Source organism: Saccharicrinis fermentans DSM 9555 = JCM 21142 (assembly GCF_000517085.1).
GTDB lineage: Bacteria > Bacteroidota > Bacteroidia > Bacteroidales > Marinilabiliaceae > Saccharicrinis > Saccharicrinis fermentans.
Genome location: NZ_KI912107.1, coordinates 354,453 through 469,795, shown reverse-complemented (window position 1 = coordinate 469,795; position 115,343 = coordinate 354,453). Strand labels below are relative to the sequence as shown.

Genomic DNA, 115,343 nt, shown 5'->3' with positions numbered 1-115,343 from the left:
AGCATCATGTGAACCGGCAAACAAATAGTTCTTACGTCCCAGAGCCAGAGGGCGAATAGAGTTCTCAACCAGATTGCTGTCTATCTCCAGCATTCCGTTGGTAAGATAGTTTTGCAGGCTTGTCCAGCGATTTTTGCAATATTCAAAAGCTTTGCCCAGAGGACTTCTTGGTATTACAGAGTAAATATGCGGTCTGCTACATATTGCAAAGTAAAAAAATGCTCCAATCCGGATGTCGATTGGAGCGTTGGAAATCTCTAAGTTTTACTGGAATCTTTTGGAATTAATCGAAATTAGTGGGTGTTTTTTGGAATATTCTGACAACTATTAGACTTTTTCCAATTGTGCGGCAAAAGATCAGCCAAGTCTAAATCATAATTGCTGTTGTATAACGCAATCTTAGAAAATACATCTGTAAGCCATTCGCGAGGATTTACATCACTGGCTTTGCAGCATCCCAGTAGTGAGTACATAATTGCTGCATTTTCTGCGGCATCATGGTTGCCACAAAACAGATAGCCTTTTCTTCCAACAGCTACCGGCCTAATTGCATTTTCAGCTCCGTTGTTGTCAGGCAGATATCGGCCATCAAGATGATAGCGAGACAGACGTAAGAAAAGATTGTATGTATAAGCCAGCGCCTTACTCATCTTTCCTCCTTGTAGCGCTTTGGGGTAATAGCCTTCGATCCATTTTTCAAAAGCACGCATGATTGGATAAGCCAAGCGCTTTCGCAGTTCAGCTCTTTGCTTGTAATTCATGTTCTGATCGGTGGCCATTTGCTCAACCTGATAGATTTTAGCAATTTGTGCCAATGCGTATTCAGCCCCCGTTTTGTCTTCTTTTAGACTTTCGGAGAATTTCCTGCGCGCATGAGCCCAACAACCCAGAAGCAAAACATCTTTCTTTTGCTCATAGATTGAATATGCCTGATATCCATCGGTTTGAATAGCTCCCTGAAAATCCTTTAATAAAGGAAGTATCACTTTTTGTGCTCGGGAGCCTTTGTCGTAGTGAAAGAAAACCAAGTTATTCATTACTGATCGAACCATCCACAGATAAGCCTTTTGTGCTTTGTGCTTTTCGTTGCTAATAACCGAAATGGTACTTTCGTCAACCTGAATATAATCAGATTTTAGAACAATTTCTTTTAAACGTGCATAAAGAGCTCTTAGTAAATCACAGCTTCCTTGAAACCAACCATTAATGGTGGATGCGGGTAATTTTATACCTACCATTTTGAACATGGCCATTTGACGATTAAAAGGCTGGTGGAAATAATATTTATTCATCATCAGCTCGCTCAATAAAGAAGGCCCTGCATTGCTGCGTGGCAAAGGCAATAATGGCATTGAACCAATACGGATAGCTGATGCTTCTTCGGTGTTTTGATCTGTAGCAATATCCGGTGATACTGATTCTTGCTTTACTGCATATTTAGGACGTTCTATACGACGTACATATACCTCTCCGGGCTTGTGTTCGAGTATTTCTGTTACTTCTTCGCCAATACGCACCCAGTTATCTTGTTTACCTTCCGGTTCAATAACTTCTACCTCTCGTCTAAGGTGGTCAGGAAGTGGTTGACGAACTGGCCTCTGCTTGTTTTTACAGGCTTGCGGCGCTCATATTCGATAAGCTCTTTTTCAGCTTTTTCAATAATAGCTTTCTCTTCTGGGACTACCTCTAGTCCGTCCCAATCGATCTTTCGTTGATCGGGATCTTCGGCAATATGCTTTTCACTAGAATTGCCAAAAAACTTATGGCGAAACCAAGCAAGCTGGTCGATCAGCTTTTTAATTTGCTTCTTTTTGTCACCTCTTTAAGAGCCTTTTTTTAGGCTTCACATTCTTTACAATCAACATTAAATCGTGCCAACTTATAATGTGAGATGTGAGGCTTTCATCAAATGCAGGAAGTTTGAAAACACCACTATCGAGCTTCTTATGGTATATTACCAACCCGCCGTGTTCTAGATGAAGTATTTTCATGGTGGTCAGCCTACGGTTGACAAATATAAAAACTTCACCGTCCTGAACATTACGCTTCATTAAGGAGCTTACAATGCCGCTGAGTGTGTAAAAGCTTTTACGCATATCCACTGGTGCCGGATATAGAAAGTATTTAAGTTTATCGTGTAAATGAAACATCAGACTTAATCAAATAAGTGAACAATTGTTTTTAATACTTGCGTGTTTATATTATCCCTTAGTAGCATCTTGGTGCCATTGGGAAATAGGAATTCAATGGGAGCATCATTGTTTAAAGTAGGCTTACTCTTGATGATAGATGGACTCGATTGGTTATTCGTCGTTAACGGATTACTGTCAAATTCTAGTGGAACAAAGCTATCTGGCTCATGTGCTAGTGCCTCTTCCAATTTGTTTCGCCAGTAATAAAAAGTGGAAGGAGCCAAATCTTGGTTGGTACAGAAATCTTTTATGTTCAAACCAGATTCCTGGTAATCCTTATACAAACGCTTAAATGTTGTTAATGTCATTCTCATTTTTTGCCATCAAAGAAACAGCGCTAGTATGAAGGTCGCAATATGTGAAAGACCGAAGACTTACCCACCTTTTAATTTTCCTAACTGGTCTTTTTCCAGTTTTTTCATTGATTTACTAAGTTCATTGATTTTTTTAACTTTTTTCATAATATAAAAATTAAAGTTTTCCATACTCTATTTATGGATTTTCTGGTTCCTCCATTTTTTTATAGCCTATATGGCATTTTATTATCACTGATATTTTTTTCTTTTGTAATATTTCTTTTCTGTGAGGCTACTTTATAAGTAACCTTAAGTTGTATAGCCTGTGTCATATGCTTAGAGTTAATGTCATATTCAAAATATGGCGTTCGAACTTCTGAAGCGGTATTATTAGAATTGAAAATATCTGTTATTAAAATTTTGCAATCTAAACTAGATTTAAAGAATGCATAACTATATGATAAGTCTATAAAAAACAGGTTTTTTTGTAGAGTATTAGCAGCAATATAAGAAGAACGGTATGTACCGTATAAATTAAAGCTGCTATTTTTATTAATTTTAATACGGTTATTAATGTTTGTTGATGATGTTATATAATTCTTTTTATAATAGCTATTGGGTATGTTTTGATAATAAACGCTGGCATTAAAACTACAATACCACTTTTTATATAAATAACCATTGTAACTATACCCTAAACCACATACCAAACTGTTTCCATTGTTTTTAGTAGTGTGATAAATTAAACTATCAACGGTTTCCCAATTTTCTGAAAACATTTTATCTGTATAGTATAAAAAGGCTTTTGCATAATGATTATTCCTATTAGCCCCTAGGTTTATTGTATGTCTAATTTGAGGTTCTAATTCAGGGTTACCAACATCATACATAAAGTCTGAGGTTCTATTAACAAAATTAGTCAACAAAACAAAATATGGTCGAGTAATTGATTTTGAATATGTAAAAGATAACTTATCCTTTTCGTTAATTCTAGATGTTACATTTATATATGGAAAAATGTCCAATGAGTTTGAGCTAAATACATCGTTACTATTCTCCCATTGAGATATGCCGTCAATCTTTGTTTGTTCTAATCTGATGCCAGCTTTAATTGTATTGTTTTTAAAACTTTTTTTTAATGATAAGTAAGCTGCTGTGATTTTTTCATCATACGTGTAATTGATAATACTGTCTTCGACCCAGTTGTTTGATTCATTAAGGGTATCCACAGACAAACGACTAGTAATTTTAGTGGAATTATGCTTAATCCCTAACTGAATTGAAGTGTTTGAAGGAAGAACTTTATAGTAATCGATTTTAACGTATTTGTCAAAACTATTTCCAGAGGATATGTTTTTTTCATTAATATCTCTGCTGCTATTTGTTTCATATGATGAACTTGTAATGTTTATATAATCACTTTCATTAGATAGTATACTCCCTTCTAAACCTAACTTACTACCTAGTGAATCCAAATAATAAGTATAAAATAGGGATGTATTTATAAGTTGTGTTTTGTTTATGGGACTAGAAATTCTAATCCCATAATCTTTATAAACTCCATTAGTATCTGAAAGAAATATTTCATTTTGGCCTTCCTTTTTCCCAGGAATATTAAAATCAGCTATCGTTTCAAAACCTATCTTGTGTTTTGTATTATTAAATACACCCCCAAATACTGCATTATGCATCTTAGGAAAAGACTCTCCCTTAGACTTTTCATTAATAATTAAATCCTCATAATAATACCTTGTTTTGGTATAGTTATCCTTCTTATCCCATTTTAATTGCCCATTTTTATAATAATAGGAACCATATAATTTCCAGTTTTCTTGTCCTAAACTTAAATTTGTTCCGGAACTTTGGTAATAATAGTTATTCCCATAATAATTTATTGAAGGACTTACCTGAAAGGTTAAACCCGTAGTTTTTAAGTTTGTAGTAATGTTTATAATACCTCCTTGCAGATTAGCATCTTGGTTGACTGCATTTGCTTCTTGTATTTCTACACTCTTTATATCATTTGCTTTTAGGCTACTTAAATATGATTCAACTTGGTTTGAAGGAAGAATCCTCCCATCAATCATAACACTTGCTTGTTCTGAATTTCCATGTATAACTATTTTATTTGAACTGGATAAATATACAGTTGGACTTAATCTTAATATGTCTAAGCCTGTGTCATTTATACTTATCGCATTCTTATTCGGTTTAAATATGAGAATGCCATTGTTTAGTTCGGTATTGTATGCTTGAGCTGTAATATCTACTGTTTCAAGTGCAATTAAGTTTCGTTCAAGTTTTATGTTATCTAGTTTAGGATCTTTACACTTAATGAGGTTAACTGTTTTTTCCTTGTATCCAATTGCAGATAGCTTTATAAGGCACACATTGTTAGGTACTATCATACTAAAATTGCCACTATTGTCAGAAGTTGTACCTAGAACATAAGTAGAATCTATTTGTCGTATAGCTACAATATTAACAAATTCAATAGGTGCAAGGGTAGTACTGTCTAAAACATGACCTTTAACTTCAACTAAATTTTGAGAAAACAAATTAAATGAAACAGACATGAGGGCGGTAATTAATAACAAGTTTACCCAATATGATACTTTATGACTCATACTTAAAATTAAATTATAGGATATTTTAAACTGTCACTACAAATGTATAATAGATTAATACATATAAAAGAATATATATCATTTAAAAAATACTAAAAAGTATCTTAAGTTGCTTAAGGAACTCAGTTGTCCTTTAAATTGTCCACTCTTAATACCTACCAATTGACCTTATAATATTTTATCGTTATGCTATTGAACGATGAAGTAAATAACATACAGTTTCTGAATTTTCAGTAGTATTGTTTGTTCATGTATTAATAATATCGCTTTATAAAAGTGGATATTTTGTAGCGAGCTAGGTCTGTGCTTATGAAGATTTTTGAGTGAAAATGTGATTGTTAAGAATAGTGCTGATTCTTTAACATTATACAAGTGCTCATAATTAATCACCCTAAAGCATAAGTTAATCTTGGATATTCTATATGAGTGTAGATCAGTAAATTGTAATAGAAATGTGACTGTTAAAAATTATCTTGAACATCATACTAAATCTTAAGAAGATGAACATTTCGACGTCAATTTGCGTACCAGTTTGAATGACTTGTAATTATAAAACTGCAAGATATAATGATTGATTTTTACTTTTTAAAAGAAAGTGTTTTTTAATTGATTTCTAGTGTTTTCTTAAGAAAATTTTTTTGACTTAAATTTTACATTTTTGGCATATTTTCTATTAAAAACATAAGGTTTAGAACGTATCCGCCCGAGCAAATACTTATTCCTGAAGCAAACTTTTATCAATAAATTGCGGCAAAAGTTCTTTGAAATTTTCGGCGGGTGTAATGTGGATGTTTTCCATGACGTACTTTAGCCATTTTTGCGGATCAATGTCAAGTTTCTTGCAAGTTCCAAAGAAGCTGTAGAACATTGCGATATTTCTGGCAGCATCATGTGAACCGGCAAACAAATAGTTCTTACGTCCCAGAGCCAGAGGGCGAATAGAGTTTTCAACCAGATTGCTGTCTATCTCCAGCATTCCGTTGGTAAGATAGTTTTGCAGGCTTGTCCAGCGATTTTTGCAATATTCAAAAGCTTTGCCCAGAGGACTTCTTGGTATTACAGATCCTTTGTGCTTGTTAATATATGCTCCAATTTCGTTAATTACAGGCAGAGCTTTTTCCAGCCGCAGAGCATGCCGTTGCTCATGGGATAGATTTTGTTCCCGTGCAATGGCCTCAATGGCATAGAGAAGCTGAATGAGGCTTAGCACGTGCGAGGCCCGTTCCTGATCGTTCTTCAGTGCGGCATCAAAATACCGTCTGGCATGTGCCCAGCATGATAAATGAGTCAGTCCTGCTTTTTTTGCCAAAAAGGTATAGCCACTATAACCGTCGGTTTGAACAAATCCACGGAACGAACTCAAGTCGTCGATGGGGCCATTGGCCGATCGGCTCTTGTAGTACTCAAACAGCACGCTTTTTGACAATGGGGCATACCGAACCCACATGTACCCCTGATGACACGTTCCTTTTTTGTTGCGATCCTGCACTTTTATTGGTGATTCATCGATCATCTGATAAATTTCCCTGAAAACATGTAATCGATGTACCACGTATAAAGGTCGCAATAAATTGGCTCCAAGTTTTATCCATGATTCCAGCGTGGAGTCCGGAATGGTAACTCCCATTTGGATGAGCATCTGGCGGGTGCGGTAAATCGGTAAGTGGTAGAGGTATTTATTGGTAAAGATCATTCCCAGTAGATTGGCACTAGCGATGCATTTATGAAGAGGTCTGTTTAAAGGAGCAATTACTTGCTTTTGATCGGCTTTCTCGTCCTCTTTGGTAATAAACTTGTAACGGATGTAATGGTTCTTAAACAATTTTGCAGGTGTATAATCCAGCTCCTCAGTGACTTCCTGACCAATACATACCATACCTGTAGTGTCTTGCTCTGGCTCTAAAACAATCTCATTAACAGGCAAGTGATCAGGCAGTTGCATACGGCCAGGATGTTCTTTTCTGACTTTCCTGCGTTCATACTCAACACGGATCTTTTCCTGCTCTTCTTTAACAGCTTTGGAAACAGCAGCAACCTCCTCTTCGAAAGACAATGTAAGTTGATCGGGATGAACCTGAGGAATGAAGCGTTCTCGTTTGGAACCGAATATTAAACGACGCATCTGATCATTCTGAAAAGTAAGATGTTCTACATCCTGCGTAAGCTTTTGTATGGAAGAGTCTTTTTCTGAAATAACAGCTTCTTTCTCCAAAAGATCCGCTTTCAGAGCCGATATTTTGGCCTCCAGTTGAGCAGTATTTTGGCTATGTGAAATGTGCTGTTTTTTCATACACAAATATAATATTAAATATTTGACTGACAAATATTTAAACCTATATTTTACAGTTATTTAACAACAAAAATCAGCTGATTTTAAATCGCTTTTTTCGTTTCAAATTTTTAAAGGAAAGACCTTCCAAAATCATCATCAACTCTTCCCGGGTAATGAGTCGTAATGGTGTTGTTTTATCCTGGTCTTCTAGAAAATATCTACCTCGCTCCAGACGTTTGTAAAACAAGGCAAAACCATCTCCGTCCCAAAATAACAGCTTTATATGTGTTCCGGTGCGATTTATAAAAATGAAAACGGAACCACTGACAGGATCCTGCTTCAATATATTGCGCACGATTCCGGCCAGTCCATCAAAGCCATTACGCATATCAACAGGCTTGCAGCACAAATAGTACTGCAAGTTTGCACTCAGCCCAATCATGAGCTAGTAAATTTTCAGGCTCATGCCGTTCGGAAAAGTAAGGCTCATTTGCGGCAATCGCTCATCCTGTAGCGATGAAACTGCCGTTGTTGCCGAAGATTCTGTTGAGGCGAAAGAATCAACCTGTGCATTCTGAAGACCGAATGAGTTAAAGTCAATAAATTTCAGGCTGGTGTCGCTTTCTGTTTTTTGAGTCTTTTCAAGGGCTTTGTATTTACCTACCCAGTATTGCATTTTCGAGCGTGTTACTCCAATTTGTTTGGCGTAACTTCCTATAGTTTGGCCGCTTTCCTGCTGTAGAACCACATGCTCAAAACATGCTTCGGTTTAAGGATTTTCTGCGTTTCATGATTTTTTGAGGCAAAAATAACAGTCATTGGAATGGCAGGAAACATGGGGTTGGTGGGGTGGATACTTTGGAGTTATTATTGTGTAAGCAGGACTTACAATTCCCTCCAAACTTGACAGAGCACTTCTACCTTGCCACATACGCATAGTATTATACCCAATATCACCAACGCAAATTCGCTTATATTTTGATTTGTCTGTATTGGAAGTGTCTTTTTTTATAGATTCGTCTTGTGGATAAACCCCATTAATACCGACAGATAGTAAAGGTAGTTTCTTTTGATTCGTTTCATTTCGTTGAGTAAAATACTCCTCTAATTTTGATTCCTTCCACTCACCACCAAAACCTTTTAATCTTGTTTTACCAGTAAGTAATTGTTGCATTAAGCCTTTTTTACGTTGCTTTAAACTCTTAATTAGTCCTTGCAAGAAAACGTATAATCAATTGTAAATCTGGTTCTTGATGTTGAAAACTTGTTTGAATCTTTAGCGAATATAGCTTGTGTAGTTGGGTTATTTTGCAGATATTCAACCTATTAATGGTTTTAGATTTGGTTATTTCGGAGCTAAAGCACAAAGAGGTTCAAGCATGAGAAAAAGATTCGAACAACAATTGAAACTGGGAAGTCTTCCAATTCAAGAAACGATCATACCGACAGCAAAAAGAAGTGGGGCTCTACCCGGACTATGTGCTGCGTTAAAAGAAATATTTGCCAACCCAAACTGGAACGAGAAGGTCTTTGAGATATTGGACAAGGCGATACGCTCGGAAAAGAAACATACAGGTCGTCCCGGAATGGACCTGTGGCAAATCTTTGTTTTGTCACAAGTGCGTCTTTGTCAAAATATTAGCTATGACGATCTACACGACATGGCCAATCACCATACATTGATACGCCAAATAATGGGCATCGAGAGCAGCTTTGGGTATGAAAAACAAAAGATTGGATATCAGTGTATTATTGACAATGTCGGTCTACTAACGGACGAAACAGTAAAAGAACTCAACAATGTTATTGTGGCATTTGGCCACGAGGTATTTTAAAAAAAAGAGGCGGCAGCATTGTCCTTAAAAACCGATAGTTTTGTTGTAGAAAGCAATGTTCACTTCCCGACTGACTACAACCTGCTATGGGACTGTGCGCGAAAATGCATCGACATGGTCAACAAGCTTCAGAAAAATCACGATCTGCCTGGATGGCGCAAGGTGTATGACTGGCGTAAAGACTTGAAGAACAAAATGCGGGCACTAGGTCGGGCAAGCGCATCGGGCGGAAAAGGGAAACAAGACAGAATAAGAACCGCAGCGCGAATGTACCTTGCAAAAGCTAAAGCTTTGCTGAACAAATTAGAAAATTCAAAAGACAGCTTTCCACACGAAGATATTGCAGATCAGGTAACAGTGATAGAGCTCGAACATTTCATGTCGCTATTGGTTAAGCATATCAACTTGCTTGAAAGGCGGACTATAAAAGGGGAAGCCATACCCCATAGCGAGAAAATGTTTTCCATATTCGAAGAATATACCGAATGGGTGACCAAAGGTAAAATGCGTCCGAATATCGAACTGGGCAAAAAAGTAGGAATAACTACCGACCAGTTTAATTTAATTGTCGATTACCAGATAATGAATCATGAATCTGATTCAGAGATTGTTCCGCAGTTAACAAAAAGACTATCAAAACGGTTTACAATAGAAAGTTGGAGTTTCGATAAGGGGTATTGGAACAAAAACAATAAAACATTATTGTTGAGAGTGGTTAAGAAACTTGTGCTTCCCAAGAAAGGCAAATGTAACCAAGAAGAAGCAGAGCAGGAGCGTCAAACCGTTTTCAAGAAGCTGCGCAACAAACATAGCGCCATCGAATCAAACATTAATAAGCTGGAGCACAGAGGACTAGATCGCTGTCCAGATCGCGGATACCACAACTTCAAAAGGTATGTTGGCTTGGCCGTTTGCGCCTACAATCTAAGAAAGATTGGTGCCGAATTAATCTATCGAGCACGGAATAGTTCCAATACAGACGAGCAGAACAAATTGGCAGCCTAGTAATGTTCTGAATATATGTGTTTTACGTAACACAAATGGAAGAGTTATGCCCAATAGTCAACAAAATTGGCAAAATATTATACGCAGGGTGGTGTTTTGCTATAAAACTCAGCTTTGACACATAAAATCACCATCATCAACAAAAATAAAGTTCACGTTTAGCGATATTCTACTCGCCTATTTTTGAAAACATGAGTTTTCTTGCCGAGACTAATTAATAACTCACAACTCATAATTCCCTTGTCCCATGTGGATAGGATTTGGGCTATTTTTTGTTGTTCGGGAAGAGGGGGGAGAGGTAGTAAAACAGATTGCAAATCCTTTTGCCCTATATTGGCACGAACAGCACCTTGCCCTCTCACAATTATTTGTTTACGTAATATGCTTGAGTTAAAGCAATCTTTCTTAAATAATTCATAAAGTGAATTGTCTTTACTTGTACCGCGTATTACAAAACCGCCAAAAACAGGGTTGGCATCATCAAGATACACTGCAGTAAGACCAATTTCCTCTGGTATCTCAGAAGTTCTATTAAATAATACATCACCTCTTGATACTTTATAGGTCATTAATTGTGATTTAGTTACCACTAAGGAACCTGGTATGTCATTGTGAGTAATGTAATTATTGTTTACTACTTCCATTACATTAACAAAACGAACACCTGTTCCGTATGCTGATTTGTCTGCATTAATACCATTCTTGAATTCGAACTTTTCACCTAGCTTAACTAATTCCCACTCTTCAGGAATCCACCCAATTTTAGTCTTTTTGTAGCCCTCTTTGCCTTCGGCAAGCTCAGCGCGTTGTTTTGTTTCTCCCTTCGACAAGCTCAGGGAGCGCTCTTCTTGGCTCAGGGGGCGGGTTGTGTTATAGGAACGGGTTGCTGATGCGGAGGCTGAGCTTGTCGAAGCCGCTTTCCTGTATTCAGTATAATTTCGTGACAGGTGACTGAGCTTGTCGAAGTCACCATTTATCAAAGCCTCTTTCTTTTTTCTACTCCATCCTTGTATTTGTTTTTCACGGTAAAAAGCATCATCGATTCTATCGAATTCTTCAAAATATACCAATTTAACGGGAAGATGCTTTCTAGTGTGGTTTGCTCCTTCTCCGTTTTGGTGTTGTTGCAAGCGAAGCTCTAAATCTTTTGTACTTCCTGTATAGTAACTTCCATCAGAGCATTCTAATATATATGTATATCCTTTTGTCATTAATTAAGGTTAAAGATTTGCTTAAATTGTTTAAACACCTCTAGTGGAGGTACCTGTGCACCCATAGTTTTAAGAATAGCCTTATCGGGTAATTGGTCAGCTATCATGTTGGCAGCCTTTTGTAAGTCGGCTTTAACATTGGCAGGAGTTTCAATAGTTTCGTCGCTTGGTAATAACATGGTCAGCCTAAAGATATCTGCTTTGTGCTTTTTTATATGTTTGTCGCATTCGGAGTGTCCCTCAGCCTTTCGTTTGCTCCAGTCTAAAAAGGCTTTTGCCTTAAGGGCAATTAAGGCTTTGGGGTTGGCTATATGCACATCATCTTGCACTTCGCTTTGTTCCAGTGTTAAGTTATAATAGTCTTCATCCATTAATATGGCAGAAAGGCTCGATAATTCGACCTCAACGGGTATAGGTGTAAGGTGCGTACCCTCGTCTAAATCTAGAATGTCGGGATTTTTAGCAAAGAGCTCTATTTGGTAGGGAAAATTATCTTTTTCGGGCTTTACAAAACGATAGTACTGACGTTTTTCACCACCTTTTTCTTTCTGTTGGTAGTTGCCCTCTTTAATAAACTCCCAAAATGCCTTTACAAAATCAGTATTTAAAGCCTCTACTACCAATATTATATCAATGTCTTTTGTTGCACGAGGCGTAAACCCAGCATCTTCCATTTGTATATCTAAAGCAGTGCCACCAATAATAATATACTTATCGGCATGGTCTTTAAAGTATGTTTTAAACGTTTCTATTCCTCTAACCATATAAATTTCTTTTCAATTTGTTCAAGAGCATCCTCTATCCGTTCGTCTTCGTCATTTGTAAAACAGAGATAAAGAGATATCGGGTCAATATTATTTTTTAACCATCGGAATCTATTGCTTAATATGGTGGGGTCATATTTCCATATTTCGGTAGCAAATTCTCCTTCACTTGTGTTTTCTTGAGGCCATTGATTTGTTTTTTTATACGCTTGATAAGCTGCTTTGTCAAGAGCCAAATATTGTTGATACCCAGAATTAATATCAGTAAAAGCTGTTAGTGCATTCGTATTTGTATTTATCCATTTATCATGAGGAGGCTTAGAGTCTGTAAATACTGTTTTTAATATCGGATAAATACCTAGCTGCCGTTCTTTTATGATAGACCATGTGTTTTGCTTACTTTGATTAAAAGTCAAGCATTTAGGTCTGCCTGTATGAATGGTACAAATATTAAGGTTAGCTAAATTATCCGCAGCACGCGTTATGGCCATTGCATTTGTATCGAATAAATTAGCGATTTTATTAAATGGCACCTGTTCAATTTGCTCATCTTCGTTTTTACTCAGTAGCCAATAAATAGTTAGCAACTGAGCCATTGGAGTAAAACGGATGTCTTCATTTGGTTTGGTCTGATTTACTTCGGAGAATGCCATCATTAGTTCCGGAATAAAGAATTGTTTATACGGAACAATAAAATTCATTCGCTGCTGCACCAATCTTTTACGTTTAAAGGCTTCTATGTAATTAAAAATAAGAATAACCGGCATGCCAATATGCTCACGAATGCTCTCCATGTGCTTTTGCATTTGTCCAATCGTTGGTTGGTCTTCTTGGAACTTTAAGTGTACCAACACAACTTCAGCACCCATTAGCCACGCTGCATCTATTTTGTAGCTTGCAATTAAATACATTGGTAGAGACTTATTCCACTGACCTTTTTGTTCGTCAATGTTAAATTCTAGACCAATTTCATGTGTGATATATTCCGTTAGTTCTTTCATAATAACATCTTATATGCATATTAACGAGTTGCGTGTTATAATGCAAATGTATTGTTATAATACTTATATGCAAATTGATATCGCTATATTTTTATGAATTCCGAAGCATTAAACTGTTCGTGTTCATTGTTTCTAACATATCCCAATTGATTCGTAAGCATTTGTGTTTTTCCAATTGTAAAAGGAGCATGATTCCAGTGATGATGACCAAATATCCATGCTTCGGGTTGATATTCTTCAATTAAAGGAAATAGTTCCGTTGCAAATGCATCATTAATACTATCCCCTTTGTATTTCTCGGGATAATTTAAAAATGTAGGTACATGGTGGCTGCAAACAACCACTTTGTTCTGTTTTGCTTTTTTTAATTCACCAGTTACAAACTCTAAGCTTTTTTTGTGTAATCTATTGTAACTTTCTGATGTGAAAGTATATTCACCGTTTTTAATTAGGTGAAAATCATTTAGACGCCTTTCAATTACCCATTTATTTTCGAGTTTTATTCGTGACCAGAGTGTTGAGAATATCAAGCGAACACCATTTTCGGTAACCACAAAATTATTGACAAGACTAATGTTGTTTCTTATTTTCATACTTAAGCGGCCATTATACTTACTTAAGTTACCATGGTAATACTCATGATTGCCTGGCACCCAATATACCCGTTCAAAATCTTCGCTTAGTTTATCCCAAAACCAATTAAATTTATCCATCACTTTAAGCGGCACAATATCACCAGCCAAGATTAGAATGTTTGCCTTTGGAATGATTGGTTTATCCTTTAAAAACTTTTCGTTTTCTGGAAACTCCAAATGTAAGTCAGAACAATATTGTATAGATAGACTACTCATTAGTACCCCAATTCTTTTAAATAAGCAGCCATTTGTTCTTCTACGGCAGTCATTTCTGTTTTTATGGTCGCAATTTCTTGTTGAGTAGCTGCAATATCAATGGGCTCTTCCTCTTCAAAAGTATCTACATAACGCGGGATATTGAGGTTGTAGTCGTTTTCGGCTATTTCCTCTTTGGTAGCTATATAAGAGTACTTCTCAATTATGAATTTTGAATTTTGAGTTATGAGTTCGTAATTCCCGTCCTCCTTGTTTTCCCACTTTCCTGTTTCTTCATTTATTGAAACTTTGCCTTCTTTTAAATCGGCTTGTTCACCATCAAAGAGTTTGTATGTTGCGAATACACGTTGAATATCAATTGTACGTAAGTTGTTTTGGTTTTTGCCATTTTCAAATTCACGACTGGCATCAATGAAGAGTACATCGGTATTATCACCCTTATTTTTATCGAAGATTAAAATACACGCAGGAATACCGGTGCCAAAGAATAGGTTGGCAGGTAAGCCAATAACTGCTTTTAGTTTGTTTTCTTCAATGAGTGCTTTACGAATTTTACCTTCAGAACTACCTCTAAATAGTACACCGTGTGGTAATACTACACCTGCACGTCCATGTTCGTTTAAAGATTCAACCATGTGGGATATAAAAGCATAATCACCTTTGCTCTTTGGTGGCACACCACGCCAAAAGCGTCCGTATTGGTCGCTTGATGCATTGTCGGCACCCCATTTATCTAAAGAAAATGGAGGATTGGCTACTACAATATCAAACTTTTTAAGGTTGTCGTTTTCCTTATGTAATGGATTGTTTAAGGTATCGCCCCATTCAATGGTGGCATTATCTCGTTCATGCAAAAACATATTCATGCGAGCCAATGCCCAGGTGCTTCCGTTTACTTCTTGTCCGCTTAACGAAAAATTGTTACTTCCCACTTCTCTGGCGGCTTTTAACAACAAGGAGCCCGAACCACAAGTAGGGTCGTAAATACGATTTTCTTCTTGCGGTTCAACCAATTTTGCTAACAAGGTTGATACACTTGAAGGCGTGTAAAACTCACCCGCTTTTTTACCGGCATCAGAAGCAAAGTTGGCAATCAGGTATTCGTAAGAATCGCCAATTACATCATTGCCCTCTAGATTTGATGGTCTGAGGTCTAATGCTGAGAAATCATTCAAAACATTCTTTAATCTGCGGTTGCGGTCTTTGGTTTGACCTAAGTTTGCTTCGGAGTTAAAGTCGATATTTCGGAATACTTTGTCGAGTTTTTCTCTGTTTTCCTCTTCAATATTTTCTAAAGCAACATTAATCAACTCACCCAAATTATCGGCATTGCGATGCTCGTAAAGGAAATCAAAAGAGCTTTCCTCTGGCATTTTAAAACGTTCGTGTTTTAAAGCACGTTCGATACGAACAGCATCACCCTTATACTTTTCATTGTATTCTGCTTTCTTCTCTTTGTGAACATCGGAGATGTATTTCACGAAAAGCATAGTTAAAATATAATCTTTATAACCTGCAGGGTCAAGTGTTCCTCTAAAAGAGTCGCAGGCTTTCCAAACTGTACTGTTTATTGTTGATTGAGATAATTTATTGCTCATATTTATACTAATTTCTTTTAATTTCTTTTGTGTAAAACCGAATCTCGTTTTCCTTCTTAATCTTCACCTTCACTTTTTCATTCACACGTAGGTGATTTTTCAGAATCAAACCTTTAGGAATGCTTGCGTTGTATTTTCTTTGTTCATCTTGAAATGTTCCCCAATTATTTCTTGACACATTTGTCACTGTACCATTTATCCAAGGAATATCTTCCCAATAACTTTTATTCTTCTCAATATCTTGGTTTAAGTCACAATAATCATTAAACCATATAACAATATCTATCAACTGTAATGTTAATGAAAACAAAAAGTATGGTGTTCTTAAGGTATTTCTATATTCCTGTAGGTTTTGTTTATCCACCGAAGATACGCCTCCAACCTCTTCTTCTGTATGAGATGCACTTCCTGTAATAAATAGGATATTCTTAACTAAATCAGCTATTAATTTTGGAAAGTGTTTTTTAGAACAACGCACATCACTATGATGTGTATCTTCACCTGCCATAAAAAGACTAGAATCAGATAAATTAACCTTATTATTTAGTATGCATTTATCGTGAAGCAGTCCTTTTTTATTTGCCACACGGAACATCATTTCTAATATCCGTCGAATTTGAGTAAACTGCTCCTTATCACTAAAATTCACATCTCCTTTTTTAATGGCGATAAGAATCTTTGTAAGTGTTTCGGTCGCATCATCTTCAAAATGTTCTATAACATTATACTTTGACAATGCCTCAAATACCCTTTCATGCTCATGCTTTATTTGAGTTTCCTCATTTTGCTTTGCAGCCTCCTTTATATCCTGAAATAACTTATCGTTATGCACACCTTTCTGATATAAAGGATATTGTTCCAAAAGCTCAATAATATCAGTATTATCTACTACATCTTTTTGTCCAGTAAAAATAAAATATGGAATCTTCCTTATAGGTGAAAGTCTTTCAATTTTAATAATCGAATTAAGAAGACCTGTGAGCTTTGGCACTTCATCTTCAGAATCATTATATCCCTTCGCATCAAGTATAACGGCATCATAAAAATTTATTTTTTTAGACAACTCCTCTATACCTTCTCGTGATGTTTTACAGTTATGAAGGATTATATCTTTCATATCTGCGATGTCAAAAAAGCCATCTTGCTTATCTGGCTCATCATCAATCCATAAAACATTATATTCTGCCATAACTTATTCCTGTTCTACATTTAACCTAAGTTCAAAAGCTACCTTATTAGTACTTTCACTACTATCTAATACTTCAAAACCTGCTTCCCAATAATTCGCTATTTGCTTTATTTTCCAAGCACCATATCCTTTATTACCTGTTTTACCAGCCTTTTCTCCTTTAATACCATACCTATCTGCCATACCTTTGGGTAAAGGCTCGCCATTATTAGAGAATAGGATAACAATTTGTTTAACATCCGAATCATACGACATTTCAATGCGGAAACTATATAAGTTATTATCCTTTAAGAATCCATGCCTTACTGCATTCTCTAACAAATTATTATACACCTCTTCAAAATCATCAGGTGATATAAAAGCGATTGGTTCAATGGTATTACTTGATTCGATAAAGGATGTCTCATCAACCTCTAAAGGTAACACTTCATAATTCTTTCCCTGTATACCTTTTTCGATACATGAATCTATAAGTTTCTTTAGGTTTACTATCTTCTTTTCTCCGAACCTTACTTCGTTTGTAAGGTTATTGATGTAATAAATTGAATCTTCCAAACTATCCACTAACCTTCTGAAACGTTGTTCTACAGTAACTCCCCTACGTTGATTTATTATATCATTTGCCCTTAATTGGCCTCCATTTTTCTCCATAAAACCTATCAACACATCAGCAGATGATTTCACATTATTGATGTGTTGCATAATATTATGCTTTTTTGAGCTCAGGTCTTCCTTTTGCTCTTTGCGAATTTGGGCAATTTCTCGCTCAAACCCCAATTCCTTTAACTTTTGCTGGAAGCGCTCAGTTTTCTCTTTTTCAACAATCTGTAATTGTTCATCTATACTTGGTAGAAAAATGCGAATAGATAATAATTGTTTTCTTGTTATGGAAGGAATGCCAGCACCAACAGTAAATTTTGCTAATTGTTTCTGCACATAGTCCTTATGCAATTCAGCTATCAGGTAATCTATATTGACATTATCTGATTCTACATTAAACTCAAAAATATTCTGTGGTGTATAATAAATATCCATACCTACATTTCCAATGTAAGTTGGTTTTAATTTGAGTCCCTTAGATGCGACTAAAAGAGAGTTGCGGTTTAGTCTGGCTACTCCTTTGGGTAATTCCTCTTGTGTTAATTGAGAATAATCAATAGTATATTGATCAGGACTATCTTGCAGATCCTTTATCCCAATCTTTTTCCCAAACTCACTTTTCTGATATCTAATAGGCTTGATGTACATAATAACATCGCCTAGTGGCTTAGCATTTGATAAATCAATTTTACTACTTGATTCAACAAGATAGCGCTGAGGTAATAAGCTAAAGTCATTTAATTTAATATCCTCTTCAGAAATTGTTAATACCTTTTCGTTTGAATCTACACTTTTAATCAAATGAGACACAACTTCTACATCAATAATATTCTGTGATGAACTCTTTCGTATAAAACACTCACTACCATCAACCATTTTCACTTTTCCAGTAGGTTTGTTCTTACTTATTACAATAAGATTCAGTGAAATATTCGTATTGCTTACAATGTTTCCAGGAAGTGATGTGATTGACTCAAGATTGAAATCTTTTAATATCATTTTCTTAAGTTTGACTTCCTGACCTAGTGAACTAGTTAAGAATCCATTTGGCATTAAGAAAATCATTTTCCCACCATCTCTTAGTTTAGTGAGCATTTCACCAATAATGTAGGCATTAGCATTATTCTTTATTAAATAATTACTATTTACATACTTCAAATCATGGTAGGTTTCTTCATTAAACCTAATATTAACCCATTTTGAGCGTTTTTAACGAATTTCAGCTTTTTTTCAGGCAAAATCGGTCGTTTTAGGGCAGTTTAATTTTGCAAGTAGCTGGTTATCAGTTGTAGCTTTTTCAAAAATCCATTTGTAGTACACAGGGGGTATTGATTTTGAATAAATTAGATAGTTTCTTTGGGGCATGTATTTCAAAGTATCCATGCGCAAAAATCCAGAAACTGGAGTTTACTCTGGTTATTATCGATTGGTTGAGAGCTACCGCAACGAAGACGGTAGGGTATGCCACCGCACCATGGTCAATGCCGGATACTTAGATGATTTGAATGCAGATCAATTAGTTATAATACAAAAGCTTATCACAGAAAAGGCCGAAAACTGCAATAACCCTTTGTTCACTTATCAAGAAAGTGACGATAGCCTCGTAAATAAGTATGTTGATGAGTTTTACGATATTCTGGTAGCTAAGAAAAAAATTGACATTGTTTCAAAAACAAACAAAAAACAACAGGCAAACAAAGGCAAGGATATTCAAAATATTGATGTCAATAGCATCAAAAATAAAGATGTCCGCGAAATTGGTTCAGAGTGGATGTGCCACCAGGCATTGGAACAACTCCAGTTTGGAGGCTTTCTTGAAAAACAAGGATGGAGCGACCACGATATAAATCTGGCAAAAACACATCTTATTAGCCGAGCCGTATATCCTGCATCCGAACTTAAAACAAGTAAATGGATAAAAGAAAACTCATCGGTATGCGAAATTACGGGAACCGACATAGGAAAAGTTACTAAAGATAAGCTGTATCGGATTTCCAATAAATTATATGAAGTAAAAGAAGCTTTGGAAAACCACCTTTCTGTCAGAACCAACGAACTATTCGACATTAAGGACAAAATCGTATTGTACGATCTTACCAATACTTATTTTGAAGGACGAAAAGAACACAGCAGTATAGCGAAATTTGGCCGGAGCAAGGAGAAACGGAGCGATGCAAAGTTGGTGGTGCTTGCCTTGGTGATAAATGTAGAAGGGTTTATAAAATATTCATCCATACTTGAAGGTAATATGGCCGATTCAAAAACACTTGAAGGCATGATCAACAATCTTCGGGTAAAAACATCCACATCATCAAAAAAAGCATTGGTGGTAATCGATGCGGGGATAGCCACGGATGACAACCTGAAAATGATTGCCTCAAAAGGATATGATTATTTGTGCGTAAGCCGTGTAAACCTTACTAAATACACTATTGATGCAAATGCAAAAACGGTATCAGTTTACGATAATAAAAAACGTAAAATTGAATTGTGCCGGGTTAAATCAGAAAGAAACAATGATTATTACCTCAAAGTAAAAAGCGAAGCAAAAAAGCTGAAGGAGCGTTCGATGAACGAGCAGTTCCAAGCTAGGTTCGAAGAAGGACTTCGAAAAATTAACGAAAGCCTGAGCAAAAAAGGAGGCGTAAAACGCTTGGATAAAGTTCATGAACGCATAGGTCGGTTAAAGCAGAAATACCCATCGATACAAAGATATTATAATATTGAAGTCAATGCCCTTGCGGAAGAAAAAGGTACAAGGGGCAAGAAGACACAAAAGCATCCACTTGCCTCGTCAATAGAATGGTCTGTAAAAGAAAACATTGAAATCAATGCTCGTAGTGGAATATATTTTCTGCGCACTTCACTTGAAAACTATGATGAAGATGTTTTATGGAGTTTTTACAATACCATCCGGGAGATTGAAGCTTCTTTTCGAGTTTTAAAAACCGATCTTGATTTACGCCCAATTTATCACAAAACCGATTCAAGTACAATGGCTCATCTGCACCTTGGGTTGTTGGCATATTGGGTAGTGAATACAATCAGGTATCAACTAAAAAGTAAAGGGATAAACCATGGATGGAAAGAAATCGTCCGCATAATGAATACACAAAAGGCGGTTACAACAACTGCTCAAAACGTAGAGGATCAAACTATTTCAATAAGACGTTGCTCTGAGCCTAACGAAAAAGTAAAACAATTATATGATGCTCTGAAATACAAATATGCTCCCTTTACCCGAAAAAAATCTGTAGTACACAAAATGAAAATAAAAAAATCGCAAGTGGCTACAAAACAAGAATCTCCGCCAATTTAGCTGCAATGTGGGTTAAATGGCGGATTAAATATAATTGTAGTGAACTTCCTTTCAGAGCCCTTATCTGCAAACCGAATACAGTCATTTGAATTCAGCTCTGATTTATATGAGTAGTCAATTGCTAAGCGGAGTCGTGCGATTGCTGCAGTTCTTTCATTAATTTCTTCTCCAACATATTGTGTGCCTTTAGGAATATTCAGGCCAAAAGAGGCATAACCTGCAAACGGGTTATATATCGATTGATTTTCAGTATTAGGAATTAATGAATGCATTAAATGAGTTAGTTCCTTAGGTTGGATTTCTCCTGCACCACGCTTCCCATAGCTGCTATTAAAATAAAATAGTAAATCATCAAAATATTCACTAAAGTCCTTACCAAAGCTAAAATCAAATCTTGAAATTTGCTCTATTAACTCTCTTGTGTGTCTTGGTTCTGAAAGAAAGTAATTATCATATCGAATATCTAAATTAGAAAATGTATTATCCAAAGAAGGATGACAGTACTCTAATGTTTCAAATGCACGCTGAACTTTTTTTAAAATTGGACCAAAAGAAGTTTCATAAGTAAATAATTCCCACTTAGCACTTTCATCTAATTCATACTTGCTTGGATTGTCATTTAAGTACTTAAGGTAACTTAATGATAGAATTAAGTCCGAAATTTCTTCAATTCTTGTTGTATGTCTTAAATAATCCAGGTAGCTCCAAAACTGTTTATCCCAAGTAGTCATCTTAATCAAATTTAAAGGTTAATTAATTCTTGTTCATTTTTGATGCTACAAAGGTGATACACATGTGTGCAACTATTCCGCATAACTTATACATACTTTTCAATTAAGGATTCAACCCTTGTTCTAATTCTATTTCTCAATCCAGTCGGCTCAAGTACCTCAACCTTCTCTCCAAATGATAAAATAAGAGATTCAAGCTCATAATTCAGTTGAACTTTTAATTGGATAACTCGTGCCTGCCCTTTCAAAGAAACTTGTGATTCGTGGAGAGGCTTTGTTATGATATATGGAAGTAAGCTAGGTTCAATTTTTAATAAAACTTTTTGAGGCTCCTCTCCTGATTCAACTGTTACTCCAACAACATCGGAAAAGTATTCTCCAAAATCTATATTATCATTCTGAATATATTTAGATTTACTCTCATTAATTAAAACAATTCTATCTAAAGCTCTATTTTCAATCCTATTAGCGTTCTCATTTAAACCACATACGAACCACCTATTATTATATTGTTTTAAATAGTAGGAATGAAAAATAACAATTTCATCTTCATCACTCTTAAATGATCGGTATACTATTGATAAAGCTTGTTTATTTGTAATTGCATTATATAAATCGCCTATATACTCCTTTCCGGTTAAGAAGGGGTTCTCTTCGAAAGAAATTACATTATCCTGGCTTGATAATTTAAAGCTATCTTCCAGCCTCGCTTTCAATTCCTCTATCCACTCAAACTGTGGCATCCCCTTAAAACGGGTAAGAGTAATTAATGATTCTTTTAATTGCTGAGCCTCTTGTTCATTTAATGGTTGGCTGTTTATCGAAAAGTTTATATCAGCATATCGATAATATGCTTTTCTTCCAGCCTTAAATGATTCGATTGGAGCATCAAACCCTTTTGAATCTTGCATGAATTTAATATCATCGTATATCTGACGTCTTTTAATTCCACTTGATTTTGGATCAACATCTAATAAAGCTTCATTGCAAGCGTCAATTAAATCTTCGATGTAAAATTTTCGACCTGGATTTCTAAAACAACGGTCTAATGCTTGATACCTTATTGTGGCATTTTTATTTGTGGCCATTCAATTAACTTTCAAAATAATCTGAATCGATTTCTTTATACACAAAGGTTTCTTTGGGTGAGATGCCAATGTTGTATTCAATCATTAATTCGGCCAAACGTTGACCATCTATAAGAATCAATGTACGGTCAATCTTTTCAGCAAAGTCTTTTGCTGAGGAAGGAAAATCTGAAGTAGTAATAAAGACTCCTTTTTGGGCGTTATGCGCTAACATGGCTCCTGCAAAGTCTCGCACCTCCTTTATAGGCACGGTATTGTTATATCGTTTGGCCTGGATATAAATCTTGTCAAGCCCCAGGCGGTCTTCATTGATGATTCCGTCTATTCCACCATCTGCAGATTTTTTTGTCACCTGTGCTGCCTCTGAACGATTTCCTCCATAACCTATTGCTTGTAGTAAATCTAAAACTAACTCCTCAAATTTATAAGGGTCAATCTTTGCAAGTTGATCGGACAATTGGCCTATCAACAACCTAGTAATCTGCTGATAGGATTCTTCAAATTTCTCCTTTGGTGTTTGATTGTCGGTCTCTAATATCTGCTCATTGCTTTCTTCACTGTCTTTTCCATTTGTTCCAACAAATTGATTAAATGAATCGTACTGCCTTAAAAAAGCTGCATTAATCTTCTCAGGATTTGTATTTAATACTTCCAATCCAAGTTCGGTAATTTGTACAAAACCTCGCTTTTCAGACTGTAACAAACCTGCTTTCTTAAGGTAGGTGTTAGCCCAACCAACCCTGTTGTCGAAAAGTGCTTGTTTTCCGCTAGGTAATAGTTCGCGTCTATCAGATTCTGACAAATTAAACTCCTTAGAAAGCCTTTCTATTAATTCTCTGAATTTATGTATTTGTTCATCTGCTACACATTGTAAAAGTGGCAACATGATAGATTGATAATCGGGTACTGACATGTATGCAATATTTAATGCTTTAAAAGTACTATTATTTACGATATTATGCTCAATAAGTGTCGCTTAATTGATGTTCAACTACCTCAAATTGCACAATAATAATTGAGTGTTAATGTGTTTGAAGAAATTTATTGTCCAATAATTTGATAAATAGAAAAACCGCCTCTCTCGGTTGAGAAAGGCGGTTGGTGATGATTGGTTGCTTAGTAAAATTTATTTACCTGAAATATACAAGCAATAAACTATAGCTCACATCTTATTTATTGAGCAATTCAACTAATTATAAAGCATTTGTGTACAACTCAATTTGATGCATGGCTTATTGGCAAATCATTGTCTTTTATAACTTTGCATAGAAAAACATTAAAATCCTTAAACTTGGGATATACCTCATCCGCCATGTTGAGTACATTAGAATGTTTATTATTTACTTCTTCTGCAAATTCTACTCCAGTGGTATCATTGTCCCCAAATAAGATGACTTGATCATAATTTGGGACCGCCTCAATCAATTGCTTCTTTTGCCCTACGCCATTAAGAATAATGGTTGTCCCATCCAACTGCTTAACTTTATAGTAGGTTAATGCAGAGAGATAATCCATAAAACCCTCAAAAACATTTAACGAATCACTCTCTCCTGGTATTGTGGATATAGTCTTTGGACTTATCGATAGTTTGGTGAACTTATTTCTCATTTCATATCCACCTTTATCGTTTTTAAAACCCAATGCTGAAATCAGCTTGCCTGATTTAGCAACAAATTCAACTTCACACAAGGCACTACAGTATTTTACCAGCTGATAGTTAATGCATCGAGTATGTAATTCTACTTTAACAGATTAAAATGATCACTGAAAAAACGATAATTTAGTATTGTTTTTCTTTCGTAATAAACAGTAAATTAGTATATTGCAATTGAAACAAAGAACAAAACTCAAGTTTGCAATGGGTAACGGGCGAAAAACTTAAAAAAATATACGAATAATGGTAAAACACTGCTAGCGGTCAACAACCGACTTGAAGTGTATTTATCTGAATTTCAGCACCATTTTAAAAATAGAACAAAATCCAACTTCGACAAAGCTACTCAATACGTCGAAGGTCTAGCTTTAAGCGATTTGAAAAACATCGAACGCATCACTGAGACATTAAACGCAGACTACCATAAGATGCAGCATTTTATCACCGAATCCAATTGGGATGCAAGAGCTGTCATCGACCAAATAGCAAATCAGGTAGACCAATCACTCCCAAACCAAAAATTAAAAGGATTACTCATAGACGAAAGCGGATGGGTGAAAAAAGGTGACAAAAGCATTGGTGTTGATCACCAGTATTGCGGGAACGTTGGGAAGACTGCAAACTCGCAGGTTGCAGTTTTTGGTTGCTTGTGCACGGACAAATATGCAGCGTTGGTCGACACGAGACTGTACCTTCCAAGGTCATGGTGTACTAACAACGCCAGGTGTGAAACTGCTGGCATCCCCAAAGAGGACAGGGTTTTCAAGACAAAACCGGAGCTGGCTACAGATATTGTGAAGCACCAACTGGAAATGGGTATCGAGTTCGATTACGTTGGGGGGGATGGACTTTATGGCAATGACCTTGCGTTTACCCGTTCGGTTGAGGATATGGGTTTGGTGTACATGCTTGACATTCATAGCGATCAAAAAATCCACCTTGAAAAACCAGAACTACATATTCCAGAAGCGAAAGAGCAATCGTGGGCGCCCCCCCCAAAAGGCCGAAGGCAAGCACCCCATCGGTAAACGCTAACGAATATATAGAAACGCTTACAAACAAGGACTGGAAAAAGCTTGACATTCGTGATTCTGCCAAGGGAAAGCTGAAGGGATTGTTCCATTTTAAGACAGTTTACATTTGGGATAAGGTTCAGAACATTGTTGAGAAACGGTTGCTGGTCATTTCGAAAAGAAAGACAAAGCAGGGAGTAGAAATAAAATATTCGTTCACTAACGCAGAACTTGCTCAATACACGCATCAGGCGCTGGCATACATGCAGGCACAACGCTTTTTCATTGAGCATAGCTTCAAAGAGCAAAAACAGATAGTAGGCTTGGATCAGTTCCAAACCCGCAAATGGCTGTCATGGCATCACCAAGTAGCCCTCAACTTAATGGTGGGCAGCTTTATGCTGAAAGAAAAACTATTGAATCAAGACGAAGTCCCATTGTTGTCGGCAAGAGACATTATGGATTTTATGGTATACAAATTTTATCGTGAAATGACCGATGAACGGATGCTGGAAAAACTGCAGCAGCGACATGAAAAGCGACAGCGTGACATAGACCTCTGTTATTCAAAGCAATAAATCTGTTAAAGTAGAATTAAAAGCAAGTGAAATATACGCTGAATAAGGTCTATGTATACTCTAATAGCACACTCAAGCATAAAAAAGCACGCAAAAGCAGTTTGATTATTATCGTAATTATTGCTTTTGAACTTATTTTCCCGGGATTATTTTAAAGGGAATCGATATAAATAGTAAGATTCAAGGCGTAAGAAATTTTAAAGCCGGAGTTTACTTTTGTAAATGAGGATTTCAAAATTTTGCGACAACGATGAAGATTGCATTTATTGCGGTTCATCTATAACAATTCAAATTCTTTCTGACTTATACAAAAATATTCCAGGATAACTTCCAATTGTTTGTGCGTGTAATAATGTGCTCGTTTATTTCTGGTCAACAAATCGAGTCTGTTATTTAATTCTACTGATAGTTTTATTTCTTTTCTGAGTAACTGCATCGCAGCATTTATATTTGAACTTTGTGGGTATAGTTTAATCGTAAGTCTTCGGTCTTTCACATATTGCGACCTTCATACTAGAGCTGTTTCTTTGATAGCAAAAAATAAGAATGACATTAACTACATTTAAGCGTTTGTATAAGGATTACCAGGAATCAGGTTTGAACATAAAAGATTTTTGTACCAACCAAGATTTGGCTCCTTCCACTTTTTATTATTGGCGAAACAAATTGGAAGAGGCATTAGCACATGAGCCAGATAGCTTTGTTCCACTAGAATTTGACAGTAATCCGTTAACGACGAATAACCAATCGAGTCCATCTATCATCAAGAGTAAGCCTATTTTAAACAATGATGCTCCCATTGAATTTGTATTTCCCAATGGCACCAAGATGCTACTAAGGGATAATATAAACACGCAAGTATTAAAAACAATTGTTCACTTATTTGATTAAGTCTGATGTTTCATTTACACGATAAACTTAAATACTTTCTATATCCGACACCAGTGGATATGCGTAAAAGCTTTTACACACTCAGCGGCATTGTAAGCTCCTTGATGAAGCGTAATGTTCAGGACGGTGAAGTTTTTATATTTGTCAACCGTAGGCTGACCACCATGAAAATACTTCATCTAGAACACGGCGGGTTGGTAATATACCATAAGAAGCTCGATAGTGGTGTTTTCAAACTTCCTGCATTTGATGAAAGCCTCACATCTCACATTATAAGTTGGCACGATTTAATGTTGATTGTAAAGAATGTGAAGCCTAAAAAAAGGCTCTTAAAGAGGTGACAAAAAGAAGCAAATTAAAAAGCTGATCGACCAGCTTGCTTGGTTTCGCCATAAGTTTTTTGGCAATTCTAGTGAAAAGCATATTGCCGAAGATCCCGATCAACGAAAGATCGATTGGGACGGACTAGAGGTAGTCCCAGAAGAGAAAGCTATCATTGAAAAAGCTGAAAAAGAGCTTATCGAATATGAGTGCCGCAAGCCTGTAAAAAACAAGCAGAGGCCAGTTCGTCAACCACTTCCTGACCACCTAAGACGAGAGGTAGAAGTTATTGAACCGGAAGGTAAACAAGATAACTGGGTGCGTATTGGCGAAGAAGTAACAGAAATACTCGAACACAAGCCCGGAGAGGTATATGTACGTCGTATAGAACGTCCTAAATATGCAGTAAAGCAAGAATCAGTATCACCGGATATTGCTACAGATCAAAACACCGAAGAAGCATCAGCTATCCGTATTGGTTCAATGCCATTATTGCCTTTGCCACGCAGCAATGCAGGGCCTTCTTTATTGAGCGAGCTGATGATGAATAAATATTATTTCCACCAGCCTTTTAATCGTCAAATGGCCATGTTCAAAATGGTAGGTATAAAATTACCCGCATCCACCATTAATGGTTGGTTTCAAGGAAGCTGTGATTTACTAAGAGCTCTTTATGCACGTTTAAAAGAAATTGTTCTAAAATCTGATTATATTCAGGTTGACGAAAGTACCATTCCGGTTATTAGCAACGAAAAGCACAAAGCACAAAAGGCTTATCTGTGGATGGTTCGATCAGTAATGAATAACTTGGTTTTCTTTCACTACGACAAAGGCTCCCGAGCACAAAAAGTGATACTTCCTTTATTAAAGGATTTTCAGGGAGCTATTCAAACCGATGGATATCAGGCATATTCAATCTATGAGCAAAAGAAAGGCGTTTTGCTTCTGGGTTGTTGGGCTCATGCGCGCAGGAAATTCTCCGAAAGTCTAAAAGAAGACAAAACGGGGGCTGAATACGCATTGTTTTGTGGCAACCATGATGCCGCAGAAAATGCAGCAATTATGTACTCACTACTGGGATGCTGCAAAGCCAGTGATGTAAATCTTCGCGAATGGCTTACGGATGTATTTTCTAAGATTGCGTTATACAACAGCAATTATGATTTAGACTTGGCTGATCTTTTGGCGCACAATTGGAAAAAGTCTAATAGTTGTCAGAATATTCCAAAAAACACCCACTAATTTCGATTAATTCCAAAAGATTCCAGTAAAACTTAGAGAATTCCAACGCTCCAATCGACATCCGGATTGGAGCATTTTTTTACTTTGCAATATGTAGCAGACCGCATATTTACGTTTTAATTTCGAAGAACTTTTCCCAATTATCACACTGGGGTTCCGAAATATTAATAGGAAGAATCGTGATGAGATGGAATTGTCGCTCGAAGATTCACCTACTATAATCATTACTACGAATAATATTTTGAGAGGAGGAAGTGGTTCTTTTGCTAGGCGACAATATCAAGTTGAAGTTGCACAGTATTTTAATAAAAACCACACGCCAATCGACGAATATGAAAATCCTTTTTTTAATGGATGGGACAAGGAAGAGTGGCAACGGTTTGATGCCTTTATGCTAATCTGCGCTCAAATGTTTTTAAAAGAAGGAGTCACTAATTGTGATGAAGCCAATTCTCAGATGAAGCAACTCATTAGAAATACAAATCAGTCTTTTTCGGAATGGATGGAGGATAATCTTGATTTAATGATAGTACCATTAGGCGTTGGCACTATTGAAATGCGAGATCGTTTTTTAAACGATACAAACCAAAAGAGCTCTGCAATATCAGATCGGAAGTTTAAGGATTATGTCAAGAACTATTGTGATATTTTCCCTTATCGATTTGAAAATCTAAATGGTCGTCCGAGAGGGTTTAGACTTATTGAAGATAAAACGAGATAGTTTTTTTTCTGATTCCACCCGGCAAAGTGGTTAATGGCGTCATTATCAACTAACAAAATTGGTTGTTTAGCTGGTCTAAGAAGTTATATAAAGCGGTTTTCTTGTATGTTAAACCACATTAATAAAAACTCTGTACCACTTTTATTACCTGTTTATCGTACAGAATTAGAGTGTAATAACCACTTTACCGGATTGTTTTGAAAAAAACACCATGTCAAATAAACTACAAACAAGAATTATGAATTATATAGTCTTTGCAAGAAAACTCCAAATACTGCGTTATTCTCATTTTTGAAACAGTCATTTACAATCAGTAAACTCCTTGGTTTCAAAAAAATCGAAAGCCTTGTCTTTGAAGCTTTCTTATCAAAGACTGAAAAAACAGTCCTTTTCTTGCAGCCACTATATAGAAGCAAGAAATATAGATATCGTGAATTTTCTATCAAAAAAGGAATACAGCCAACGGTAATAAAAGGGTGCCAATACTCTTTTAAATCTCCGTTTAGAGATGAATCAAAGCCTTCATTTTCTGTAAATGCAAACAAAAATCTATGGTATGACTTTGGTGTTGGTGAAGGAGGTGATATAATATCCCTTGTTCGAAAGATGCATAATGTTGACTTCCGTGAGGCTTTGCGAATTTTAGGAGGTAATCAATATGTTGCTTTTGAACCAAAACTGGCTATACCTCAAAAAAAGCTGAAGAGATTTGAAATAAAGAAAGCCCTTGATGAAATTGAAAGCATCTATTTGATTTCATATTTACTTCTACTTTAACAGATTTATTGCTTTGAATAACAGAGGTCTATGTCACGCTGTCGCTTTTCATGTCGCTGCTGCAGTTTTTCCAGCATCCGTTCATCGGTCATTTCACGATAAAATTTGTATACCATAAAATCCATAATGTCTCTTGCCGACAACAATGGGACTTCGTCTTGATTCAATAGTTTTTCTTTCAGCATAAAGCTGCCCACCATTAAGTTGAGGGCTACTTGGTGATGCCATGACAGCCATTTGCGGGTTTGGAACTGATCCAAGCCTACTATCTGTTTTTGCTCTTTGAAGCTATGCTCAATGAAAAAGCGTTGTGCCTGCATGTATGCCAGCGCCTGATGCGTGTATTGAGCAAGTTCTGCGTTAGTGAACGAATATTTTATTTCTACTCCCTGCTTTGTCTTTCTTTTCGAAATGACCAGCAACCGTTTCTCAACAATGTTCTGAACCTTATCCCAAATGTAAACTGTCTTAAAATGGAACAATCCCTTCAGCTTTCCCTTGGCAGAATCACGAATGTCAAGCTTTTTCCAGTCCTTGTTTGTAAGCGTTTCTATATATTCGTTAGCGTTTACCGATGGGGTGCTTGCCTTCGGCCTTTTGGGTGGGCGCCCACGATTGCTCTTTCGCTCTGGAATATGTAGTTCTGGTTTTTCAAGGTGGATTTTTTGATCGCTATGAATGTCAAGCATGTACACCAAACCCATATCCTCAACCGAACGGGTAAACGCAAGGTCATTGCCATAAAGTCCATCCCCCCCAACGTAATCGAACTCGATACCCATTTCCAGTTGGTGCTTCACAATATCTGTAGCCAGCTCCGGTTTTGTCTTGAAAACCCTGTCCTCTTTGGGGATGCCAGCAGTTTCACACCTGGCGTTGTTAGTACACCATGACCTTGGAAGGTACAGTCTCGTGTCGACCAACGCTGCATATTTGTCCGTGCACAAGCAACCAAAAACTGCAACCTGCGAGTTTGCAGTCTTCCCAACGTTCCCGCAATACTGGTGATCAACACCAATGCTTTTGTCACCTTTTTTCACCCATCCGCTTTCGTCTATGAGTAATCCTTTTAATTTTTGGTTTGGGAGTGATTGGTCTACCTGATTTGCTATTTGGTCGATGACAGCTCTTGCATCCCAATTGGATTCGGTGATAAAATGCTGCATCTTATGGTAGTCTGCGTTTAATGTCTCAGTGATGCGTTCGATGTTTTTCAAATCGCTTAAAGCTAGACCTTCGACGTATTGAGTAGCTTTGTCGAAGTTGGATTTTGTTCTATTTTTAAAATGGTGCTGAAATTCAGATAAATACACTTCAAGTCGGTTGTTGACCGCTAGCAGTGTTTTACCATTATTCGTATATTTTTTTAAGTTTTTCGCCCGTTACCCATTGCAAACTTGAGTTTTGTTCTTTGTTTCAATTGCAATATACTAATTTACTGTTTATTACGAAAGAAAAACAATACTAAATTATCGTTTTTTCAGTGATCATTTTAATCTGTTAAAGTAGAATTAAAAGCTTCTCTCATTTTGTAGGGTATATTTTGATTGCTTTTAAAATGCTTTCAAAATTTAAGAGGGTGCTTTTTGAATGCTTTGCTGAATATTGAGACTACAATACTCAAATCACCATCCATATGAAAATAATAAGTGTAGAGCTTACGTAAAAGTGCTTGAAATTAGCAAGTATATTTTATGTGCTTTTATGATGATTTGTAGAGTTTATGGAGCTAAAAACTCAAGAAAGTTCAATTTGACCAATATTGGCATAGCTCTGTCCAATATTGGCCTAGTAGCAAGCAGTTCAATTTGAGATTATTTTCATGATTTTTGCTGCGCTCGGCATAATTCAAGTAAACTTGACCCTGCCCTCACTTATCGCAAAAATTTATAATATAATTTTACACCCAACAAAATGAAGTAGAATAATATTAAGCGCAATACGATGATATTACCCCTAACAATATTAAAACAAGACTTAGCCGCGAAACTTTACCCTCAAAGTTCAAATGTAACTTCAGCCATGCAATTACTGCGGAAAGAAATTAAAGTATCAAATGAATTAACCCACATTGCAGCTAAATTGGCGGAGATTCTTGTTTTGTAGCCACTTGCGATTTTTTTATTTTCATTTTGTGTACTACAGATTTTTTTCGGGTAAAGGGAGCATATTTGTATTTCAGAGCATCATATAATTGTTTTACTTTTTCGTTAGGCTCAGAGCAACGTCTTATTGAAATAGTTTGATCCTCTACGTTTTGAGCAGTTGTTGTAACCGCCTTTTGTGTATTCATTATGCGGACGATTTCTTTCCATCCATGGTTTATCCCTTTACTTTTTAGTTGATACCTGATTGTATTCACTACCCAATATGCCAACAACCCAAGGTGCAGATGAGCCATTGTACTTGAATCGGTTTTGTGATAAGTTGGGCGTAAATCAAGATCGGTTTTAAAACTCGAAAAGAAGCTTCAATCTCCCGGATGGTATTGTAAAAACTACCATAAAACATCTTCATCATAGTTTTCAAGTGAAGTGCGCAGAAAATATATTCCACTACGAGCATTGATTTCAATGTTTTCTTTTACAGACCATTCTATTGACGAGGCAAGTGGATGCTTTTGTGTCTTCTTGCCCCTTGTACCTTTTTCTTCCGCAAGGGCATTGACTTCAATATTATAATATCTTTGTATCGATGGGTATTTCTGCTTTAACCGACCTATGCGTTCATGAACTTTATCCAAGCGTTTTACGCCTCCTTTTTGCTCAGGCTTTCGTTAATTTTTCGAAGTCCTTCTTCGAACCTAGCTTGGAACTGCTCGTTCATCGAACGCTCCTTCAGCTTTTTTGCTTCGCTTTTTACTTTGAGGTAATAATCATTGTTTCTTTCTGATTTAACCCGGCACAATTCAATTTTACGTTTTTTATTATCGTAAACTGATACCGTTTTTGCATTTGCATCAATAGTGTATTTAGTAAGGTGTACACGGCTTACGCACAAATAATCATATCCTTTTGAGGCAATCATTTTCAGGTTGTCATCCGTGGCTATCCCCGCATCGATTACCACCAATGCTTTTTTGATGATGTGGATGTTTTTACCCGAAGATTGTTGATCATGCCTTCAAGTGTTTTGAATCGGCCATATTACCTTCAAGTATGGATGAATATTTTATAAATCCTTCTACATTTATCACCAAGGCAAGCACCACCAACTTTGCATCGCTCCGTTTCTCCTTGCTCCGGCCAAATTTCGCTATACTGCTGTGTTCTTTTCGTCCTTCAAAATAAGTATTGGTAAGATCGTACAATACGATTTTGTCCTTAATGTCGAATAGTTCGTTGGTTCTGACAGAAAGGTGGTTTTCCAAAGCTTCTTTTACTTCATATAATTTATTGGAAATCCGATACAGCTTATCTTTAGTAACTTTTCCTATGTCGGTTCCCGTAATTTCGCATACCGATGAGTTTTCTTTTATCCATTTACTTGTTTTAAGTTCGGATGCAGGATATACGGCTCGGCTAATAAGATGTGTTTTTGCCAGATTTATATCGTGGTCGCTCCATCCTTGTTTTTCAAGAAAGCCTCCAAACTGGAGTTGTTCCAATGCCTGGTGGCACATCCACTCTGAACCAATTTCGCGGACATCTTTATTTTTGATGCTATTGACATCAATATTTTGAATATCCTTGCCTTTGTTTGCCTGTTGTTTTTGTTTGTTTTTGAAACAATGTCAATTTTTTTCTTAGCTACCAGAATATCGTAAAACTCATCAACATACTTATTTACGAGGCTATCGTCACTTTCTTGATAAGTGAACAAAGGGTTATTGCAGTTTTTCGGCCTTTTTCTGTGATAAGCTTTTTGTATTATAACTAATTGATCTGCATTCAAATCATCTAAGTATCCGGCATTGACCATGGTGCGGTGGCATACCCTACCGTCTTCGTTGCGGTAGCTCTCAACCAATCGATAATAACCAGAGTAAACTCCAGTTTCTGGATTTTTTGCGCATGGATACTTTGAAATACATGCCCCAAAGAAACTATCTAATTTATTCAAAATCAATACCCCCCTGTGTACTACAAATGGATTTTTGAAAAAGCTACAACTGATAACCAGCTACTTGCAAAATTAAACTGCCCTAAAACGACCGATTTTGCCTGAAAAAAAGCTGAAATTCGTTAAAAACGCTCAAAATGGGTTAAGTACTAAGCTTGATAATTTGACACGTAATAAACGAGCACATTATTTCACCCACAAAGAATTAGAGGCTATTCTTGAACATTTCTGTATTAATGAGGATGAGTTTGAGGGACTTTAATTTCATTTACAATACTCGAACGGGTATAATTATAAACTATATTGGCCTATTTATACCCAATAGGGTATAATCCATGCATCTCATATACACTACACATTTTAGGAGAAACCATAATTAATTACCGCAAAACAAAAATCCTGTAGCATTTTTAGTATATTCCTATGTATCAAATTTAGTATATAGCGATGTGGAAGTTTTAGTATATAGTGACATATAACTATATTTCAAAGTGATACAAAACAACTCATTTCCTAAAAACAGCTTCCTTTAAAGTTGTTAACATGATTTTGTAACCACTTTTCATAAAAACATCTAAATAATAATTGTTTTTCATGAAAAGTAATTGTTTTTCATTGTCTAGAAATAATACTATGCAAAAAGCCTGCTAGCTCTCACTTGAATTAACTCTCTATATTCTAATTTCTTATCTTCAGGCAAGAAGGAATTATTTATAAAATCTAGAACGGTTGGCATCGCTTTCTTAAATCGCTTAAATATATTATCAACCTGTTTTTGGTTTAGCTTTAGGCTCTTTGCTAGTTGTTGAAAATCACCAATTCTAAACTTCCGTTTTCTACCATTCATAGTTAGGGCTAACTCCTCCGGATCGTCTTTTTCTGGAATGACTAACCTTGTTGATAATAGGTCGTAAGCCGGAGCCAGTTGTGTTAATCCATTATCTAGATCAATCATCGAAAAGTTCTTCAAGTGCATATCTGCATTTCCCGTTAGGAATGAAAATAAAGCTACTTCAAAAAATACTTGAGCGTCGAATAATGGGTTGGATGAATATTGCATAATCACTTTACCAACTTGTTCCATGGAACCTTTATACTTATCCTCTGTCAAGCGTTCACTTAATTGGCATAAATCTTCCATGGGTAATTTTGCTCCCTTTACTCTATCTATTCTTTTTGTGATATACGCAAGTTCTCCTGACTTTAATCTTATTAGTGAATGGGGTACAGTTTTAATCTTAAAAAGACTGGCCAAATGCATGGTTAAATCCTCATTCTCGGGTAGATTAGCAAATTGAGTCGTCGGAGGCTTCAGAATATAATTTCCCCATACACCTACCAAAGTCAATCTGCTCTCTTGCCCTCTTTTAGGCTCGAAATGAAAAGCTAACTTAGCTTGAACTCCAGGAACAGTAACATGGCTTTGAACTACCTTTCTTGCCAATTCATGCATCTGATCCAAAGAATAATCCAATATAGGAGCTTCCTTAGTTCCGAATATCTTTCTTGAACATTTTGAATGAAAGTCCTTATCTCCTTCACCTAAAGGCTGATAGCAATATAAACAATTATTATTCATGATTATTTGCTTTAAATGGAAGAATAGAAACTGCTCCAATACAATCTTTACAACAAGCTAAAAGTAACCCCATTCGGTCATTAGTCTTTAACTTCCAATTGTCTACAGCTACATCTAATAACCAACCTTCAGGAATTAATCCATCAAAAAAAGGGAACATCGTATTTGAAGTATATACCTTATTATTAACGGGCAATGTTTTACTGATGGGCTGACAATCTTCCATTGCCAAGTATTCTTTCGTATACGTAAATCGATAACCTGTTTCTGTTTCTTCTATGCTTCCTGCCAAATAGTCTTTAAAAAACACCTGTCCTTTTCTATTCATCTTCAATCATTTTTAATTCTACAGGTGCCAATGCGTGACCGAATAGAGCCAACACTTCATTAACTTTATCCATACGTAAAGATTCTTTACCTTGTTCCATATCTCGAACAAAACGCAAACCAACACCAGCTCGCTCTGCTAAATCTTGTTGTGTTAAACCAAGCTGTTTTCTTCGGTGCTTCACAAATTGAATAAGATCCTTCATTTCTATACCATTTAGGGTATAAATATAGTAATTATTCTAATATTATACCCGATATGATATAATTTTTACAAATAAGCATTTTTATACCCTATGAGGTATAATTATTTTGTAGTATAGAATTATTTGTCCAGTTTATTAGTTAAAAAACTGGACTTTTTATTGGATTAGTTTCTCATCTTCCAAGTCAACTTTTCTGATCAAAATTCTTGATACAAAAAACCTCTTTTAGGTTCGGTTCCTTTTTGCTCCTTTTGGAAGGAAATGAGTTCATTAAAACGCATTTGAAACGGGCATTTTTTAGCCAATTTTGGTGGACTTACAGAGGACTTTAAAAATTGAATTCGTAAAATATTGAGAATAGGGCACTTAAAGTAAATTTTCAGTTCCCTCTCTCTCCGCTGATTAAAATATCAATGAAAGACAGAAAAAAAGACAAGCTCTACAATATCAACAGATTGTAGGACTATTTTTATGCCTTTTTGTTTTGTAAGTCTTTATTAGTCCCGGAGCCAGCGTTGGCGAGAGACCGGAGCACGCACAAAAGTTGGGTCTGTTAAATATAAACGGATAAAATAAATTGTGAAAGAAGAATTATCATCGGAGCTTTAGGAAGGGGGTCAACATGGTCCAGCATAACCAGGCGGAGGTAAAAGGATTCAAGCCTTTCTAGCTCCAAAGAAGCGTAACAGGGAACAAGGAAATACCTAAAGGAGGCGGTAAATACCGTTTACTTGACCTGAAAGAATTCTTTGACAAAGTAGATCATTCCACACTGTTGCAGTTGTTGTACCGCAAAATTAAATGTAAATAAACCATGTGTTTAATTCGTCGTTGGCTGCGAGCTCCGCTCGAACAAGACGGCATACTAATTAAACGCAGGATGGGTGTTCCACAAGGCAGCCCAATTAGTCCATTACTCTCGAATATTATTCTTCATGAATTAGATTCTGAGATGGAAAAGTTAAAACTCCCTATTAACAAAGAGAAAAATGGTATCAGACGACCTGTGAACTTTCAGATACTGGGCTTGGGCTTTGTGCCTATTTACCGCAAAGGCAGTAAGGATAAATACCAATTAATTGTAACAAAGAAACGATGGCAAAGCTTTAGAGCAAAACTCAAGGAGGAAACCAGAAAGATCAATCCAAAGTTGAATTAATCAGGTTAAATAAGCTGACAATTAAAAAATATTTAAATAGTTTCATGATTAAGAATTTATAAGTGTATTTATTTGTGAAATTGTGAATGACTTTCTATTTTCATCACCTGCCAGGTAATCCATAAAATTCTCTAAAGTCTCGCCCTTCTCTAAAGGATCAACGATTGCAGAAATAGCCTTTGGTGCAACATTCGTAATTTTGTTTGTAATATTGAGTGTTTTCTCAGCAGCTATTTTAGACTCCATATCCAATAAACACAAGTTTGTGAATGTAATGATAAAATGTTGATCAGAGTAATTAGCGAAATCCCGCTCTGTCTTGGTTATACTTGGTGATATCCGGGCATGAATAAAATTCTCCACTACATTACGTGTGTAATTGGTGATACTACATGCCTCCATGTAGTGACAGACCCCGCTTCTCCACATTGACTTGTACCGCACTATCCTGTGCCTGATGTAACAGTTGCGCTCAAAATAGCGCACACAATACACTATTATTTCATTGATTGTCTGGTTTTTACCATTCTTATTGCTTATTAGTTCGTGGCAACATTACCACTAAGGGTAATAAGCAATAATTTAATGGAAAGCGTTTATAAAAAGCTCATGCTGAATATCAGATGTTTATAGAATATATTGGGATGCACTTTGCATAAACGTATACTCTTGATAAAACATACTATGTAAAGCTTTGCATAATATGTTTAAAGCTATGAAATCTAGCGGATTCAATCTAGAAGATACTCACCTAACAGATTTAGAACGAATTTCTAAGCTCTTAGCTGCACTAGCTATTGCTTTTGTTTGGGCTTACCTTGCTGGAATTGATAAACATGAAAATATTAAGCCTATCAGGATAAAAAGCATGAAAGAAGAGCATATAGTTTCTTTAAATATGGATTTATTAGAATTGAATGCGCTTTAAATAACCCCACAAATAATAAGGACTTAGAAGAATATATAAAACTTTTGTCATGTACTTAGAATTAATTGTTTCATATTGCTTATACTCACACAACCTTTCCTTCAGAGAGAAGCACTTCATAGTAAAAGGTCAAATGAAAAGTGAAAGGCACTTTTTAGGGAATGTTAGCTGAACTCTGTCCTGTTGTTTTTTTACGATTTCAAATTAACTCATTATTTTTCTTTTAACCAATTTCTAAAAGCTTCATCGGGGAGCTTATGATTTTTGCCAAGGGCGGCTGAGGTACGAAGCCGTTTATATACCCTTGGCAGAACTCATAAGCGGACCTACCTTCGCTTTTATAATTTGGTGTGTGCTCACAGATTGATAACAAACCTCCCCTCAAACATGATACAAAGCTGCTGGGCTGTCAATGCCCAGTTCTGTATGGGTTGAGTCCACTTTTTCGATATGTTTTCGGTGGCCAGATAAATGAGTTTCATCAAAGCCATGTCGCTGGAAAACGCACCCTTGGTCTTGGTTACCTTGCGAACCTGCCTGTGGAAGCCTTCGACGGCGTTTGTGGTATAAATCAGCTTCCTAATGGGGGCGTCATATTTAAAGTAAGCGGACAGCTCCTCCCAGTTGTCGTTCCACGAGCGCAGCACCACGGGGTACTTTTTGCCCCACGTTACTTCTAGGTTAATCAGCTCGCTCTCGGCTTGTGACTTGGTTGGGGCTTGGTACACTTTTTTCAAGTCCTTCATAAATTCTTTCTGGTCTTTGGAGACCACGTATTTGAGCGAATTCCGAATTTGGTGTATCACGCACTTTTGAATTTCTGTATCGGGGAATATGCTTAATATCGCCTGTGAAAAACCCGTCAGATTATCCGTACAGGCAATCAGGATATCCTTTACTCCGCGGCTCTTTAGGTCTGTCAATACCGACAGCCAGAAGTTAGCGCCCTCGCTTTCGGAAATGTACATCCCTATGAGTTCCTTCCTGCCGCTTTTGTTGATAGCCAAAATATTGTATACGGCGCGCGATACTACCCTTCCCCCGTCCCTTACCTTGTAGTGCATAGCATCCATCCAAACAATGGGGTAAACATCGTCTAGGGGTCGGTTCTGCCACTCCTTGACCTGTGGGATCACCCTGTCGGTAATGTTGCTCAAAACGGTTGGGGAAACCTCAACGTCGTACATGTCCCGGATATATGCTCCGATGTCACGTAGGCTCATACCCTTGCCGTAAAGGCTAATAATCTTGGGGGCAAGGCTGTCTGCCAAAACGGTCTGCCGCTTCTTTACTATTTCGGGCTCAAAATCCCCGTGGCGGTCATAGGGCGGTTCAATGTCCACACTACCGCCTTCGGATCTAACCGTTTTGTTACCCTTGCCGTTGCGCTTATTGCCCTGGGAGCGCCGCTCGGAGGTCAAATGCTCGTCCATCTCGGCCTCCAAAGCGCTCTCCAAAAACTCCTTTATAATGGGTGCAAAAACTCCACCCTTACCCGTCAGGGATTTACCGCTCTTTAACTGTTCGAGTGCCATATCACGCATAGCGATATACTCGGGGTTCAATTCTTTTTTTTCCATAATCCTCAAAAATATAATTTTTAAATTATGGACAGAGTTGAGTTTACAGTCTCACTTTTTACTTTGATATGAGTAATGCTTCTATTTTGGCTAAACGTTCTTCTAATGTCTCAACTGTATTTTTATGAACTTCCTTTAAATTCTTCACTTCCGCCTCCAACTTCTCCCGGTCAACAAACTCCGCCCTCCGTGCTTCTTCCAAACTTGTAACTTGTGACTTTAAACTTGATACTTTTTCCTCTTGCCTTTCCCCTTTTTCTTTGAGTTCTTGAACCTCCTTCTCCTTCTGAATAGTATATAACGTCAACTCCTCCACCTTCTGCAACAACAGCTTATTCATCTCGGCCAGGTTCACTCCATTTTCTTCCATGGCCGCAGCACTGGGGATATCGGGCAGGTGTTTGTTGGTTTGGATAAAGTATTCTACTTCTTGCAAGTCGCGTAATTCGTAGTCTTCTTCGAAGACCAAATCGGCAGTTTGGCCGTTGGTGGTGACGGTGATTTGATTGGAGGCTAGGGTGCCGTTAAAGGAGGCATTCGAGCAAGTAAACTCTTCTACTTTTAGTTCTTTGGCGCGGATGGTGCCGCAGACGTCGAGTTTATAGTCGGGGGTGGTGGTGCCGATGCCGACGTTGCCATCGTACCGTATCTTAAATCTTTGTTGACCATTTGTCTCAATAAAAAATGATTTATTATCACCCCAGGATCCTTCAGTAATGCTACCGAACCTGATAACTCTATCAAGCTTATTTGGATACGAATCCGAATCCTTATCTCTAAGTTCAATTGAAAGCTTTCGACCAATTGACTGGCTGATTACATTCGAACCTATCGTTAGAATTGATCTATCCTCCGCTTCAGCCCTTACTTCAAGTTTAGAGCTTGGTGTTGTTTTACCAATACCAACATTCCCATTGGTCAAAATACTCATCAATGGAATGTCACCATTAAGAACCCTATTAAAATCTAAACGATTGCTTCCATTAGCAGAAAAAATATTAAACCATGATCCACTACTAGGTGGACTAATTTGAAATTTCTCTGAATTGATTATTCCTCTAACATCCAATTCTACAGTTGGACTTAAAGTACCTATCCCGACACTCCCTGTCTTTCTAATTACATTAGTATCCTGCCCCAAAACCGACACACCAATCAGGCATATTAATATTAAACTTGATAGTTTTTTCATTGATAGTAGTCTTCATTAAATGTTTGTTTCAAATTGTTTTTTATTTCTCTGCTCTACCCCGCCAGTAGTTATTTATGAACAAGTATGTTGGACTAAATTTTCCGCTACTATACTTACTGAAAACGTTCATCCAACAACTTAAATTTATCTATCATCCAATATATTTGCATGTGTATTATTAATAGGGTTTACTAACCTTGCAATCAATACGAGGATGCGAAAGCGCTTTTACTACATTGGGTACAAAACCAAACTTTTCTTTTGCACCGTTTAGTATTGCCTGTACATCTTCCGGTAATTCGTTCAACTGTGGTACAGGGTACCTGCTAATTTTTTTTGTCATAATTGTAAATATTAATGTTATAATGTTTCTTTTAATGTTTGTCCCCTTGCGGTTCTTGAGTAAAAAACGATCGGGTTGTTGCTGGTAAATAACCCTCTTTATAATTAGGAAACGCTTCATACATAGCTTGGGTAAATTCTTCAGCAGTATGCGATATGGAAACTATTTTCTTCATCTCTTTTAAATAAGCTAGTTTTGTTTGCATATCTGCTTTGGTTTCTGGCTTATAATGTGAACTTAAATAATTAGTGTAGCCCTTCGCTAAATATTTTTTGAAATTTTTGATGCTGCTTTCAAGATGTTCGTGTCCCAAAATTTCGGAATGCGTATCATGACCCAAAATATGCACATATACCGCATTGATTTCAGGAATTTCAATATCGAAACCATCATACGATTTTGTGATTACCATTTTTATTCCTGCAACTTCAGTTTCACCCTCTTTCAGAACTACTGTTGGTTTATACATAGAAGTATCAACCTTATCTCCAAAAGCTTTAGGAATACCTGCTTTCATAACTGCTCCAAACCCACTCTTCCAATAATCCAGTACATGCTGTGTAAAATACACATCCATATCAGCCAATTCATTTGTATTGATAAAAGATGCACCAAGTGGATGATACGATGGAAATATAGCATCCACCTTTATCTTATTATCAGCCAGATAAACTCTTAGCTCATCAAAGTTATCCCAGAATGCAGGTGATTCAATCATCACAGCTTTTCCTTCTTTTTCAAGGATAAGCACATAGTCGTTCATCATATCATTAGTTTTGTAGGCATGTAGTTTTACCTCACCCAAATCAATAAGCTCAAAGCTTCCTTTCTTTTCCATTGTTTTATTTTCAGATTTCACAGTAAATGAATTCACCGTTCCTGTAAAATTTGGAACATAAATAGTATTTCCTTCAGCACATAAATCAGCAATTCCTCGTCCTAAAGTGCCCAACAACATACGCTCCTTGTCGGAAACGGCATAAAGCTCTCCTCCTGAATTATTGGTAACAATATATTTATCGCCAACCTTTGTCACGCCATCAAGTCCACCAAGATGAAAACCCGACTTAATGATTTCGACACTCTTATCAGCCATATTTACTTTATAAACCGAACCTGGTGTTTGTGGTGATGCGTCGGGATTTAACTTATCGCCTAAATCTGCAACTATCAAATTTCCATTGTCAACATACAATCCATTGGGATGAGAAAATTCGGCATTCTCAATCCAAACTTCTAACTTATTGTTTATGATAGTAAAAATACGTCCACTCATAAGGTCAGAAATAAAAACCTTGCCATTTTTACCAATAGCTACATCATTGAAACTTAAAGCTCCTACGAAAGATAAACTTCTTATAACCTGAGCCTTTTCTATGTCGATAATATGAACCTTATCCTGATCACCTACATAAAGTTTATCATCAAAAATGGCCAAACCGCAAGGCTGATTTAAACCACCAATCCAATTATAATCAACGACTTTCCCATTTTTAGAAATACGACTAATATAGCCGGGCGCTTCTCTGCTCACGATATTAGAAACATAAATCCAATCGCTGGTTGGATCGGCTACAATCGACTCAGGAAATTGAAAACCTTTAGCTTCCCACTTTTTAGTAATAGCTTCAGAAGTATTGGAAACAAGCTCGGTAACAAAATTCATGTATTGTCCCATCTCGCCAACCATGGCTTCGTTCATTAAGGCGCCGGTTTCTTCTGAGTAGGGCGTTTTTAAATGCACATCGAATAAAACCGATTTGTTTCTCCAGTTTTCGTACACCACAAAGGTATTTTCGTCGCCATCGATGGTATAAAACTCAAAAAGCAAATTGCCAGCTTCGGTGCGCGATTTTTCTACATGGGTTTGGAACCTTTTAATAATTTTGTCGCGATAACCATCTTTTATTTTGAAAATAAAGAACAAGGTTTCTTCCTGATCATCTGTATTTACTTGTTTAGTACCCCGAACCGTAACAGGTTGTGTAAGTCCTAACGTCATTATTTCTGGAAGTGTAAGCAAAGTTGCCTTCGCTACTTTTGCCATATTTTTAGAATGAGGAAGCGTTTTATGATACTCGTAAGCACCTCTGTTATCCCATCGCGAATACACATAAAATACATTGTCCTTATTATCATCAGCATAAAGCTTCATTTCAATATTACCAGCTTCTTTTCTAGATTCATATACACTATGTATACAAGCTTCCTTAAATCCAGAAATAAATTCGGGTTTTACAGTAAACTTCGCCAAAAGATTGAACATTTTGTTACTATTTACATCTTGTGCATTTGTTAACAGACTAACACAGCACAATAACATCGTTACTAATTTTCGCATCATTTTTGTAGATTTTATTAATACTATCAAAATTATAGTGACAAAAGTATGTATAGTTGATATAGTGCACAATAACGGTCATAAAGTATAGTATATATTACATCATTACAAACCCCCACCTACAAACTAACAATCAAACACTTATGCCTATTTATATTTTTACTATATTTTTTATATTTACATTATTTTTTATTGTATTATATTTGCAATACGAGTTTTATTATCTCAAAAAGAAAACAAATGAATAGAGAAGAGTTACTTGTGAAAAAGCCGATGATAAAAATTCACGACAAACTGTTTCCGTGTCCAACAAGTGCAGCCATGGAATTAATTGGTGGTAAATGGAAGAGTGTAATTTTGGCGCATCTGACAGGGGGAGAAAAACGTTATAATGAACTTAGAAAAGAAATACCTACGGTTACTGAACGCACATTGAGTTTACAGCTAAAACAGCTGGAAGCGGATGATATTGTGGACAGAAAGGTATATACAAAAAAACCACCTTTAAAAGTGGTTTATTCGTTAACTAAGTTTGGTGAGACCTTAAAACCCTTACTCGAAATAATTACCGAATGGGGAATTACAGCGGCTTATGAAAAAGGTGAGTTTATTGAAATGGATAAAGAAAAATAGGTTCCCCAGCTACTTATTTGCATTAGGAAGATCAGACTAAGCTTGATTTTCGATATCAAATTGAAACCCTTGATAATTTACCAGATTCATTTTCTTATTAAACGAAATTTCCTGTTTTGATTGATTAACAATATGAAATGGTTCAGTATCTATTTCCTTTGGTGTATACAAGTTCTCAAAAGTAAAATCAGTTCCTTTCTTAAAAAATATAGAAAACTGTCCTCCTTCGGGTTCAATCCCAAAACGATCTTCACCCCCCAAAGGATTATAATGCTCTTCAAACTTACCCGAAGCAATTAAATCATAATGCATCCAGCCATAACTATTACCTTCAAGTCCTTTTGCTGTACTTGTAGTTACCCTTCCTTGCAGTTTGGACAAAACAATAAGTTGGCTCTTCTCATTATTTTCAGAAAGCACCACAACTTCCTGATATTGCTTCAGGAAATTTAAATCGTAACAGTAGGTACCTTTGAGTATCTCTTTTGAGCAAGAAACCGACAAAACAAGAGAAAAAATAAGCACTGATACCTTACTGATTTTTAGCATAAAATGAATTCTAATTATTAATTACTCCCACCAAAGTTTATCAACACTAACTCCTCTATTGGGCCATTCTACACTTGAAATATACCATTGCCCTTCTTCATCCTGAAAGATTTCCGGAGCATGTGCATTTAACACTGTCACTTCTTTTTCATGGTCTTTACCAAAATCCAGAATATCATCAGATTGCAATACATAAGTTTTATGCTGGTATGCCCCAACAATTTCTTTTTGATCCCAGATACCATCCCAGGAACATACAAATAAGTAAAAAGTATTATTATAGAATATTAAAGACGGTGATTCAGGATCGTACGATTCTGTTCTAAGAATAATCTTCTCCTCACTCCATGCTTTCAGATTCTTTGATATTCTCATACGAACACTTTTTGTTGAGCAATATACTATATAATAAGTCCCTTCATGATATAACAAATTAGGATCTCTGGCATCACCAAACAATTTCTTTTCATCTCCTTTTCCATCTTCCAATGAAAACAAATTGCCTTTTGGTTTCCAGTTCATTAAATCAGAACTTACAGCTAAACGAATAGGACTATGTCCATATACCATTTGAAAAAATCCATCATTTTTAATGATGTAAGGCGCATGATTGGCCAATATTTCTCCGGGACGTTCCTGAGGAGACAATATCTTTGGCAAGTCCTTATAGTGATATTCTTCAACACTTTCTTTAAAGCTGTTTTTTGATGAAATAGCATGAAAAGATGCGTATTCTCCATCATGAATTCCTTTGCTTAAAGGATCTGACATTACCAAAGGATGTGTTATCCCAAATATATGCCACTTCCCGTCTTCTCCCTTAACAAAGGTATGGTCGTTGGGCACCCACTCATCATACCATTGCCCTTCTTTTAGAAATTCGGTATCGGGACCAAAAAAATAATCTCCGGCAGGTTTATAAATCCAAACAAACTTATTCTCTTGCTTAGGCACTAATAATTTGTCTTTGGAATCTGATTTACATTGAATAAATAATAGTAATATAACTATGTATAAAATATTTTTCATCCGTTTCAAAATTAGTGAAACCTTGATAACCAGCGCAAATTACAATCACAATACTGAGTACCCAATTATTTGCCATGGACATGCCAGTTTCATAAGCTAATACTTTAACAAAAATCTCCGGTGTATTACCATTCAAACGCCTACTAAACTATAAAATAAATTCAATTATTACAGCCTAATTTTAAAAACAAATACAGGCAATTTAAATCACTTAGGGATACAAAAAGCACCCTCAAAGTCTACAATTAGCTATCAAAACAAGAATCGAGACTGGCAACTTTTTAAAGATTACTATTTTAAGCTTTTCTCGCAATTAGGACAACAGACGAATTTCAGACACGCAAAATTCCGTATAAAGTCAAAAAAATTCTGCTAGACTCATCAACCATAAGCCTTTGTTTAAGCTTATTCGATTGGGCAAAATATAAAACAAATAAAGGGATTTTTATTTCACTTTTTTGATATACACATAAAATGCAGAGAATTTCTTATCCTCTTTCCCGATGAAATTGGCCTCTAAATGCTGACGACCTTCGCACAGGTAGGCTTTGAAACTTACCTTGTTGTTATTTACATCTACATTCTGCTCCATGTGAATCCCTTCAATATCAAGCATCGCACTTTTAATGTCAACCTTAATCCCGGCAGGCTTTGTTTCCAACCAGGGCTTTTTTGTATTTAATTGAGGTATGGTATCGCTAAATCCTAAAGCGGATTCTTTGGGCCATCGTCTCAGTTCAATTTCATATTCACCTTCTTGCTGTACGTCAATCATCCAATAACCTGTTCCCAACGATGGTTTTTTACTACTATATGGATCGCGGATGTATGATTGATCCCAGGTTACCGGGGCAAAGGTATGCAAGTCGTGTGCGGTAATGCAAGTTTCTTCGATATGAGGCGCTCCGATTTTATAGGCTTCGTAACGGCCAAATTCGCGCGAAGTATAAGTCCACCATTTTTCATAAACTGCTCGCATTTCTTGCACTTTTTCAGGATACTTTTTAGCAATATCGGTTTCCTGACCCGGGTCTTTTCTTAAGTCATAAAGCTTCTTTCCATTTATTAAACGCCAGTTGTCGTCCATAACGGCACTCTGTCTCCATTTTTCAGGTTGTTGAATGCGATTATTATCCACCACACAATAACGATGTGGCCAATCTTTTACTTCTTGCCGCATTAAAGGGGTAAGATCTCGACCATCGCGGCCTGTATCCGGATGATTGTTTAACCCGCATAAGCTCACGAGTGTTGGTAAAATATCAAAGTTCATCGCAAGTTGGTTCACATCGCGCCCACCCCTAATATTTCCGTCTTTCCAGCGAATAAAAAAGGGTACACGATGGCCGCCTTCAAATGCAGAGCCTTTGTAACCATTCATGCCTGCATTGTACTTATACTTGCTCTTGCCATCTTTTATGGTATGATATGCCGCACCATTATCTGTGGTGAAAATAACGATGGTATTATCTTTAATGCCCAACTTATCTAACTTTTGCTCTAGCTTACCTATATTATCATCAATATTGGTAATCATCCCATAATAAGCTTTCTGTGTTTCGTTTAGAAGCTCCTCATTTTTATACATATTGTAATATTTCTCAGGAACATTATATGGTCCATGGGGCGCATTTGGTGAAATATAAACAAAGAATGGCTCGTCTCTTTTTGTTTCGATAAAGTTTATGGCTTCTGAAAAAAACACATCGGTACAATACCCCTTATATTTTTGAGGTGTTCCGTTGTGCCAATAGGTATCGTCAAAATAATCGTTGTTCCAATAATCAGGTGTTTGTCCAACGCCACCGGCCCCGTGAGCCACTGTTTCGTCAAAACCGCGATCTTCCGGACGATAAGGATATGCATCACCCAAGTGCCATTTGCCATACATGGCTGTGGAATAACCATTCTGTTTAAACACCTGTGGCATAATAGTAAAATGTTCGCGCATAATACTACAACCACCAATGGTATGCCACACTCCCGCACGGTTTCCTTCGGCACCGGTCATAAGTCCCGAACGACTTGGAGCACAAGTGGTACCCGCATGAAAATTGGTTAAACGAACTCCCTCATCATGGAGTTTATCCATTTGAGGCGTTTTAACAATCTTATTTCCGTTTGCCGCCACATCGCCATACCCTTGGTCATCAGTGATAATGAGGATTACATTTGGTTTGTCTGCTGCTTGTACCGCAAGCATAGCTCCAATTAAGCATATTGCTACCAGATACAAATACTTCATATTCATAATAATTGATTTATATAAAATATACTTTGTATTAACTTTAAAACATCCTTGTATATTGTCTTATTTAGATTCTAAATCCCTAATCCTTATATTCTCAAAATCAACCCCTTGTCCTTCGGCCTGAAGCCCGATATATCCAGCTGTAATTTCTTTTCCTTCAATCCAAATAGCCGAAACGCTCGTCGAACGCTTCGTAACCATCATAGTTTACTTGAATAACACCCTCTACCACTCTAAAGGTGTTGGCATAACTATCTCCTAACTCATGATGATTTAGTTTTACCACCCATCCATCTAAATTTTTTCCATTAAAAAGTACCTGCCAACCTTCGTTATCTGATTTTTGCTTTGCGGCTTGTTGACAATTAGTACAAGCAAAAAGTATAATAAGGGCAAGCAATGTCTGGACTATCCTCATCTTATTTCTATTTTTTTGAATGATCATATTTGTAGCGATATTGCGCTTTTATATTTCCTTCCGATGCAATGGGCCACTGATCCGTTCTAAAACAAGCTACCGGCAAACTATTGCGATCATACAAATTTGCATTGGGCATATTTGACCAAGCATAACGAACGGCTACGGGATTTTCGATTTCATTAGCAAATACCTCTACTTTATTTGCAGCTATAATTTTAGCTTCTGCCCAAACAAATTTTTGATCGGCAGCGGCAATAGCAAATCCTTTAATCGTATTTGCATTGTATGCATACAATCCTTTATCAATATGATTAAAAGTAATAATGATTTTATCATCCTTTATTTCCATGGATTTATAGCGAGGACTTTTGCCTTCAATGTCATATCCGTAAGTTTCATCCAGCGCTAAACGCGCCAAACGGCTACCCATTTCTTGTTTGTTGCGGTAATGAATATTGTTTCCTTCACCCACATCCATCGAAATTACTTCGCCTGTATTAGGTAGAAAAAGTGTTTTTGACATGGCTTCGCGCAGTTCGGCCCATGAACTTGATGTTGGTTCAACATCCGGTTCTTTCATACTGGCAATTTGAATCCAGTAAAAAGAGAAATCGCACTGTTGCCAGCGCTCACGCCACGAGTTTATCATAATAGGAAATAAGTCGCTATACTGGTCGCCTCTGCCTAAGTTACTTTCGCCTTGGCACCATATAGCACCTTTTATACCGTAACCTATTACTGGGTTTATAACACCATTATAAGCATTTGCCGGCCTGTTTTGCCCAATTCTAATATCGCGCGGTGGGCGCATTTTTTTACCTGGTTTTCCTGCGGCTTCCCATGCTTCATATTCTTTGGTATAATCTGCCAGCATTTTATCTGTAAATTGAGTAATTCGCCAATCCCAATCTTCAAGGAATTCAGGATGATTATAATTTTCTTCAATAGCATCACGCGGAATCCATGAAGCTAAAGAAGAAGCGCCCCACGAAGCATTTATTAGCCCGACAGGAACACCTAATATTTGATGCAATTTTCGTCCAAAGAAATAACCAGCCGCAGAGAATTTAGCAAGCGTTTCAACGTTACATTCACTCCATGTAGTGTCTTTAATATCTGTTTGTGGCTCTGAACCGGCAACCAGAGGAATGGTAAATAATCTTATTTCAGGATAATTTGCAGCAAGCAACTCCAAATCTGAATGATTTGAGTTTTCTACGCTCCACTGCATGTTTGACTGCCCGGTACAAATCCACACTTCACCAATTAATATATCGTTAAATACGATTTTATTTTTTCCTTCTACAATCATCGTAAAAGGACCGCCTGCTTCCATTGGGTCGAGCTTAATTTTCCACTTGCCCTCTTTATCTGTTATTGCCGTATGTTTTTGTCCGTTAATACTTACAGTTACCAACTCTGTTTTTTTTGCTGTACCCCAAACAGGGTTCGCTTGATTGCGCTGCAGCACCATTTTACTGCCAAAGATATTGGCCACTTTTACTTCGGCTTTAAGTGCAAAAACACTAACACAGAAGAGTAAAAGCAAACTATATTTTAATCTGTTCTGTAACATCTTACTCTTTTATTTTATCATTAATTTTTCAGTGCGAACATCACCTGTTTTTGATTGATACACTAATTGATATACACCACGTTTTAGGCTACTTACACCAACTTTATCATCCGAAGCTTTTTTTTTACAGAGCTCATACGAACAGCTCCTGTGATATCAAAAATAGAAACTGAGTATTCGTGCTCACTAGAATTAATGTATATAAAATTTGATGCGGGATTTGGATAAAATAATACATCTTGCCTATGTATTTCATTTACCGATACATCAGATTTAGTTTCAATAACAATCGGTTTTTTTAATCTGATGGCAGGAAGATCAAAGTTTACGTCTTTAATTTCAACATTATCGACAGTTATATTTTGCCCGGCTTTAATAAGTACATCGCCTGTGCCCTCATCATTGCCACCGAAATGAATCTTTACGACTCCTGCACTTACTCCCATAAATTTATTTAAAGAAACAGTACCGTCTTTTTTGGTCCCAATTTGAATATTTTCACCCTCATTAACACTCACGTAGTGTGATGCCATTGTGGATTCATTAAAGGTATTTCCTGCGATATAAATATTGCGAGGGCCATAAGCATGCACATCGCGTTTACAATCTTTGTTTATGTGTCCTTCTTTAGCGCACGAAGTTGAAGCTCTTCGTTCATTGCCTCCATATACATTGTAAGTCCATGTAGCATAAGTGTTGCTCGGCCGTTGCTGTGTAACTCGTTTATGACCTTCGGTACCGTTTATATGAATATACATATATGCCTGTTCCACCGTGTTATCCATATAAAACGTGTTATCGTATATTTCAATATTTTGGGTAAACTGCTCCATATGGATGGGCTGGCACCCTCCACCAGCATCATCTGTCATGCCATAAAAGGTATTGTTTTGAATAAGCACGTTCTTGCTTTGTACCATGGCAATATGAAATTGCTTGCTTTTATGAAAAACACAATTTTTAATTTCGGTACCGCTCAAGCTGGTGCTTTCAGTGTATCTTCTGCCGGTGCCATCACCACTATCTTCTCTATCGTTTCCGTTATCCGATGAAACACCTGTTTCATACCCCTCATGAAAAATACAGCCATCAATTACCACTTTATCTACTGAGGTGATAACTTCTCCACCTCGCTTATTGGTATTACGATTAAAAATTTGCAAACACATTAAATCAATGTTACTGAATTCGCAATGTATCAAATGTAAACCATCAGTTGCATAAGCGTTAATGCCAGTAATTCCCATCCATAGAGAGTTGGTGAATAACACCTCTTCAAAATGGTGCCCTTTACTTTTGTTAAACCGAAAGATAGGATTACCCCAAGCCTTTTGATTCTTACCTCCATCCAGAGTGAGCTTGCATATTCTCGCATTATTTCCTTTGGCATCAATAAGAGTGTTTTTTTTTGCTGCCAAGCGAATAATCGTCTCATTCATTCCACTACCTTCCAAAATAAGGTCATCATTCTCGAGGCTAATGGTTGAGGTAAAATTATACGTTCCGGCCGGAAAAATGATTTTAGTGGTTATACCATCCTTCATCCAATTAATAATTTGGCTAATGTTATTTACATCAGCTGTTCGCGTTTCTGCCTTTACTTGGATAAGTAACACATTGGCAATTGCGATACATAATAGTCTTGCGTAAAATATTTTCATCGTTATCTGTATTTCTATTGTGCAACAAAGTCATTAATAGTAGGCACCCAAGTGCGGTTATATTTTTGCACCGTTTTATAGTTGAAATACGCTGCTTTTGAGTTTTTATCGAGTTTTTTAGCCAATTTATTCATATCCTCGGGGGTTGTACTTGGCCACTCTCCAGTTTCAAGTCGCTGCATCATGGTTTCAATGGCAGCCAACCATTCGCCCACCGAAAAGGTACAATGCCCCCATCTTTTTACATAGGCCGTTCTTAACAAGGCTGAGTATCCCTTTTCTTTTACCAAATCTTCGTACCCTTTAACCATAGCCGGATAAACCAAACCATCACCAGTGGTACTCATTCTAAGAAACGGAACTTTAGGTTCGCCAACGTGCGTGCGGCCCGGTTTACTCCACCATTGTTTTGCAGAAGCATCGGCCTTTAAACGCGGAAAATCATTTACTTTATTCAGATCGTTTGCTGAACTTAGTTGAGCCTCTTCATATAAAGTTTCTACTGCTTTTTTGTACAATTCATTTCCATTTTTATAGAATGCGTCGTAATCAACACCTGTATTTCCTTTTATTTGTCCCGGTGCAGCCAATTCGATCATCGTAGTTCCAAAAGTTCCTTTTCTAGGAAGAAGTCTTATCAAACTTTGGTACATACTTTCCTGAAGTTCTTTTGTGTTATTGAGATCAGGAGCTTCTGAAGGTGCTTTGCCTGGCCCTCCCCATGCTGGCCATTGCCCAATTGTGATAGCCAAAGCGATCCGAGCTCTACCCCCTGGTGTTTGCTGGGCTTCATCAATCGCTTTTTTCCACGCTGCTGCGATTTTATCTGTTTCTGCGCCTCGCAAAGGAATATCAACAATAGGAAGCTCGGGAGCCAAGAGCGCTTTTAGAACAAACAGTGCATCCAAGTGGGTATTGGCCATCCAAGGACTTGTGGCTCCGCACAAAGCAATTGCACCATCTATTCTATCGGGATGAATTTCGGCCATGGCAATAGTAATGGTTCCACCTCCTGAGCAGCCCAATTGAATGGTTTGTGCAGGCTCACCAAAATGTGCCTCAAAAATGTCCAATACCGAAATAATGTCATGAATTTCATGAGCAGGGTCGTAAGCCATCATGCGCCCTGGACGACGTTTGGTTCCAGATAGCGCATAACCCATTTTTAATAATTTCAGGTTACGGGGCGAATTGGCCGACTTATAATAATCCAAATCACTGAGCAAGGTGCCATTCCAATTCTCAGGAACACGAATCCGGTATTGTGTTCCTCTTAGCGGAATCGAATCCACTATTTCCATAAATGTACCCTCAGCACATTCCTTGAACTCACCCGACAAATCGGGCATAAACCAGTTCTGCTCTTGTTCTTGCGAAAGCCCCGTAGCTGTAAGCATAAAAAGAATTGCCAGAAACGACAAACACTTGAAATTATAAATCCGTAGTTCCATACGTGTATAGTATATTTGGTGAGCTTATATTTTATTTTTTTGATACGTCTAAACAAAGATTTATAAACCAATCCATAACATGGAGAATAACAGTTTTTAATATAGGGTATTAAAATTGATTCTATAGGTAATTTACGGTTAAACGAAAACTTACACCAATAGAAATTACTATTCAATTACTATTCAGATTGACAATTACGCTACTTCCACTTTAATATTTCATTCATCCCTAAAAAAAACAGTGCCCAACCCTGACAACACCAATGACGGCGCTACCAATAATTTTATTTATGTATTGCTTGACTTAGCGTCTATTTTTTGAACAAAAGGACTTTTGCTCCATCCTTTACTGCAATGCAAGAGGTAAATAAGCTGACAATTAAAAAATATTTAAATAGTTTCATTGTAATCGTTCCTTGATGTAAATGAAGCTTAAAATTGTTCTTCTTTGTCCAAGTAATAGTATCCATCTTTGGAACGAATCCAAGTTTTTTTATATAAACCAATGTGCTGTCTTTTTGCAGATAAAAATTCTGTTCGAATACAGGAGCATCAAGCAAGCAGGTGTTTTCCAACAGATTCAAGGGAGTGAAATTTTGCATTCAAGCCTTGTACTTTAATTAAAGTGCGTTGGTTTCAGTCTCTCATAACTGCATAAAGTCATTTTTATTATACGGCTATGATGTCATTAATGGTTCTAAGCCTGTATTTACATTGTCGACTGTATATAATTCGTAGTTCTCATTTCTAAGAAGAAGTGTAAAGACGGTTAGGTTTATGGTTTGGTCGTTTTCTAATTTAGTGCAAACACGTTACATTATCTTAATTATTTCAATACTCCGTTGAGCATGCTATTTCATAGCAAAGTTATATTCTTCTTTTTACGAAATTCATTAACCCACCTTGAGCGTTTTCAACAAATTTTGGTTCTTAGTCATATTTGAAGACGCATTATTATCCAGTTTGAGATAGTATGATTTTCTTCTTCAAGAGGTTAAATATTGCCCAAATATGACGAAGACCCCAGCATGACGTAATATGCACTCTCCTCTCTTTGGTTCAAAATGAACAGATAGCTAGGGCTGAACACCAGGAACGGTTACTTAATTTTGATCTACCTTCTTTGCAAGTTCCTGCATCTGACTCAATGAGTAATCTAATAGCGGAGCTTGTGCCGTACCAACTATCCTTAACATACTCCTTAAAGGTAATGTAATTAGTCCTTGCAAGAAAACGTATAATCAATTGTAAATCTGTTTTTTGATGTTGAAAACTTGTTTGAATCTTTAGTGAATATAGCTTGTGTAGTTGGGTTATTTTGCAGATATTCAACCTATTAATGGTTTTAGATTTGGTTATTTCGGAGCTAAAGCACAAAGAGGTTCAAGCATGAGAAAAAGATTCGAACAACAATTGAAACTGGGAAGTCTTCCAATTCAAGAAACGATCATACCGACAGCAAAAAGAAGTGGGGCTCTACCCGGACTATGTGCTGCGTTAAAAGAAATATTTGCCAACCCAAACTGGAACGAGAAGGTCTTTGAGATATTGGACAAGGCGATACGCTCGGAAAAGAAACATACAGGTCGTCCCGGAATGGACCTGTGGCAAATCTTTGTTTTGTCACAAGTGCGTCTTTGTCAAAATATTAGCTATGACGATCTACACGACATGGCCAATCACCATACATTGATACGCCAAATAATGGGCATCGAGAGCAGCTTTGGGTATGAAAAGCAAAAGATTGGATATCAATGTATTATCGACAACGTCGGTCTACTAACGGACGAAACGGTAAAAGAACTCAACAATGTTATTGTGGCATTTGGCCACGAGGTATTTAAAAAAAAGAGGCGGCAGCATTGTCCTTAAAAACCGATAGTTTTGTTGTGGAAAGCAATGTTCACTTCCCTACTGACTACAACCTGTTATGGGACTGCGCGCGGAAATGCATCGACATGGTCAACAAGCTCCAGAAAAATCACGATTTACCTGGATGGCGCAAAGTGTATGACTGGCGTAAAGACCTGAAGAACAAAATGCGGGCACTAGGTCGGGCAAGCGCTTCGGGCGGAAAAGGGAAACAAGACAGAATAAGAACAGCGGCGCGAGTCTACCTTGCAAAAGCTAAAGCTTTGCTGAACAAATTAGAAAATTCAAAAGACAGCTTTCCTCAGGAAGATATTGCGGATCAGGTCACAGTGATAGAGCTCGAACATTTCATGTCACTATTGGTTAAGCATATCAACTTGCTTGAAAGGCGGACTATAAAAGGGGAAGCCATACCCCATAGCGAGAAAATGTTTTCCATATTCGAAGAATATACCGAATGGGTGACCAAAGGTAAAATGCGTCCGAATATCGAACTGGGCAAAAAAGCAGGAATAACCACCGACCAGTTTAATTTAATTGTCGATTACCAGATAATGGATCATGAATCTGATTCAGAGATTGTTCCGAAGTTAACAAAAAGACTATCGAAACGGTTTACAATAGAAAGTTGGAGTTTCGATAAGGGGTATTGGAACAAAAACAATAAAACATTATTGTTGGGAGCGGTTAAGAACCTTGTGCTTCCCAAGAAAGGCAAATGTAACCAAGAAGAAGCAGAGCAGGAGCGTCAAACCGTTTTCAAGAAGCTGCGCAACAAACATAGTGCCATCGAATCAAACATTAACGAATTGGAGCACAGGGGACTAGATCGTTGTCCGGATCGCGGATACCACAACTTCAAAAGGTATGTTGGCTTAGCCGTTAGCGCCTACAATCTAAGAAAGATTGGTGCCGAATTAATCCATCGAGCACGGAGTAGTTCTGATACAGGCGAGCAGAACAAAATAGCAGCCTAGTAATGTTTTGAATATGTGCGTCTTATGTAACACAAGGGGGAGAATTATGCCCAATAATCAACAAAATTGGCAAAATATTATGCGCAGGGTCGTGTTTTGCAATAAAAATCAGCTTTGACACATAAAATCACCATCATCAACAAAAATAAAGTTCACGTTTGGCGATATTCTACTCGCCTATTTTTGAAAACATGAGTTTTCTTGCCGAGACTAATTAGGAGTACCCGTTGATTAGAAATATCGTGCCAGATAAAAAAATAGAGGAATTAAGAATCCGATCATGTGAGCGTGATTATAAACCAGGCCCCGGATAAATCCGGAGTCTGGTTATATGTTCCAATATTAAACGTTTCTACTCCGCTACCAGCTTAGAAAAACCGATAATCAATTCCCCTTTTTTAGTTTTACCCAGAAGTTTACAAGCAAAGTTATCATCTGAAATTCCGTTTCCCACTCCATCAAACTCAACAATCAGATCTTTCCCTTTCTTCTTCGTTCTAACAGCTTTACAGCCACGACCAAAATCTACCTCTTCAGAAGCTCCAAAGCACAGGCTGGCTATATCAACATCCTTTTGTGCATCAAAGCCATCCTCCGAAAGGATCCGAATTTTAATCTTTTTAGTATTCGAACTAACCATTTCCTTATTCAGCATCTGAATTCGCTTGTGCAGCACAAGCGGAAGAATGATATTTTTCGAGCTGTGATTATCTCGCGCCAAATCATCCGCTTTAAGGACATCAATCACAGCAAGAGATAGATGGGTTGCTCTGCCATACTCATCGGTCAGTACATGCGGCCGCTCCAGTTTGCACCAACGAGTTTGTGTTCCATCTTCATAAGAAGTATTGTTTGGAGTGTAAGCTGTACCTGGATTAAATTTCCAGTGAATACCATCAGGAGAACGCAAATAAATAGCGCGATAGTCCCAGAAAGCATTGATTATCATATGATACTGCACCTCATCTTTCCAAAGTACAGGATCTTCGAAGTTGGAATTTCTGTACTTCTCTGGGATAACCGAATTTCCTTGTAAAGGGCTTGTCATCACTTTGTAAGGCCCCAAAGGATCCTTACCTTCGCTCATCATCATTGCTCCACCTTTGGTAACAAACAAAAAACGACCATCATGCATATGTACACCCGACAGGTTTCTGTAAAAACGGTAGAACAGATTAGGATCTTCAAGCTTTGTATTCTCATCTACTTTTATTATCCCCAGTCGCTTCCATGGTCCACTCATAGAATTAGAAGTAAACAAAGTAGCTTCCCAGTTAATCAACGAGTAGAGCATATAGGTACCATCATTTAGTAAAATGACATCAGGGTTATGACCAAGTCCATCTTCAAAATTATAGGCAATATCGTCCTTCACTTTATAAGGGCCGTCAGGCTCATCAGCAACCGCATGGGCAATTGTAGAGCGAGGCCACTCCCAATGGCCTTTCGTTGCATTGGCCGGCCATCGAGTGACGCACATGTGATACTTTCCATCCTTATCATAAACGGGCCGTCCTCCCCAATAACTCCATTCTGAATCTTCAATTCCATTATCCACATCACGAGGCACAACTCCTTCAGCTCCCCATGTGTTGGAAGTAAGCTTTTTGTGAATAGGCATAGGAAGAATCAGGTCACTAAAAGATGCTCCAGATACCATTTTAACTTTGGCTTTCATATTTTCCGACGGAAGACTTAGATTGCCACTGTAATCCTTAGCAAATACTACATAGGTATTGTAAATATCCTTGGTTGGAGTAAAGTCGAGGTAGGAATTATTCGTTATGTTATGCGCTATTTCCTGCAGGTTATTGCCCTTAGCATCCCCGCGAAAAACAGAATAACTCTGAACATCACGATCCGTGCTTTCTGTCCACGAAACTTTTATCTCCGACTCATACTCTTCAGCTATCAAATTGGTAGGAGCAGCAGGTGCTACCTTATCCTTTTTTACAATATTCACTTTGTTGGACGCGCCTGACTCCTCTTGATTGAATCGTGTAACAACGTAGGTATATTCTACACCATTCATTAATGTCGTATCCAAAAAGGTTTTTCCAAAAGTTTCGACCAACTTTATGTAAGCTTCTTTCTCGCCAGACTGACGATAAACATAGAATTGACTGTTTTCATCTGCCATTTTATCATTCCAGCTTAATTGAATGCCTTCATTCTGCACCTCAGCAGTGATTTCAGGGCCTGCCATGTTTTCATCAACAACGCTAAGATTTACATAGTGCAAAAACACTTTTATCTCATCTTCCGAATAAAACGTAGCCCTAACAAAAGGGAGACCGCCCTTTACATCCTCTTCATTCAGCGTATACGTTCCACTGAAATGCTCAACAACTTTGTCAGAGCCAATAAGCTCTACCCGATCAGCAACGATTCGTTCATGTCTTCCAAACACCAGACTTAATGAAATGGTTCCATTACTGATGTATTCCAAATCTGCACCAAAGCTCCATTTCATCACGTCCCCGACTTTCGGGTTTTGATAATCAGGATTAGTATTTAATAGAATGGACTCAGCAATTCCCAAATCGTTATTACTAAACATCGTACCATTATGCAAACCCATTCCGTATTCTCCCAGTCCCTCAACATTTTTTGTAGTCCAGCATGGTGATTGTTTAGATTGTCGCCAGTAACCACGTACCGCCTCAAAGTCACCGTCATTGACATTGGCATGCGGGGCGTTATCGCCAAGGAGTGTGATTTGTGCATTTGTAACAAGCACAAGCCCAAAAATACAAAGCCAGGCTAAAAAGATAAATTTAAATTTCTTATTCCTATAATGTTTCATTGTTCTTTGAGATCCTTTCGTTTCCTTTTATATCGAGTTTATCCAAAAGTACAATTCGCATTAAGGATCAAAAGATATTACAACTAAAACAAGGTTATTTAGCGGTTACAAGAAAGGTTAAAACAAATTAACCTCACATTTCGTCCCTGTTTTTTAATGCATTACCATCAACGAAAGTTTTACTATTTTTGTTGACGATGAGAACACAACTAAACAACGAAATCGTCTACGAATACTTAAACCGCATCTGCGGGGATCGGATATTTGAAAAGTCACCCCGTAATGTACGACTACTTAAATTCCTGGTGGAGCAATCAATCAACGGAGTGGATGTTAACGAATCATTAATCGGCTTTGAACTGTTTGAGAAGAATTATAATCCCGAGAAGAATGATAGTAAAGTACGGGTATATATGTTTAACCTGCGTAAAAAACTAGATGAATACTATGAAGAAGCAGGGAAAGAAGACAAACTCATTTTTCAACTCTCAAAAGGACAATACAATCTACAGTTCAAAATTCGTGACACATTGGTATTCAAGGAGAATAACACCCCTCTTCCAGAATCTCCAAAGCTAAAGCAACGTATTTTTAAAAATGCCTATTTATACTACATATTGGGCATCGGAACTATGCTTACGCTGGTATTACACTTTTCAAAAGCAATAAAGAATGAACATTATTGCTGGAATGACTTTTTCAATAACAAGACAAATCTATGCGTAATGGCCGACCACACCATTGTATGGCATAAATATGGTTCAAGGTTAATTCCTACTATAGAACAAAACATAAACAGCGAAGCCGACTATATATCTTACCTGCAAGAACATCCAAACGATTCAATAAAGCTGGCCGATTATACCTTATTTTCTAAGATGGCTCCCTTTTCCATAAAGACGCTTACTGAATGGTTTCTTCAAAATAAAAGTAACTTTTCCCTTCGTCTTGAGAGTCGTTTCGAAATTGATGAAATCAGGGATAATAACCTACTCTATATAGGTCAGTTTAAGACCATGAATACATCAGATGCTATTTTCCTGAAAAATAGTACCATGTTTAAAGTTAACTCTAACCTGAACGGTTTTATCGTTGACAAGGAGAATAAGGAAGTTGAATATAATCCGGCATTCAAGTCAGGCGTACAAAATAAAGATTATGCAATGGTATCGTTTATGCAACTCGAAAACCGAAGGAAGGCTTTATTTTTTGTTTCGAACAACGACATTGGCACCATGGCAGTTGTAAATAATTTTACCGATAAAGAATGGCTTAAAGGTTTCTACAAGAACCTACCGGACTATTCTTCATATTTCAATGCATTGTTCGAAGTAAGTGGCGTACGTCGCACAGAAATCAGCTGTGAGTTGGTGGAGTTGGAGATTATAGAATAATACACCACAAGATATAGATCATAAATAACTTTCATTTCAGATATCCTAAGAGTCTACTCCCCAAAGTACTTTTGTAGATATGGATTTTTTTGTAATAGCCAACTCTTTAGCACCTCAGTTCTATCTATTCAATTCCTTATTTAATCCCCAAACCAGATAGCAAAATGGTGCATTCCAATTAATGGCTATTTCATTGGTTGAGTAGCTACATTCTTTATCTAAATATGCTCTGGCCGGAAACTGTGAAGGGTAATTGTCTTTACCGCAATCATTTTGTGACACACTACATCAGGGGCTTATAATGTCAATGAATATGTAAAAGCTTTGCCACCATGGTTCGTTAAAGTATAAAATATACCCCACCATTTCCTTTACTCAAAACCCATATTACTTGTTCTACCCATGCATCATCTTCCAGTATACAAACACACAAAACTAACATTCAATAGAATACAAAAAACACTTTTACTAAAAAATCCTCAAATGCGGCTATTCACCTTATAACCCCACTCACAAACAATCAATTAAACATCTGCCTTGATAAACTTCAATTCCGGTAAAACAACCTTTATTTCATCCTCCAATTCTTCTTTCTTCCAGTACACTATATAATTTATTATTGATTCTTTGAGTACATAACCTTTGTTCTGGTAGTTGTTTATGATTTCTTTATACCTGTTTGAAAATTTCAGGATAAAGTTTCCTTTTTCGTCAAAGCAACCATCATTATTAACCATTAGCGTATCACCACTTTTTAGCTTAGTAATTAATTTTTGACGACGAATAAAAAAATCGAGCCAAATATCCTTATGAGAAAGCTGAATTACCAACAAATTCGAAGGCTTATATTGTGCGTCATTATTTATTCGCTCTAAATTTTGACAAGTAATATCGTCCAAGTAATTACCATTTAAGTGAATTGTCAGTTTTTGTTTTGCCCTGGTCATGGCAACATATAACTCACGTCTTTTTTCATCACTATCTGGATGAAAACCATTCAGCATTAAAAACACATTATCAAACTCTTTACCCTTCGCTTTATGAATGGTAGATACAAAAATTGTTTCTCCATTTGTGCTCACAAAGTCTTCAAGCTTAGATTCCCTCACAAAAACTTCAAAATCAGATTGATATTTCTTTTTCGGGTTGCTCAATTCAAAATCCTTGATCATGTTAATACAAATATCAATCTTAGAGCTTTCCTTATAATGGTTCCAAAGTTTACGCTTTGCTGCTTTCCAATTTTCGTCCGTAATGGTATACTTTTCCTCTGCAAAGCCAAGTTGTTCAATAAAATATCGTACTTCAACTAAATTATATAAGCTAAATCCTTCATTGGTTTGAATCAGTTTAGCCTGTAAACCTCCATGAATCAAGAGACCAGTGATTTGTATGGCTTCAGAATTAGTATGCGTTAATACACAAGTTGTTCCAATAAGGTCAGATGACAAGATGTTGCTAACAACCGGCTCAATGAGATTAGGAGATGAGTACTTTATTAACTTAAGCTGCCCTATCTCATTTGTATGCGGAACGATTGGAGTTTCTTTAAGGCGGTGAGTAATCTTGTTAGCAAAATGATTTGTGAATTCTACAAGATTAGCTTTACTTCTGTAGTTTTCAATCAACTCAACTTTTTTAGCTTTTTGTTCTGAAATAAATTGTTCCAGATAGCGAGAACTTGCTCCTCGGAACTCGTAAATATTCTGGTCATCATCGCCTACTGCGATCACCCGCATCTCTTCATTGTACTCCATTATGGCTTTTATAAGCGCAAACTCATGAACATCCATATCCTGCGCTTCATCGACAACAAGAACAGTCTTCGTGATTCGGTTTGGTTCAATATCTTTATTACGGATTTTTTCGACAGTCTTATTAATGATTGTTTGCGATTTTTCAATTGTACCAACCTTTCCCAATAAATCAAAGCAATAGGCATGAAAGGTTTTAATTTCAATAAATGCAGCTGCATTCCCAATCAACTCAAATAAGCGTTTTTTAAACTCAGTAGCTGCGGCCCTTGAAAAAGTAACCATTAACAATTGCTCATGTTTAACATCTTCCATCAACAGTAGGGATGCTAGTTTATGAACCAACACTCTTGTTTTTCCACTACCAGGACCAGCAGCCACCGCAATATAAGGCGACTCATTATCTTTAATGATGCTTAACTGAGCAGGCGATAGCTCTCCGAATAACTGCCTGAATTTTAAGGGAGTAATATTTCTTTTTATTTCATCCTTTCTACTCCCCTTAAAGTACTTATTAAGAAATGACGCATAGTTAAGTTGAAAATAGTCTTCTACAAACTGTAAGGCTTCCTTATAATCTCGAATCATTTTTTTAGCATACTCACCTACTATATGAATTTGCTGAACTTTGTTTTCATAAAACTGATTTAACTTCTTATAGTCATCAACTTTATACCGTTTTTTATTATCCTGTTCCAGCCGTTCAATACTAAGCTTATTATATACTACAAGAAAACCACCTTCAATCTTTATAGCATCCATTCTGGATAAATAAAACAACGCATCTTCTACATCTACCAATGAAACATTGATTTTAAACAACGCATTTTGATTGTCATATTCCCTTTTCAACTCATGTACAGAGAACTCTACCAATACTTGTTCTTTATTTTTATCCCCAAGTGAAAGCTTTTCATTACTCTTCAAATACAGGTAATCAACAATAAAGCGGGCTAACACGTGCCGTTTTTCTAATTTCTTTTTGAGCTCCGATTCAGAATAGTTCGATAAAATTGTCAGATGATTCTTCGAATAATCGTGAGGCTTGCGTTTTAACCAATTTTTTATCACCCAGAAATTAATAATAGTTTTAATCTTATTGGGTGATACATCAGAACATCCACTTTCTTCAGCCAGTTCATTTAGCTCTTTGACATGAAATGACTTTTCCTGCTCTTCAAATTGAGTTACCAAAAACTGCTCTATTCGGCTAATAGAATTAACGATGCTCAACGATCGGTTTTTGTTTTCTCCACGCTTAATAAAAGCTGTCAAGTCCTTTGTATCGGCAAGTATTTTTTCCTCCCTCAATAAATTAACCACATGAATAACTTCCTCTTTTACGATACCTAAGTGGTCTGATATGTAATCGATTCTTGATTCCGCTGCATCATCACTTGCTTGCTTTCTACTTTTACTGGAAAACAGCTTTTTAATAACCCTGACCGCATGTTCCTTTTGCCTATCATTAAACTTTTCAGACAAATTAATTTTCTCAATAGCTTCCTGGACATTCTTTGATAGAATACTATTGGCAAAAATTCTTGGCATATTTTGCCCCCGTTTTAAATAGCCTGCTTCTTCCAGCGCAGATATGGCGGTGGTTACTCTCGTCTCAATTTCCACTACATTATCATCCCACCCGGCCTTTCTTGCAATTTCTAAAGCAGAATTAGAAACATTTAGCCTAAACCTGGTAATGTCTTTTATAGCTTTCCAAATTTGTTGAATTTCTTTAATATTCAACTTAGTCTGATTGAGCAATATAAAATGCTTACTCAAATCTTCCTCATTGAATAGGACATAACAATCAGCAGTTATATTCTCATCCCTACCTGCCCGGCCAGCTTCCTGTACATAATTTTCCAAAGAATCAGACAATTCATAATGAATTACCATCCCCACATCCTTTTTATCAACTCCCATTCCAAAAGCTGATGTGGCAACCATCACATCAACATCACCACGAATAAACGCATCCTGGTTTTCAGATTTCTCTTGCTTGTCCATTTTTCCATGGTATGGCTTTGCCAAATACCCGTCATCCGATAATCTTTGGGCAATTTGATAAGCCCTCCGCGTTCGGGATACATAGATAATGGTAGGGCAGTTTTTTCCATCAATTAAATTGCGTAATGTATCATATTTGTCCTCTTCATCTTCTTTTGGGATTACCTTATAACTTAGATTTGTTCGAGATGCTTTGGAGCTAAAAGTTTCTAATCTTAGCGATAATTTTTCCAGAAAATAATCCTTTATATCCTGGATTACATTTTGTTTTGCCGTTGCAGTAAAACACGAAACCGGAATGCCATTTTCAAGATTTTTCTTTTCTTGCAATGACTTTATAAATTCCCCAATATAAAGATAATCAACCCTAAAATCCTGTCCCCATGAAGAAAAACAATGCGCTTCGTCAATTACAAATCGCACTATATTTCTTCCAAGTAACAAACGTTCAATTGACCTTGAACGAAGCGACTCTGGTGAAATATATAAAATTGAAGCAGATCCACTTTCTACTCTTTCGAAAGATTTTGCCCTTTCTATAGGATCAAGTAATCCATTTATTGTAACAGCTTCCGTAATATTTGAACTTTCCAGGTTATCAACCTGGTCTTTCATTAAAGACTGAAGAGGTGAAATAACAACCGTTAATCCCTTTACACTTTCTCCACTCATCAGTGCTGGCACTTGAAAAGTTATTGACTTACCACCTCCTGTAGGAAATACAGCCAGGATAGACTTATTGTTAATGGCAGCATTAACAGCTTGCTCTTGCAACGCTTTACCGCCATAAGTTCTATATGAGTCAAATCCAAAATATTTCTTTAATCCATCTTTAGCATCTAAGGCCTTATTACAATATCCACACCCTTCCAAACATGGATTATTTCTGAGCAAAAACATGACTCTTTCTACCTCAGGATAATTCTTAATTACCCAAGGAGGTGTTATTGAGTATCTACTATTCGTATTTATTAAAGCCAAACAATAAGCTAACTCTATTGGTGTTTGAAGTACCAGTTTCTCTAAATCTACTTCTTGACAAATGGATTCTGCAAATCGTTTGTTGATCAGACTGAATATATCATCACCCAAAATTGAATAACCTACAAAATCAAAAAATGACTCAAACTCCTTTTTATCAGCAAGTAGCGCATAATAAATCTGTTTTAGGTCATCATCCATATCATGAAATGCCGATATTTCATCATAAAATAGATCTTTAGCTTTAGTTGCATCGTTTAAGGGATTATTTAACTCATCAGTCTGTAGTTTATCATCCTTCAATAAAGCATGGTAAGGTTTAGTAGGAAATAATAAAGGTGATAAGAATAATGTGTCAATAGCGTTCATTCCAGTCAAATTCTGATTAATCGCTTTCTCTACATATGGCAAGTCATGATGAATGATGTTATGACCACATACATACTTCTTATTCTTTATAAAATTAAGCAATTCCGTAATAGACCTCGAGTGCAAAGTTAATCCACTTCCATTAATACCTCCAACAGCAAGTATCTTTTTACTTTTAACATCTACTTCGGTATCTATAAAAACGATATTATCCATTGCTCTTATTTCTTACTTTAGTTTGATATAACTAGTGGCTGCAAGAAAACGACTGTTTTTTTCTGTCTTTGATAAGAAAGCTTCAAAGACAAGGCTTTCGATATTTTTGAAACCAAGGAGTTTACTGATTGTAAATGACTGTTTCAAAAATGAGAATAACACAGTATTTGGAATTTCTTGCAAAGACTAACTAATACATACGTAATGTCATTCGTATAATTAAGCTAATTAAAACGCTATCCGGTACCTTTTTTAATATCCTTTATTAATTATTCACTCCATCTATTCCCTTTTGAATGCTTACAATAGCCATTTGAGACACACCACACACGTTAGTGAATGAGTTCCAAAGTGAAACAGAATCTTGCACTTCTTCCAATATCAGCTCAGGTTTCTATATTCCAAAATATATACCTAGCTCCAACAAATGTTTCCTTCCAGTATTTTTACTCTCTTACCATTACTTTTGTCAAGTTTACTGTCTATTACAAACCCATTTTAAATACAATTAAATCACCTTTTCCAGTTAATCTTGTAGCGCTAATTGCTACAAAATTATCATCAGTAGCTGTTAAATCGTTTAGTTTAATCCCTTGCGGCAAACAAAATTCCTTTTCTGATTTAATACCTCCAGCTTCATCCATATGTACCACTTTTATTTTGTTATTAAATGTTCCTGCCAAAACAAAACTATGATCAGGTAAAGATATAATTTGTTCTATATTCCCATTTTCAGAAATACCAATAGGAGACTCCCAAATCTTTTCCCCATCTATATTATAAGCACTTGCAAAAACACCTGTAGCATTTAGACCAGCAAAAACTAGTTTATTGTTCGCATTCATATCTACAGCGGTATATTTTATGCTTTGGTCCAATAAAATATCCCATTTTAAATAACCTTCTTGATTAATCGCAAATATCCAATTTCCAGCAGCTGCATAAGTAATACCTGACGCATCATTAGCCAAACTATAAACCTTACCCTTGCTTGAATATGCTCGAGACCACAACTTTTTACCATTGGCATTAAGTTTTACTAAATTAGGCGTAAAAGTTGACTCTTTTGAATCTTTGCTATAGCCAGCAATTAAAATTTTATTATCGGGATAAACAACAAAATCAAGTACTTCATCAATATCAATTCTTTGATTAAAGATATTGTCACCATTGGCATCCAACTTATAAAGCCAGCCTTGGCCTTTTAAACTATCAATTATGGCACCAGTAACACCCGCAACGTAAATTTCGTTCTGCGCACTTATGCTAACTTTATTTACAATATCATCAAAACGATTTCCTAAAGATATATTCCAAATCATCTTTCCACTCGCATCTAGGCCTAAAAGCCAAGAATCATACATTGTTCCCTCGGCTTTTCGCGACGAAGCAGCTACCACAAGTTCTCCATTGGGACGTTGAGCAATTCCTCCACCAAAATCATTAAACTGTTGGTTATCGAATCCTTTTACAAACTTGTAATTTTCCGCAGGAAATTCTTTAACTATTTGTTCTGCTAATGCACTAGCCTTCAAATTAAAAATATCAATATAATGAATACCCTCGGGACATGAAGACACAAACTTGTTATAAGCCTCTAAAGTATTTACCCTTTTAGCCCATTCAAAAAGCAATTGCTGTTTTAACGCTTTTGCTTTTGATAATTTTGATGAATTAGGAAAGTCTGCTATAAAACGCTCAATAGCTTCAAGTGTATGTTTATCGGATGCTTCTTGAAAAGCCATTGTTTCCATCAATTTCTTAACCTCTTCAACTTGAGCAGCCTCAGGGTATTTCGTAACAAAATTTCGATAACTATTTAATGATCCTTCACTTATAGCCAGTTTATAAGCTAACTCATTGCGCATCTTTTTTGCGATATCAACTTGAGCCGATTCAGGATAATTCTTTAAAAATTGATTAAATGCTGCAACCGTATTTTCATTCTCTGCTTCACGAAACTTTAGATAATTCAAAATATGCGAAACATTGGCATAGTATTTAGAATCAGGGAATTCTTTTAAAAAACGCTGGGCATAATCGGTATTATTTTCTTCTCGTATATATTTAATCAGCTTATCTTCTACCTGCTGATGCAACCAATCCATATTGCTACTTAAAGGCCTACTTCTTCGTGTTCTATCCTGCTTTAAAACCAAATCATTTATAATAGCTATATCTCCGCCTGTAAACTGTGATTGCACTGTATAGGCTTTATTATAGTGTACCAACGCTTTTGTATAGTCTTTATTAGAATATTTATCATATGAGTAGACCATAGCTAGTCCTAAATTAGCCAAGGCTGATTCAGGTTCTTTTACTAAGGCTTTCTCGAAATTTACTTTAGCCTTATCAAGTTCATTATCAATATCGGCTTTTGTTCTGGCCTCCATGCCTTTGAATAAGTTATTAGTAAATATTCGTTTGGGACTCTGTGCCATACTAATAAATGAAATTAGCAATGACAGGATTAGTATATTTATTTTTTTTGAATGCATAATGAAGAGCTTATTTTTTGAGTACTGAAAATTCCACACGACGATTCTTTGATCGTCCAACTTCGGTTTTATTGGTATCTATAAACTTAGATTCTCCATATCCAACACCTTTTATTCTTTCAGCACTGACCCCTTTACTAACAAGGTACTTAACTACAGAATTTGCTCGCCGTTGACTTAAACTTTGATTTAATTTATCAGAACCCACATTATCAGTATGGCCACTAATTTCAATCAAGCTAACTGTTCCTTCTTTTAAAAAATTGACTACTTTATCAAGTTCTTCAAATGAAGTTGGTAAAAGGGTGCTTTTAGCAGTTTCAAAGAAAATATTATTTAAAATGAGCGCACCTCCTTCCTCAATATTTCTTAATCTCTCGGTAAAAGCATCTTTAGTCAATACGGGCTCTTTAAAAACAACAGTACCCTCAGAGTGGCAATTGTTTTTATCACTTACATAGTAAGTATATGAACCCGCTTTTAGGTTCTGAATTTTTTTTGCATTAATTGTTCCGTTGCTCCATTCTATCCTATAAGGAGGCTCTCCACCAGATATCCCTATGCTAATGGTACCATCATTTATTATTCTATCAATATGACCTGTAACGGGATTTTGACCTCCTGTATAAGAAGAATCAATCACCACGGTTTTTAGTCCTTTAGGAACACATGCACACATATTACAATCAACTAACGGACGAATCTCAAAATCGTCAAAAAAGTAATATGCATATGACTTGCCTTTTTTATTTTTTGTATCACGACCAGTAACTACATAATTTGTATTGTCATAATTATTAAAGTTTCCCACAACAAAGCATTGCTCACCTCCTTTAGCTGTATATACTTGACAAAACTGAGCCCATTCTTCTGTATTGTCTAAAAATAAACCTTCCTTGTTCGTTAAATCGGCTGTTAAGTTTAAAAATGTACTATTATCATTCAGTATTTTCGCAGTCGTAAAATGTATGCTCAACTGATCAACAGCAAATTTACTTCCGGACGCTAATTTGTACCAAAACGAAACGCAATATTTTTGACCTTCAATCATAGGACTGTCTAACGTACCTTGAATGTATTCTCTAAAATTACGATTACTACCACTTAAAATGGCTCCTACATAACCTTTACCTGATTTAGCCTTGCTGTATCCCGCAAAATTATCGGGTACTTTTACTTCTCCCAAACCGCACTCATTGAAATAATCGGGTGTTGTTGCCGTAGGATATGTCCAGTTAGGAATTAAAACATGTGAATTGTTCATAAAAGTGTAACCTTCAGGACATTTTTCACACACCTCAAAACTAGGGTTAAGCACCATATTTGGAACTTGTGCATATGATTCAAACCATGTGAAAATAAAACTTAATGCTATAAAATGTTTTACGTAGAGTTTCCTCATTTTCAAATGTAATTATGTTTGTGTTGAACAAAATAAATTGATAAATTAAAGATAAGATTACAGCAGAAAATACCATAACTAATCTGTAAACGGATTTGTTTATGTAAAGTTACAATTTCAAACAGCTATATGGTATTATAACTTTATTATCCTCCCTAAATAGTTATAAAGCCATATTAAACATAAATGGGCGAATCATGAAAGTTATTATGTACCAGCGGACTATATTATAAGATCCCCAAACTATCTAAGTATTTGATTTCAAGCCTACAAAATTATTGGAAAAGTAAGAAATATTGATTTCATGCAGAGATAATTTTTATTTGCGTCTTAGATTCATATGGCCTTTATCGTTCAAAGGCCATATGGAACTCTCCGAAACGAATCATCCCCTTGAGTGTAAATCCATTTCCATGGAATTTCATATGACCACCGTTTATGAATAGAGTTGAATCACATCACTAGCCTAAAGTAATTGTCCTTATCCAAGTTAACTTATGCCAAAGCATTTCAAGAGGTCCTTGTTTAAATTTTCTAATCCAGAATTTACAAAAATAATATTGAAAAGAAAACAGTACAATTCCGACGCATAAACTAACTGTATGACTTACACTCGGACCTATTCCCAGGCCATATCCGTAAAAAACAAAGCCTCCAATGATCGATTGCATCATATAAGCTGTTAAACTCATTCGACCGCAATACTGTAATCCTCCAGCAATCCGTCTAAACACTTTAGTTTTATACAGTAGATAAAAAGAAGCAATCATTGCAAGAGAGAATGCCAATCATATTCCCCCTATTAATCCGCGTGCGCAATTTGCCTCCACAACTCTAAAAAATGTTGGTTAAAGTTGACTATATTTCTTTTGTTTTTTGTTTCCGCAAGTATATAAGAACGCTTCATACCCCCTGAATGAAATTTATTAAGTAAAGTAAAACCGATAACATAGCCTGTAAAATAATACTCTATATATATGTTATATAAGCCAAAAGATAGTGCTCCGGCGTTTAATACAAAACTTATACCTCCTTCCACCCACCTGCCAGCATAAATATGCCCTAACCCTGGCACAATCATCGATAAATTTTTAGCTTTTTCAGGATTTTTCTTTCTAGGACAGTTTTTTCTTCTGAATAAATTTTCTGTACTATTTATCAATTCACTATTGAGATTATTATTAGTAATCAATGCCAGAGTAGCATTTTTTGCATCTTCAAAATGAAATAAACTATTTAAAGAAAGTATTTTAACCAATAATATCTCGTTTGGTATAGTATCTCCATGCGATAGATATTCATACTGATTGATATTCGTCAACGCATTTTCAAAATCACCTGCCAGATAATTACATAATGATTGCTCATAAAACTTTTCGTTAAAGAAAGTGCTTTCGCTGGAAGTAATCCTTATCTGATTAAATGTATCAGCCGCCTTATTAAAATCAAGTTGTTGTTTTAAAGATAGACCCTTGATAAACAAAGCATTCTTTTGATCCTCAGGAGATCCAGAATAAAACAAAACACGCTCGCATTCTATAACACACTCAGTATGTTTATTTTCAGATAATAATTTCCAGCAATATTCTAATGAATAATTGTGATTTTGCGAGTTAATTATAAAGGTTACGCAAAGGAATATGAATATTAAACAAGATTTTTGCATCTTCATAAGAATTATACTCTTTGTTTGAAATTTTAGAAAGTTTAATGGTTCCATATATGTTGCCTATATAAAAAGTAGTAAAGGCAGAAGCAAAAAGAATAGAAGAAAATTTTTCTGGGCCACGCTTACTAAAATTTTCGGCTGTAACTAGACCTAAGCCTGTTACTATCAATAAGGAAGAAATTCCCTGCCCCGTTTTCCCGAGATAAATTTTACCGCTTCCAGGTATTATAGAGGACAAAATAGCTGCAACTGTTGTCGATTTCGTTTTATGAGTAGCTAATTCATTGGCAATTGAATTAATAAGTAGATTTTCCTTCTTTATTCCATAAAACTGTTTATCCAATTTATTTTGGTAAAGTGAATAATTTGCAAAATCCCTATTTAACAAGAAGATTCCACTTTTCATATAATTCCTGATAATGGAATCTTGTTTATCCTTAGGTATAAAACAATCCAGCACATCCATAGCATCTGTATAATCCTTTAAGTGCGCTCTATTATAAGAAGCAAAAAGTTGAGATTTTGAATAAAAATAGGAATCCGAACTCACTTGCTTTAAATATTTAACAGATTCATCCAATTGCTTTAAGGAGTACAAACTCCATCCCTTCAAATAATTAATTGAATCTACCAAACCTTGGCTTTGTGTTTCTTTACTCAAAGAATAAGAATGAAGCAATGTAATTGCAGCATCATATTCTTCCTTTGCAATTAAATATTCAATAAAAGGTAATTCTTTACTCACTTGAGAATACCCCAAGACATGAATAAAAAGAAAAACACAAAATAAAGTAATTACTTTCATATTTAATGGTTTGCCTTTATTTATACTCTTCAGCAGTATCAACAAATCTTTTTTTGTTTTCATCAAATTTTAAAGGATGTAAGTCCGACTGCGCGATCCTATTGCACCTACTAAGTCTATCTGAAGTGAGTAATAATCCCTTGACTAAACCATGTTCTTTCAGACAATCTTTACAAAAGTTAGAACAAGACGGTGAGTATAAACAGTCAGCTGAAAATTGTATTGATAATCCGCTCTGATACGCAAATAATAGCGATCCAAATACCCAATTAAGTGGATTAAGTTTCTTCTTAAGAGGTTCTCCTTGGAGATAAAACTCCCTTCTCCGTGAATATACGTTTTGAGAATTATAAAGCTCGGCATTTAATTGTGCACTCACCATCTCAATATCATCTTTGTAATCAAGGCTAATTTTACTAATGTCCTGCGCATATAATATATCCGCTAACAAAAGAAATAAGCCAATAACCATAAGTCTTCTAATCGATATAAGTTGCATCTGCAGGTATGTCAAATTTAAATTTTCTTTCATCAACTGCACTCCCAAGTTTAATGTTTGAGATACTGGTTCTTTTTATGACTGAATCATTTTCTGAAGTATAGGATATTTCCGTAATTTTTTGAGGTAAGCTAAAAAAACTACCTAGATAATATTCATAATAGTAAGTCTTCTTTATCACTTTATCTTTTATATCCCGGTATTCACTGTATATAGGCACCATATTTTCATAAACAATATCTACCTCCTTAACCGTAGTAATAGTAACCGGAGATTCCCATGTTACAATTAGGTTGTTACCTTCATATTTTGAATCCTTTATGGTAAAACCTTCATTTCTCAAGCCTAAATCCTCTGTTTTGTTAGATACAAAATAATAAATTAACTCATTTTTACTTGAGTAATGCGAATTATGTGTGAAAGAAACGGTATTCTCTCGGGGCATATAAATTGTAATTTCACCTTTGGCATTAATGGACTTATAAAATTCTGTTGGTGTATGGTAATAACAAATTACATCTTCTTTTCTTCCATCATAAAATGTGGTATTCTCAATCGTAAAAAGCTTACCTTTTTTTAATGCTTGGTATTTTACATCAACTGAAATTTGGTTATTGTAATTTTGCCCAATCGTTAGATCACAAAATATAATAAATACAATAAAAAATATTGCTTTAATCATAAAAAAAGTGGTTTAAACTAAAAGCAGGCTGTTTAAACAGCCTGCTAAAAAAAGTTTACGTTGCAGTAAGTTTACCACATAAAGAATTTCGGATTATCAACGTATTGTGAAATGTCATCAAAATTAACAGCAATAACAATTAAGTCAACTAGTGGCACTAATCCAAAAATACCTCCACATGTTAAAATATAACCTAATCCGGTCATTACTTTAGTCCCTAAATAAAAACGATGAATGCCTAAACCTCCTAAAAAGAAGTCTATAATTAACGCTGCAGTTGCGCTCTTTTCTTTAACAGTAGTTTTTGATGCACTTGCTGCATCGTCTAATCCATTAAACATAACACTCATAGTTCCTACCTCTGCCTTGTTAAAAAGGCTCTCGATAGCAGAATCATTAATTTTGTAAGACGCACTAGCTGTAGTAGTTACCGCAGAAATTCCAAGAATTAATGCAAAAAGAATCAATACTTTTTTCATTTTTAAGTTAGTTTATGATTTAAAAAAATAATTTGCTAAAAGTATTATTATAAACCAATATAAACAACACACTCTTTAATTTATATTAAATCCAATTAGTACAAACAAAAACCATCTTATTAATATACAACCACCTATACTTAGATAAATTACCCTTCTTATTTGTTAGACTTTGCAACTCATATAGGAGTTACAAAGTCAACGATCCTTAATTACTCCTTATCCAAGTTAACTTATGCCAAAGCATTTCAAGAGGTCCTTGTTTAAATTTTCTAATCCAGAATTTACAAAAATAATATTGAAAAGAAAACAGTACAATTCCGACGCATAAACTAACTGTATGACTTACACTCGGACCTATTCCCAGGCCATATCCGTAAAAAACAAAGCCTCCAATGATCGATTGCATCATATAAGCTGTTAAACTCATTCGACCGCAATACTGTAATCCTCCAGCAATCCGTCTAAACACTTTAGTTTTATACAGTAGATAAAAAGAAGCAATCATTGCAAGAGAGAATGCCAAGTTCCCATACATTTTAATTATAACACCAATGGTTCGCATATATATCTTTAATTCAAAGATATCTTTGATGTACACCTTCAAAACATACAATGGAATAAAAGTTACAATCGAAACAATTAAAACACGTTTCCAGAACTTAGTATTCGCGGTTAAATCAGAGAATAATTGTTTAATACCTAACCAATACCCCAAGGCGAACAAGCCTATTGTTTGAGTCATACGACCTACACTTAAAGCCCATAATAAAGATGCTTTATGTCCGTATAAGGTATTTACTGTAATTAAATCAATTATCGAATTACTAAGCTGTCCTTCCTTTAACAAATTCCAGTACTTACCTGTTCCTAAAGCCGGAGCCACATAAGTATTATCCATAGCGAAGCGAATATAGTGGAACCATTCAATTGGCTGCATAAGAAAAAGCGCAGAGACTATTAATATGAGCTGTGTTTTTAAATTCCTTACAAAAAATAATGACAGACCTAATATTGCATACATCATTAACACTTCACCAGGAAAGAACATTCCATTGACTACTGCAAACCCCGCTAATAAAACCATTCGCCACAAAAAGCGATAACCAAAATCAATCTTTTTCTTTCTCTGTTTACGCATCATAAGACTAAACGTAAATCCAAACAGGACAGCAAATATGGCATAACCTTTCCCCGAGAACATAAAAAACAGACTATCCCAAACTTTAGAATCTATACTATTTAACCAATCCGGCTGTGTTTCCGGATTGGGGAATACATAAAAATTAAAATGCTCGATGCTATGCAGAAGCATTATTCCCATAATAGCAAATCCTCTAAGGCTATCAATAACTTCGATTCGATTTTTTCCGATTTTATTAACTGTCATTCTTTACTGGCTGATTTAAAATTAACCTATATTAAACTACGTATGGGATTTTTTTCAAGCAAATCATCATTTATTTTCCTTCAATGGCTATATGGAACTCACCAAAACTAAACACACAACTATCTATGAAATAAAACCATGGGCTATTTTATTTAAAGGACGATAATCAGAATTACATCCATTCGCATAAATAAACCATCGTATTGATACCAATCATTAATTACTAAATCGTTCCCCCAAATATCATACAACTATTTCTCATCAAACAAAGAGAGAAAAACAGTATAAGAGTCGTCACCTTTTTTAATGGCCAGGCAAAGCACATTGGGCTCTCCGTTCTCTATATAAATAAAAGGCCGTTCCATGCGGCCGGGAATAAACATGGAACCATCCTCCATCCGTATCTTTTTATCTGTTATTTTATATTTTTTTGCTTTCCTCCAATTTAATCCATCTTCCGACACCATTAAACCAATAAAAGTGTGTGCATGAAAGACGGCATAAAACCTACTATCTCTTTCAGAATACCACATGGATACATCTTCTGTATCTAGGTCTCCAATAACCGGATTCGCTTGCATTACAAATGGTCCCTCTGGTGTTTTTGAGATAGCAATAGCCTGGTTACGTATAAATCTCTTTTCATTGGGCTTATCACCTTTAACAATGAGATAATAACTACCATCTTTTCCTTTTGCAATAGCAGGGTTTACTGTTAAGGTCGTAATAGGCCCTGAGGGTTCAATTAGTGGCGCATCCCTTCTCGTCCAAGGGCCATTAAGAGAATTAGAAACGGCAACTCCTGTTCTCTGATTAGCCCGTAATATATTTTTAACATTCGTATCTAAGCCCTTCGTTTTGCTAATGTATAAATCTTCATTTGTGTATTCTTTATCGCCCCCATTAGTAGCAATATAATAGAGGTAATATTTACCCTCAAAATATTTTATCTTTGGGTTATGAGCCGTAATCCCATCCCAGTAACCATTTCCTCTACCCCTTAAAACAGTTTCTTTATATTCCCAGGGGCCGGTAGCATGATAAGATACTGCATGAGCTATTTCAGAAGAAGTTAACCAACCGGCAAAGGTATTCTCTCTTTTCCAACGAGAATAAAACAAGTGGTAAAGTCCCTCATTATCTTTAATGATGGAACCTCCCCAATTATAATAATTCGAATCGCGAAAGATTCCCGCTTGACTTAAGGGCTGAATGAATCGTTGCATATCCAGCTCTTCTTTGATCTCCTGCGACACCATATTGTTTGGGAGACACAACAACAGTACAAATAATATTACCACTATACTTCTAATCATATTTTCTACAGTTTATCTCGGCGTATATAAAAACACTTGGTAATAAGCTACGATCTTGCCGCTAAAAATATGCGACAAAACATTTCAAAGCTCAATGAAATTTAATGTCCTTTTTCCTGACTAAAAACCCAACGAACTAATGCTGGGTCATTCCATGCCAGTTCATAAGCATTATGTCCAACTCCCGGGTAGATGGTAATACGGGCATTATTATCCTTAAAACTTTGCAATGCTGAAATCATATCTGTTGAACCGGAGAGGGGTACAACTGGATCTTTATCTCCATGAAAAGCCCATATGGGAATATGTCTAATTTTTTTCGCCATCGACGGATCACCGCCTCCACAGATGGGCACAGCCGCTGCAATCAATTTGCGATAACGCATCAGAAAGTACCAAGTACCGTAGCCTCCCATTGAAGCTCCCATCACATAAATACGATTTTTATCCACCGAATTTTCCTCAACTACCTTGTCAAAAATTTTCTTCACCAGCTTCATAGGCCTACTCGGTGCAATATCTTTAAAAACATAGGAACCCTCTTTCCAAGGGACATTCACCCATTGCTGTTTGCTAGGACACTGCGGCATCAGAATAATACAAGGGTGTTCCTTTTGAACTTGTTCGTCCATCCATCCAGCAATCCAAGGTCGTAATTGTTTTAAATTATCAGCCCCTCTCGACCCAGCTCCATGAAAAGAAAGCAACAACGGATATTCATTCTTAGGATCATAATCTGGAGGTAAAAACAAACGGTATGGCCATTCTACACCACTTTCATCAGTATAAATATAGGAAGTAGCGTGTTCCGCATAAAAAGAATTATTATGCTCTTGAATAGCTTGCTTAACATCTGGGAAAGTACTATTTACATCAGCGGGTTGCCCCAACACCCTAGATGTAATCATCAAAAATAATAAGATTGGTAAATTCTTCATTTCTAAATAAAATTATATTTCAGCCAGCCACAATCTGCTATTTGGCAAAAAACAAAAATATAAATATAAAAGCACAACACATTCTACTATAAATAAATATTTATTCTACCGTATATATCTTTTTATGATCTCATTTTTGCCAATTAATCAAAATAAATTCATAATATCAACTTAGATCTTTTTAATATTTTGGAGTATAGCTGTAAATTTAGGTTTAGAAAAGACCACTGCCATCATCAGAAAAAGTGCGGCCCCACCTGTCACCTGAAAGGGATAGGCAAGTACATTCTGATCTGGAATAATCATGGGAATAAGTGCAACAGCACAGGCTGGAGCGAAAGGTTTACCAATGGTTTCAATAAAAACGAATTGACAAACAAAAAGTAACAGTACCGTAATCACTTCCGACACACCTAATAACATATGAAATACATATTGAAAAAAAGACCCTAGTATAGCTGAAATGACCAGAACAAAGAAAATATGTCGCGGACGGTTATGAAATCCAGCAGAAGATGAACTAAACTCTACAAACGTTACCACAAGTGGCGGCACGATAAAGTACATTTTACCAGTATACACAGGAATAAAAGCGATGAACATCAACCCCACAAGCAATTTCACCCAATGCCATGGGGCTCGCTGATATGGATGTAATTCTGCATCAAAATGCACATGCTTATGCAATCCTGTTTTCACAAAAAACCACTGCACACAAACCAATATAAGGCTCATTGCAAAAACAGACAGTGGATAAACCCAAGAATGCGTACTCAACAAAACGGGTAACATTGATGCAGAAATAATAGGAATCAAGGTAGTTCGACTGACAGAGAGACAAAAGGAGGTGAAGGCAAAGGAGATGGCAATATTTGCAAGCATAGGAAAAGGAGAATAACGCACAAGAAAAACACCAAAGAGTGCGCTTACTGTCATCAGCAACACCACCATAGGTCTACTTATAACCCAAACTTTCTTATCAATAATCCACAATCCGAGTATTAACGCCGCTATTTCGGGAAAAATAATTTCCTTCTCTCCAAGCCTTTCCGAGACACCAACCATCAGCCCCATCATCATTAATCCAAAGATATAACGGATTAATTTCGGCTTATTTACACCTCTAAACATAACTCAAAAAAAAGACAGTTCTCTCCACAAAACTGTCTTTTTACATTTTATAAATTACAATATTATACCAAGCCTTTATCCACTAAAAGCTTATTCATCTCTTGTTGTATTTCTCGGGCTGCAAGACCGGCCTTTTCTGCAAAATCATTTTCAGCACTGGCATAGATGATACCACGCGAAGAATTAACCAACAAACCACATTTCTTATTCAATCCATTTTGAGCCACCTCTTTGAGACTACCCCCTTGAGCGCCCACTCCCGGAACCAACAAAAAGTGATCTGGAATAATATCTCTTATTTCCTTTAATTTTTCAGACTTCGTGGCACCAACCACATACATCAGGTTGTCTTCCGTACCCCACTGCTTTGACTTTCGTATAACTTTTTCGAATAGTTTTTCATTATTCTCAGTTACATATTGAAAATCAGCCGCTCCTTTATTAGAAGTCAATGCCAGAAGAATAACCCACTTATCCACATATGTCATAAACGGTTTCACAGAATCCTCACCCATATATGGAGCAACCGTTACAGAGTCAAAATCCATGGTATCAAAGAAAGCTTTTGCGTACATATTAGAAGTATTTCCAATATCACCACGTTTAGCATCGGCAATAATAAAGATGTCTGGATAATTATAACGAATATAATTAACAGTTTTCTCCAAACTGTTCCATCCTGAAACACCCATACTTTCATAAAAAGCCAAATTAGGTTTATAGGCCACAGTATATTTATGTGTGGCATCTATAATTTCTTTGTTAAATGCAAACAAAGGATCCGTTGTTTCTAACAGAAAACGAGGAATCTTATTGATATCGGTATCTAAACCAACACATAAAAAACTCCCTTTCTTTTTTATGTTTTCGAATAGTTCTTGAGAAGTCATGATAAAATATATTTAAAAATGCCTAATTTGCATATACATATTAATATATGCAAGGTCATCAAAGTATATCAACAAATGCTGTTATTACTTTTATAACTCACTCGCTTTTAGTCTCTCCGCATTCTCTTCAACAATTAGCTTATCAATAATACCTTGGATATCTCCATCCATAACAGCAGGCAAATTATACATTGTAAAGTTAACACGGTGATCGGTAACCCTTCCCTGTGGATAATTATAGGTTCTAATTTTAGCAGAGCGGTCACCTGTCGAAACCAAGGTCTTCCGTTTTGAAGAGATGACGTCCAGGTATTTTTGGTATTCTAAGTTATACAGCCGGGTTCTTAACTCGACCATCGCTTTATCCAAGTTCTTTAGCTGAGATTTTTGATCCTGACAAGTCACCACTATACCAGAAGGAATATGTGTCAACCGAATGGCTGAATAAGTAGTATTCACCGATTGTCCACCAGGTCCTGAAGAACAATAAGTATCCTTACGAATGTCCTCTGTCCGTAAATCAATATCAAACTCTTCTGCTTCAGGCAATACCGCAACAGAAGCAGCCGAAGTATGCACCCTTCCCTGCGTCTCCGTTTGTGGTACTCGTTGTACACGATGCACCCCCGATTCATATTTCAAGATGCCGTAAACACCATCTCCACTCACATTAAAAACAACTTCCTTAAAGCCTCCTGATGTTCCTTCACTTTGGTGTGTAACATCCACTTTCCAGCCTTGTTTTTCGCAAAATTTTGTATACATACGAAAAAGGTCACCTGCAAAAATACTTGCCTCATCCCCTCCTGTTCCTGCACGCAGTTCCACCACACAGTTTTTACCATCCTCCGGGTCGGCAGGTATCAGCAAGAGCTTAATTTCTTCTTCCATTCCAGGAAGTTTAGCCTCCAGCTCATCCAATTCCATCTTAGCCATCTCCTTCATCTCTGCATCATCCTCCACTTTCAGTATCTCTCTGGCCTCTGCAATATTTTCCAGTGTTGTTTTATATTCGTCGTGGGCTCTGGCCACGCGTTCCAACTCTTTATATTCCTTGTTCAGCTTTATATATCGTTTGGTATCAGCAATCACTTCTGGATCTGTTATTTGTTCAGATACTTCCTGAAAACGAATAACTACGCCACCCAACATTTCTAACAATTTACTTTTACTCATTCTTTTTTATTTAGATTTTTAGATAAGAATTAAGAGACATTAGACTCTTTCACCATGATTTCATTAGAACTTATATAAAACCTGAAATTATCATATAATACATTTACTTGCCTCTAAATTAAATTACCCCTAGCCATTCATCACAAGCCAATCCATTCTAATATTTAAAAGTTCCGTACTCACTTTGGATGGTTAATTCTTTTACTTCACTTGCTTCACATCGTCCAACAATCTGGGCATCAATATTAAACGACTTACTTATCTGAATCAAATCAGCAGCAATTTCTTCCGGCACATACAACTCCATGCGATGCCCCATATTAAACACCTTATACATCTCATCCCAGGGCGTACCAGACTGCTCTTGTATGGTTCTAAATAAAGGAGGAACCGGAAACAAGTTATCCTTGATCACATGTAACTGATCCACAAAGTGCAGTACTTTTGTTTGCGCACCTCCCGAACAGTGTACCATCCCATGTATTTGAGAACGATATTTATCCAACATACTTTTAATAACCGGCGCATAAGTTCTGGTCGCAGAAAGCACTAGTTTACCAGCATCCATATCAACCCCATCTACCGCATCGGTTAGCTTTAACCCCCCTGCATATACCAAATCAGAAGGCACAGTGGGGTCATAACTTTCGGGGTATTTGTCTGCCAAATAATGGGCAAATACATCATGACGAGCAGAAGTAAGTCCATTACTCCCCATTCCTCCATTGTATTCTTTTTCGTAGGAAGCCCTACCCGACGAAGACAGTGCAACGATCACATCACCGGCCTCAATATTTTTATTATCAATCACATCAGATCGTTTCATACGACATGTCACTGTGGAATCAACAATGATAGTACGAACCAAATCACCCACATCAGCCGTTTCTCCTCCTGTTGAATAAATGGAAATACCCATCTCTCTAAGTTCGGCCAACAATTCTTCTGTTCCGTTGATGATGGCCGAAATCACCTCACCGGGAATCAAGTTTTTATTCCTGCCAATAGTCGAAGAAAGAAGTATATTATCCGTAGCTCCCACACAAAGCAGATCATCCAGATTCATGATCAACGCATCCTGTGCAATTCCTTTCCATACAGAGATGTCTCCTGTTTCTTTCCAATACAAGTATGCCAATGATGATTTTGTTCCTGCACCATCGGCATGCATAATATTGCAATATGCCTCATCTCCGCATAAAATATCGGGTATTATTTTACAAAACGCTTTGGGATATAAACCTTTGTCGATGTCTTTTATGGCGTTATGCACATCTTCCTTGGATGCGGAAACCCCTCTTTGATTGTACCTTGAATCTGAACTCACTGATTACTTAATTTACAAAATTCGGAGCACAAAAATAATACAATTATTTGGGAAAATAGGATATCTCACTACCTTATAAGTAGAAAAGCTATTTTATTTTCAACTCTTAACAAGACTGTTGATCATTTTATCGATCACCAATAGCATAATGATAGCAGCTACAACAAAATAAACCACAGAGGGTACATGTGCAAATTCCGACAAGGAACTACGCATCAATTGAATAAAAGATTCTTGCAGCTCATAGATTCCAAACATAGAATCTTTCGTTCCAATTTGCTTCACATCAAAAAGATATATCAGTATTCCCGCCAACACCACAGAAACGCCAATCCAAACTTTGCTCCTGACACTCACCTTAGTATTCAGCACTTGAGGCTGACTCACCCACTCTTGCAACACAATATTCATCGTTCGTTTTGTGAATTCATCAGAAGGCTCCAGCGGACCAAAGGATTCAAAAAACTCCTTTACCAACTTGTCGTTTTCCATATGTTTTTCTGTACTTTCCATTATTCAAATGTCCATTAAAAAACGTGCATGGCCATTCATCATTATCTGCAATTGCTCGTGCAATTTTTTTCGGGCTCTATGTAATTTCACCTTCACATTACTTATCGAATACCCGGTAAGAGAGGCCAACTCCTCAATATTTAATTCCTTATAATAATACAAAATCAATAAAAAACCATCATCCCCCTTTAACCTGCTGATGGCTTCATGAACGATTTGTTTCCTATCCTGCTGCTCCATAACATCAGCTTGCCCTTCATCAAACTTCACTAAACCTTGTACATCTTCATCAATAGATTGCCATTGATGCTTCTTTAATCTCACCTTACTGAGGGCTGTCCTATATACAATCTGATACAGCCAAGTACTAAATTTAGATTTTCCCTGAAACGAATCCAAGTTTTTGTAAGCTTTCACAAAGGCATCTTGTGCCACTTCTTCGGCATCTTCCTTGTTTTTAGTGATACTAATAGCCAAGGTATATGCCATACATCTATACCTATGAACCAAAACCGAATAGGAAGAGACATCTCCTTGCTTAATCTGCTTTAGAATTATTTTATCACTTTGCTTACTATCCATTCTATACAATTTGACGCTTACCAGCACAAACAAGTTACAACGGAAGTAAGTTTTTTTCAATATACACAAATGACAAGACCGACGATTTTAATAATCTATTTTTTTCAAAGACATAAAGTATTGACAAGTAATAACATATATTGTAGACAAAAAAAAATATCGTTTTTTTCCCTATTCTCTATTGGTTAATAACAAATAATCACTTACATTTGCAACCGCAAAAACGAAATGAGTGTTGTAACAAAACAAAGCGTTTTTGTGAACATAGGGCGAGGTAGCTCAGCTGGTTAGAGCGCGTGATTCATAATCACGAGGTCGGCGGTTCAAGCCCGCCTCTCGCTACTAAAACAAAGCACTTACAATTAATTTTGTAAGTGCTTTTATTTTTAATACATTTCGCAACCTTCAAGACATCACGAAGAGCCTGAGACCAGTTCACAAAACAAAAGCAACACATACATCTCAGGATGAACGCTTTATTTTACATTCTGCAATAAAACAATAATAAGCTAAGATTTGCACAGATTAATGAAGTTTAGCTATTTTTTAAACATATGAAACGAGCCATGAGAGTGATCTCTCACACAGGTGAATGATTATCACGGCAAGTTCCATATGACCATTAAGAAACAAATTATAAACATATGAAAAAAATACCAAAAAAAATGAACGGTGTCTATCTAATGGGACACGGCGACATAAACATGTTGGAATTTAGAAAGGACATCCCCGTTCCTACACCAGGCCCCAATGAAGTATTGATAAAAGTTGGAGCAGCAGCTGTAAATAATACAGATATCAACACACGAAAAGCTTGGTATTCCAAGAAAAACGGAGACAGCAATGATGCCAGCTGGTCCGGTGAAGCTATGAAATTTCCTAGAATTCAAGGTGCTGATGTTTGCGGTCACATTGTTTCTGTGGGAAAGGACGTAAGTAGGAAACGAGTAAATGAACGGGTCATTATTGAACCCTGCTTAAAAGAAGCGAATGGACATACGCTTCCTCAACCATGGTATTTTGGCTCTGAATGCGATGGTGGTTTTTCCGAATATACGGTCGTTTCATCCAGACACGCCTTTGCCATAGAAAGCGACCTTAGCGACGTGGAACTGGCATCTTTTCCTTGTTCATACTCCACCGCAGAAAACATGCTATCCCGATCGCATGTCACCAAAGGCGAAACCGTATTAATTACTGGAGCCTCCGGAGGTGTTGGATCGGCTACTGTTCAATTAGCTAAGGCACGGGCTGCGAGAGTCATCGCCATAACTAGCAAAACAAAAAAAGAAAAGGTTTTAAAAATAGGTGCAGACGAAGTTATATTAAGAGACGAAAATATCATCGAAAAATTGGGTGAAAATTCCATCGATGTTGTCATTGATTTAGTCGCAGGAAAACAATGGCCCGATTTAATAAACGCGCTCAAACCACGCGGAAGATATGCGGTAGCTGGAGCCATTGGGGATCCGCACGTAAAGCTAGACATACGAACGCTTTACTTAAAAGATTTATCTTTTTTTGGCTGCACAATTCTCGAAGAAAACATTTTCCCAAACCTAATCAAACTTATCGAAAACAAAGATATTTCACCATTAGTTTCAGCAACATTTCCTCTAAAAGATATCGCTAAGGCTCAACAATTATTTCTTGACAAAAAACATGTGGGTAAAATTGTTTTAAAAGTTGTTTAAAGATCTTACAAAGCAAGCGTAACTGATTCGATGTTAAATTTTGATTTATACCAATGAAAGAAGAACAAACATCTAAGAAATTTCAATCCGGAAATGTAATTTTAATCGCTGCATCACATATGTTGCACGACATCTATTCTTCTTTTCTGGCTCCACTTCGACCATTACTAATAGAAAAATTTGGTGTCTCATTGGCTTTGGCTTCCATATGGGATCTAATAATGCGCATTCCTTGGTTTCTAAACCCTCTCATTGGCATCATTGCAGAAAAAACAGCAGCCAGGTATTTTGTTATCGTAGCTCCTGCCATTACAGCCATAGCCATGAGCCTACTGGGGATAGCTCCATCCTTTACCATCATCTGCGTATTACTCTTCACCATGGGAATCAGCAGCGCAGTATTCCACGTCCCCTCCCCCACAATGGTGAAACGCTTATCCGGCAAACAAACAGGAAGAGGAATGAGCTACTATATGTTTGGAGGTGAACTAGCCAGAACAGCCGGTCCACTCATCATCACCGCCTCCGTTTCATACTGGGGACTTGCAGGCACATGGAAATTGATACCATTTGGACTAACAGCTTCCTTCATCCTATTCTTCAAACTTAAAAACATTAAAATATCCAATGAAATAAAGAATAAGAAATCAGAAAAAGGAGAAATACTATTGGCCTTAAAAAAATATTTACCATTCTTTTCGGTTCTCATCGGCTTTACCATTTTCAGAGCTGTCATGAAATCTAGCCTAACCGCCTTTTTACCAACCTTCTTCTATTCAGAAAGAGGAGAGACTTTATGGTTTGCTAATTCAGCCCTGGCAGTCTTTCAGTTAGCTGGAGCAGCCGGAACCATATTATCGGGAAGCATTTCCGACAGAATAGGTCGGGTTAACACCCTATTAATCATCAGTATTATCTCTCCCTTTATCATGCTCTTATTTATCCAATCCCAAAATTGGCTCTCCTTGGTCTTTCTAATCATATTAGGATTTTTTGTATTTGCTCCTGGACCAGTACTTATAGCTCTGGTACAGGATAGATCCAAAGAATTTCCTGTGTTTATGAACAGCATTTATATGACCGTAAATTTTGTTTCTGCAGCCTTAGCTGTATTCTTTGCAGGAGCCATGGGAGACTGGCTCGGTCTTGAAAAAACATATTTTATTGCCTCCATACTGGCATTGGGTGCCATCCCCTTTGTTTTATGGTTAAAAAAGAAATAAATCTACGGCAAAGCATACTAAATATGGATCACGCACAAAAGTTGGGTCTGTGAAAAATAAGTATTTATTTAGCTATTAAATAGAAACGGATAAAATAAATTGTGAAAGAAGAACTATCATTGGAGCTATCGGTGGCTCTATTTTTACCAGCAGGAATATTAGATTATTTCCAGATCGTATCCTATCGGAAATCTTCAAGCGGAAAGCATATTTTAAACTAAGGATTTGAAGTTAAAGGTGTTGATATTCTATTTTAATAATAATTTCAAGTATAACGAAAGTCTTTACAATTTATCCATAACCATATTCAAGAACTCTCATCTAAAGGATATCTTCTATTAATGTACACAGCTATCAATTAATGAACCACAGGGCAGGCCAGAACAATAGCCCCAGAGCCGGCGTTAGCAAGAGACTATAACCCACAAAATGCACCAAAAAATCCATACAGAAGTTCTAATGCACTTTGGGACTTTAATCAAATCAATATGAACATAATCTCTTCATTCCAGACGATAAAGATAAATACCAAGAATCACATCCATCACCATTTTGTGGCTGCAAGAAAACTATTTATGTTTTCTGATCTCTGTGCGACGTATCTTACCACTAATCGTCTTGGGCAACTCTTCAACAAATTCAACCACCCGTGGATATTTATACGGAGCGGTTACTTTTTTAACATGAGACTGAATATCGACAACCAGATCATCAGAGGCAACATAGCCCTTTGCCAGAGTTATAGTAGCTTTTACAACTTGTCCTCTGACGGGATCTGGCACTCCCGTAATAGCACATTCAACCACTGCAGGATGAGACATCAGTGCACTTTCCACTTCAAAAGGCCCTATTCTATAACCGGAACTTTTTATCACATCATCCGCACGTCCCACAAACCAAAAATAGCCATCCTGATCCTTCCAAGCAGTATCTCCAGTATGATACATTCCGTTTGACCACACACTGTTTGTATAATTTTTGGCCCGATAATAACCTGAAAACATACCTACGGGCGTTTTCTCTTTTGTCAGTATCACGATCTCACCCTCTTCGCCTACTTCAACAGGTTCATCGTTCTCATCCACCAAAAGCAATTCATAGCCGGGAGCTGCTTTACCCATAGAACCAGGCTTAGGCGTAACACCCGGGAAAGTACCTGATACCACTGTTACTTCTGTTTGCCCATAAGCTTCACACAGCTCAATACCAGTATAACCTTTAAATTTCGAAAACACAACAGCACTCAATGGCTCTCCTGCAACCGTACAATGTTTCAACGACGACAAGTCATATTCACGCAATCCATTCTGAATCAAGAAACGATAAATCGTTGGTGGAGCACAAAATGTAGTAACACCAAACTTTTGAATATCAACCAGTACATCTGTGGGGGTAAACTTTTTATATTCCGCAACAAAAACCGCACTACCACATAACCACTGTCCATAAATCTTTCCCCATACAGCTTTGGCCCATCCAGTATCTGCCAAAGTATAATGTAAACCACCATCAATTACCCTATGCCAATATCGAGCTGTTGTGATATGTCCCAATGGGTAAGTAAAACAATGCTCAACCATCTTTGGATCACCTGTTGTTCCGGAAGTAAAATACAGCAGCATGGTATCTTCATTTTTTATTCGATTAACCCCTGTTGGTCGCTCAAAAACTTCTGACATCCCTTTTATACCTTCATGCAGATTAGACCATCCTTCCCTTTGACCTTCAATAAGCACCCGTATTTTTAATGAATCGGAAACTTCCATCGTTTCATCCACTGCTTGCAACAAACGCTCATCATGAATAGATACGATCGCCTTTATACTCGCCTTTGTATTTCTGTATAAAATATCTTTTTTAGTCAACATATGTGTAGCTGGCACAGCGATGGCACCAATACGGTGCAGCGCAAGCAAACAAAACCAAAATTCATAACGATTTTTTAGCATTACCATCACCGCATCACCCTTATTGATTCCTAAAGACTTAAAATAATGCGCTGTCCGACTACTTGCTTTACTCAAGTCTGCAAAAGTAAACCTTTTTACATCCTCTTGATCATGCCATACCAAAGCTTCTCTATCCGGAAATTCCAGTCCGGCTCGCTCCACCACATCATAGGCAAAATTAAACTCATCGGGTACATTTAATTCATAATGTTGATAAAAATCTTCATACGAATTATATTCTCTAAAATTATTAATGTAATCTTTATAATACATCTGCTCTTACTATGCTATTATTATTGCTAAAAATTTAGCTTCTTTATTATCTAACGCTTTCATTCCATGCTGTTTGCTACAATGAAAATACAAACAATCACCTTCTTCCAGTATCACTTCATGATCTTCAATTTTTACCATTAGCCTGCCTTCAATCACATAATTGATTTCCTGCCCTTCGTGGCTACTCTGTTCTAACCTTTCATGCTTAGGAAAGACCGTCACCAAAAATGGTTCAGCCTTCTTTCCTTGGAAATTATAGGCCAGATTCATATAACTATATGGTTTATTCCTATTCACTTTAAGTCCGCGACCAGCTCTTACCACAGAAAAATCTTGCAGACGCGGCTCGCTACCTGTCAATAAGGCAACTAGTTCTACCTTAAAATAACTGGCGAAACTATAAAGAAAACCAACCGGAATGTCCACAAGTCCTTCTTCATAACTACTGTACGTATCTTTATCGATACCTAATGCCTCACAAGCGGCATCCATACTACAATCACACACCTCACGCAGAACTTTCATGCGTGCGGCAATGGCTTTAATTTTATCTTGATTCATATTTTTCTCCCTACCTTTAGGTAAATAATATTCTGATGGTTTACAATGTCAGACAGATTTAATACTTTATTTAAAAAAAAGCTACAACACAGCATATGATCCACCAAGAAACAGATATTTACAAAAAGTAAACTACCCATTACTCAATAGCCATAAAGCCTAATTTTTACCCTTTTCTTAGCTAGTATTAGAAAAAACAACTGTTTTTCTTGCAGACACTATTGCAGATGCAGATTTAAGAGCTACTATCTCCTTAATACGAATAAATGTTTGTGAAGTGCAATTTTAATAAATTTCAGATAGAATACAAACATTCGACAGAAACATTCCAAAAATAATGAATATAAAAATATCATTACCCTTCCATACCTTCAACTATTCCTTCATTGCCACCAATATCAGACTTGACAAACAATAAGGACAATACGATGGCATATACATCCCTTACGGCACAACAATCTCTAAATCATCCGTATGCTTATCAAATATAAAATTTTCTTTGTAGTTAATCTTCTCATTCTCCAACGAGACACAATACTCTCCATACTCCTCAAATTCAAACTCATATCCCGATTTCAGATCCATCTGGGATACGATATCCACTTTTTTTGCATCTCCTTCAATGGTGATTTTAAGATCTGCTTTATTGGACAAGTCTCCAATGCTTAATAAGTTCTCAAACTCCACCCAAATAATTACTTTCTTCATATAACATCCATAAGGAATTCTTACACCGATCTTTTTCTATTTGAAATAAACACAATTCTTCTCTTCAACACTGCCTACACTCGTGTTTTTGATTTTGCGACACAAAACTAAGGTATTTTTTTATTCCACAAGTATTCTTCTGAATTTTTCAAGCATAAACAAAATCACAGCTCCCAAAGTGATGGTATAAACAGAGGTAAATAGTCTTTGCAAGAAAACTCCAAATACTGCGTTATTCTCATTTTTGAAACAGTCGTTTTCTTGCAGCCACTAAATAGTTTACGACTACTACAAACAACCTATGCAACTTAAAACGTAAGCGAATCCGATCACCATAAACGGAACCTCAACCCCACACAGAATAATACGGATTCCTATTGATCCATGGATGCAGAAGCCAATAAAAGTTCCAATCGTTCAATCTGCTTATTTTTGTTTACCTCTCGGAGATGTTGTGCTGTATTGGTATAATATTGATGCTTACGAATAAAAGTCAATTGTCTTTGGTTCCACTCATTAAAGGAGCCAATCATATTCCGTACTTTTAACTCTTCGTAAAGCATATTTGATACCGGAATAAAATCTGTTCTTCCCAGATAATCCAAATCTGAATCACAAATTACCTTTTCTAAAATATTTTTAGGTTCAGGTGGAAACTTAGTCGCCATAATCAAATCACAGATCGTAGCCATCATATCGTCTGAAAAATCATATTTGGCCAACATATTTCTGGCTATCACCGTTCCATGTAGCTCATGCTCATCATAACTAATCACATGTCCTGAGTCGTGAAACAAAGCAGCCAGTTTCACCATCAAAATCTCCTCTTCACTCAGTCCCTCGGCCCAGCCAATCAACTCAACTTCTGTAACCACATCAATGGTATGCTTTATGTTGTGATAAAAGAGGTTTTCTGGCAAATTCTGCTCCATCATATCCAGCACTTCTTCTTGGATATCTAAAAACTGAATCAACGAATACTTAACATCAAAGGTCTTGTTCTTTTTTCCTTTATGTTCAGCATCCTCCAGTTGAGGTAGTATACCATCTACTTGGTACACTTCCACAAATCCCTTATACTTAACGGGAATATCCCCCAACATACCACAACTAAAAAATTCCTTTACCAATTCGTAAGTCATGGCTGAAATATTTACTTTATTAGAGGAGCTGGCCTTACCAATACGACTGGTAAAATTAACCGCCTCGCCTGCCAAGCGGAATGGCGTAGCCTTTCTTCCTGTTGGTTCTGCCAAAACGGGTCCTGTATGTATGCCGATGCTTAATTCCCAAAATGCCGTATTATTCTCTCCTCCATTAATATCGATAGCTGCCTGTCGCATTTCAAAAGCCGCTAAAATAACATCTATGGGATTTGTACTGTTTTCTTCCATCATACCGCCACCATAGATAAACACATCACCCACCGTTTTAATTTTTACAATATGATACCTTTTAGCAATGGTATCAATGGTTAATTGAAGCTCATCCAACTTATCCATGAGTCGTTCTGCATTCGGATGACCACTCAGCTTATGAAAGCCCTCAATGGAAGCATAAAGTAAGGAAGCTCTTTTAAAACGATGAATTTTTTTTCGGGATATCTTTTGATCTTCATCATCGAACGAAAAGCTGGATAATAAACTCAGGTACTTGTCGTTTTGTTTCTGAATAAAATTGTATCGACTTACAATCTCATTCATTTTGCGCTTAAGTTCCTTATTTCGGTTGGCAAGCTTTGAAATTCTACCTATATATAAATCTATATTATCCATAAATCCTCAATTCTATCTACGTTTGAATGCAGCGTAACATAGCTTACGGACATCAGAAGAAATTGTTTACTACAGAGCAGAATATTTGCATCAAACCATGCTTTTTTCCTTTAAACCCTCCTATTTCACTGATCAAATAAAAATAAACTTAACTTACACATAATACAAGATCAGCCTTGTAACAATTCTTTAATCTTAGATAATCTATCTTCAATAGAATCATTGGCGTCTACCCAATGAATCTGAAAACCATTTCTTTCCATTTTTCTAAACCATGTCATCTGACGTTTCGCAAACTGATGAATAGCGATATTTAATCTTTCGAACATTTGCTCGAAGGATAGCTCTCCCATTACGTATAGCGTCAAATATTTATATTCCAGACCATAATATAATAAATCTTCGGCATTTACACCAGCCTCCAATATCCTTTTTACCTCTTCCACCATCCCTTCTTTTAATCTGGATCGCAAACGTTGGGTAATCTTCTCTCGTCTTTTTTCTCTATCAATATGCACGCCTATGATTAAAGGACGTAGTTCTGGCAATTCCACCTCTATTTCCGGATGACTCTGATAGTAGGTCTCTATTTCAATGGCCCTGATTGCTCTCTTTTTTGTATCCACTTCAGTGGTATTATGCAAGCGCTTCATCGAAGACAAAACACCCGCCAACTCATCCAGGGTATTACTTTCCAATTTCTTGCGCAGCATTGGGTTTGAAGGCACCTGGATCATTTTATAACCATTTAACACAGCCTCTATGTACATACCCGTTCCTCCGCACATCACCGGAAATTTATCTCTACGATGGATATCTTCAAATGCCTTAAAAAAATCTCTCTGATATTCATAAACATTGTATTTATAACCTGCATCAGCTATATTAATCAGGTGATAAGGTACTTGCTGCCCCTCCACCACATATTCATCTAAGTCTTTCCCTGTACCCAAGTCCATATTTCGATATACCTGACGAGAGTCAGCACTGATAATTTCTCCGTTGATCTCATATGCTAAGGGCACTGCTAAGGCGGTCTTTCCACTGGCTGTAGGTCCCAATACTACCAGTAAATTATATTTATTAGAATTAATCATAAAGCAATTGACTCGATTTTTTATACTTTTGCCCCACAAAGCTAATTAATTTAGTACGTTTTTTTAATGCACATAGGTTTTAAATAAGGATAATATGGAAGCCACAAAAAAACAGGAAAGCCTAGGCGAAAAGTATAAAAAATTATTGGTAAGAACCAAGAATCTTCTTATTGCACCCAAACAAGAATGGGATTCCATTCATAAAGAAAAGTCTGACATCAATAATATTTTAAGTGATTATGTATTGCCCTACCTTGCGACGTTATCGTTGATTACATTTATCAGCTATATTGCTTCACACCAGGGCTACCCATTTGAAACAGCGCTAAAAAAAGCACTGTCGCAGTTTGCCTCCTTCTTTTTTGGTCTATACATTTCTCATTTTATAATCCTTAAAATCATACCTAAGTTTACATTAAACACCTTCAGCAACAATTTAAAGCTTCTATCATTTAAGATTTCGGCGTATAATTCTATTATTTTATATCTCATAGTAATTATCACTTCGCTAATCCCTCAGATATACTTTTTACAATTTATAGGGATATATACCATATATTTGGTTTGGCTGGCCACCAAAGGTATGGGAGAGTTTGAATCACGTGACCTCCGAGTTGTTTTTACCATAATAGTAAGTTTACTACTGATGTTTGTTCCTTACTTTATTTCAATTATATTTATCGAAATAGTTGGATTTTATTAAAAAATTCCACTTTATTTCCGTCCAATTATCAACATCTATTGCAACCATCATGTCGAAACAAAATAAAATTAACATACGCAACAAAAAAGCCTACTTCGATTACGAAATACTAGAGAAATTCGTAGCAGGAGTACAATTGTCCGGCACCGAAATAAAATCCTTAAGACTAGGAAAAGCAAGCTTGGTAGAAGCCTACTGCTACTTTATAAACAATGAGCTTTGGGTAAGGGGCTTTAATATATCTGAATATTTTTTTGGCACATACAACAACCACATGCCATTGCGCGAACGGAAGCTTTTGTTGCATAAAAAAGAACTCAGCAAACTAGACAGGAAGACAAAAGAATCAGGTCTCACCATTATTCCTCTTCAAGTATTTATTACAGAAAAAGGATGGGCCAAATTAGAAATAGGACTGGCCAAGGGTAAGAAAAGCCATGACAAAAGAGAAACACTTAAAACCAAAGATGCCAAGCGCGAAATAGATCGCATTAAAAAAAACTACTAGTTTGCATGCCCCACACGCAACCTTTGTGAACCAGATTCATCTAGCCTAAAACATTATCTTCAATTTTTTTTGAGCAAAAGCTGTAAAGATTTAACTTAGAAGCAATGAGGATAATTTAAAAAGCGTGGAGAATCTGGTTGAAATTATAAAACGATGTCAAAAAAACAGTGCTAAAGCGCAAAAAATTCTGTACCAGAATTTTTCGCCGTGGTTACTGGGTGTCTGTATTCAATATTGTAAAGACAGAACGGAGGCAGAGGATAATTTACAAGAAGGGTTCATCAAAATATTTAAAAACATACATAAGTTTAGGTTTGAAGGCTCATTCGAAGGCTGGATGCGTAGAATAATGGTAAACACAATTATTGAATCCTTCCGTAAGAAGAACCCCCTTTATTTGGTGGACTCCATAGAACAATATCAGATAGAATACGAAGACACCAGTCCTGAACCACCTGCATATTCAACCAAAGAACTGCTTGAGTTAATAGAATCTTTGCCTCCTAAATATAAACTTGTATTTAATTTATATGCACTGGAAGGACTTACTCATCAAGAAATTGCAGCATCACTGGGGATATCAGTGGGCACTTCCAAATCGAACCTATCACGAGCCAGAAAAATTTTAAAACAAAAGCTAATAAAAAAAAGCAATAAAGAATCGCAAACAGCATGAACAAAAGATGAATACGAACAAAGATATAGATCATATATTTAAAGATGGACTTGCCAACTTCTCGGAGACACCTCCTGCCCATGTGTGGGATGCAATTCAGAAAGAGCTACAAGCTACCCAAAACAATAAAAAAGTCATCGTTTTTTGGAGAAGCATAGCTGCTGCATTTATTGGACTTATAGTATTGGGAGGACTATTGTATCGTCACACAACAAACAACAGCCTCATCGCGGACAAAAATAGTATAAACACAAACATCACAACAGCACTCGAAAGTACTGATAGTACGAATGACACTGCACATATAGGCTATACCAAAGAAATAAACGAGATTACAGATAAACCAAAACCAACAACAAGATATACTACCCATGAAGCCCTAGTGGCCTACGAAAATAACACACAAACAATATCACACAAAGCAAGCAGTAGCAACCAAGCGAAGCCAATCACTCCACCCAAAGGCAGTGCACCACAATCTGCGCCCATGACCAGCAACCATATACCAGACAAAACAACTACACACGCGCTCTCTACTGCTCACCCTTTAAGAACGGCACAAGACCTTCATATTGCCAGGGCATTACCTGTTGATGCTACCCAACTCTTCTATTCTCAAAACCAACAAGCCATTATTCATTTAATGAAACAAGCTACCATCAAGCCACTCTTTAGCACAAACAATCCCTCTGATGAGAACGAAGAGAATAAAAAAAGAGCGCTCCAGTTTGCCTTAGGAGGTCAATTTTCCCCCAGTTATTCTTATCGAGAAACACAAGCATCAACCGCCAATCAAACAAAAGCGGTTGACGAAGATGGAATTATGACTTATACAGGTGGTATCCATCTACATATCAAAACCAGAAAAAGATGGGGTGTAGAAACCGGCTTATACTATTCTCGTATGGGTCAAAAATTTAGCAACCCTCTCCTTGGCCGATCAGAAAACATGCTCTACAGTGCCTCCTTTAGTGCAGGCGTGCGCAGTACAGAACCCAACTTGCAAAACTCCATGGGTCAAATCAAACTTAAAAGCACAGCACAACAGGACCTGATTATGGATGTGTCCAAATCCAGTGCCAATATGCAAGTCAATGCCGACAGCAAAAATACCTATACTTCAAAAGATCTTGATCTTATAAAAGTGCAACAAGAACTGGACTATATTGAAGTCCCCTTCCTTTTACGCTACAACATTTTAGATAGGTCAGTGGGGCTTTCTATCTCTGGTGGTATGAGTACGCATTTCTTAATAGGCAATAGCGCCTATAAATTAGAAAACAGCTCGAAAAATAAAATAGGGGAAATGGAAGATATAAACAATATCAACTATTCCGCTATCATTGGTTTAGGATTACGAACTCCCTTATTCAAATCTTTGGACTTTAACTTTGAACCGAGAATTAAGTATTTCATGAACTCAGTAACAGAAAAAGGAAGCAGTTATAAACCATACTCCGTAGGCATCTACACCGGTATTAGTTATACCTTTTAACTCGTCAACTTAATATCTCTTCTGGTAAAAATAGAGCCACCGATAGCTCCAATGATAGTTCTTCTTTCACAATTTATTTTATCCGTTTCTATTTAACAGCTAAATAAATACTTATTTTTCAACAGACCCAACTTTTGTGCGTGATCCTTTCTTATATTGTAATATTATACTTTTTGAATTTCCCAGGCTTGTGAAAAAACAAAAGGGCCTTACCTCAGTAAAGCCCTCTTTTTTTTTATTTCCATACTACCAATTGGAGGTAGTACTATGATATTCCAAATGAATCCATTAGTACCTTGTCATGCGTATTAAAACAGCCATTCTAATTCGATTTTGATCATCTATTACATTTTTCAATTAAAAAGCGATCACTTTTTCCTGATATGATGATTGATCGATACTCACTTTGATAATATACATTGTTTTACTATCAGGTAAATCGAACACCGTTTTAGTGGAATTCAACTCATGCTGAGCCTTCAGTTGTCCAGAAAGATTATACACCTCAATCACACGATCATTGGCCATTAAAAGCTCTTCTGAAACCTTCACATAAGCCTTTTGATTCACCGCATAAATAGTGACATTACTCTGTAAGATCTCAGCCTCAGCACTTTCTATACCTGTAGATACTGATTCTACAAACCTTAATTCAAAACGATCACTGGCACTAGTAGTCAAAGGCATAAAAGTATATTCAGGTGTTTCACGCAAGTTAACAGAAAGCCCTTCCACTTTGTCCTCCAAGTACACATCTACTTCAGGAATGAAGCTATTTAAATTTGTAGCTCTAATGGTAAAATCACTCAACCCGTCTTCTTCAACCTTGTAAGACAAAGGAATCACCATACCCGATTCTAACTCAGGTAATGAATTAATAGCGATTTCCTTACCATCCTTATTACTATATATATTGGCAATATTACCACTATTGAATAACTTCTCTGAATCATAGGCGGTAAAGAACTCGGACCCATTTTCATTAAATATGACGACTGTTTCATCAGTACCATAATCACTTTGAAGCTGTAATCTAACTCTATCATTTCCTTCTTCACTACCACTCTTCAAACCATATCCTCCCGTTTCATGTACCCTAGTAGTGGTTGAAATATTAACATAGTCCGTGGCACTATGCGTTCTCATCCAAACACTCTGACCTGGAGAGATATATCTTGAACCTTCATTGATACCCACACCATTCAATACATTGTAGGCTGATACAGAATTATCACTTTTACGTATATACACCGTCTTTCTAAAATTACCCATATCAAATCCGGCATCCTCCACGTCTATATATGATGGATAAGGATTTGCAACAAGCCACCACTGAGCTTTAGTATAGGTGCGGGAATAATCTTCATTATTTAAAACACCTGCATATTTCAAAGGAACATCCTCTGCAGGGTACAAATCATATCCTTCTAATTGAGCGTCAGGATCTGGATCTGAACTAAAATCATATATATCATCTGAACTAACATAACCTGCTACTCGAAACCAACTATCTTTTGAATATCGATTCATAGCATATCTTCCAACCCCATACGAATTGTCATAATCACTTTCAGTTACACCAGATACAGGATGGGCAATATACCACCATCCTAACTTTGTCATTCCATCCCACTCATAATTACTTTCTCCACTTACCGTTCCGTTCACAATAAGAGATACTGGCGCATCCACCGTATTTTTTACAGTAAGCTGATCATTGGTAATTAAATCACCATTAATGGTCATACGTGCTCCCGGTTCCAAGGTCAAGGAAGCATCTGCTTCAATGGTCAGGTTATTTACATAGGCAATAGCTCCACTTCGAATAACAGGTTCATTTCCAGCATTGGCAATGGTAATATCCGCAACACCATCAGGAACCACACCATCTGTCCAGTTACCGGCAGTAAACCAATCGTCACTTATAGCTCCTTGCCATTGATGTGGAGGTAATATGGGGAATGCGATAGCTACCTCATCTACCGACTGACAATCGCCATTGGTGATCGTCCATCTTAATAAATAGGACGAACCATTGGTACCATTAAATACAGTCATTGGATCTGTAGGATCTACTAAGGATCCACCTGTTCCACTCACAATACTCCATTGTCCATAACCAACTACAGGAGTATTTGCTTCAAGAGTGGTTTGCGAAAGTCCCTGATGACTCTGGTCATCTCCTGCTAAAGCAGCTGTCGGTGTTTCAAAGACCTCAAATTCGGTGACATCCACTACGCCCTCTCTCACTTTATTATCGTACTTAAAGCCGGTTAAAGCATACACCCCAATGGTTGGAGTAGGCAAATAATATGGGAAGCTACTTACGGTAACTGTTTGAGTAGCACCATTATTGATCGTGTACGATAATTCATAATCTGCAGCTGTTGGTACAGTAGAAGTCATTTCTACTTTAATACCTGTACTCAAGTCACATACTGCCTCATCTGGATTAAAACGTACCTTAGGCTTATTGGTATTCACTGTAGCAGTTGTGAAATCACTACCAGACTCATTCACATACACCCTACTATTGGTAATCACGATACCTGCTGCATCAGCTCCACTAGCGCTGGATGCTATTTCCTGCCAGCTACTCGCATCATAATTCACCACTCTAATATCCGTAAGACCATGTTCAGTCATCACAGGCGTAATATCACTTCCAGAATCCCATCCCAGTTGGATTTTCGCCTCACCTCCACCCGGAGTAGATAGATTCCAATACTCATGGGCATTGATAGCAGTTAATGGAAAAGCATAATCCTCATAAGTACCATTAGGTCGTTTATATTCAGCCGTCCACAATTTGGTTCCTGTCCGAACCGCAGTTATTGTCAGCTTATTTCCCAACTCACCATCTGAGCTAATAGGAAAGGTAAATGAATCACTCTGATTCATCCACTTACGCAATGGGCCATTCACATAAGAGTTGGCTGTACCGGCCGACGGTGTAACACCCACACCTACAGTGTTGGTAAGGGTCAAGCTGTTCTCTGACGAAGTATGAATTACTCCATTGGTTAAAATCAAAGTACCTGCCACTTCCACGTCATCATTTAGCCTTAATCCAGCACTATTATCTATCTCAAGGTTATTCAACATATTGTCTGCCCCACTAAAACCGCCTAAATTTTGTTCAGTAGAACCAATAAAAGATACGATGGCTGAAGATCCACTTCCACTAATAAAACTACCAGCGACTCTTTCAAAGCTTCCATTAATATATAAAGCCCTATTATACAAACTATTATCCAAAACAGGCCCATCTATCAATAACTGTTTACAAACCGTTAAGTCTGCATTGGGTAATATTCTACTTCCTGTACCTGAGAATACTAAATTCGCAGCATTATTAAACAAATCGGCAATAATACCATAATCACCTGAACCACCGAATTCTAAGGTAGAAGTATTACTACAACTCAAAAATTCATCGAAATTTCCCTCTGGCAATTGTCCATCTTCCAGATAGATTGTACCTGATCCTGATACATTATTTAAAATATGTCCATAGGTAGTATTATCAATTTTCAAGGTACCTTCTGATTCTATGATGACCTTATTCGCCTGAACAAAATTCTCATCCAAAGTAATATCATGTTGAATATACACAATAAAACCATTGGGTGCACCACTTAAGGTATAGGCATCGCCACCGGTTTGTGTCCAACTAGTCGGATCAGACCAGTCGCCATTCATCGTACTGGTATATTGAGGTATATTATCGGGGAAAGCAGCATCTAAACCAGCGGTGTACTCGCCACTAATATCATCACCCGACAGGGTAAAGGTAATCTGGTTCGCTGTCTCATCCACTGAGTTACTTTCGGACCAAGCAGTACCAGGAACCAACAAACGTTCTGCGTAGTAATTGGCATCATCCCCCTGAACATCCTCATCCTTATAATTCAACACCAAAGAACCACTGGCTCCCACCAAACCAACACTCTCCACTGCCCAATAATATTCCAACACATTGGCATCATCAATATTAGCCGGATGCTTTGAATTAACCGGGTGAACCTTCACTGTAGACACATTGCTACTGGCCGTAAAATTTAACACCGCAGGTGTATATTTTCCGGATACTCCAACAGGAAAAGTAAAGGAAGATGATCCGGCAGGCATTACCTTTTGAACCCCCTTATTACTATAAACCCCGTTGGTGGTAATCATAGTATTCTCACTAAATATTCCTGATATAGATGCAGTTTCTCCCAGAGAAAGCGAGTAACTACCAATATTTAACACACCTTTTGTCAACGCTAGTTCACCTTGTAATGAAATATCATTTGCTGTAGTAGCTCCTGAAGTATTTTTAAGCTCCAATCTGGCGAAAGTTCCTGTACCGGAAATCTCCTGACTCACAGAGCCATCTAACACAAGCCCATTTCCTGTAGAGGAATAAGTGGCGTTATTGATTACATCGCCTTTCACATAAATAGAATGCGCCCCCACATCTAAGGTTCCGCTATTTAAATTAAGATCGTGATATACAGTAATATCCTTACTTAAAGCTACTTTTGTTAAAGGGTCAATCACCAAATCATAAAATTCAATATCCGAAGAGCCTGTAATATACTGTGTTACACCATTTAATGTGGTTGTATTTTCGTAGTAATTATACACACCCGAATTCTCAAAATCACCATTCACCGTTAAGGCCACATTATAAGTTGCATTGGCATCCAAAATACTATAGGCATTAGCTAATGTTAAATCACCATCTAAGATTAATGGACTCAGCATCAATTTCACACTGGCATCATCTCCACTACCATCAATGGTCAAGTCATTCAACGAAATATTAGCATCCAAAAGATAATTTTGTGCGCCGACCCCAGAGTTATCAAAAATAATTTCACCTCCTGTTACGTTATATTTCTCAGGTCGTAGATATAAATCACCATAGCTGGTACCTCCACCTCGCATAATAGTCAATGTACCATCTGTCATATTAAATTCACTTCCTACATTCAATATTTCAAGCTTGGCATTGCTCGCTAAAGCACTTCTACCATTAATGGTCACATCACCACCACTTTGACTATATTTTAATATACCTGCGGAAGAGGCCGGATTACGTCGTATCTGACCGTTCACATACAAATTCCCTCCCTGTACATCTATTTCAGAAAGTCCTCCTCCGGAATATTCAATATCGTTATTTCGATTATTGGATGAATTCCCTATATTGAGAGATCCATCCACAAGCGTTAGCTTACCATTCAAATACACATCATAATCATCATCATTTCCTTGACATAAATTAAAATCATTATTACTATCAATGGTTAAACCCGCAGTTCCAGGGATGGTAAAGCTATTGTTGGTATTGACGGTGACATCCGCATCTCTATTATAGATAAAAGTACCATTCACCAAACTTAGCCATTCAGTAGATTCATAAGAAACTGTACCAGCTATATCCATAGTCAGTGAGGTAGCTTGAGAGCTACCCTTATTCACCGTAATAGACTCTACATTAGTATAAGTAGTGTAAGACACACCATCCGATTGCGTTATTTTGGCATTTGTATCACCAAAAAAGGTCAATGGAATGTCCTCAAAATCGCATCCCCTGTATGCATTTGCACCTCCTCCAGAAGATCGAGAATTATTGATTAAATCACCTCCAATAGCAATGCTCTGATTATTGGCATTACTATACACCGTAATACCAGCATCCTCGGCCACCACAAGATCTCCTTCAATCACAAAATCCTGGGCCAGACTATTATTTCCATAATAAATCAGGGCTCCACCAACAAGATTAAAATCACCTTTGATGGTAATCGTTTTAGCCTGACGTGTTCTATTTGCGAAACCATTCGGGTAATTACTATTCCATGTAGGACAATACCATGACTCAGAACTTTGTCCATCGGCAGTTAAATCACCTAAAATCGTTACGTCCTGATTTGGGAAAATAATATTTGATCCACCCAATGGACTTAACATTAAATTACCATATTCTTCCACTCCATCTGGCAACCAATAAGTGGTGCCAGCTGTAGCATTATTGGTATATAACTCAGTTGTACCCAGATTGGCATTAAAGTCCGAGAAATCACCATTAGGGAACTCAAATATACTTTGTGAGTTATCATTCACCGACACCCTAAATTTACCGTTGCCCGAGGGGTGTGAAATCACCATCCCAAAATCACTGGACGGATTATAAGTGGCATCCAAAACAGCCCCCGTTTCAATCTGCAGGCTAGCACAATACTGAGGACTCCTATCGGCAGAGGTATCCCAACGTAGTAATGATACAGTATGCCCGTTACCAATAATCACAATATCTCCTGATCCGGGAATACTGGAAGCTGCTCCACCAGTATGACTGCTGGTAGACCATGTAGAACTTTGATACCAGTAACCAGACTGCCTACTATAATATTTTTTAGGAGTTCCGAAAGCAGAATTTAAACCTGCCGTATAATCACCATCAATATAATCTGCACTCATACTCGGTAAAAACCAATCATTGATCGTATTTGTTTCCACAACATCTGCGGTAGTTCCTTTGTTCCAGGCATAAGAAGCCGCGTCATAACGAGCCGGTAAATAGGCAGACTCATTAGCTGCTACATCTGACTGATCATAATGAAACTCATGAGAAACCTTTCCGTTCACCCCAGTAAATCCCGTAGACGAAATACGCCAAAAGTAATCCAATGCCTCATCATCACTCGTCGTTGTTGGATGCTCATAGTTAACAGGTACAACGGTAATATCACCATAAGTAGAAGGTGCCGAAGTAAAGCCAATGGTAGCGGGTGTATAAGCATCTACCCCCAATGGAAATGTTTTCTCTGTTATGGCGCTATAAGAAAAGGTTACACCACCATCACCCGCATTACCTGCTGTTTTGATATAACGGGAAGAAGAACTTCCTACAATACTTGCATCCGCCGCAAAACTAATATTATTGGTTTCTATGTTTAGCACATAATCTTTTGCAAAAGTAAGAGTACCATTCACAATAATATTGGCATCTAGCGAAATTTCTCCATTCCTATCAAGTTGTAAGTTTTGAAACTGTCCAGAACCGTTACCTGTTATAGAAGAACCGGACATCAGCAATAGACCATCTCCAGAATGCACACCAGCATTATATATATTACCAGCCACCTGAATAGTCTTGCTATTATCATTTAATTCACCATCATAAATAATCAAGGAATCTGCTACATCAATAATAGTTTGTGAACCATCCAATAATAATCGACTGGCAGACTTATTCACTACCCATTTATGCAAGCTTAAAGCCGAAGACCATTCAACCGTTAATTTTTGCTCCTCCGTACCATTAAATATGGTACTATTATCACCTGTAGTATAAGAAGTTCCATCTGCCAAGGAAAAATCACCGCCTACCGTAACATCATACCCATTGGCATTAAAGCTTCCACTACTTAAACTCAGATCATTCAATACGATTCTATCTCCTTCGATATCAGTTCCACCACTACTATAAGCTACCAACTGAACACTTGGCGAACCGCTGCCTTCATTCTCAATCACCATATTATAAAACGGAGCGGTAGACCGAATTTTAAATACTTCGTTGCTACTTCCTTGTGGTTTAAAACGTATGGTACCTCCGGTAACATTAATATTCTTAGCGGCTGATGCCACATCAAATGCATATCCATTAGAACCGCTCACATCCAATATTTCAATTTCACCACCAGACATAGCAAATACACTGGCTGGTAAAAACATACTAAAAGTACCATAGGAGTTAGAAATATCGGAAGTATAACTACTACCAGACAAAGCAGCACCGCTAATTTCTGCAGGCGTCGAAGGATTCTCCTCTAAGGACAATCTACCCCTTAAGGTAAGCAAACCTCCCGTTTGACTAAAAGAAGACAAAGCATCTGCTGTACTGGATCTGATCTGACGCGCATCTACATGACCTCCATTGATAATAAACTCACCAGATGATTCGGACCAAGTAATAAAACCACCAGAACGTCTACTGGACAAATAACCTTTATCCACCTGAAGCTTTCCATAGATGGAGAAAGCCTGATTACCACCAACATAAACGCCATGTATATTTCCCGAGGATTCACTTAAGCCATAAGCTGCATTTACCTCTGCATAATTATTGGCCGTAGATAACACAATCACATCCGTACCATTCATTAAAAAAGCACCATTAGCAGGAACGATAAAATCTTCTCCTCCCTCTGTTAGAGACGGGATAATCGTTAAACCTGTTAATTCAAGGGTTCCGGTGCGTACCCAAAGTGCCTTACGTAAGTTAGGATTAGATCCAGAACCTTCTTTACCTAAATTATTTCGTCCAAACAAACGAAAATGATCATATGCTGATGCATAAACCGTTAATTTAAATGTTTTATCAACACCCTTATCCAATACCAAATTATAAAAATCGGTCGTTCCGTTACACAGCAGCGTATTATCGGTCGTTCCTTTAAAATAAACGGTGGCAGCTCCATTGTCTGGAAATGCATTATATACTGGATAATTTTGATTGGTCAGTCTAACACTACCATTATTGGTAAAATCACCATTAACAACAATCGTATGGGTATTATTGGCATAATAATCTGTAAACGGAGCAGTACCTCCACTGGTATCATTGGACGTTGTTTTACCAGTCCCTACCGTCAAAGCAGCTCCACTATCCACCGTTACATTACCATCAATGGTTAAGGCATAACGATTAGCTGATCCATCGTTGATACGATATGTACCTTGCTTTATGTGTAAGTCACCATAAATATTTAAATCATGTTTTTGTGTGGCAATGGCTGCTCCATTTATTACAAGATGATTGTAACTGGTTTGTGCCACTGGCAAATCAAAGTCTGAGGAATTGTCATATTCCACAATACCTCCATCGGCTTCTACCAGATAATTAGTGGTAGCATCTGGAAAGTGAACCGAGGCCAACTTTAAGGTACCTTTTCCACTTAACTCAGTTAAGGTATTGGTAAAGACATGGCTTGACATATCTAAAAAACCACCATCATTGATAACCAAGTTCAAGTTTGACTGACTCACATCAACATCCATGGTAACTGTTCTACCATTTAATATTACCACTCTGGCATCATCACCGGGTATATCAGTCGCCGTTTGCGTTGTACCACCCGGATCATGGGTCCATGTTGATATATCACTCCAGTTACCGGAACGATACGAATAATAGGTTGTTTTAACTACTTCCAATGGAAGGTCATAACTTATATTAATTTGTCCATCGGCTCCATTACCTCCGGCAAAGGAATTCCTATTAGTTGCTTCACCACCACTTCCTCCTCCTCCAGGAGAACTACCGTCATTACCGTTTGTATTTTTTACATTTCCAACACCACCGTCACCACCATTAGCTCCTGCCCCTCCTGCTCCTCCAGTATTTCCTCCTTGAGTTCCAGAATCTCCGGTTACATTGGTTGTCCCTCCTGAACCAGCACCTCCAATTCCTACCGTTCCTTTATTACGTCCTCCACCAGTTCCTCCATCAGCTATTAAACTTTTAAAGCTAGTTGAGCCACCATCACCACCATTTCCGGTACTTGCCACACCGCCAACACCTACTGTATAAGAAATAACTTCACCCGGGGTTACAACAAGATCCGACGTAGTATAACCTCCGCCTCCACCTCCGGATCCTCCTTTCTTATTAGATGTAGAACCTCCTCCTGCACCTCCGGCTCCCCAACACTCTACAGTAATGGATGTAACTCCATTGGGAACAGTAAAAGTACCTGAACTGGTAAAAACATTTGAAATTGATGTTGCAATTTCACCTGCTATCTCAATATCGTCAATATTCCAACCAGAGTAATTCCAACCATAATCTGTAGACCCCAATGCAAAACGAACTTGCAATCCGCTATTGCCATCAGCATAAGCAGAAATATCTATAGATTGTGCCGACCAAGAACTCTCAGTCAATGTCGACGTTTCATTGGTCCAAATATTCTGCCAGGATGAACCATCATACACATCGATATAAGCAAAATCATAATCACTTGACTCAACATTTAACCAACGTTGAAAATTAAGCATCACATTTTGTTTTCCACTACAGTCAATTACCGGAGATACAGCTGCATATTCACGTTCATTTAAATCATCTGCATACCCCCCATCTAAATTTGTACCTAACACATAACTTCCACTATAAGCCGAAGTTGGATTATCATTTCCATGATCTCCTCCCCCTCCGTCAGGCGTTCCTCTCTCAAATTCTCCGGATAAAATCCACCCTTTATCGGTTTCAAAATCATCAGACCAAATAGTTGTTACCTGCGCTTTAGTTACACTTGCAAACAACAACATCCCAAATAAAACAGCGTATATTTTTCTCATATTCGTATTTTTCTCTCCCTTGTTACCTCAACAAAATAATTCTATCAAAAAGCAATTTTAAAAAAATCCACGGAAAATATTCATTTGAATAATTGAGAGATTAGTTTTAAAACCCTATTTAGGAGTTTGTACGCAGAATTTCAATTAAGTTACAGCAAATGGACAGATTTATATATTTTATACATCAATTTGTGTTTTATACTGACAAACAGCTGGTAAATTCGTTCATGACAAAAACACTTTTTAAGTTACTTACCCACCTAGCAAGATATTTTACTAACTCAAAAAGACAAGAACTAAGCTTCCTTAGTATGCTAAATAAGTCTTATCACAAACCGTCATCTCCTTTATGCCTTCACCTTCTTATGAAAATATAAAAACTAAATATTTATGTTGTACATAGGATATGCACTAACGGGTATGAATAAAAGCAAATTACTTATCAACCAATCAAAACAAGACCACAACTCCCCTATTCAGTAAATGATCAGTACATTAATTATAAACCATCACTCCTTCAGCTAAAACCCATAAAAAAACAAGAGGGCCTTACCTAAGCAAAGCCCTCTTTTGTTTTTTCACTACCCCTATATATAATAAGACCGTATAGCTACTAAACCAGAAAAATGCATGAAAAAATCCATTACCCAATAAGGCTTCATCCAGATTAAAATACGACCACCTTCTCCTGATATGATGATTGATCGACACTCACCTTGATGATATACATTGTTTTACTTTCAGGTAAGTCAAACACAGTTTTTGTGGTATTCAACACATACTGAGCCTTCAGCTGACCAGAAAGATTATAGACTTCAATCGCACGGTCTTCGGCCATCAAAAGCTCTTCAGACACTACCACATAAGCCTTTTGGTTCACCGCATAAATGGTTACATTATTCAGCGAAATTTCGGCCTCATTACTTTCTATATCTGTAGATACAGATGCTTCGAATTTTAATTCAAAGCGATCACTGGTACTGGTTGCCAAAGGTATAAAAGTATATTCAGCTGTTTCTCTCAGATTGATGGTAACGCCTTCCTCTTTATCCTCCAAGTATACATCTACCTCGGGAATAAAGCTGTTTATATTCGTAGCTCTAATGGTAAAATCACTCAAACCATCCTCATTCACCTTGTAAGACAAAGGAATTACGGTACCAGGCTCTAATTCAGGTAAAAAATTAATTGCAACATCCTTACCATCTTTTTCACTATAAAGATTTGCAATGTTTCCACTATTAAATAATTTCTCTGAATCATAAGCCGTATATAATTCCGAGCCATTTACATTAAAAATCATCACTATCTCGTCTGTCCCATGATCACTAGAAAGCGCTAATCTAAGTCGATCGTTTTCTTCTGCGCTACCACTCTTTAAACCATACCCTCCCGTTTCATGAACCCGTGCGGTGGTTGAAATATTCACATAATCCGTAGCATTGTAGGTTCTCAACCAGACACTCTGTCCAGGAGCGATATATCGCGAGCCTTCATTGACCCCCACTCCATTCAATACATTATAGGCCGATACGGAATTGTCACTTTTTCGGATATATACCGTCTTTCCAAAATTACCCATATCAAAACCAGCATCCTCCACATCCATATAGGATGGATAAGGGTTTGCCACTAGCCACCATTGTGCTTTGGTATAAGTCCGTGAATAATCTTCATTATTTAATACACCTGCATATCTCAATGGAACATCCTCAGCAGGGTACAAATCATAGCCTTCCAATTGGACATCAGAATCTGGATCTGAACTAAAATCATATATATCATCTGAACTAACATAACCAGCCACTCTAAACCAACTATCTTTAGAATAACGGTTTATAACATATCTTCCTACACCATACGAATTGTCATAATCTGTTTCCGTAACATCAGTGACAGGGTGAGAAATATACCACCATAATTGTTTAGTCATTCCCTCCCACTCATAATTAGTCTCTCCATTTACATTTCCATTCACAATAAGAGATACTGGAGCATCCACCGTATTTTTTACAGTCAACTGATCATTGGTTATCAAATCGCCTTGAATGGTCATACGTGCTCCCGGCTCCAAGGTTAAAGAGGCATCTGCCTCAATGGTCAGATTATTTACATAAGCAATAGCTCCATCACCAATGACAGGAGCATTTCCTGAATTGACGATGGTGATATCAGAACTGGCATCTGGTACCACTCCATACGTCCAGTTAGCAGCAGTAAACCAATCATCACTTTCTCCCCCATTCCATTGGTGAGGCGGCAATAATGACCCTTCTATCATACCTGCATCCTCTAAAATCTCCAACAAAACATCAACCATATCATCATCTTCCATCATCTCATCTTCCCCACCAACATCAACATCCTTATAATTAGGAAAGGTTGTTGAAGCGTCCGGATCCAACTGATAGATATCTCCATTAAAACTACCACCGCCATTCGCTACTTCTAAATTTCCACCTATAATTAAATTACCGGTGCTAACCACATCCGTATTTTTCAAATAAACATTCCCCGTCACAATCACATCTCCTGACAGTTGGGAACCACTGTTGCTAAAACTCGCATCACCATGTACAATTAACAATCCTCCGTCTCTAACTTCTATTTTCTGCGTGGCCGTTAAATTACCCCAAATTTCAAGCCGTCCTCCATCATAGATTACATCCGAACCTCCTCCGCTTTTTTTATAATCTCCCTCCACCACATTAAGGGTTCCATAAATAGCTCCTGCCTGCGTAGAAGTAACATCTCCGTTTCGGGTAAGTACATGATCAATTTGCCACGCTTTACTTAATTTCCCATCTTGTGGACCCTCTCCAACCCAACTTGGATAATCCCAAACTGCCCCATCAAAATCTCCATCTGCGGTTGTGCTATAAACCTGTCCAGACACACCAATAAAGGCACCAATAGTCACCAACAAAAAACTACATATCTTCCTCATAATCATATTTTCCTCTCCCTGCTACTACAACAAAAAAACTAATAAATAAAATAGTAAAAACGCCTCCAACAATATATTCCTCTTGATTCCTGAATAAGTAAGCTACAAACTTTAAAAAAACCAATCATATCTTTATACGCAAAACTTCCAAAAAGTTACACCCAATGGACAAATACATATTTATATATATATCAATTACTATATTTCCCTGACAAACAGCCAACAACTCCATTGTTTAGATCAAAATACAAATATATCATCCCAATGAATATCGCAGTAATCATTATAGAATAAATCTTCCAGCTTACGCTAGTTTTCCATGCACAATTGTCCTCAATTACATGCGATATGAACCGACAAAAAATAACGCCCTACGAACTAAGATTAATCCACATTTCAATAGGTATAAAATGGTAAGGTATTTTTACCACCTCACTTCTTGAAAGATGCTAACATTTGATAGAATACCCCTTTCTGCTTTAGCAATTCTTCAGGACTCCCCTCCTCTGCCACGCCTGTATCATCTAGAACAATTACTCTGTCTGCAATATGAATGGTAGACATGCGATGACTTACTATAATAGCAGTACGTCCTTCGGTAATGGCTTTAAAATGATCAATCAACTTTGCTTCGGTAAATGCATCCAACGAACTAGTTGGCTCATCCAAAATAACCAGTTGCGCATCATTAAAGAAAGAACGGGACAAGGCAATACGTTGCCACTCACCCACACTTAACATCTCACTATTTTTAAACAAAGTGCCCAATGGAGTCTCATAGCCCTGAGGGAGATCCTTCAACAACTGATGTACCCCTGATTTTTTTGCACTAGAAACAAGATCCTTATCGTCTTTATCTTTCGTAATATTCCCAAACCATATATTTTCTTTGGCCGAAACATTATACAGCATAAAATCTTGAAATACAGCGCTTATATTTTCTGCCATAGACTCCAAGCGAATATCAGACATTGCTATATCATCTATAAATATCTCGCCACTATCTGGCTCATAAAGACCACAAAGCAACTTTACCAGTGTAGATTTCCCTGCACCATTTGCCCCCACCAAGGCAACTGTTTCTCCTTTATTGATCTTTAGGTGAAGATTTTTAAACACCTGACGGGAACTGTTGGGATATTTAAAACTTATATGATCAATCAGCAAACCTTCCTTCATGGGCTCAGGAAAAGTAGCAGACCTTTCCTTTCTACTACTGACAACCTCATAGTCCACAAATTCAAAAAAGTTTTTCAAGAATAGACCATCCTCATACAAAGCGGATATTTGTCCCAACAGATCCTGCAAGAAACTATAACCTCTATACAATGCCAGAAAAAACATGACCGTTTGCCCCTGAGAGATATTCCCTTCCACAGCTTCCCTCGAAATATAAGCAAACACAGCAATCAAAGTAAACGCAGTGATAAGCTGCACAAGCAATTCATAGCTTGTCTTTAACTTTAATAATCTAAACCGCTTGTAACGCAGCCCCACTTTTGCCTCCTCATATCTTTTCTTAAAAAGCGTAGATAAATTAAATACCCGCCGCTCCTTTGCAAATTCCTTACCTGTAAGCAATCGGTTATAATAGTTAACATACCGCTCCTCTTGCGTATGCTCTCTCTTAAAAGAATAAATTTTATGCGAAAATCTTAAACGAATGACAATAATCGGAATAGAAACCATTACAAGTCCTACCAACATCAACCAGTGCAAACTAGCCAGCAGACCTCCTATCAACAATAAAGTAATCGTATTCTGAAGTAGATGAATAAATCCGTAATATATGCGCGAAGGTCTGTAGGCAGCCTCATTCACTGCGCGGTAATATATATTTTGGAAATGATAATCATCATAATTTACAAAATCCAGATTCACCGTTCTATGATGAATCAGATCCTGCACTGCATCGTTGATATAAAAGGAGTGTTTTTCTCTAATGATTCCGCCCAACGAATTTAAAACAGCATTTAAAACAAAAACACCTCCTGCATAAAACAATACTTGTCCTATCGTTTCAAAGGCTACTTCCTTATTTCCGGACGAAAGTACGAGACCAATCTGATCCACCAAATGTTGAATAATAAAGATCAGAAAGAGGGGTATCACCCCCTTTAACAACAGCACCAGCCCATTAGCAATGGTCCACCATCTCGAACTCTGCCATATTAATTGTAATGATCGTATTATATCTCTACCACTTACCTGAGCCATTCTTTATGAATAAATAAAAGCCAAAAGATAATAAAAAAGAAAAGGCACTGTCACGATCTTCTAAAATATTTATGCCATACCAACCCCAGATAAAAATTCAAATATCCCACAAGCGGAGATAAAAAAGCCATGCTCTTCTTAAAAAATAAGGTATTGCTCCATTTAATAGCTCGTTGATGACGGAATTGCCCAACCACCAAGCCGTAAACGTCCGACAATCTATTGTTCCCATCCACTTTCATCAGTCCGTCTCCCTTTGAAATAAACCATCCCTTTGAGACATCTATTTTTAATAAACGATGCGCCACCAGGCGTCCACCATTCTCAAAAACAATCACATCACCTACTTGTAAGGCATCATAATTCACCGGACTCACCCGTACTTCATCGCCAGGCAGTATAAAAGGAAACATACTTAAACCAAACACAGGCAATACTATATCGCAACCCTTATTTAATAAGGAAATAAATGTCTGCTCAAATAACTTCTTATTTTTTTTTGCATCATTCATACCTGTCCATTTCCCTCATCATACGTACAATATCGGTATCTGGTTTAAACCCCACCTCGTATACAGCCACCTTAGCTATGATCTCTTCCGCAATATCCAGGTGCTTTTTCACCATAGCGGGCTCATAAAATTGCTGAATAAAGTTACCCAATACACGCGAATAGGCTTGAACACCCTTCAAGGGCTGTATATAGTTAAGCGGTGACTGCTTTAATAAAAATATCTTTTTTAATATGGACTGTTTAGGTGCTTGTTTGTAGTAAGGCATGGGGTTATTGTACAATCTCACTTCACGATCAAACAGGCGAAGCACCAGACGATCATCATTTAAAACACAAGCTCCACACTCACCCCACAAACGGGCCATGGTAGATTTACCTATGCCGGAAACACCTGTGAATAAAATACCCTGTCCCCCATCTTCAATGGCCGAAGCATGTATCAACAGTCCCTGTTTCTCCTGCACAAGATATAACATCAACAGAGATCCCAGCGGATGCATCAATGGGTCCAAGCGCACTGCTTTGTGGCAATCCGTTTTTAAAACAAGACTTATCTTCACCTGAGTTTTACCTTTCTCAAACTCAGCTAACACACTTTTAATTTCAGAATGATCTTTAAATTCCACCCGTATGGCCACCTTCTCACCCAGGGTATACACATACCAACTGTAATTAAGAAAATCGTTACTGATGGGTTCTCCCCTAAAGGTAAGTTGATAATCGAATAAATCGATAACGGATCGTACAGCATAAGAAAACAAATAATCAGAATTTTCAACATCCCCATCTATGCAATAGGCTTGAATGGATCCTTGGCGATCCAAGAAAATTCGAGAATCTTGACATTGGAAAGTAAAATGTAAGTCTGCTATTTGCGCACTAAAACACTGCTCACCCACCATCATCCATCCTAGTTTGAATAGTCCGGAGCACTTCCTCCAAATACACTGCTTTCTGAAGACGAATTAAATTCCGGAATCGGACTGGATGTCACAGCACTAGCACTTGGTAAATCACCTCCTCCACCTCCTTCTCCAGGGTCCGGAACACTTGCCATCACCAATGAGATCTCATGATCCACATTAACAACCTCTAATTGGGGCTTTGAATATATTTTCTTTGTCAATTTTTTCCCTTTCATCATCATAAATTCTATTCTCAACTATGATTTTATGGATAAAACACCTTTATCAACCATATCGGTAATAAAATACTTAATATCATTCAAAGCCACTTCCTCAGTCACTTCGTAATTTTCTAACAATACTGATTTCAAATCTGCCATAGACTTCACTCCATCTATGGCATCATAAATAAACGAGGCCACTTCGTTTAAATTATAGACCTTATTCATATCAGCCACATTATCCGTTAGCGGAACCAACACTTTTTCTTCACCAATCGCTTTCTCCACAAAACGCTCATTCTTCCGATATACAAGCGATACATCCATAATTACCTCAAATTATTGCACAAAATTATAAAAAACAACAAACAATCCTTATTTTATAACTTTCTATAACGTTTGCTTTGATAAAGCTACCTTATATGCTGTTTAAATAACAAAATCAATGCGACTAAAACACCACTCTTGAAAAGGGAGCTGCATCATGATTCACAAAATCCCCTGCTCGATACTTATAATATCCTGATATGGCTACCATTGCCGCATTGTCTGTGGTGTACGCAAATTTAGGTATAAAAGTTATCCAGTTTTTACGAACGGCCAATTTTTCAAGACCAATGCGCAATCCTGAGTTAGCAGAAACACCCCCTGCCAGGGCGACTTGGCTTATATTCAAATCATCAGCCGCCTTCTCCAATTTATTCAAAAGTATTTCCACTATCGTATGTTGCAAGGATGCACACAGGTCTTTTTTATGCGCCTCTATAAAATTTGGATCTTCTTTAATGCGGTCTCTCAAAAAATACAAAAATGAGGTTTTCAACCCACTAAAACTATAATCATAATTCTTTATCTTTGGTTTCGCAAATTGAAAGGCATGGGGATCTCCTTCTTTTGCCAGCTTATCAACCCATGGTCCTCCCGGGTATGGAAGACCCATCACCTTGGCACATTTATCAAATGCTTCCCCGGCTGCATCGTCGATGGTTTGTCCGATCACTTCCATATTCATATAATCTTTCACCAATACAATCTGGCTATTACCACCTGACACTAACAAACACAAGAATGGAAACTCCGGATGTTTATTATCCTGATCCGGTTCTTTAATAAAATGTGCCAGCACATGGGCGTGAAGGTGATTCACATCCACCAGAGGAATATCGTGCGCCAAGGCAAAGCCCTTGGCAAAGGAAGTACCCACCAAAAGCGACCCCATGAGACCAGGACCTCTGGTAAAGGCCACAGCCGCAATATCACAGGCCTTCACGCCCGATTCCTTTAATGCTTTATCTACAACTGGAATTATATTTTGCTGATGTGCCCGCGAAGCCAACTCAGGAACCACTCCCCCAAAATCCTTGTGCACATCCTGATTTGCCACCCTATTCGACAATATGGTTTCGTCTTTAAACACAGCCGCAGAAGTATCATCACATGACGATTCTATTCCTAAAATATATACACTCATAAAACTTTAGCTAATAAACATTCTTTTTTGCACAATATTTGTCAATATTTTTCTTGTTCGCCCTAATTAATGTAATTAATTCAGACCTTTTTACCTATTTTTGCAAATTAAACGACAAAGCTATTAAAAAATCCTTTAAAATATTATTCTATTGCCTACTTGCGCTGATAATGTCCCCGATATTATTATATTTCGTGGTACTGATTCCCAGCGTCCAAAACTCCATAGGTAATATACTGACCACAAGGCTATCTAATGATCTGGGAGCCGAGGTATCCATCGGCAATGTTCGTTTTTACCCCATAAAAAAACTTGTTTTAAATGAAGTATTGATCAAAGACAGTCAACAAGACTCATTACTATACCTGGATCAACTGGTTGCTCCAATTGATAGTATTGTATTCGCTAACAAGCGGGTTTACTTAGGAGCTATCTCCATCCATCAACTTAACACAAGCATCACCACTGATTCTATCAGTAACAATTATTCATTTATTTTAGACTCACTTCGCAGCAGACAGGGCAAGCAAAGCAACTGGAAATACGCCATAAAAGGCATCCAACTAAAAAACAGCGCTATTTCCTTTGTACGGCAAAACGCTCCCACACCCAAGTCTAAATTCAATACAAACCACGTAAAGGTATCGTCTTTGGACTTATATGTGGATAAGATAAAGATGGAAGAGGATCATTTTTCATTTCGCATCAAGAATTTCTCGGCACATGAACAGTCCGGACTCGTTATCAAAGAAGCCAATGGCACCTTTGACATAAAACCCTCTGGTTTACATCTTTCTAATTTTGTTCTAATCGCCAAACAGTCCTTCATAAATCTAAAAAAATTCAGCATTACATTTGACACCACGTATCAAACACAAGACCTGTTTGCAAAATCACCCATAGAACTAGAAGTCAACTCTTTCTCGGCAGACTACAGGGATCTTGAAATTTTCTTCCCAAACTTTCCAAAACTACGAGAAAAAATTAATCTCAAAGGTAATTTAAATGGCACCCTTGCTGACTTAAAAGGACAAAACATTACCATAAAAGCCGGCAATCATACACAGTTAGAAACCAATTTCGACATTACTGGTTTACCCAATACCAAAGAGGCTTACCTGTTTTTAAATGTAAAAAAGTTAACAACCAATGTGGATGATATCTCCAAGTTATTTTCACTCAGCGCCAACCCTCAAAGCATCAAACTACCCGAATCCTTTAAACAAATGGGTGAAATCCAATACAGTGGAAAATTTTCCGGCTTTACCGATAACCTGGTTGCCTACGGAAAATTCAATACC

94 protein-coding genes, 1 tRNA gene and 3 pseudogenes (2 of these 98 cut by a window edge) are annotated in these 115,343 nt (G+C 37.0%); 23 read left to right on the top strand and 75 right to left on the bottom strand.

The window, feature by feature from the left end:
• The 10 genes and pseudogenes from CYTFE_RS29785 to CYTFE_RS28270 all read right to left on the bottom strand — a co-directional run.
• Positions 1–177, bottom strand: a pseudogene (locus CYTFE_RS29785) (IS66 family transposase) (its annotated part extends 168 nt beyond the left edge of the window); the annotation flags it as partial.
• 116 nt (positions 178–293) lie between these two features.
• Positions 294–1,595, bottom strand: a pseudogene (tnpC, locus tag CYTFE_RS24625) (IS66 family transposase); the annotation flags it as partial.
• Complete coding sequence (locus CYTFE_RS31780) at positions 1,553–1,789, bottom strand: IS66 family transposase (RefSeq protein ID WP_407689934.1); 237 nt, start codon at positions 1,787–1,789, stop codon at positions 1,553–1,555. The pseudogene tnpC (CYTFE_RS24625) and the gene CYTFE_RS31780, both read right to left, overlap by 43 nt.
• A 25-nt stretch (positions 1,790–1,814) precedes the next feature.
• On the bottom strand, positions 1,815–2,150 hold the full coding sequence (gene tnpB / locus CYTFE_RS0102170) for an IS66 family insertion sequence element accessory protein TnpB (RefSeq protein WP_027470460.1): 336 nt from the start codon (positions 2,148–2,150) through the stop codon (positions 1,815–1,817).
• Between the two features lie 5 nt (positions 2,151–2,155).
• Positions 2,156–2,506, bottom strand: a complete 351-nt coding sequence (tnpA, locus tag CYTFE_RS0102165) for an IS66 family insertion sequence element accessory protein TnpA (protein ID WP_027470459.1) — start codon at positions 2,504–2,506, stop codon at positions 2,156–2,158.
• 206 nt (positions 2,507–2,712) lie between these two features.
• Positions 2,713–5,115: an outer membrane beta-barrel protein gene (locus tag CYTFE_RS0102155; RefSeq protein WP_027470458.1), complete on the bottom strand. Its 2,403-nt coding sequence runs from the start codon at positions 5,113–5,115 to the stop codon at positions 2,713–2,715.
• A gap of 715 nt (positions 5,116–5,830) precedes the next feature.
• The gene (gene tnpC, locus CYTFE_RS24620) at positions 5,831–7,405 is read right to left on the bottom strand and encodes an IS66 family transposase (RefSeq protein ID WP_044262498.1); all 1,575 of its coding nucleotides are present in this window, start codon (positions 7,403–7,405) and stop codon (positions 5,831–5,833) included.
• A gap of 73 nt (positions 7,406–7,478) precedes the next feature.
• Entirely contained in the window at positions 7,479–7,829 is a 351-nt protein-coding gene (gene tnpB, locus CYTFE_RS0102145; RefSeq protein ID WP_027470457.1) for an IS66 family insertion sequence element accessory protein TnpB, read from the bottom strand.
• Positions 7,830–7,832: 3 nt separating this feature from the next.
• On the bottom strand, positions 7,833–8,135 hold the full coding sequence (gene tnpA / locus CYTFE_RS0102140) for an IS66 family insertion sequence element accessory protein TnpA (protein ID WP_027470456.1): 303 nt from the start codon (positions 8,133–8,135) through the stop codon (positions 7,833–7,835).
• Positions 8,136–8,174: 39 nt separating this feature from the next.
• Positions 8,175–8,561: a hypothetical protein gene (locus CYTFE_RS28270; protein ID WP_052342937.1), complete on the bottom strand. Its 387-nt coding sequence runs from the start codon at positions 8,559–8,561 to the stop codon at positions 8,175–8,177.
• A 205-nt stretch (positions 8,562–8,766) separates the two neighbouring features.
• Between CYTFE_RS28270 and CYTFE_RS0102130 the strand changes: the two genes are divergently transcribed.
• Together CYTFE_RS0102130 and CYTFE_RS24610 are read left to right on the top strand one after the other, a co-directional pair.
• Complete coding sequence (locus CYTFE_RS0102130; RefSeq protein WP_154665608.1) at positions 8,767–9,222, top strand: hypothetical protein; 456 nt, start codon at positions 8,767–8,769, stop codon at positions 9,220–9,222.
• Between the two features lie 18 nt (positions 9,223–9,240).
• Positions 9,241–10,227 carry a transposase gene (locus CYTFE_RS24610; RefSeq protein WP_154665607.1) on the top strand — a complete coding sequence of 329 codons (987 nt, stop codon included), beginning with the start codon at positions 9,241–9,243 and terminating at the stop codon, positions 10,225–10,227.
• 158 nt (positions 10,228–10,385) lie between these two features.
• On the opposite strand, the gene CYTFE_RS30295 is transcribed toward CYTFE_RS24610, so the two are convergent.
• The 7 genes from CYTFE_RS30295 to CYTFE_RS0102085 form a co-directional block, all read right to left on the bottom strand.
• On the bottom strand, positions 10,386–11,438 hold the full coding sequence (locus tag CYTFE_RS30295; RefSeq protein WP_081735885.1) for a GIY-YIG nuclease family protein: 1,053 nt from the start codon (positions 11,436–11,438) through the stop codon (positions 10,386–10,388).
• On the bottom strand, positions 11,438–12,202 hold the full coding sequence (locus CYTFE_RS0102110; RefSeq protein ID WP_027470454.1) for a nucleotidyl transferase AbiEii/AbiGii toxin family protein: 765 nt from the start codon (positions 12,200–12,202) through the stop codon (positions 11,438–11,440). The genes CYTFE_RS30295 and CYTFE_RS0102110 overlap by 1 nt, the downstream gene beginning before the upstream one ends.
• Positions 12,187–13,203, bottom strand: a complete 1,017-nt coding sequence (locus tag CYTFE_RS0102105; RefSeq protein ID WP_027470453.1) for a hypothetical protein — start codon at positions 13,201–13,203, stop codon at positions 12,187–12,189. The genes CYTFE_RS0102110 and CYTFE_RS0102105 overlap by 16 nt, the downstream gene beginning before the upstream one ends.
• A gap of 83 nt (positions 13,204–13,286) precedes the next feature.
• On the bottom strand, positions 13,287–14,054 hold the full coding sequence (locus tag CYTFE_RS0102100; protein WP_044214299.1) for a metallophosphoesterase: 768 nt from the start codon (positions 14,052–14,054) through the stop codon (positions 13,287–13,289).
• Entirely contained in the window at positions 14,054–15,652 is a 1,599-nt protein-coding gene (locus CYTFE_RS0102095; protein WP_027470451.1) for a type I restriction-modification system subunit M, read from the bottom strand. The genes CYTFE_RS0102100 and CYTFE_RS0102095 overlap by 1 nt, the downstream gene beginning before the upstream one ends.
• 7 nt (positions 15,653–15,659) lie before the next feature.
• Positions 15,660–16,841 carry a hypothetical protein gene (locus CYTFE_RS0102090; protein ID WP_027470450.1) on the bottom strand — a complete coding sequence of 394 codons (1,182 nt, stop codon included), beginning with the start codon at positions 16,839–16,841 and terminating at the stop codon, positions 15,660–15,662.
• Between the two features lie 3 nt (positions 16,842–16,844).
• Entirely contained in the window at positions 16,845–18,629 is a 1,785-nt protein-coding gene (locus tag CYTFE_RS0102085) for an N-6 DNA methylase (protein WP_262505571.1), read from the bottom strand.
• 175 nt (positions 18,630–18,804) lie between these two features.
• Between CYTFE_RS0102085 and CYTFE_RS0102075 the strand changes: the two genes are divergently transcribed.
• Positions 18,805–20,760 (top strand): IS1634 family transposase, encoded by a 1,956-nt coding sequence (locus CYTFE_RS0102075; protein WP_027470448.1) that lies wholly within the window; start codon positions 18,805–18,807, stop codon positions 20,758–20,760.
• Here CYTFE_RS0102075 and CYTFE_RS0102070 read toward each other — a convergent pair.
• The 4 genes from CYTFE_RS0102070 to CYTFE_RS28265 all read right to left on the bottom strand — a co-directional run bounded on the left by CYTFE_RS0102070 (position 20,757) and on the right by CYTFE_RS28265 (position 24,268).
• Positions 20,757–21,491: an N-6 DNA methylase gene (locus CYTFE_RS0102070; RefSeq protein WP_027470447.1), complete on the bottom strand. Its 735-nt coding sequence runs from the start codon at positions 21,489–21,491 to the stop codon at positions 20,757–20,759. The two genes, CYTFE_RS0102075 and CYTFE_RS0102070, sit on opposite strands and share 4 nt — an antisense overlap.
• Positions 21,492–21,577: 86 nt before the next feature.
• Positions 21,578–22,579 (bottom strand): helix-turn-helix transcriptional regulator, encoded by a 1,002-nt coding sequence (locus tag CYTFE_RS0102065; RefSeq protein ID WP_027470446.1) that lies wholly within the window; start codon positions 22,577–22,579, stop codon positions 21,578–21,580.
• A 4-nt stretch (positions 22,580–22,583) separates the two neighbouring features.
• On the bottom strand, positions 22,584–23,492 hold the full coding sequence (locus CYTFE_RS0102060) for a restriction endonuclease (protein WP_027470445.1): 909 nt from the start codon (positions 23,490–23,492) through the stop codon (positions 22,584–22,586).
• Between the two features lie 302 nt (positions 23,493–23,794).
• Complete coding sequence (locus tag CYTFE_RS28265) at positions 23,795–24,268, bottom strand: toprim domain-containing protein (RefSeq protein ID WP_027470444.1); 474 nt, start codon at positions 24,266–24,268, stop codon at positions 23,795–23,797.
• Positions 24,269–24,432: 164 nt separating this feature from the next.
• Between CYTFE_RS28265 and CYTFE_RS32125 the strand changes: the two are divergent.
• Positions 24,433–25,824, top strand: a pseudogene (locus CYTFE_RS32125) (IS701 family transposase).
• A 277-nt stretch (positions 25,825–26,101) separates the two neighbouring features.
• Here the strand turns inward: CYTFE_RS32125 and CYTFE_RS31775 are convergent.
• Positions 26,102–26,320 carry a DUF4248 domain-containing protein gene (locus CYTFE_RS31775; RefSeq protein WP_152541950.1) on the bottom strand — a complete coding sequence of 73 codons (219 nt, stop codon included), beginning with the start codon at positions 26,318–26,320 and terminating at the stop codon, positions 26,102–26,104.
• Between the two features lie 50 nt (positions 26,321–26,370).
• On the opposite strand from CYTFE_RS31775, the gene tnpA (CYTFE_RS0102040) reads away from it, so the two are divergent.
• From tnpA (CYTFE_RS0102040) to CYTFE_RS24575, 5 genes are all read left to right on the top strand, one after another.
• Positions 26,371–26,715: an IS66 family insertion sequence element accessory protein TnpA gene (tnpA, locus tag CYTFE_RS0102040; protein ID WP_044262493.1), complete on the top strand. Its 345-nt coding sequence runs from the start codon at positions 26,371–26,373 to the stop codon at positions 26,713–26,715.
• Between the two features lie 5 nt (positions 26,716–26,720).
• Positions 26,721–27,056 carry an IS66 family insertion sequence element accessory protein TnpB gene (tnpB, locus tag CYTFE_RS0102035; protein ID WP_027470440.1) on the top strand — a complete coding sequence of 112 codons (336 nt, stop codon included), beginning with the start codon at positions 26,721–26,723 and terminating at the stop codon, positions 27,054–27,056.
• Positions 27,057–27,069: 13 nt separating this feature from the next.
• Positions 27,070–28,278: an IS66 family transposase gene (gene tnpC, locus CYTFE_RS24580; protein WP_154665604.1), complete on the top strand. Its 1,209-nt coding sequence runs from the start codon at positions 27,070–27,072 to the stop codon at positions 28,276–28,278.
• A 187-nt stretch (positions 28,279–28,465) separates the two neighbouring features.
• Positions 28,466–28,999: a hypothetical protein gene (locus CYTFE_RS0102025; protein WP_027470439.1), complete on the top strand. Its 534-nt coding sequence runs from the start codon at positions 28,466–28,468 to the stop codon at positions 28,997–28,999.
• Between the two features lie 291 nt (positions 29,000–29,290).
• Positions 29,291–29,776, top strand: a complete 486-nt coding sequence (locus tag CYTFE_RS24575; RefSeq protein ID WP_027470438.1) for a CHC2 zinc finger domain-containing protein — start codon at positions 29,291–29,293, stop codon at positions 29,774–29,776.
• Positions 29,777–29,781: 5 nt separating this feature from the next.
• Here CYTFE_RS24575 and CYTFE_RS0102015 read toward each other — a convergent pair whose 3' ends face one another.
• The 8 genes from CYTFE_RS0102015 to CYTFE_RS0101975 form a co-directional block, all read right to left on the bottom strand.
• Complete coding sequence (locus CYTFE_RS0102015) at positions 29,782–31,089, bottom strand: IS701 family transposase (protein WP_027470370.1); 1,308 nt, start codon at positions 31,087–31,089, stop codon at positions 29,782–29,784.
• Positions 31,090–31,853: 764 nt separating this feature from the next.
• Positions 31,854–32,177, bottom strand: coding sequence for a hypothetical protein (locus tag CYTFE_RS28260; RefSeq protein ID WP_027470437.1), 324 nt, complete (start codon positions 32,175–32,177; stop codon positions 31,854–31,856).
• Positions 32,178–32,273: 96 nt separating this feature from the next.
• Positions 32,274–32,519 (bottom strand): hypothetical protein, encoded by a 246-nt coding sequence (locus tag CYTFE_RS28255; protein WP_027470436.1) that lies wholly within the window; start codon positions 32,517–32,519, stop codon positions 32,274–32,276.
• A 5-nt stretch (positions 32,520–32,524) separates the two neighbouring features.
• Positions 32,525–32,845 (bottom strand): exonuclease SbcCD subunit D C-terminal domain-containing protein, encoded by a 321-nt coding sequence (locus CYTFE_RS28250; protein ID WP_027470435.1) that lies wholly within the window; start codon positions 32,843–32,845, stop codon positions 32,525–32,527.
• Positions 32,846–32,891: 46 nt separating this feature from the next.
• The gene (locus CYTFE_RS28245; protein ID WP_456153871.1) at positions 32,892–33,452 is read right to left on the bottom strand and encodes an IS1634 family transposase; all 561 of its coding nucleotides are present in this window, start codon (positions 33,450–33,452) and stop codon (positions 32,892–32,894) included.
• A gap of 1,017 nt (positions 33,453–34,469) precedes the next feature.
• The gene (locus CYTFE_RS0101985) at positions 34,470–35,417 is read right to left on the bottom strand and encodes a HipA domain-containing protein (protein ID WP_027470433.1); all 948 of its coding nucleotides are present in this window, start codon (positions 35,415–35,417) and stop codon (positions 34,470–34,472) included.
• Positions 35,410–35,745, bottom strand: coding sequence for a HipA N-terminal domain-containing protein (locus CYTFE_RS0101980; RefSeq protein WP_027470432.1), 336 nt, complete (start codon positions 35,743–35,745; stop codon positions 35,410–35,412). The genes CYTFE_RS0101985 and CYTFE_RS0101980 overlap by 8 nt, the downstream gene beginning before the upstream one ends.
• Positions 35,738–35,950, bottom strand: coding sequence for a helix-turn-helix transcriptional regulator (locus CYTFE_RS0101975; protein WP_027470431.1), 213 nt, complete (start codon positions 35,948–35,950; stop codon positions 35,738–35,740). Before CYTFE_RS0101975 ends, CYTFE_RS0101980 begins: the two co-directional genes overlap by 8 nt.
• An 814-nt stretch (positions 35,951–36,764) precedes the next feature.
• On the opposite strand from CYTFE_RS0101975, the gene CYTFE_RS24565 reads away from it, so the two are divergent.
• On the top strand, positions 36,765–37,109 hold the full coding sequence (locus CYTFE_RS24565; protein ID WP_027470430.1) for an RNA-dependent RNA polymerase family protein: 345 nt from the start codon (positions 36,765–36,767) through the stop codon (positions 37,107–37,109).
• 48 nt (positions 37,110–37,157) lie between these two features.
• Here CYTFE_RS24565 and CYTFE_RS30570 read toward each other — a convergent pair whose 3' ends face one another.
• Positions 37,158–37,355 (bottom strand): hypothetical protein, encoded by a 198-nt coding sequence (locus CYTFE_RS30570; RefSeq protein WP_027470429.1) that lies wholly within the window; start codon positions 37,353–37,355, stop codon positions 37,158–37,160.
• A 469-nt stretch (positions 37,356–37,824) separates the two neighbouring features.
• On the opposite strand from CYTFE_RS30570, the gene CYTFE_RS24555 reads away from it, so the two are divergent.
• Entirely contained in the window at positions 37,825–38,037 is a 213-nt protein-coding gene (locus CYTFE_RS24555; protein WP_152541922.1) for a hypothetical protein, read from the top strand.
• Positions 38,038–38,393: 356 nt separating this feature from the next.
• On the opposite strand, the gene CYTFE_RS0101955 is transcribed toward CYTFE_RS24555, so the two are convergent.
• From CYTFE_RS0101955 to CYTFE_RS28235, 4 genes are all read right to left on the bottom strand, one after another.
• Positions 38,394–39,617: an IS256 family transposase gene (locus CYTFE_RS0101955; RefSeq protein WP_027470428.1), complete on the bottom strand. Its 1,224-nt coding sequence runs from the start codon at positions 39,615–39,617 to the stop codon at positions 38,394–38,396.
• Between the two features lie 58 nt (positions 39,618–39,675).
• Positions 39,676–40,809 (bottom strand): hypothetical protein, encoded by a 1,134-nt coding sequence (locus tag CYTFE_RS28240; protein ID WP_052342932.1) that lies wholly within the window; start codon positions 40,807–40,809, stop codon positions 39,676–39,678.
• Positions 40,810–40,987: 178 nt separating this feature from the next.
• Positions 40,988–41,152, bottom strand: a complete 165-nt coding sequence (locus CYTFE_RS29770) for a carboxymuconolactone decarboxylase family protein (protein WP_154665602.1) — start codon at positions 41,150–41,152, stop codon at positions 40,988–40,990.
• Between the two features lie 31 nt (positions 41,153–41,183).
• Complete coding sequence (locus tag CYTFE_RS28235; protein WP_052522363.1) at positions 41,184–43,496, bottom strand: antibiotic biosynthesis monooxygenase; 2,313 nt, start codon at positions 43,494–43,496, stop codon at positions 41,184–41,186.
• 237 nt (positions 43,497–43,733) lie between these two features.
• On the opposite strand from CYTFE_RS28235, the gene CYTFE_RS0101925 reads away from it, so the two are divergent.
• The gene (locus tag CYTFE_RS0101925) at positions 43,734–44,126 is read left to right on the top strand and encodes a winged helix-turn-helix transcriptional regulator (RefSeq protein WP_044214227.1); all 393 of its coding nucleotides are present in this window, start codon (positions 43,734–43,736) and stop codon (positions 44,124–44,126) included.
• 36 nt (positions 44,127–44,162) lie between these two features.
• Here the strand turns inward: CYTFE_RS0101925 and CYTFE_RS24540 are convergent, their stop codons facing one another.
• From CYTFE_RS24540 to CYTFE_RS24535, 7 genes are all read right to left on the bottom strand, one after another.
• Complete coding sequence (locus CYTFE_RS24540; RefSeq protein WP_052342930.1) at positions 44,163–44,675, bottom strand: DUF6786 family protein; 513 nt, start codon at positions 44,673–44,675, stop codon at positions 44,163–44,165.
• A 21-nt stretch (positions 44,676–44,696) separates the two neighbouring features.
• Complete coding sequence (locus tag CYTFE_RS0101915) at positions 44,697–45,704, bottom strand: family 43 glycosylhydrolase (protein ID WP_027470426.1); 1,008 nt, start codon at positions 45,702–45,704, stop codon at positions 44,697–44,699.
• 445 nt (positions 45,705–46,149) lie between these two features.
• Positions 46,150–47,955: an arylsulfatase gene (locus CYTFE_RS0101905; protein ID WP_027470424.1), complete on the bottom strand. Its 1,806-nt coding sequence runs from the start codon at positions 47,953–47,955 to the stop codon at positions 46,150–46,152.
• A gap of 157 nt (positions 47,956–48,112) precedes the next feature.
• Positions 48,113–48,373 carry a LamG domain-containing protein gene (locus CYTFE_RS30565; RefSeq protein ID WP_044214233.1) on the bottom strand — a complete coding sequence of 87 codons (261 nt, stop codon included), beginning with the start codon at positions 48,371–48,373 and terminating at the stop codon, positions 48,113–48,115.
• Between the two features lie 7 nt (positions 48,374–48,380).
• On the bottom strand, positions 48,381–49,952 hold the full coding sequence (locus CYTFE_RS0101895) for a sialate O-acetylesterase (protein WP_027470422.1): 1,572 nt from the start codon (positions 49,950–49,952) through the stop codon (positions 48,381–48,383).
• 92 nt (positions 49,953–50,044) lie between these two features.
• Entirely contained in the window at positions 50,045–51,613 is a 1,569-nt protein-coding gene (locus tag CYTFE_RS0101890) for a right-handed parallel beta-helix repeat-containing protein (protein ID WP_027470421.1), read from the bottom strand.
• 14 nt (positions 51,614–51,627) lie between these two features.
• On the bottom strand, positions 51,628–53,064 hold the full coding sequence (locus CYTFE_RS24535) for an alpha/beta fold hydrolase (RefSeq protein ID WP_052342929.1): 1,437 nt from the start codon (positions 53,062–53,064) through the stop codon (positions 51,628–51,630).
• Between the two features lie 1,389 nt (positions 53,065–54,453).
• Between CYTFE_RS24535 and CYTFE_RS0101875 the strand changes: the two genes are divergently transcribed.
• Complete coding sequence (locus CYTFE_RS0101875; RefSeq protein ID WP_154665601.1) at positions 54,454–54,936, top strand: hypothetical protein; 483 nt, start codon at positions 54,454–54,456, stop codon at positions 54,934–54,936.
• Entirely contained in the window at positions 54,927–55,913 is a 987-nt protein-coding gene (locus tag CYTFE_RS24530; RefSeq protein ID WP_044262489.1) for a hypothetical protein, read from the top strand. The genes CYTFE_RS0101875 and CYTFE_RS24530 overlap by 10 nt, the downstream gene beginning before the upstream one ends.
• Positions 55,914–56,265: 352 nt before the next feature.
• Here CYTFE_RS24530 and CYTFE_RS0101865 read toward each other — a convergent pair whose 3' ends face one another.
• A complete protein-coding gene (locus CYTFE_RS0101865; protein ID WP_027470418.1) occupies positions 56,266–58,719 on the bottom strand; it encodes a hypothetical protein in 2,454 nt (817 codons plus the stop codon).
• 197 nt (positions 58,720–58,916) lie between these two features.
• Here CYTFE_RS0101865 and CYTFE_RS0101860 point away from each other — a divergent pair, with 197 nt between their 5' ends.
• Positions 58,917–60,113 (top strand): helix-turn-helix domain-containing protein, encoded by a 1,197-nt coding sequence (locus CYTFE_RS0101860; protein WP_027470417.1) that lies wholly within the window; start codon positions 58,917–58,919, stop codon positions 60,111–60,113.
• A 120-nt stretch (positions 60,114–60,233) separates the two neighbouring features.
• Here the strand turns inward: CYTFE_RS0101860 and CYTFE_RS31770 are convergent, their stop codons facing one another.
• The 19 genes from CYTFE_RS31770 to CYTFE_RS0101760 all read right to left on the bottom strand — a co-directional run bounded on the left by CYTFE_RS31770 (position 60,234) and on the right by CYTFE_RS0101760 (position 82,740).
• Complete coding sequence (locus CYTFE_RS31770; RefSeq protein WP_152541903.1) at positions 60,234–60,395, bottom strand: glycoside hydrolase family 9 protein; 162 nt, start codon at positions 60,393–60,395, stop codon at positions 60,234–60,236.
• A 242-nt stretch (positions 60,396–60,637) separates the two neighbouring features.
• A complete protein-coding gene (locus CYTFE_RS0101845; RefSeq protein WP_027470416.1) occupies positions 60,638–65,443 on the bottom strand; it encodes a RecQ family ATP-dependent DNA helicase in 4,806 nt (1,601 codons plus the stop codon).
• A 485-nt stretch (positions 65,444–65,928) separates the two neighbouring features.
• The gene (locus tag CYTFE_RS0101840) at positions 65,929–67,941 is read right to left on the bottom strand and encodes a hypothetical protein (RefSeq protein ID WP_044262484.1); all 2,013 of its coding nucleotides are present in this window, start codon (positions 67,939–67,941) and stop codon (positions 65,929–65,931) included.
• 10 nt (positions 67,942–67,951) lie between these two features.
• A complete protein-coding gene (locus tag CYTFE_RS30560; RefSeq protein WP_027470414.1) occupies positions 67,952–69,343 on the bottom strand; it encodes an OmpA family protein in 1,392 nt (463 codons plus the stop codon).
• A gap of 461 nt (positions 69,344–69,804) precedes the next feature.
• Complete coding sequence (locus tag CYTFE_RS31765; protein WP_154665600.1) at positions 69,805–70,131, bottom strand: DUF418 domain-containing protein; 327 nt, start codon at positions 70,129–70,131, stop codon at positions 69,805–69,807.
• Between the two features lie 14 nt (positions 70,132–70,145).
• Positions 70,146–71,009, bottom strand: coding sequence for a hypothetical protein (locus tag CYTFE_RS0101825; RefSeq protein ID WP_027470412.1), 864 nt, complete (start codon positions 71,007–71,009; stop codon positions 70,146–70,148).
• Entirely contained in the window at positions 70,957–71,880 is a 924-nt protein-coding gene (locus tag CYTFE_RS0101820) for a hypothetical protein (RefSeq protein WP_052342928.1), read from the bottom strand. Before CYTFE_RS0101820 ends, CYTFE_RS0101825 begins: the two co-directional genes overlap by 53 nt.
• Positions 71,834–72,199, bottom strand: a complete 366-nt coding sequence (gene yidD, locus CYTFE_RS31760; protein ID WP_052343421.1) for a membrane protein insertion efficiency factor YidD — start codon at positions 72,197–72,199, stop codon at positions 71,834–71,836. Before yidD ends, CYTFE_RS0101820 begins: the two co-directional genes overlap by 47 nt.
• A gap of 97 nt (positions 72,200–72,296) precedes the next feature.
• The gene (locus tag CYTFE_RS24520) at positions 72,297–72,998 is read right to left on the bottom strand and encodes a hypothetical protein (protein ID WP_044214423.1); all 702 of its coding nucleotides are present in this window, start codon (positions 72,996–72,998) and stop codon (positions 72,297–72,299) included.
• A gap of 71 nt (positions 72,999–73,069) precedes the next feature.
• Positions 73,070–73,477 (bottom strand): TM2 domain-containing protein, encoded by a 408-nt coding sequence (locus tag CYTFE_RS0101805; protein ID WP_027470410.1) that lies wholly within the window; start codon positions 73,475–73,477, stop codon positions 73,070–73,072.
• A gap of 208 nt (positions 73,478–73,685) precedes the next feature.
• Positions 73,686–74,867 (bottom strand): DUF418 domain-containing protein, encoded by a 1,182-nt coding sequence (locus CYTFE_RS0101800; protein WP_027470409.1) that lies wholly within the window; start codon positions 74,865–74,867, stop codon positions 73,686–73,688.
• Positions 74,868–75,118: 251 nt separating this feature from the next.
• Complete coding sequence (locus CYTFE_RS0101795) at positions 75,119–76,183, bottom strand: glycoside hydrolase family protein (RefSeq protein WP_027470408.1); 1,065 nt, start codon at positions 76,181–76,183, stop codon at positions 75,119–75,121.
• Between the two features lie 101 nt (positions 76,184–76,284).
• Positions 76,285–77,121 (bottom strand): carboxylesterase family protein, encoded by an 837-nt coding sequence (locus CYTFE_RS24515; protein ID WP_081735882.1) that lies wholly within the window; start codon positions 77,119–77,121, stop codon positions 76,285–76,287.
• Positions 77,122–77,292: 171 nt separating this feature from the next.
• Positions 77,293–78,252, bottom strand: a complete 960-nt coding sequence (locus tag CYTFE_RS24510; protein WP_044214281.1) for a hypothetical protein — start codon at positions 78,250–78,252, stop codon at positions 77,293–77,295.
• A 62-nt stretch (positions 78,253–78,314) separates the two neighbouring features.
• Positions 78,315–79,142, bottom strand: a complete 828-nt coding sequence (pyrF, locus tag CYTFE_RS0101780) for an orotidine-5'-phosphate decarboxylase (protein ID WP_027470407.1) — start codon at positions 79,140–79,142, stop codon at positions 78,315–78,317.
• A 90-nt stretch (positions 79,143–79,232) separates the two neighbouring features.
• Entirely contained in the window at positions 79,233–80,318 is a 1,086-nt protein-coding gene (gene prfA, locus CYTFE_RS0101775) for a peptide chain release factor 1 (RefSeq protein ID WP_027470406.1), read from the bottom strand.
• Between the two features lie 157 nt (positions 80,319–80,475).
• Entirely contained in the window at positions 80,476–81,645 is a 1,170-nt protein-coding gene (locus CYTFE_RS0101770) for an AIR synthase related protein (RefSeq protein WP_027470405.1), read from the bottom strand.
• Positions 81,646–81,744: 99 nt separating this feature from the next.
• Positions 81,745–82,158, bottom strand: coding sequence for a hypothetical protein (locus CYTFE_RS28230; RefSeq protein WP_052342925.1), 414 nt, complete (start codon positions 82,156–82,158; stop codon positions 81,745–81,747).
• A gap of 3 nt (positions 82,159–82,161) precedes the next feature.
• Positions 82,162–82,740 carry an RNA polymerase sigma factor gene (locus CYTFE_RS0101760; protein WP_027470404.1) on the bottom strand — a complete coding sequence of 193 codons (579 nt, stop codon included), beginning with the start codon at positions 82,738–82,740 and terminating at the stop codon, positions 82,162–82,164.
• Positions 82,741–83,008: 268 nt separating this feature from the next.
• Here CYTFE_RS0101760 and CYTFE_RS0101755 point away from each other — a divergent pair.
• The 3 genes from CYTFE_RS0101755 (at position 83,009) to CYTFE_RS0101745 (ending at position 85,657) form a co-directional block, all read left to right on the top strand.
• A tRNA-Met gene (locus CYTFE_RS0101755) sits at positions 83,009–83,082 on the top strand.
• A gap of 302 nt (positions 83,083–83,384) precedes the next feature.
• On the top strand, positions 83,385–84,434 hold the full coding sequence (locus CYTFE_RS0101750; protein ID WP_027470403.1) for an alcohol dehydrogenase family protein: 1,050 nt from the start codon (positions 83,385–83,387) through the stop codon (positions 84,432–84,434).
• Positions 84,435–84,487: 53 nt separating this feature from the next.
• Complete coding sequence (locus CYTFE_RS0101745; RefSeq protein ID WP_044214282.1) at positions 84,488–85,657, top strand: MFS transporter; 1,170 nt, start codon at positions 84,488–84,490, stop codon at positions 85,655–85,657.
• A gap of 569 nt (positions 85,658–86,226) precedes the next feature.
• On the opposite strand, the gene CYTFE_RS0101740 is transcribed toward CYTFE_RS0101745, so the two are convergent.
• The 5 genes from CYTFE_RS0101740 to miaA all read right to left on the bottom strand — a co-directional run bounded on the left by CYTFE_RS0101740 (position 86,227) and on the right by miaA (position 92,023).
• Positions 86,227–87,879: an AMP-binding protein gene (locus tag CYTFE_RS0101740; protein WP_027470401.1), complete on the bottom strand. Its 1,653-nt coding sequence runs from the start codon at positions 87,877–87,879 to the stop codon at positions 86,227–86,229.
• A 9-nt stretch (positions 87,880–87,888) separates the two neighbouring features.
• Positions 87,889–88,443 (bottom strand): helix-turn-helix domain-containing protein, encoded by a 555-nt coding sequence (locus CYTFE_RS0101735; protein WP_027470400.1) that lies wholly within the window; start codon positions 88,441–88,443, stop codon positions 87,889–87,891.
• Between the two features lie 444 nt (positions 88,444–88,887).
• Positions 88,888–89,151 carry a hypothetical protein gene (locus CYTFE_RS0101730; protein WP_027470399.1) on the bottom strand — a complete coding sequence of 88 codons (264 nt, stop codon included), beginning with the start codon at positions 89,149–89,151 and terminating at the stop codon, positions 88,888–88,890.
• Between the two features lie 374 nt (positions 89,152–89,525).
• Positions 89,526–90,926: an adenylate/guanylate cyclase domain-containing protein gene (locus CYTFE_RS0101725; RefSeq protein ID WP_027470398.1), complete on the bottom strand. Its 1,401-nt coding sequence runs from the start codon at positions 90,924–90,926 to the stop codon at positions 89,526–89,528.
• A 170-nt stretch (positions 90,927–91,096) separates the two neighbouring features.
• Positions 91,097–92,023, bottom strand: coding sequence for a tRNA (adenosine(37)-N6)-dimethylallyltransferase MiaA (miaA, locus tag CYTFE_RS0101720; RefSeq protein WP_027470397.1), 927 nt, complete (start codon positions 92,021–92,023; stop codon positions 91,097–91,099).
• 94 nt (positions 92,024–92,117) lie between these two features.
• Here miaA and CYTFE_RS0101715 point away from each other — a divergent pair, with 94 nt between their 5' ends.
• The 4 genes from CYTFE_RS0101715 (at position 92,118) to CYTFE_RS0101700 (ending at position 95,405) form a co-directional block, all read left to right on the top strand.
• The gene (locus CYTFE_RS0101715) at positions 92,118–92,726 is read left to right on the top strand and encodes a Yip1 family protein (protein WP_027470396.1); all 609 of its coding nucleotides are present in this window, start codon (positions 92,118–92,120) and stop codon (positions 92,724–92,726) included.
• 49 nt (positions 92,727–92,775) lie between these two features.
• Positions 92,776–93,234, top strand: a complete 459-nt coding sequence (smpB, locus tag CYTFE_RS0101710; protein WP_027470395.1) for an SsrA-binding protein SmpB — start codon at positions 92,776–92,778, stop codon at positions 93,232–93,234.
• Between the two features lie 124 nt (positions 93,235–93,358).
• Positions 93,359–93,910, top strand: coding sequence for an RNA polymerase sigma factor (locus tag CYTFE_RS0101705; protein WP_027470394.1), 552 nt, complete (start codon positions 93,359–93,361; stop codon positions 93,908–93,910).
• Between the two features lie 7 nt (positions 93,911–93,917).
• Complete coding sequence (locus CYTFE_RS0101700; protein ID WP_027470393.1) at positions 93,918–95,405, top strand: outer membrane beta-barrel protein; 1,488 nt, start codon at positions 93,918–93,920, stop codon at positions 95,403–95,405.
• A 357-nt stretch (positions 95,406–95,762) separates the two neighbouring features.
• Here CYTFE_RS0101700 and CYTFE_RS24500 read toward each other — a convergent pair whose 3' ends face one another.
• From CYTFE_RS24500 to tsaD, 8 genes are all read right to left on the bottom strand, one after another.
• Positions 95,763–105,767 (bottom strand): T9SS type A sorting domain-containing protein, encoded by a 10,005-nt coding sequence (locus CYTFE_RS24500; RefSeq protein WP_044262482.1) that lies wholly within the window; start codon positions 105,765–105,767, stop codon positions 95,763–95,765.
• Positions 105,768–106,434: 667 nt separating this feature from the next.
• Positions 106,435–108,714, bottom strand: a complete 2,280-nt coding sequence (locus CYTFE_RS0101690) for a T9SS type A sorting domain-containing protein (RefSeq protein ID WP_044262480.1) — start codon at positions 108,712–108,714, stop codon at positions 106,435–106,437.
• 432 nt (positions 108,715–109,146) lie between these two features.
• Entirely contained in the window at positions 109,147–110,931 is a 1,785-nt protein-coding gene (locus tag CYTFE_RS0101675) for an ABC transporter ATP-binding protein (RefSeq protein ID WP_052342924.1), read from the bottom strand.
• Between the two features lie 50 nt (positions 110,932–110,981).
• Positions 110,982–111,443, bottom strand: a complete 462-nt coding sequence (locus CYTFE_RS28225) for a S24/S26 family peptidase (RefSeq protein ID WP_052342923.1) — start codon at positions 111,441–111,443, stop codon at positions 110,982–110,984.
• The gene (locus CYTFE_RS24490) at positions 111,436–112,350 is read right to left on the bottom strand and encodes a hypothetical protein (RefSeq protein WP_052342922.1); all 915 of its coding nucleotides are present in this window, start codon (positions 112,348–112,350) and stop codon (positions 111,436–111,438) included. The genes CYTFE_RS28225 and CYTFE_RS24490 overlap by 8 nt, the downstream gene beginning before the upstream one ends.
• Before the next feature lie 5 nt (positions 112,351–112,355).
• Complete coding sequence (locus CYTFE_RS0101660; RefSeq protein ID WP_152541801.1) at positions 112,356–112,571, bottom strand: hypothetical protein; 216 nt, start codon at positions 112,569–112,571, stop codon at positions 112,356–112,358.
• Between the two features lie 36 nt (positions 112,572–112,607).
• A complete protein-coding gene (locus tag CYTFE_RS0101655) occupies positions 112,608–112,898 on the bottom strand; it encodes a PqqD family protein (RefSeq protein ID WP_027470389.1) in 291 nt (96 codons plus the stop codon).
• A gap of 124 nt (positions 112,899–113,022) precedes the next feature.
• Positions 113,023–114,042: a tRNA (adenosine(37)-N6)-threonylcarbamoyltransferase complex transferase subunit TsaD gene (tsaD, locus tag CYTFE_RS0101650; protein WP_027470388.1), complete on the bottom strand. Its 1,020-nt coding sequence runs from the start codon at positions 114,040–114,042 to the stop codon at positions 113,023–113,025.
• 170 nt (positions 114,043–114,212) lie between these two features.
• Between tsaD and CYTFE_RS0101645 the strand changes: the two genes are divergently transcribed.
• Positions 114,213–115,343 carry the beginning of a translocation/assembly module TamB domain-containing protein gene (locus CYTFE_RS0101645; protein ID WP_027470387.1) on the top strand. It continues 3,315 nt past the right edge of the window, so only the first 1,131 of its 4,446 coding nucleotides appear in the window; its start codon is at positions 114,213–114,215; the stop codon falls past the right edge of the window.

What these genes read in the sequence shown, in the direction of transcription:
- CYTFE_RS30570 (WP_027470429.1), bottom strand. Translation starts at nt 37,355, where the DNA reads ATGGAGTCTAAAATAGCTGCTGAGAAAACACTCAATATTACAAACAAA.
- tnpA (WP_027470459.1), bottom strand. Translation starts at nt 2,506, where the DNA reads ATGAGAATGACATTAACAACATTTAAGCGTTTGTATAAGGATTACCAG.
- CYTFE_RS24520 (WP_044214423.1), bottom strand. Translation starts at nt 72,998, where the DNA reads ATGATTAAAGCAATATTTTTTATTGTATTTATTATATTTTGTGATCTA.
- CYTFE_RS0102095 (WP_027470451.1), bottom strand. Translation starts at nt 15,652, where the DNA reads ATGAGCAATAAATTATCTCAATCAACAATAAACAGTACAGTTTGGAAA.
- CYTFE_RS0102075 (WP_027470448.1), top strand. Translation starts at nt 18,805, where the DNA reads ATGTATTTCAAAGTATCCATGCGCAAAAATCCAGAAACTGGAGTTTAC.
- CYTFE_RS24500 (WP_044262482.1), bottom strand. Translation starts at nt 105,767, where the DNA reads ATGAGAAAAATATACGCTGTTTTATTTGGGATGTTGTTGTTTGCAAGT.
- CYTFE_RS28270 (WP_052342937.1), bottom strand. Translation starts at nt 8,561, where the DNA reads ATGCAACAATTACTTACTGGTAAAACAAGATTAAAAGGTTTTGGTGGT.
- CYTFE_RS0101805 (WP_027470410.1), bottom strand. Translation starts at nt 73,477, where the DNA reads ATGAAAAAAGTATTGATTCTTTTTGCATTAATTCTTGGAATTTCTGCG.
- CYTFE_RS0101690 (WP_044262480.1), bottom strand. Translation starts at nt 108,714, where the DNA reads ATGAGGAAGATATGTAGTTTTTTGTTGGTGACTATTGGTGCCTTTATT.
- CYTFE_RS0101875 (WP_154665601.1), top strand. Translation starts at nt 54,454, where the DNA reads ATGAGAAAAAGATTCGAACAACAATTGAAACTGGGAAGTCTTCCAATT.
- CYTFE_RS0101860 (WP_027470417.1), top strand. Translation starts at nt 58,917, where the DNA reads ATGAGAACACAACTAAACAACGAAATCGTCTACGAATACTTAAACCGC.
- CYTFE_RS0102090 (WP_027470450.1), bottom strand. Translation starts at nt 16,841, where the DNA reads ATGGCAGAATATAATGTTTTATGGATTGATGATGAGCCAGATAAGCAA.
- CYTFE_RS28235 (WP_052522363.1), bottom strand. Translation starts at nt 43,496, where the DNA reads ATGATGCGAAAATTAGTAACGATGTTATTGTGCTGTGTTAGTCTGTTA.
- CYTFE_RS0101760 (WP_027470404.1), bottom strand. Translation starts at nt 82,740, where the DNA reads ATGGATAGTAAGCAAAGTGATAAAATAATTCTAAAGCAGATTAAGCAA.
- CYTFE_RS28225 (WP_052342923.1), bottom strand. Translation starts at nt 111,443, where the DNA reads ATGAATGATGCAAAAAAAAATAAGAAGTTATTTGAGCAGACATTTATT.
- CYTFE_RS0101895 (WP_027470422.1), bottom strand. Translation starts at nt 49,952, where the DNA reads ATGTTACAGAACAGATTAAAATATAGTTTGCTTTTACTCTTCTGTGTT.
- CYTFE_RS0101700 (WP_027470393.1), top strand. Translation starts at nt 93,918, where the DNA reads ATGAATACGAACAAAGATATAGATCATATATTTAAAGATGGACTTGCC.
- prfA (WP_027470406.1), bottom strand. Translation starts at nt 80,318, where the DNA reads ATGAGTAAAAGTAAATTGTTAGAAATGTTGGGTGGCGTAGTTATTCGT.
- CYTFE_RS0101715 (WP_027470396.1), top strand. Translation starts at nt 92,118, where the DNA reads ATGGAAGCCACAAAAAAACAGGAAAGCCTAGGCGAAAAGTATAAAAAA.
- CYTFE_RS0102070 (WP_027470447.1), bottom strand. Translation starts at nt 21,491, where the DNA reads ATGACTACTTGGGATAAACAGTTTTGGAGCTACCTGGATTATTTAAGA.
- CYTFE_RS0101890 (WP_027470421.1), bottom strand. Translation starts at nt 51,613, where the DNA reads ATGAAAATATTTTACGCAAGACTATTATGTATCGCAATTGCCAATGTG.
- tsaD (WP_027470388.1), bottom strand. Translation starts at nt 114,042, where the DNA reads ATGAGTGTATATATTTTAGGAATAGAATCGTCATGTGATGATACTTCT.
- tnpB (WP_027470460.1), bottom strand. Translation starts at nt 2,150, where the DNA reads ATGTTTCATTTACACGATAAACTTAAATACTTTCTATATCCGGCACCA.
- miaA (WP_027470397.1), bottom strand. Translation starts at nt 92,023, where the DNA reads ATGATTAATTCTAATAAATATAATTTACTGGTAGTATTGGGACCTACA.
- tnpB (WP_027470457.1), bottom strand. Translation starts at nt 7,829, where the DNA reads ATGATTGGGCTGAGTGCAAACTTGCAGTACTATTTGTGCTGCAAGCCT.
- CYTFE_RS0102105 (WP_027470453.1), bottom strand. Translation starts at nt 13,203, where the DNA reads ATGAAAGAACTAACGGAATATATCACACATGAAATTGGTCTAGAATTT.
- CYTFE_RS0101820 (WP_052342928.1), bottom strand. Translation starts at nt 71,880, where the DNA reads ATGAAAACAAAAAAAGATTTGTTGATACTGCTGAAGAGTATAAATAAA.
- CYTFE_RS24555 (WP_152541922.1), top strand. Translation starts at nt 37,825, where the DNA reads ATGAAATCTAGCGGATTCAATCTAGAAGATACTCACCTAACAGATTTA.
- CYTFE_RS28230 (WP_052342925.1), bottom strand. Translation starts at nt 82,158, where the DNA reads ATGGAAAGTACAGAAAAACATATGGAAAACGACAAGTTGGTAAAGGAG.
- CYTFE_RS30295 (WP_081735885.1), bottom strand. Translation starts at nt 11,438, where the DNA reads ATGACAAAAGGATATACATATATATTAGAATGCTCTGATGGAAGTTAC.
- CYTFE_RS0101675 (WP_052342924.1), bottom strand. Translation starts at nt 110,931, where the DNA reads ATGGCTCAGGTAAGTGGTAGAGATATAATACGATCATTACAATTAATA.
- CYTFE_RS0101845 (WP_027470416.1), bottom strand. Translation starts at nt 65,443, where the DNA reads ATGGATAATATCGTTTTTATAGATACCGAAGTAGATGTTAAAAGTAAA.
- CYTFE_RS0101955 (WP_027470428.1), bottom strand. Translation starts at nt 39,617, where the DNA reads ATGGAAAAAAAAGAATTGAACCCCGAGTATATCGCTATGCGTGATATG.
- CYTFE_RS0102155 (WP_027470458.1), bottom strand. Translation starts at nt 5,115, where the DNA reads ATGAGTCATAAAGTATCATATTGGGTAAACTTGTTATTAATTACCGCC.
- CYTFE_RS0101985 (WP_027470433.1), bottom strand. Translation starts at nt 35,417, where the DNA reads ATGAATAATAATTGTTTATATTGCTATCAGCCTTTAGGTGAAGGAGAT.
- tnpB (WP_027470440.1), top strand. Translation starts at nt 26,721, where the DNA reads ATGTTTCATTTACACGATAAACTTAAATACTTTCTATATCCGACACCA.
- CYTFE_RS0101975 (WP_027470431.1), bottom strand. Translation starts at nt 35,950, where the DNA reads ATGAAGGATCTTATTCAATTTGTGAAGCACCGAAGAAAACAGCTTGGT.
- CYTFE_RS29770 (WP_154665602.1), bottom strand. Translation starts at nt 41,152, where the DNA reads ATGACAAAAAAAATTAGCAGGTACCCTGTACCACAGTTGAACGAATTA.
- CYTFE_RS24565 (WP_027470430.1), top strand. Translation starts at nt 36,765, where the DNA reads ATGTGTTTAATTCGTCGTTGGCTGCGAGCTCCGCTCGAACAAGACGGC.
- CYTFE_RS24515 (WP_081735882.1), bottom strand. Translation starts at nt 77,121, where the DNA reads ATGAAGAATTTACCAATCTTATTATTTTTGATGATTACATCTAGGGTG.
- CYTFE_RS28240 (WP_052342932.1), bottom strand. Translation starts at nt 40,809, where the DNA reads ATGAAAAAACTATCAAGTTTAATATTAATATGCCTGATTGGTGTGTCG.
- CYTFE_RS0101725 (WP_027470398.1), bottom strand. Translation starts at nt 90,926, where the DNA reads ATGGATAATATAGATTTATATATAGGTAGAATTTCAAAGCTTGCCAAC.
- CYTFE_RS30565 (WP_044214233.1), bottom strand. Translation starts at nt 48,373, where the DNA reads ATGAGGATAGTCCAGACATTGCTTGCCCTTATTATACTTTTTGCTTGT.
- CYTFE_RS0101980 (WP_027470432.1), bottom strand. Translation starts at nt 35,745, where the DNA reads ATGAATAGAAAAGGACAGGTGTTTTTTAAAGACTATTTGGCAGGAAGC.
- CYTFE_RS0102110 (WP_027470454.1), bottom strand. Translation starts at nt 12,202, where the DNA reads ATGGTTAGAGGAATAGAAACGTTTAAAACATACTTTAAAGACCATGCC.
- CYTFE_RS0102130 (WP_154665608.1), top strand. Translation starts at nt 8,767, where the DNA reads ATGAGAAAAAGATTCGAACAACAATTGAAACTGGGAAGTCTTCCAATT.
- CYTFE_RS0102100 (WP_044214299.1), bottom strand. Translation starts at nt 14,054, where the DNA reads ATGAGTAGTCTATCTATACAATATTGTTCTGACTTACATTTGGAGTTT.
- CYTFE_RS0101825 (WP_027470412.1), bottom strand. Translation starts at nt 71,009, where the DNA reads ATGCAAAAATCTTGTTTAATATTCATATTCCTTTGCGTAACCTTTATA.
- CYTFE_RS0101865 (WP_027470418.1), bottom strand. Translation starts at nt 58,719, where the DNA reads ATGAAACATTATAGGAATAAGAAATTTAAATTTATCTTTTTAGCCTGG.
- CYTFE_RS0101745 (WP_044214282.1), top strand. Translation starts at nt 84,488, where the DNA reads ATGAAAGAAGAACAAACATCTAAGAAATTTCAATCCGGAAATGTAATT.
- CYTFE_RS0102065 (WP_027470446.1), bottom strand. Translation starts at nt 22,579, where the DNA reads ATGGCCACAAATAAAAATGCCACAATAAGGTATCAAGCATTAGACCGT.
- CYTFE_RS24510 (WP_044214281.1), bottom strand. Translation starts at nt 78,252, where the DNA reads ATGTTTAGAGGTGTAAATAAGCCGAAATTAATCCGTTATATCTTTGGA.
- CYTFE_RS0101800 (WP_027470409.1), bottom strand. Translation starts at nt 74,867, where the DNA reads ATGACAGTTAATAAAATCGGAAAAAATCGAATCGAAGTTATTGATAGC.
- CYTFE_RS24540 (WP_052342930.1), bottom strand. Translation starts at nt 44,675, where the DNA reads ATGCTAAAAATCAGTAAGGTATCAGTGCTTATTTTTTCTCTTGTTTTG.
- CYTFE_RS0102060 (WP_027470445.1), bottom strand. Translation starts at nt 23,492, where the DNA reads ATGTCAGTACCCGATTATCAATCTATCATGTTGCCACTTTTACAATGT.
- CYTFE_RS0101795 (WP_027470408.1), bottom strand. Translation starts at nt 76,183, where the DNA reads ATGATTAGAAGTATAGTGGTAATATTATTTGTACTGTTGTTGTGTCTC.
- CYTFE_RS0101840 (WP_044262484.1), bottom strand. Translation starts at nt 67,941, where the DNA reads ATGCATTCAAAAAAAATAAATATACTAATCCTGTCATTGCTAATTTCA.
- tnpA (WP_044262493.1), top strand. Translation starts at nt 26,371, where the DNA reads ATGACATTAACTACATTTAAGCGTTTGTATAAGGATTACCAGGAATCA.
- pyrF (WP_027470407.1), bottom strand. Translation starts at nt 79,142, where the DNA reads ATGACTTCTCAAGAACTATTCGAAAACATAAAAAAGAAAGGGAGTTTT.
- CYTFE_RS0101915 (WP_027470426.1), bottom strand. Translation starts at nt 45,704, where the DNA reads ATGAAAAATATTTTATACATAGTTATATTACTATTATTTATTCAATGT.
- CYTFE_RS0101905 (WP_027470424.1), bottom strand. Translation starts at nt 47,955, where the DNA reads ATGAATATGAAGTATTTGTATCTGGTAGCAATATGCTTAATTGGAGCT.
- CYTFE_RS0101925 (WP_044214227.1), top strand. Translation starts at nt 43,734, where the DNA reads ATGAATAGAGAAGAGTTACTTGTGAAAAAGCCGATGATAAAAATTCAC.
- yidD (WP_052343421.1), bottom strand. Translation starts at nt 72,199, where the DNA reads ATGGTGAGTGCACAATTAAATGCCGAGCTTTATAATTCTCAAAACGTA.
- CYTFE_RS0102025 (WP_027470439.1), top strand. Translation starts at nt 28,466, where the DNA reads ATGGAATTGTCGCTCGAAGATTCACCTACTATAATCATTACTACGAAT.
- CYTFE_RS30560 (WP_027470414.1), bottom strand. Translation starts at nt 69,343, where the DNA reads ATGAGGAAACTCTACGTAAAACATTTTATAGCATTAAGTTTTATTTTC.
- CYTFE_RS0101735 (WP_027470400.1), bottom strand. Translation starts at nt 88,443, where the DNA reads ATGAATCAAGATAAAATTAAAGCCATTGCCGCACGCATGAAAGTTCTG.
- CYTFE_RS0101655 (WP_027470389.1), bottom strand. Translation starts at nt 112,898, where the DNA reads ATGGATGTATCGCTTGTATATCGGAAGAATGAGCGTTTTGTGGAGAAA.
- CYTFE_RS0101750 (WP_027470403.1), top strand. Translation starts at nt 83,385, where the DNA reads ATGAAAAAAATACCAAAAAAAATGAACGGTGTCTATCTAATGGGACAC.
- tnpC (WP_044262498.1), bottom strand. Translation starts at nt 7,405, where the DNA reads ATGAAAAAACAGCACATTTCACATAGCCAAAATACTGCTCAACTGGAG.
- smpB (WP_027470395.1), top strand. Translation starts at nt 92,776, where the DNA reads ATGTCGAAACAAAATAAAATTAACATACGCAACAAAAAAGCCTACTTC.
- CYTFE_RS24490 (WP_052342922.1), bottom strand. Translation starts at nt 112,350, where the DNA reads ATGATGGTGGGTGAGCAGTGTTTTAGTGCGCAAATAGCAGACTTACAT.
- CYTFE_RS0101730 (WP_027470399.1), bottom strand. Translation starts at nt 89,151, where the DNA reads ATGAAGAAAGTAATTATTTGGGTGGAGTTTGAGAACTTATTAAGCATT.
- CYTFE_RS28260 (WP_027470437.1), bottom strand. Translation starts at nt 32,177, where the DNA reads ATGGCTCATCTGCACCTTGGGTTGTTGGCATATTGGGTAGTGAATACA.
- CYTFE_RS0101740 (WP_027470401.1), bottom strand. Translation starts at nt 87,879, where the DNA reads ATGTATTATAAAGATTACATTAATAATTTTAGAGAATATAATTCGTAT.
- CYTFE_RS24535 (WP_052342929.1), bottom strand. Translation starts at nt 53,064, where the DNA reads ATGGAACTACGGATTTATAATTTCAAGTGTTTGTCGTTTCTGGCAATT.